Below are 113,004 nucleotides of genomic sequence, written 5' to 3' on the forward strand. Positions count from 1 at the left end.
CGATGTCGACGACCGAGTACCCCTCACCGGTGGCCCGCAGCACATCGATCTCCCGTTCGGTGAGCGGGCAGTCGTCGACGACGGCGAGCGCGGAGACGTCCGGGTCGATCCACCGCCGGCCCTCGTGCAGGGCGTGAATGATCTCCGTGAGGTGAGCGGGTTCGGCGGACTTGCTGGCGAAGCCCCGGACCCCCAGCCGCAGCGCCTTGCGCAGCACGCCCGGCCTGGCGTGCCGGGTCAGCATGAGGATCACCTGCTGCGGCCGGGCCCGGCGGATCTGTTCCACGGCGCCGAGCCCGTCCACCCCGGGCATCTCCAGATCGATGACCAGCACGTCCGGGCGGTGCTCCAGCGTGGCCCGTACCGCCGAGGCCCCGTCCTCCGCCTCGGCGAGCACCGTGATCCGGTCCTCCAGCGCCAGCAGCGCGGCCAGTGCCTTGCGCAGCAGCGCCTCGTCGTCGGCGAGCACCACGGTGGTCATCGGCGCGCCTCCCCCGCCACGGCCGGGAAGGCCACGGAGGTACGGAAGCGTCCGTCCTTCTGCTCCACCGTCAACTCGCCCCCGTCGTCCCCCACCCGCTCGCGCAGGACGGACAGTCCGCTGAGCCGGGTGAGCGGAGCCGTTCCCGCGCCGTCGTTGACGATGGTGATGCCCGATCCGTCGAGGGTGATCCGTACCTGCGTGGCCTGCGCGTGCCGCAGGATGTTGGTGGTCGTCTCGCGCAGGACCTGACCGAGCAGTTCGTTCGCCGCCCGCTCGTCCATCCCGGGGTCCCGGTCCACCCGCACCCGGATGCCGGCCGCCTCGAAGAGGTTCTTCGCGTTCTCCAGCTCGACGGAGAGGTTGAGCCGCCGTTCTGCGTGCGCGAGTTCCTTGGTCTGGGTAATGGTGTCACCGACCAGGGCGCGCACCTCCCGCAACTCCTCCTCGGCCCGCCCGACGTCGGTGTGCAGCAGCTTCTCGGCCAGCGCGATCTTCAGCTTCACCACGTGCAGGGTGTGGCCCTGGATGTCGTGCAGATCGCCGGCGAACCGCACCCGTTCCCGGACGACGGCCAGCTCCGCCTCGCGTTCGCGCGACTCCTTCATGAGCTTGTAGAACATCTCGTTGGCGAAGGTGAGGCCGGTGGCCATCGCCGTGACGCCGGTGGGGACGACGAAGTACGGGAGCAGGTCCTCGGAGAACGCGTGCGGGGCCACCAGCAGCCGCCCCGCGCCCACGGCGCCGACGAACGCGACCAGGACCAGGGCCGCCGTCGCCCGGTGCCGCCGCAGCTGCGGGATGAGGGTGGGACCCACGATCGTGAGGCCGTAGGACGCGGTCTGGAGGCCGGCGAACAGCGCCCCGTACGCCCACACCGCCGCCGTGATGGCCAGACAGGGCAGGGCGACGCGGGAGGTGTCGCCCCGGGCCCACCGTTCGATGAACAGCAGGGCCACGACCAGGCTCAAGGTCAGCACGGTGGCGTCCCACCAGGTGCTGGAGTCGACGACCACCAGCATCACGCCCACGAGGGTGAGCGGGGGCAGCACGGTGGCGCGGTTGAGGGTGCGCAGCCGCCCGGAGATCGCTTCGGAGTGATCGATCGTGGAGTGCGGGGCCAGGTAGAAGGTGCTCACCTGTCCTCCCCGGGCCGCGGGGTGATCTGCCCCAGCAGGGGGAACGCCAGCGCGGTCGGCACGGTGAGGGCGGCCGCCGTCCACATCGGCCACCGGTTGTTCTCCAGCCAGGACTCCATGCCGTCAGGGTAGAGGCCGGGGTCGAGGGCGTGGAGAAAGTAGACCGCGCACACCGCGACGAGGACGGTCATACCGGCCATCAGCAGCATGCGCAGGGGTCTGTCGCCCATGTGCGGCTCTCCCGGGATCGAACGGCGGGGTCACTGTCCGCAGTATTCGGCCGGACCGGACGGCACACCAGTGACACCGTGTCATGGGTTTCGGCTGAGGAACGTCATCGCCGCCGATGACACCACGCCACTGCCGGGGACGGCCCGCGCCGGATGGAATCGGTGCATGACCACCACACCCGTCATCGACGTCGACCGGCTGAACCTCGTCTACGGCGACTTCCACGCCGTGAAGGACCTGTCCTTCCAGGTGGGGCGCGGAGAGTTCTACGCGCTGCTCGGCACCAACGGAGCCGGCAAAACCTCCACCCTGGAGATCATCGAGGGCCACCGCACCGCCACCTCGGGGACCGTACGGGTCTTCGGCCACAGCCCGCGCGACCGGAGCACGGTGCGGCCCCGGATGGGCATCATGCTCCAGGAGAGCGGCTTCTCCCCGGACCTGACGGTGCGCGAATCGGTCCGGCTGATCGGGGACCTCACCCGCCGCACCGACAAGGCCGAACGCGTGCTCGGCATCGTCGACCTCACGCACAAGGCCGGCACCAAGGTCTCCCAGCTGTCCGGGGGCGAGAAGCGCCGGCTGGACTTCGCGACCGCCATCTACGGATCACCCGAGCTGATCTTCCTGGACGAGCCCACCACCGGTCTGGACATCCAGTCCCGGGACGATCTGTGGGACTCCGTGGACAAGCTGCGCGAGGACGGCTCCACCATCGTGCTGACCACGCACTACCTGGAGGAGGCCCAGCAGCGGGCCGACCGGATCGGCCTCATGCACCAGGGCACCTTCCACCAGGAGGGGACCGTCGCCGAACTGACCCGGACCCTGCCCGCGGTCATCCGCTTCACCCTCCCGGCGCAGGCCTCGGCGCTCCCGCTCCACGCCAGGCCCGACGGGGAGCGCGAGGGCGGATACGTCATCGAGACCTTCGGGCTCCAGAAGGACCTGCACGCCCTGCTCGGCTGGGCCGAGGACAACGCGGTGGAACTGCGGGACCTCCAGGCAGGACCGACGCGGCTGGATGACGTCTTCCGCGCCATCGGCAGCAACTGACCGTCAGCCCTCCACCCGGCACCCTTCCCGGAAAGACGCCTTCACCATGCTCTCCATCGCGCTCAGCGAGCTGATCCAGATCTTCCGCAACCGGCTGATCCTGGTCACCAGTTTCATCATGCCCGTGGCGGTCAGCGCCTACTTCATCTACCAGCACGAGGTCTTCGCCGAGCTGGGCAGCCTCGGCTACATCGCCGCGGTGGTGGTGTTCACCGTGGGGGCCTTCGGCCTCTACACCACCACGGTCACCACCCTGGCCTCCCGACGCCAGAACCTCTTCCTCAAGCGGCTGCGCTCCACCGCGGCGGGCGACACGAGCATCCTGTCCGGCCTGGTGTTCCCGGCCACCGTCATCGCGCTGGTCCAGGTGGTCGCGATCCTCGCCGCGCTGGCGGGGGTGAGCGGCACTCCGGCCAACGTCGCGCTGCTGGCGGTGGGGGTCCTCGGCGTGGTGGCGATGATGCTCGCCCTGGCGCTGGCCACCGCCGGGCTGACGAACTCGCCCGAGCACGCCCAGGTGACCACGCTGCCCGTCAGCCTCGGCGTCATCGCCGTCGCCAGCTGGGTGGGCATCAGCGGCACCGAGGAGCTCGCCACGCTCAAGCGGCTGCTGCCGGGCGGCTCGGCCACAGAGCTCCTGGTCGACTCCTGGAACGGCGGGGTCGCGGTCACGGACTCGCTGATCCTGCTCGCGCCCACCTTCGGCTGGGTCGTCGCCTCCGTCGCGCTCGCCTCACGGCTCTTCCGCTGGGAGCCGCGCCGCTGACCCGGCCCCGGGGCAACCGCGCGGGGAACTGCGCGGCCGCCCCGGTCGTCCCATCTGCCGACACGCACACCGGCGGACGCAGGGCCGTCCGCCCCTCGCACGCTCTTGCTGGAGGCACCCGTGGCCATGGTCGGCCTGTTCTGGATCACCGAGGAATCGGTCCATCTGGGGGCCGAGCCGATCGGTCCGACGTCCGGGGTGCGGCTGACGGAGGACGGCGTCCAGGGCCTGGGGAACGCCCCCGATCCGTTCTGGAGCTGGAAGGAGGTGCGGCGGGTCGAGATCCGCGACGTGAAGGTGCGCTCCGTCGCACGGCGCCGGGTGGCCCTGACGCTGGGGGCGCTGTACGCGGCGGTGACCGGCGACGCCGACGATCCGCCCCCCTGCACGCTGCGGGTGGAGACCGCCGACCGCACCGTGGAGCTGAGCTTCTACGCCTCCGCCGTCGGCGGGATCTACTCACCGGCGGAGTTCGCGCTCTCCTGTACGGTCCTGGACCGGATCGCCGACGACGGAGCCCGGATCGGTGACCTCCTCGCCTGGCGCCGCGAGCAGCCGGACGACACGACCCCGCTACCGGAGGAACGCGAAGCGCTGCTGCTCAAGTGGGCCGAGGGCTAGGCCGTTTCTTTTGGATCATCGTGCTGACCAGGTGTGGATGGCGGCGATGTGGAGTGCGGCCTGGTAGATGGTGGCGGTCTTGTCGTATCGGGTGGCCAGGCCGCGCCATTGCTTGAGTTTGTTGATGCAGCGTTCGACGGTGTTGCGCTGCTTGTATGCCTCTCGGTCGAACGCGGGCGGGCGGCCGCCCCGGCTGCCGCGTCGTTTGCGGTTGGTTGCCTGGTCAGCGGGAACGGGAATGACTGCCCGGATTCCGCGCCGACGGAGGTGGGCCCGGATAGCGCGTGAGGAGTAAGCCTTGTCGGCCAGGACCATCTCCGGTGTTGTCCGGGGCCGGCCGGTCGGCCGGGGCACCCGTAACTGGTTCATGACCTGGGCGAACGCGGGTGCGTCCCCTGCCTGGCCCGGGGTGAGGACGAAGGCCAGGGGCCGACAGCGGCTGTCGGCGGCGAGATGGATCTTGGTGGTCAGTCCGCCGCGGGACCGTCCGAGGGCATGGTCGTCCGGCTCGCCGGCCGGGGCCCCTTTTTGCGGGCCCCGGCGGCGTGCTGGTGAGCACGGACGATCGTGGAGTCGACCGCGATGACCCAGTCCATGTCGCCCTCGGCGTCGGCCTGGGCGAGCAGGGCGGTGAAGACCTTCTCCCAGGTGCCGTCGGCGGCCCAGCACCGCAGCCGGTTGTGGACGCCCTTCCACGACCCGAAGCGCTCGGGCAGATCCATCCACGGCGTCCCGGTGCGGTATTTGAAGGCGATCGCGTCGATCACCGGGCGGTGATCCCGCCACCGCCCTCCCCGCCGAGGTGTCCGGTCCGGCAGCAACGGCTCGATCCTCGCCCACTGGGCATCAGTCAACGACACACATCAACCAACGATCCGATGATCCGCAGGAAACGGCCTAGGGGTACCGGCAGCAAGCCGGCGGCCCCCGGGCCGCTTGAGTCCGGGCCCGTCCGCCGCGCGCTCCTCACCGTGTGCGGAACTGTTCCACCAGCGCCACGTATCCGCTGCCGCCGTGGCCGGCGGTCGCCGCTCGCTCCGCCAGTGCCCTGATGAGCCTCGGAAGCTCGGAGTTGACGTCGAGCACCTCGCTCTCCTGAATCACCTGCGTCATGGCCGTCAGGTGGGTGTCCAGGGTGCCGTCGTCGGCCGGGTAGACGCCGTCGTCGGCCTGTCGCGCGTAGCCCGGGAGCCAGCCTGCCACCATGTCGATCGCGGTCTGCGCGACGGGGAGGTACGCCGTGGCGGTCACACCGGCCGGGCCGAGGATCGCGACGCCGTTGAGGAAGCCGTCGAGCATGCTCCACATGAGGACGAGCGTGGCCATCTCGTGTGTGGCCGAAAGGCCGGGGTCGTCTCCGAGGTGGAGGCCCGTGCCGAGACTGCCGAGGGAGGACGCGTGGGCGTCGTACAGCGGTCGCGGCCCGCTGTAGGCGAGCACGGCGTCGGCCGTGCCGACCGCCTCCGGGACGGCCATGACCCCGCCGTCGAGGTAACCGCCGCCGCGGCGCAGCACCTCCGTGGCGAGTTCTCTGGCGCGCGAGGGCGTGCCCGAGGTCAGGTTCACCACGACCCGACCGTCGAGCGGTCCGTCGAGGATGTCCGCCACGGCGTCGTAGTCCGATACGCAGACCACGACGAGCGGGGATGCCGCGATAGCGGCCCCCGGGGACGGTGCGAGTATCGCGCCCCGCACCACGAGGCCGTCGGCCTTGGCCGGCGTGCGGTTCCACACGGTCGTCGGGTGTCCCGCACGCAGGAACGCCTCGGCGAGGGCGCCGCCCATCAGTCCAAGTCCCAGAACCGTGACGGGTGTGCCGTTGTGCATCATGTGCTCCTTCTCCGTTCGCTGGCACAATCGTCAACGTTCACACCGGTATGAAGGTCAAGGGGGAACGCGCGTGCTGATCGGGGAGCTGAGCCGGCGGACCGGGGTCAATCCGCACCAACTGCGGTATTACGAGGCTCAGGGCCTGCTGGTGCCCGGACGTGGCGGCAACGGCTACCGTGAGTACGGCGAGGACGCCGTGCTGGCCGTGTCCCAGATCAGGAAACTGCTCGGCGCCGGGCTGTCGACTCAGGAGATCGGCTACCTCCAGCCGTGCGTCACGGGCGGTGACCCCGATCTGAAGCCCTGCCCGGAAACCGTGGACCTTCTCCGGGCGCGCATAGCCGGACTGGACGAGCAGATCGACACACTCCTCCAGTCCCGTCGGACCCTGCGGGAGTACCTGGCGGCCACGGAGCAGCGGGCGGCCGGCTAGCCGGTCACATCGCTTTCCCGGGGTCGGGAACCGCGGGCCGGCTCAACCGACAGGGACTCTCTCCCCGAGAAAGCCGACCAGCAGATCGGTAACGGCCGATGGCCGCTCCAGGCTGGGAAGGTGACCTGCCCATGGCAGTTCGACGTGGTCGGCGTTCGCGAGCAGGTGCGGCAGCCGGGTGGCGATCTCCCGGAAGTCCGCCAGATCATGCGCGCCCGACAGGACGAGGCAGGGCGCGTGTATCGCTGTCAGATCAACAGCGGTCTCGACGGGCTCGAACTCGTCGTCGGCGGCCGACTGCGCCTCGAAAGCGTGCCGCTGCATCCGGCGTACCGCCGCGCGGGCGCTCTCGTCGGCGTCCGGGCCGAGCCAGGTTTCGACCATCAACTCCGTCGCGCCGATGATGTCCCCCGCATCGAGCAGAGCTTCCTCGCGCTCCCCGAGCGCACGCAACTCGGCAGAAGGTTCATGATCGGGAAGGGCGGGACAGAGCAACCCCAGGGCGCTCACCCGATCCGGCCAGCGCGCGGCCACCTCCAGGGCGACCTGCCCGCCGTACGAGGATCCCACCAGTGCCACCCGCGTGAGGCCCAGGCTGTTCAGCAGGGCCAGCACATCCTCGGAATCGCTGTGGGGGCGGTCCGGCGCCGGAGTCTCACCGAAGCCGCGAAGATCACAGCGCACCAGGCGATAACCGGCCTCGATCAGGGCCGGCCACTGGGCGTCCCACATCCGCCGGTCACACACCCCGGAATGCAGCAGCACCAGTACAGGGCCGTCTCCGGCCACATCATGAGAAAGCGTCATCCGGCAGACCCTACGCGGTCGGCTGCTCGAAACACCTCCCGAATAGCGCCGCCACCGCCCGACCGCCCGCCGGCCCTTTCCGCGCGGATCAGGCACGCCTCCTCCCGTAGCCGGCGGCGCGGCCCCGCGAAGAACCGAAAGACACTGCCTAGGCCGTTTCTTTTGGATCATCGTGCTGACCAGGTGTGGATGGCGGCGATGTGGAGTGCGGCCTGGTAGATGGTGGCGGTCTTGTCGTATCGGGTGGCCAGGCCGCGCCATTGCTTGAGTTTGTTGATGCAGCGTTCGACGGTGTTGCGCTGCTTGTATGCCTCTCGGTCGAACGCGGGCGGGCGGCCGCCCCGGCTGCCGCGTCGTTTGCGGTTGGTTGCCTGGTCAGCGGGAACGGGAATGACTGCCCGGATTCCGCGCCGACGGAGGTGGGCCCGGATAGCGCGTGAGGAGTAAGCCTTGTCGGCCAGGACCATCTCCGGTGTTGTCCGGGGCCGGCCGGTCGGCCGGGGCACCCGTAACTGGTTCATGACCTGGGCGAACGCGGGTGCGTCCCCTGCCTGGCCCGGGGTGAGGACGAAGGCCAGGGGCCGACAGCGGCTGTCGGCGGCGAGATGGATCTTGGTGGTCAGTCCGCCGCGGGACCGTCCGAGGGCATGGTCGTCCGGCTCGCCGGCCGGGGCCCCTTTTTGCGGGCCCCGGCGGCGTGCTGGTGAGCACGGACGATCGTGGAGTCGACCGCGATGACCCAGTCCATGTCGCCCTCGGCGTCGGCCTGGGCGAGCAGGGCGGTGAAGACCTTCTCCCAGGTGCCGTCGGCGGCCCAGCACCGCAGCCGGTTGTGGACGCCCTTCCACGACCCGAAGCGCTCGGGCAGATCCATCCACGGCGTCCCGGTGCGGTATTTGAAGGCGATCGCGTCGATCACCGGGCGGTGATCCCGCCACCGCCCTCCCCGCCGAGGTGTCCGGTCCGGCAGCAACGGCTCGATCCTCGCCCACTGGGCATCAGTCAACGACACACATCAACCAACGATCCGATGATCCGCAGGAAACGGCCTAGTCGTACCGGCGCACAGCGCCCGGGGTGAGGGCCGCCGCCACGGCGTCCGCGAGGGGTGCGATGTCGGCCGGCACCAGGCGGGAGACGGTGAGCCGGATGCCGGGGGGTGAGGCCAGCCGGAAGCGGGCGCCCGGCCCGACCGCCCAGCCGGCCGTGAGCAGCCTGGCCACGGCGCCGGTCTCCTCCGGGGCGGGCACCCACACGTTCATGCCGCTGCGGCCTCGCGCGGGGACGCCGCGTTCGGCGAGGGCGGCCAGCAGTGCCTCGCGCCGCCGTCCGTAGGAGGCGGCCACGGTGGCCGGATCGACGGCCCCGCCGTGCCAGAGCCCGGCAACGGTCTCCTGGAGGAGATGGCTGACCCAGCCGGGTCCGAGCCGGTGCCGCCCCGCCACCCGGTCGACCGTCAGATCGTCGCCGGTCAGCACCGCGACCCGCAGGTCGGGCCCGTATGCCTTGGCGGCCGAGCGGACGAACGCCCAGTGCCGGGTGACGCCGGTCAGGGTGTGCAGCGGCAGATCGACGATGTGGTGGCCGTGGTCGTCCTCGATGAGCAGGGTCTGCGGGTGTGCCGCGAGGACGGCCCGCAGGGCGGCGGCGCGTGGTGCGGTGACGGCGGCCCCGGTGGGGTTCTGGGCGCGGGCGGTGACCACCAGGGCGCGGGCGCCGCGCTCCAGGGCGCGTTCGGCGTCGCCGGGCAGCGGGCCCTCGTCGTCGACCGTCATGGGCAGGGCACGCAGCCCGAGTGCGGGGACGAGGTCCAGGAGGCTGCCCCAGCCCGGGTCCTCGACGGCGACGGCGTCGCCGGGACGCAGATGGGCCGCGAGGACGCGTTCGATGGCGTCCAGGGAGCCGGAGGCGACGGTGAGCGGTGCGTCCTGGACGCCGTCGGCGGCGAGTTCGGCGCGGGCGGCGGCGGCCAGCCGTTCGCTGACCGGGGGCGCGCCGTACATCGGCGGGGCGGTGGCGAAGCGTTCGCCGGCGGCGGCCAGTGCCGGGCCCAGCGGGGGCAGCAGGGCGGGGTCGGGGTTTCCGTCGGAGATGTCGCGGGCGCCGGGTGGTACGTGGACGCGGACGGTGTCGTCGCGTGAGGTGCTGGCGGGGCGGTGCCGCACCCGGCTGCCGCGCCGGCCCGCGGTCTCGATCAGTCCGCGCTCGCGCAGCGTGCGGTAGGCGGCGGCGACGGTGTTCGGGTTGACGCCGAGGGCTGCGGCCAGTTCCCGCTGGGGCGGGAGGAGTTGGCCGGGCGCGAGGTCTCCGGAGCCGATGCCCCGTTCCACGCTCGCGGCGATATCGGCCGCACCCCGTCCCGTAATGCGATAATCTCCTAGCACAAACGAGATTATGCACTAATGCAATACCGAGGGCAAGGAGAAACGCGTGCCGACCGCCGACCACACCACCGCCAGCTACCCGCGCACCGCGCGCACCACCCCCACCCGCGCCGCCCAACGTGCCTCCTGGGACCGGGAGCGGGTGCACGGCATCCTCGACGACGGCTATCTGTGCCACCTCGGCTTCGTCCGCGACGGCGCCGCCGTGGTGCTGCCCACCCTGTACGCGAGGGTCGGTGAGCGGCTGTACGTCCACGGCTCCACCGGTTCGTACCCGCTGCGCACGGCGAGCGGCACGCCGCAGGGGCTGCCAGTGTGTGTGACCGTCACCCATGTCGACGCCCTGGTGCTGGCGCGCTCGGCCTTCCACCACTCGGTCAACTACCGCTCGGTGGTGGTGCACGGCACCGCGCGGCAGGTCACCGATCCGGCCGAGAAGGCCGCCGCGCTGGACGCCATCGTCGATCAGGCGATCCCGGGCCGCTCCACCGACTGCCGCCCCGCCAACGGCAAGGAGGCGGCCGCCACCGCCGTCCTGGCCATCGAGCTGACCGAGGTGTCCGCCAAGTTCCGCACCGGCGGCCCGAACGATGATCCCGAGGACCGGGAACTGCCCCACTGGAGCGGCGTGCTGCCGGTCTCCGTCACGACCGGCGCACCGGTGCCGGCCCCGGACCTGGCCGCCGGTGTCGCCCTTCCGCCCTATCTGACCGCACAGCGGTCCACGGACGCCTGATTGGCCATGGCCGCCCGCGCGCCGCGCCGCCTAGCGTGCCGGCCATGAGAATCCGCATCGTCGACGCGTTCACCGACCGGCCCTTCTCCGGCAACCCGGCCGGGGTGGTCCTCCTCGACAGCTGGCCGCGGGAGGACTGGCTGCGCGCGGTGGCCGCCGAGGTCAATCTGTCCGAGACGGCCTTCGCGGTGCCCACCCCCGGCCGGGACGACGCCGACTACGCCCTGCGCTGGCTGACCCCGACCGCCGAGGTGGATCTCTGCGGCCACGCCACCCTCGCCACCGCCCACGTGCTGTACGGGGACGGCGCCGCCCCGGGCCTGCTGCGCTTCGCCACCCGCTCCGGCATCGTCACCACCCGGCCGCACGCGAAGGGGGCGATCACGCTGGACTTCCCCACCGCCCCGCTGACACCGCAGGACATCCCGCCGGGCCTCGCCGAGACGCTGGGGGCGCGGCCGCTGTCGGTCCACTCCCCCGGCCCCGGCATCGCCGACCTCCTGGTGGAGCTGGCGGACGAGCGCACGGTGGCCGGCCTCACCCCGGACATCGGCCGGATCGGCCAGATCATCGTGACCGCCCCCGCCGACGACCCGGGCTCCGGTTACGACGTCGCCTCCCGCTGTTTCTTCCCGGCGGTCGGCATCCCCGAGGACCCGGTCACCGGCAGCGCGCACACCGCGATCGGCCCGTTCTGGGCGCGGCGCACCGGCCGTACCCGGCTGACCGGCCGCCAGCTCTCGGCACGCGGCGGCACCGTGCGCATGGAGATGACGGGCGACCGCACGCTGCTGACGGGCACGGCCGTCACCGTCATCGACGGCGAGCTGCTGGCGGGACCGGGTCAGGCGGTGGGCAGCCAGCTGACATGACCGGCCAGCAGCGCGTACCCGATGAAGGCCACGATGTCGATCAGGGCGTGCGCCACCACCAGCGGCATCACCCGCCCCCAGCGGCGGTACAGCCACACGAAGATGACGCCCATGGCGACATTGCCGATGAACCCGCCGATGCCCTGGTAGAGGTGGTACGAGCCGCGCAGCAGCGAGGAGGTGAGCAGCGCGGCGGGCGCGCTCCAGCCCAGTTGGTCCAGGCGGCGCAGCAGATAGCCGACCACGATCACCTCCTCCACGATGGAGTTCTGGAGCGCGGAGGCGATCAGCACCGGGAACTTCCACCACACCTCGGGCAGTGACTCGGGTACCACGGTGAGGTTGGCGCCGGCCGCGTGCGCGCCGAGGTAGAGCAGGATGCCGCTGCCGCCGATGCCGGCGGCGACCACCGCGCCCCAGGCCAGGTCGAAGCGAGGCCGGCGCAGGTCGAAGCCGATCACCCGCATCCCGGTGCCACCGGGGCCGGGTTCGCGCAGCAGCAGATGGGCCACCAGCAGGACCGGTACCAGGGCGGTGCTGATCGCGAACACCTGCCACACCAGGTCGAGCCAGGGGCGGCCGGGGGCGCGCGAGCCGTTGAGGGTGGCGGCCTGGTCGGCGAGTCCGCCGGGGCGGGTGAGCGCCCCGACGAAGCGGATCACCGCGGCGACGCCGCTGGCCCCCAGGGACAGGGCCAGCACCAGCAGCAGTTCCCGGCTCAGCGTCCGCCGGTCGTTCTCCCCGGGCAGCGCGGGCACCCGCCCGCCACCCGCCCGGGCCGGACTCTCCGGGTTCAACAGCCGCACCTTCACTCCGTTCGCCGCGCCGACGCTCCGCCACCGCGGGGGCGGCTGGGCGGCGCGGGCGCGCGGCGCGGTCAGGTCCCGGTCGGCCAGCTGTGCACCGGCGCGTCGGTGCGCGCCAGTTCGCAGTAGCGGGTCACGAGCCGGGACAGGGCCGTACGGCGGTCGGCTCCGTTCGCCACCTCCTGGTGGTAGACCCGAGTCTGCCAGCCGGCCCCGGTGATCCCGCGGCGGCATCGTTCGGCGATGACGGACAGATAGTGGTCGCGGTCGGCGGCCGGAATGCCGTACGCGTCCAGGCCCGAGGCGGCCAGCGGCAGCAGGGTCTCCTCGATGAGCCGCGCGGCCGGGCGGGTGATCAGCCCGCCGCCCTCGGGGTCGGGCCAGGTCAGCTCGGCGTCGATGCCCTCCCGGCAGGCGGTGTGGAAGTTCTCCTCGGCGGTGGCGAACGGCAGCCGGTGCCACACGGGCTGCTCCTGGTCGGCCAGGGCGCGCACCAGTCCGTAGTAGAAGGCCGCGTTGGCGACGGTGTCGGTGGCGGTGGGGCCGGTGGGCAGCACCCGGTTCTCCACCCGCAGATGCGGTACGCCGTCGGCCACCGCGTACACCGGACGGTTCCAGCGGTAGACGGTGCCGTTGTGCAGGCCGAGTTCGGACAGCCGGGGGATGCCTCCCGCGGCCAGGACGGCGAGCGGGTCCTCCTCGTCGCGCAGCGGGATGAGCGCGGGGAAGTAACGCAGGTTCTCCTCGAAGAGATCGGTGACGGAGTCGATCCAGCGTTCGCCGAACCATGTGCGCGGGCGTACGCCCTGGGCGGCCAGCTCCGGGGGGCGGCTGTCGGTGGCCTGGAGGAAGAACGGCGGCCGGGTCTCCGGCCACAGCTGGGTACCGAAGACGAACGGGGAATTGGCGCCCACCGCTATCTGTGCCGCGGTGACGCACTGGGCGGCGTTCCAGGTGTCGGCGAACCGGTCCGGGGTGACCTGGAGGTGGAATTGCACCGAGGTGCAGATGGATTCCGGCGCGATGGAGTCGAAGGAGCGTTCCAGCGTTTCGGCTCCGGCCAGTTCGACCTTGATGCTTTCGCCGCGTGCCGCAAGTATCTGGTCGTTCAGCATCATATAGCGGTCGACCTGGGAGAGGCTGGTGGGAGCCAGCTCGTCTCCTGTGACAGTGGGCAGAACTCCAATCATCACGATGTTGGCGTCGAATTCCCCTGCCACGGTGTCCGCATAACCAAAGGCGATGCGCAGTTCCTCGGCCAGGTCGTCGAACACCCGGCCCGCCAGGGCGCGCGGGGTCATATTGAATTCGAGGGTGAACTGACCGAGCTCGGTCTGGAAATCCCGGGTGGCCATTCTCGCCAGTACCTCGCCATTGACCATGCGCGGGGCGCCGTCGCGGTCGGCGAGGCTGAGTTCCACCTCCAGGCCGATGGACTCCCGTGGTCCGTCGAAGCGCCGCTCCGCGAGCAGCCGGCGCAGGCTCTCCACGCACGCATGCAGTCTGGCCCGGAAAAGTTCCCGGTCAGCAAGATCGAACCGGTCGGCCGCGACCTTCACACCCATGCGGCACACCTCCTCGTCCGTCGGTGCACCGATCATGCCCACCCCCATCGGCCGATAACACCGGACCGCGCGTGGCGCGGCCCACACATGGGCATATCCCAGAGGGATACTTCGCGCACAGGGCGGCCTGATTACCTCTTGCCGAAACTTTTTCGGTGGGCTAGTGGAAACATAACGAGAACACGCGTCGTATAACATCCTGAAGCGCCATGTCTCCCCTGGAAGAGGCGACCTACTCCGAAGCGAGAGGCGACCCGACATGCCCCTGAACATCCCGCCCGCTCCTGCTGCCGCCGAGCGCAGCCTGAGTGCCGCGCTCCAGTCCACGACGGTGCGTTCCCCGCACCCGATCTATCTGAATCGCGGGGCTCTGCGCCCCGTGCTTCCCCTGCCCGTGCACCGGTTGACGCCGGTCCCCGATCCCACCGGAGCGGCCCGTTCCCGGCTGACCGGATGGCGTTTTCTGCTGGAGAGTGGTGGCCGCGCCGTCGGAGCCGCGGAAACCATGCTGACCCCGGACGGCTGGGCTTTCTCGCATTTCGGGGAAGGCCCCTATATCGCCTCCACGGAGCGGGCCGTACGGCGCGCCGAGGAGCTTCCCGGCACCTATCAGCCCCGGTTGCTGTCGATTCCGGAGCTGTACATGCTCACCCTGTGGCTGCACTCGGATCCCACGGCCGAGCCGGGTGCCGGCTCGCCGCTGCCGCAGGACATCCTGGTGCCGCTCGCTCCGGCGCCGCCGGGCATCGCCGCTGATGTCCCGGTGCGCGCGGACACGTTGCTGCCGGTGCTCGCCGGCCGCCTGACGATCACGGCGCCGACCGGCTGACCGGCGGCGCACCCCACGGAGGCGGTACGCGTCCGGGCCGGTTCCCCGCTGCGGGGAACCGGCCCGGACGGCGTCGGCCTCACTCCTGAGTTCCCGGTCCTGAGTTCTCAGTTGCCCGGTTCCGTCAGTTCTCAGTCCTCGTAGGAGTCCACCGGGGGGCAGGAGCACACCAGGTTGCGGTCGCCGAACGCGCCGTCGATGCGGCGTACCGGCGGCCAGTACTTGTCCTCGCGGCCCGCGTCGCCCGGGAAGACGGCGTCCTGACGGCTGTACGGGTGCGTCCACTCCTCGGTGAGCTGCACCGCGGTGTGCGGGGCGCCGGCCAGCGGGTTGTCGTCCTTGGGCCACTCCCCCGCACCGACTCGGTCAATCTCCGCCCGAATCGCGATCATCGCATCGCAGAATCGGTCGAGTTCGGCCAGATTTTCGCTCTCGGTCGGCTCGATCATGAGCGTCCCGGCGACGGGGAAGGACATCGTCGGCGCGTGGAACCCGTAGTCGATCAGCCGCTTGGCCACATCGTCGATGCTGACACCGGTGGCCTTGGTGAGCGGCCGGACGTCGATGATGCACTCGTGCGCCACCAGCCCGCCCGGCCCGGTGTAGAGCACCGGGTAGTGCGGCTCCAGGCGCTTGGCGATGTAGTTGGCGCCCAGGACCGCCGTCTGGGTCGCCTCGCGCAGCCCCTCCGGGCCCATGAGCCGCAGATAGGCCCAGGAGATCGGCAGAATGCCGGCCGATCCCCACGGCGCCGCGGAGACCGGGCCCACCGGGCCGTTCTCGGGCCCTGCGGTGGGCTGGAGCGGATGCCCTGGCAGGTACGGGGCGAGGTGCTCGCGCACCGCCACCGGGCCGACCCCGGGGCCACCGCCGCCGTGCGGGATGCAGAAGGTCTTGTGCAGGTTCAGGTGCGAGACGTCCGCCCCGAACCGTCCCGGACGGGCCAGCCCCACCAGCGCGTTGAGGTTGGCGCCGTCCACGTACACCTGGCCGCCCGCGTCGTGCACCGCCGCGCAGATCTCCTGGATGCCCTCCTCGAACACCCCGTGCGTGGAGGGGTAGGTGACCATCAGGACCGCCAGCTCGTCCCGGTGCCGCTCGATCTTGGCGCGCAGATCCTCGACGTTCACATCGCCGTTCTCGCCGGTGGCCACCACGACCACCTTCATCCCGGCCATCACGGCGCTGGCGGCGTTGGTGCCGTGCGCCGAGGAGGGGATCAGGCACACGGTGCGCCGCGGGTCACCGTTCGCCCGGTGGTAGGCGCGCACCGCGAGCAGCCCGGCCAGCTCACCCTGCGAACCGGCGTTGGGCTGCAGCGAGACCTTGTCGTAGCCGGTGATCTCGGCGAGCCCGTCCTCCAGTTCGCGGATCAGGGTGCGGTAGCCCTCGGCCTGCTCGATCGGCGCGAACGGGTGCAGCGCGGCGAACTGCGGCCAGGTGACCGGCTCCATCTCGACGGTGGCGTTGAGCTTCATGGTGCACGAGCCCAGCGGGATCATGCCGCGGTCCAGCGCGTAGTCCCGGTCGGCCAGGCGCCGCAGATAGCGCAGCATCGCGGTCTCGGAACGGTGCTGGTGGAACACCGGGTGGGTGAGGTACTCGTCGGTCCGCAGCAGCGCGCCGGGCAGCGCGTCCGGCGTCGCGGCGTCCAGGGCGTCGATGTCGGTATGCGCGGCGTCCACGCCGAAGGCGGTCCACACGGTGGACAGTTCGGCGCGGGTGGTGGTCTCGTCGCAGGCGATGCCGACCAGGTCGGGCCCGTCCTGGCGCAGATTGACGCCGGCCTCGCGGGCGGCGGCCACGACCTGCTCCGCGCGGCCCGGCACCCGGGCGGTGACGGTGTCGAAGAACGCCCCGTGCACCACCTCGACGCCGCCCGCGCGCAGCCCGGCGGCCAGCAGCGCGGCGTAGCGGTGGGTGCGGCGCGCGATGTCCGCCAGCCCCTGCGGGCCGTGGTACACGGCGTACATGCCGGCCATCACGGCCAGGAGCACCTGCGCCGTACAGATGTTGCTGGTGGCCTTCTCCCGGCGGATGTGCTGCTCGCGGGTCTGCAGCGCCAGCCGGTAGGCGCGCTTGCCGTCCGCGTCCCGGGAGACGCCCACCAGGCGTCCCGGCAGGCTGCGGGCGTACGCCTCGCGGACCGCCATGTAGCCGGCGTGCGGGCCGCCGAAGCCCATCGGCACGCCGAACCGCTGGCTGGTGCCCACCGCGATGTCCGCGCCCAGCTCGCCCGGCGAGGCGAGCAGGGTGAGGGCGAGCAGATCCGCGGCGACGGTGACGACCGCCCCCAGTTCGTGGGCGCGCTCGATGACCGGGCGCGGGTCGCGCACCGCGCCGCCGGTCCCCGGGTACTGGAGCAGGACGCCGAAGATCCCGCGCTCGGCGGCCTCCTGCGGGATGCCGTCGGTCAGGTCGGTGACCACCACCTCGACCCCGGTGGGCTCGGCGCGGGTGCGCAGCACGGCGACGGTCTGCGGCAGGGTGTCGGCGTCGACCAGGAAGACGCCCTGCTTGACCTTGCCCACCCGCCGCGACAGCGCCATGGCCTCGGCGGCGGCGGTGCCCTCGTCCAGCAGCGAGGCGCCGGCGGTGGGCAGCCCGGTGAGCTCGGAGACCACGGTCTGGAAGTTCAGCAGGGCCTCCAGGCGGCCCTGGGAGATCTCCGGCTGGTAGGGCGTGTACGCCGTGTACCAGGCGGGGTTCTCCATGACGTTGCGCAGGATGACCGGCGGGGTGAACGTGCCGTAGTAGCCCAGGCCGATCATGGGTGTCAGGACCTGGTTGCGGTCGGCCAGCGCGCGCAGTTCGGCCAGCACGGCGGCCTCCGAACGGGCCTGCGGCAGCCGCAGCGGGCCGGAACCGGCGATGGAGGTGGGCACGGCGGCCGAGGTCAGCTCGTCGAGGGAGCCGAAGCCGACCTGCGCGAGCATCTTCGCCCGGTCGGCCGCGTCGGGGCCGATGTGGCGGGCCGCGAACGGCGAGCCGTGCTCCAGTGCGCTGAGCGGGAGTGGGCGTTCGGACATCTGGGGGCCTCCTGGTCGCTGGGACCCGCAACCACCGGGCGGTGCCTGCTGCGGCCTCCCCCTCTGTCATGTCGACCTGAGAGCTTCACCGCGCCGCCGCCCCGTCGGGCGATGGCACGGCTTTCACCGTCGGTGAGGGCGGGGCCGGGACGGATGTCCGGCCGCCACCCTGCTTTCCAGAGTGGTTTCGCCCGTGCGGTACGGGGGCCTGAGAGATTCCGGGGAGGATTTGCTCCTTCGGCGCCGCCGGCACAGGGCCGGTGGACTCTCCCGCACGAGGTCGTCAACCGTTTTCGAGCCTACCAGCGGCCTTCGGGCTGCGAACATGGAGAGGGAGCCCCGCTCCCGGTGCCGGTGGACTCGACTGGCCGACTCCGGGTATGTGCCGTTACGTGAAGGCGAAGGGGCGTGCGGCCCGGCAGTGATGAACCGTGGGAGGAACCGTGCAGACCGATATCGATCCCCGCAGCCTGATCGGGCGCAAGGCGTTCGACCGGAACGGAGCAAAGATCGGCACGGTGGACGAGGTCTATCTGGATGACGCGACCGGTGCACCCGAATGGGCGGCTGTGCGCACCGGACTCTTCAGCCGGGACGCGTTCGTGCCCCTGGAGCCCAGCGAGCTGGTCGAGGAGTCCCTGCGGGTGCCCTTCGACCGGGCCCTGATCAAGGACGCGCCGGACTTCGGGGTGGGGCGGCATCTCTCCCCCGAGCAGGAGTTGCAGCTGTACCACCACTACGGTCTCGATGTGCCGATGGCCGCGCCCGAGGACGAGGCCACACCGCCCGATCAGGACTTCGGCCGGCTGGCCTCGCCGCCGGACGAGGAGCGCTGAGGGCCCCCGGTCAGCGGCAGTGGGCCGGAGCGGCTCAGCCCGGGATCGTCCACCGCGAAGGTACGCACCCGGCCCGGCGCGGACCACGGCGTCTCGAACCGCACGGTGACCCGCCCGACGCCGCTGCCCTGCACCCAGCCGGGGCCGTGCCCGGTGTGCTCCACGTCCAGGCCGGGAAGCCACCGGCGGTCGGGGGCCGGCTCGGCCTCCGGGGCGGGTCCGGCGGGCCCCGCCGCCCGCTCGGGCGCGCTGTCGGCGCCGTCCTCCTCGCCCTCGACCGTGGCGCCCGCCTGGGCGAACAGATCCTCCTGGGTGAAATCCGCCAGTCCGGTGACGCCCACCCCCAGCAGCCGGACGCCGTTGGTGGTGTCCACCCCCTCCAGCAGCCGCGCGGCCAGCTCCCGCACCACCACCGGGTCGTCGGTGGGCCCGCGCAGCGTGTCCGAGCGGGTCAGGGTGGAGAAGTCGTGGCTGCGCACCTTCAGCACCACGGTGCGCCCGGAGCGGCCGTGCTCGCGCAGCCGCCGTACGCACCGCTCGGCCAGCCGGTCCACCTCGTGGCGCACCCGGGCCCGGTCGGTGAGGTCCACGTCGAAGGTGTCCTCCACCGAGACCGATTTGGCGTCGCGCTCGGCGACCACCGGGCGGTCGTCGATCCCCAGGGCCATCGCGTGCACCCCGCCGCCGTGCGCGGTGCCCAGCAGGCGCAGCAGCTCCGTCTCACCGGCCCGCACCACGTCGCCCACGGTGCTGATCCCGGCCCGGCGCAGGACCCCGTCGGTGGCCGGGCCGACCCCGGGCAGGGTACGGACCGGCAGCGGGGCCAGCAGGTCCCGCTCGGCGCCGGGCACGATCAGCTCCAGCCCGTCCGGCTTGGCCCGCTCCGAGGCGATCTTGGCGAGCATCTTGGAACCGGCCAGGCCCACCGAGCCGCTCACCGTGGTCGCCGCCCGGATCCGGGCGCGCAGTGCGTGCCCCACCGCCTCGGCCTCGGCGGCGGTGTGCGCCGTGCCGCCCGCCAGCAGATCGACGAACGCCTCGTCCAGGCTCAGCGGCTCCACCAGCGGGGACAGTTCCCGCAGCAGTCCCATCACGATCTCGCTGACCGAGCGGTAGACGTCGAAGCGCGGGTACAGATAGGCGGCGTTCGGGCAGCGCCGTCTGGCCTGGCCCATCGGCATGGCCGAGTGCACCCCGAACCGCCTGGCCTCGTAGGAGGCGGTGGCCACCACGCCGCGCGGACCGAGCCCGCCGACGATCACCGGCTTGCCCCGCAGCGACGGCTTGGCCGCCTGCTCCACCGAGGCGTAGAAGGCGTCCATGTCGAGGTGCAGGATCGTCGGCTGGCCTCTCACCCTCCCGATGGTGCCCCACGGGTCTGACAATCCCGGGGAACGGCGGGATCAGCGGGCTCCGCGCTGTCGGCGTCTGGCCAGTTCGTCGGAGGGGTGGCCGGCGCCGCCGACGGCTTCCCCGGTGTCCACCCGCTCGGCCTGGAGCCGGGCGAGGGCCGCCTCCACATCGCCCCACACCGCGCCGACCGCGATCCCGAAGACGCCCCGGCCGCCGCGCAGCAGCTCGGCCAGCTCCTCGGGGGATTCGCAGCGGTAGACGGTGGCCCCGTCGCTCATCAGGGTCAGCCCGGCCAGCTCCGCCAGATCGGCGGAGCGCAGGGCGCGCACCGCCGTACGGATGCTCTGCAGGGAGACCCCGGCGTCCAGCAGCCGCTTGACGATCTTGAGCACCAGGATGTCCTGGAAGCTGTACAGCCGCTGGGTGCCCGAACCGTGCGCCGGGCGGATGCTGGGCTGCACCAGCTGGGTGCGGGCCCAGTAGTCGAGCTGGCGGTAGGTGATCCCGGCGGCGGCGCAGGCACTGGGGCCCCGGTAGCCCAGGCGCTCGCGCCCCGTGCCCTGCCCCTGGGGGGTGGCCGGCGCCCGCAGGGGTTGCCGCGGCGGCACGCCCGGCAGCGAGGAGATCCCGCCCACCGCCGTACCCTCGCCGTTACCTGTCACGCCGGCCTCCGTTCCGCACGCCCCGACCGTGCCCTCGCCACTCACCGCGTGTGACGATGAGCACGCGCACAGCGCTCCTCCCAAGACATGCCCCACAGACGCTAAGCATGCACACTCAGCGCGTCAACGATCGCCACACCGGCTACTGATTGCTGGAGCCGAAGTCCTCGGGAGAGATCTGGTCCAGGAACTCCCGGAACCGTTCCACCTCGTCCTCCTGCTCGTCGGGGATGATGATCCCCGCGTCGTCCAGCACCCCGTCACTGCTGTAGATGGGGGTACCCACACGCAGCGCGAGCGCTATGGCGTCGGAGGGCCGGGCGCTGACCTCGACACCGCTGGCGAACACGAGCTCGGCGTAGAAGACACCGTCGCGCAGATCGGTGATCCGCACGGCGGTGAGTTCCTGCCCGATCGCCTCGAGCACGTTCTTCAGCAGGTCGTGCGTCAGCGGCCGGGCAGGGGCCAGCCCCTGCTGGGCGAAGGCGATCGCGGTGGCCTCCCCGGGGCCGATCCAGATGGGGAGGTAGCGATCGCCGTCCACTTCACGGAGGAGCACGATGGGCTGGTTGTTGGGCAATTCGACCCTGACACCCACGACGTCGAGCTGGTTCACACATCAACCCTAGGTCGTGACCGGGGCATTTGGATAGTCGAGAACCGCCGCGCGGCGCCGTACGCTCTCCGTGAGCCGTCACCCACCGTACTGGCCGGTGAAGAAGACCAGCCGGTATTTACCGATCTGCACCTCGTCACCGTGCGCGAGCACCGCCGAGTCGATGGGCTCCCGGTTGACATAGGTGCCATTGAGGCTGCCCACGTCGAAACACGAGAAACCGCCTTCCGGACGGCGGCGGAACTCCACATGGCGGCGGGAGACCGTCACGTCGTCCAGGAAGATGTCGCTCTGCGGGTGGCGGCCCGCGGTGGTGAGGTCACCGTCCAGCAGGAAGCGGCTGCCGGAGTTCGGCCCGCGCCGCACCACCAGCAGGGCGGAGCCCGGCGGCAGCGCGTCCACGGCGGCCTGGGCCTCCGGGGAGAGCGCGGGCATCACCGCGTGCTGACCGGTGATCTCGGAGTCGTACGCCTCCAGACCGGAGATCGAGATGGTGGAGGTCGTCTCCGAGGAGCCCTCCACGCCCGGCCGCAGCGGGTTGCCGCACTGCGAGCAGTAGCGGCTCGACGGGGCGTTGCGCGAGCCGCAGCGCCCGCAGGGCGTGCCGCCGGCCTGCGCCGCAGGAGCCTGGGAGCCTATGCCGCCGGCCTGGCCGTCCACCTCGTCACGGAACAGCGGGCGCCCCGCCTCCGTCGCGGGCGCCCCCGCAGGCTGCTCGCCACGGCGGGCATGAGGCCGTGCGGCACTGTGCGAGCCACCCTGACGCCTGCCGAACAACCTAGCGAAAAAACTCACCAGCGATCCCCTCGCACCTAGCCCCGACCCGTCGGTGGACGGGCGGTCCATTGTCTCTCATCCGCCGCGCCGGACACTCTGCCAACGTACGCGGCCCGTATTCAGTTTCCCTTACCGAGAGCCACCACATCGGGCAGCCCCCGGCGATGGCTCCCCGTCACGACGACGACTGAGCGTAGTCAGGCCGGTCCGCCGATCGCAAGGCGTCCACGAGGACGGTGTCCGGCCGCTCCACCGTGACCCCGGCCTGCTCCTTCTCCAGGGACTGCACGACGCCCCCGGGGATGTTCAGCGCCGGTTCCAGGTCCTGCGGCCGTCCGATGGCGTCGATCACGTACGGGGCGTTCACCGCCCGGCCGTCGATGCGCACCTGGCCGTTCTCGTCCGTGAAGAAGGTACCGGCCACCACCCGTACGTCGTTGATCTGGATCGCCTCGGCGCCGGCCGCCCGCAGCTCCTGCACGGCGTCCAGCAGCATGTCGGCGCGCACCCCGCCGGCCGGGTCGGTGACCCGCAGCTCGATGCCGGGGCCCTCGGCGGCCACCGTACCGGCCAGGATGCCCAGCTGCCGCTCGCGCTCGGCGGTCTGCCGGCGGGCCTCCTCGGCCTGGTCGGAGCTGGTCTCCAGGTCGGTGCGCTGCTCCTCCAGGGCGTTGCGCTCGTCCTCCAGACGGCCGCTGCGGTCCTCCAGATCGCTGAGGATGCGCACCAGGTCCTCGGGGCGGGCGCCGCGCAGCGCGCTGTCCTCGGCGCTGGCGGCCCGTACCTGGATGGCCAGGCCGAGGCCCAGCACGAACAGCAGCGCGGCCACGATCAGCTGGCTGCGGGTGACGCGGGGCGGCCACAGGCCGGCCCACAGCACGTCCCGGCCGGTCGGGCGCGCGGGCGGGGCGGGCGGGGCGGCCTCGCGCTCCGCGTCCGGTGCCGGCGCGCGCGGCGCCTCGGGCGCTCCCTGCCGCGCGTCCCCGGACTCCGGCGCCGGCCGGCGGTCGCGGTCCTGCTCGGGGTCGCTCATGGCACTCACGCCCGGAAGAGGTGTCGGCGGATGGACGCGGCGTTGGAGAAGATCCGGATGCCCAGAACCACGACCACGCCGGTGGACAGCTGGGCCCCCACGCCGAGCTTGTCGCCGAGGAAGACGATCAGCGCGGCCACCACGACGTTGGACAGGAAGGAGACGACGAAGACCTTGTCGTCGAACATCCCGTCCAGCATGGCGCGCAGCCCGCCGAAGACCGCGTCGAGCGCCGCGACGACGGCGATCGGCAGATATGGCTCAAGTCCCATGGGCACCACGGGCCGGGTGAGGATTCCGGCCACGACGCCCAGCACGAGCCCCAGTACGGCGATCACTGTGTGTTTCCTTCTCCCGTGTCCGCGGGTCGCGCCGTCCGGACCGTGAGGCTGGTGGCGGCGGGTATGCGGATCTCTTGCTGGTCGGAGGTGGCGGCCCGGATGCCGTAGTTGTCGCGCAACACGTTGAGGTACTGGCCGTCCACCGTGGAATCGAAGCGGGTGCGCAGGTCCTGCGGGTCACCGATGGCCTGGACGGTGTACGGGGGGACCAGCGGACGGTTGTCGACGAGGATGGCGTCGCCCGCCGCGCGGATGGCCGACAGGGCGGTGAGCCGCTGTCCGTTGACGGCGATGGCCTCGGCGCCCGAGGTCCACAGTCCGTTGACCACCCGCTGGAGGTCGCGGTCACGGACCCGGCCGGTATCGAAACCGGAGCCCTCCCTGGCGTCCCCGCCGCCCTCGGCGATGCCCTTGGCGTCGTTGATGACGAGTTCGAGCCCGGGCCCCTGGACGGCGCCGGCGCCGGCGAGCAGCGCGGTCAGCTCACCGGGGTCCCCGCCGCTGTCGCTGAGCAGGTCGCGCTGTCGGGCGGCGACCTCGGTGCGCAGGGCGTCCACCTCCTGCTGGAGCGCGTCCATCGCCTCGGTGCCGGACTCGACCCGCTCCAGGAGTTCCTGGCGCTCCCGGGCGACGGTGGGTGCCGCCTCCCGGGCCTGGGCGGCGCCCAGGGTGACCACCAGGCCGGCCAGGACGAGCCCGGTGGCCAGCCAGAGCTTGGCGCGCAGGGTGCGCGGCAGCCCGGACCGGCCCTCGCTGTGCCTGCGTGCCGCCGCCTGGGCGTACCCCTCGTCGAGGGTGTGGTTCATGACGGTGGTCAGCAGCGACATGGAGGCGTCGGGGCGCGCCGGCGGGCGTGGCCCGTTGGGCTGCGATGACATGGCGCACATGGTCGCACGCCACCCCGGGGGAGTTCGAAACGGGCCCCTGGGGAGGCGTGCGGTCCGGCCGCCGGGCGGTGCCGGTGGCCGGTGGGTTCAGCCGGGTCGGTCAGTGGTCGGCGCCCTCGACCACCGCCGACCAGTGCTCCAGGAGTTCCTGCGCGGTGGCGTCGTCGGGACCCTCGGCCCACAGGTGGGTGAGGGCCTCGGCCGGGTCGGGCAGCACCAGCACCCAGCGGCCGTCGGCCTCCACCACCCGTACCCCGTCGGTGGTGTCGATGGAGCGGTCGCCTGCCGCCTCCACGACGCGCCGCATGACCAGGCCCTTGACGGCCCAGGGGGTGGCGACGGAGCGGCGCAGGACGTGCGCCCGGGGGATGCGGGCGTCGATCTGGCTGAGGGAGAGCTGGGTGCGGGCCACCAGACCGGTGAGCCGGGCGAAGGCGGCGGTGGCGTCGAAGACGCTGGAGAACTCGGGGACGATGAAACCGCCCTGGCCGTCCCCGCCGAAGACGGCGTCCTTGCCGGCGGCGCGGGTGAGGTCGTCGGGCGAGGTGGTGGTCCACTCCACCTGGGTGCCGTGGTAGGCGGCGACCTGTTCGGCGATGCGGGTGGTGGTGACGGGCAGCGCGACCCGGCCGCTGCGGCGTTCGGCGGCCACCAGGTCGAGCATCACCAGCAGGGCGCGCTGGTCCTCGATGATGCGGCCGCGTTCGTCGACCAGGGCGAGCCGTTCACCGACCGGGTCGAAGCGGACGCCGAAGGCGGCGCGGGAGGAGGAGACCATCTCCCCCAGGCGTACGAGGCCGGCCCGGCGGGTCTCGGCGGTCTCGGTGGGACGGGCCTCGTCCTGGCCGGGGTTGATGACCAGCGAGTCGACGCCGAGCCGGCCGAGCAGGCTGGGCAGCACGAGCCCGGCGCTGCCGTTGGCCGCGTCGACGACGATCTTGAGCCCGGACTCGGGGACGCCGGTGGTGTCGACGGCCCGGATGACGGCGCCGGTGTAGGCGTCGAAGACGCTGGCGGGGAAGCGCAGGTCGCCGATCTCCCCGGGGAAGGCGCGGCGGTACTCCTGGCGGGCGTACACGCGGTCGAGCTTGCGCTGTCCCGCCTGGGAGAGGTCGGCTCCGCGTTCGTCGAAGAACATGATGTCGACGGAGTCGGGCACGCCCGGGGTGGTACGGATCATGACCCCGCCCGCGCTCCCGCGGGCGGTCTGCTGGCGGGCGACGGGCAGTGGGACGTTCTCCAGGTCGCGGACGTCGATGGCGCTGGCCTGGAGGGCGGAGATGACGGCGCGTTTGAGGGCGCGGGCGCCCCGGGAGTGGTCGCGCGCCGTGGTGACGGTGGAGCCCTTCTTGAGGGTGGTGGCGTAGGCGCTGGCGAGCCGGACGGCGAGCTCCGGGGTGATCTCCACGTTGAGAATGCCGGAGACGCCGCGGGCGCCGAAGAGGTGGGCCTGGCCGCGGGATTCCCAGATGACCGAGGTGTTGACGAACGCGCCCGCCTCGATCGTCTTGAACGGGTAGACGCGGACGTTGCCCTGGACGATGGATTCCTCGCCGACCAGACACTCGTCGCCGATGACGGCGCCGTCCTCGATCCGGGCGGCGCGCATGATGTCGGTGTTCTTGCCGATGACGCAGCCGCGCAGATTGGTCTGCGGGCCGAGATAGACGTTGTCGTGGACCACGGCCTTGTGCAGGAAGGCGTCGGCCTTGACGACGACGTTCGAGCCGATGACGGTGTGCTCGCGCACCTCGGCGCCGGCCTCGATCTTGGCGTAGTCGCCGATGTAGAGCGGGCCGCGCAGTTTGGCGTCGGGGTGCACCTCGGCGCCCTCGGCGACCCAGACCCCGGGGGAGATCTCGAAGCCGTCGATGTCGACGTCGACCTTGCCCTCCAGGACGTCGGCCTGGGCCTTGACGTAGCTCTCGTGGGTGCCCACGTCCTCCCAGTAGCCCTCGGCGACATAGCCGTAGATGGGCCGGCCCTCCTTCATCAGCCGGGGGAAGACGTCGCCTGACCAGTCGACGGGCACGTCCGGTTCGACGTAGTCGAAGACCTCGGGCTCCATCACGTAGATGCCGGTGTTCACGGTGTCCGAGAACACCTGGCCCCAGGTGGGCTTCTCCAGGAAGCGTTCGACCCGGCCGTCCTCCTTGAGGATCGTGATGCCGAACTCCAGCGGGTTGGGCACCCGCGTGAGACAGACGGTGACCAGGGCGCCGCGTTCGCGGTGGAACGCGATGAGGTCGGTGAGGTCGAAGTCGGTGAGGGCGTCGCCGGAGATCACCAGGAAGGAGTCGTCCTTCAGGGCTTCCTCGGCGTTCTTCACACTTCCGGCCGTACCCAGGGGCTTCTCCTCGTTGGCGTAGGTGAGGTCCATCCCCAGTTCCTCACCGTCGCCGAAGTAGTTCTTCACCAGAGAAGCGAGAAATTGCACGGTGACCACGGTCTCGGTCAGACCGTGCCGCTTCAGCAGCCGGAGCACGTGTTCCATGATCGGACGGTTCGCCACGGGCAGCAGTGGCTTGGGCATGCTCGCGGTCATGGGGCGAAGCCGGGTGCCTTCGCCACCAGCCATTACGACGGCCTTCATATCGGAAGTGTCCTCCTTGGGGAGACGGCAGTCATGCCGACCGCACCCGTCTGGAGGGGCCCGGGCCCGGGGTGGCTCCCCGGAAAACTGCGGCACGTGCGGGCGCCAGGCCCCTGCGACACTGCCAGGGCGGGCTCAGTCGGCCGTGGCATCCGCCTTGAGGATTCGGCGGACCTGGACCACGTACAGGACTCCTGCCCACCAGTAGAGCGCTGTACCCCAGCCGACGAACGCCCATCCGAAAATGGCGGCGAGGGAGGCGAGGACGCCGTCACCGTCGCTGAGGAGCAGCAGCGGGAAGCCGTACATCAGATTGAAGGTGGCGGCCTTGCCCACGTAGTTGACCTGGAGCGGGGCGTAGCCGCGGCGGTCCAGGACGAAGACGGTGACGGCCATCATGGCCTCGCGGGCCAGCAGCAGCGCCGTGACCCACCACGGGAGGATCTCGCGCCAGGTGAGCCCGACGAGGGTGGACAGGATGTAGAGCCGGTCGGCCGCGGGGTCCAGGATGCGGCCCAGGTCGGAGACCTGGTTCCAGCGGCGGGCGAGCTTGCCGTCGAGGTAGTCGCTCACTCCGCTGAGGACGAGCACCAGCAGGGCCCAGCCGTCCCGGTTGGGGCCGTCGAAGACCGGGGACAGCACCAGCCACAGGAACACGGGCACGCCCAGCAGCCTGGCCATGCTCAGGATGTTCGGGATGGTGAAGACCCTGCTGGTCTGCGTGTCCGGATCCTGGACGTCCACCCGGAAGCCTCCCGTTGTTCATGCCTGTTCCGGCCGGTGTGCGCCTTTGTGCGCCTTGACCCTACCGGGCGCGGTGGCCGGGTCACCGCTCGGGGCGGCCGGTGATCGGGGTGCTCCGGATCCCATGACTTACGCTTTTATATGGTGTGCCGTCCGAAAAGTGATGGACCCTGATTGTTTTCGCCCTTTGAGAGGCCCTTCATGACCACTGTCACATCTCCTGTGGCCGGGCGGGCCATCCCCCTCGCCGACGTCGCCGATCCCGCGTTCGCCGAGGCGGTGATCGGGTCGGGCGCGGCCGTCGAACCGCTCCTCGCCCCCTGTACGGCCGTGGCCCCCATCGACGGCATCATCGTCTCGCTGCGCCCGAACGCCTATGTGGTGGTCGACGCCGGGGGACGGGGCGTTCTCACCCATCTGGGTCTCGATACGGTTCAACTGGACGGACAGGGTTTCGAACCGCTGGCCAACAAGGGCGACACGGTGCGCCGGGGCGACCCGGTGGTGCGGTGGAACCCGGCTGCCGTGGCCGCGGCGGGGAAGTCCCCGGTGTGCCCGGTGGTGGCGCTCCAGGCGACCGCCGACGCCCTGTCCGACGTCGCCGCGGACATCGAGGTCCTGGCCGGTGACCCGCTTTTCGGCTGGAACTGACGGAGACAGGTGTGATGGAGACAATGCTGCAGGGAGTCGGCGTCAGTCATGGCGTGGCCATCGGCGAGGTGCGGCACATGGGCACCGCGGTGCTGGAACCGCCGGCCGACCAGGTGCCCGGCCAGGACACCGAGCGCGAGACCGCGCGGGCGAAGCAGGCGGTGGACGCCGTGGCGGCGGACCTCGTGGCCCGCGGCAACCTCGCCGGCGGTGAGGCCCAGGCGGTTCTGGAGGCGCAGGCGCTGATGGCGCAGGACCCGGAGCTGGCGGCGGACGTCGCCCGCCGGGTGGCCGGCGGCAGCACCGCCGAGCGGGCCGTGTACGACGCGTTCGGCGCGTACCGGGAGCTGCTGGCGGCGGCCGGCGCGTATCTGGCCGGCCGGGTCGCCGACCTCGACGACGTCCGCAACCGCATCGTGGCGCGGCTGCTGGGCGTGCCGATGCCCGGGGTGCCGGACAGTGACGAGCCCTTCGTCCTGGTGGCCCGGGATCTGGCGCCGGCGGACACCGCGCTGCTCGATCCGGCGCTGGTGCTCGGCTTCATCACCGAGGAGGGCGGGCCGACCAGCCACAGCGCGATCCTCGCGCGGGCGCTGGGGGTGCCCGCCGTGGTGGCGCTGCCGGGTGTCGGCGAGCTGGCCGAGGGCACCGTGGTGGCGGTGGACGGCAGCACCGGCGAGGTCACCGTGAACCCCAGCGGTGAGCAGCGCGCCGCGCTGGCGCGGGCCGCCGAGGAGCGCAGGGCGGCGCTGGCGGCCTCGACCGGCCCGGGCGCCACCTCGGACGGCCACAAGGTGCCGCTGCTGGCGAACATCGGCGGTCCCGCCGACGTGGCGGGCGCGCTGGAGGCCGGCGCGGAGGGTGTGGGCCTGTTCCGCACCGAGTTCCTTTTCCTCGACGACAGCGAGCGCGCGCCGTCGCTGGAGACCCAGACGGCCACCTACCGCCAGGTGCTGGAGGCGTTCCCGGAGGGCCGGGTGGTGGTGCGGGTGCTGGACGCCGGCGCGGACAAGCCGCTGGCCTTCCTGAGCCCGGGCGAGGAGCCGAACCCGGCGCTCGGCGTGCGCGGGCTGCGGACCCTGCTGGACCACCCTGAGGTCCTGGACACCCAGCTGAAGGCGCTGGCGGCGGCGGCCGAGGGGCTGCCGGTCTACCTGGAAGTGATGGCCCCGATGGTGGCGGACCGGGCGGACGCCAAGGCGTTCGCGGACGCCTGCCGCGCGGCGGGCCTGCGGGCGAAGTTCGGCGCGATGGTGGAGATCCCCTCGGCGGCGCTGCGCGCCAGGTCGGTGCTTCAGGAGGTGGAGTTCCTGTCGCTGGGCACCAATGACCTGGCGCAGTACACCTTCGCGGCCGACCGCCAGGTCGGGGCCGTGTCCCGGCTCCAGGACCCGTGGCAGCCGGCGCTGCTGGATCTGGTGTCGCTGTCCGCCGAGGCGGCCAAGGCCGAGGGCAAGAGCTGCGGCGTGTGCGGCGAGGCGGCGGCCGACCCGCTGCTGGCCTGTGTGCTGACCGGCCTCGGCGTGACCAGCCTGTCGATGAGCGCGTCCGCGATCCCCTACGTCCGGGCGGCGCTGTCGCGGCACACGCTGGCCCAGTGCGAACGGGCGGCCGCGGCCGCCCGGGCCACCGAGTCGGCCGAAGAGGCCCGCGCGGCGGCCGAGGCGGTCCTCTCCGGCGAGTGATCCCGGAGTCTGCCCCGGCCCCGCCCCGAACGGGCGGGGGCCGGGGCAGACCCCCGTGGAACGCGCCGACGCACCCGGGAGCCGGACAGGAAGGCCGGACCGCCCCGACCCACCGGCGGCCACACCCTCACCGGCTGACCGGCCCCGGGCCCGGAACAGGACGGGCACCGCGCACTCGGGGATCGGCTCGCGACCGGTGGGCGGGGGTCCTCCGCCGGGGCCGCGCAGTGTCGGCCCGGTTTTGGCGCGGACCACGCCGTCGGCCCGTTCTCCCCCCATTGGCTCTCCCTGCCGCCGGCGCGATCGGCGGACCTCCGGACCGGGGGGTTGCGCCGGGCCCCCGGGCCGGTGGGCGGAGTGGGGCCGGTCAGGGGCCCTCGCAGAGGATCGTCGGCAGCGGCGGGGCGTCGCGGTAGTCGACGCCGTGTTCGGGTGGGATCGGATCGCCGGTCATGGGGTCGGTGCAGTAGGCGCTGAAGACCTCCGATTCGGTCAGCGGCACCACCTCACCCGCCTCCAGGCGCCAGCCCACCGCTTCCGTCCGGCCGCCGTCCACCGCCATCCGCAGGACCAGACCGCCGGGGGCGCCGGTGGCCAGCGCCACCCCCAGGACCGCGCACAGGGCCAGCGTCGCCGCCTCGGTCGGCTCCGGGGCCGTGTCCAGCGCCGCCGACAGGGGCACGCCCCGCACCAGCACCGTGCACACCAGGTGCCGGCGGCCGCCGCCCGCGTCCTCCAGGAGCAGCGGCAGCACCGCCGCCGCCCGGCGGAACGCGCAGCGCGCCAGCGGCTCCCCGCACCGTACGCACCCGCCGGCCTCGCCCAGCAGCTCCGTGGCCCGCTCCCAGGAACGCAACCGCTCCCGTTCGACGAGCAGTTCGGGCAGCAGCCGGCGCAGCGAGCGCCGTCCGGTGAAGGGCAGCGTGGCGCCGCGTGCCGCGTCCACCGCCGTGTACCGGGCGCGGCTGGCCGCGCTGTCCGGGTCCAGCCGCTGCCGCGCGCACCACAGCGCGAACCCCTCCGGGTCGAACAGCGCGACCCGCACATGCCCCGACTCCCCGGCCAGCGTCCGAAGCAGCCGCTCGGTGTGCCGCAGATAGCCGCGGTGGTCGGTGAAGCCGAAGCTCGGATAGCGGCGCATCCGGGCGAAGCCCACCGGATCGGCGATCACCCCGACCGTCCCGCAGCTCTCCTTGCGGCACACCGGCCGCTGCTCCCCCTGCCGTGTCATGACTCCCCCTTCGACGGATCAGAACCTACTGATCACTCACCGTAATCGGGGTCACTGACAATCGCGCGCTCGCGGGCGAGGCGCTCGAAGAACCGCAGGGCGCCGATGTCGTCCACCGAGCCCGCGTTGACCGCCTTCTCCAGCGGCGTCCCCTGCAACAGCCGCTTGACCGGCACTTCCAGACGCTTCCCGGTCAGCGTGTGCGGGACCGCGTCGATCGCCAGGATCTCGTCCGGCACATGACGCGGGCTCAGCTGCTCGCGGATGGCGGTGCGGATCACCGTCCGCAGCGCGTCGTCCAGCACCACCCCCTCCGCGAGCCTGACGAACAGCGGCATCCAGTACCCCCCGTCCGGCTGCTCGACGCCGAGCACCAGCGACTCGCCGATCTGCGGCAGCCGTTCCACCACCTCGTAGATGTCGGCCGACCCCATCCGCACCCCCTGCCGGTTGAGGGTGGAGTCGGACCGGCCGTGGATGACGACGGTGCCGCGAGAGGTGAGGGTGATCCAGTCGCCGTGACGCCACACCCCGGGGTAGGTGTCGAAGTAGCTCTCCCGGTACCGGGTGCCGTCCGGATCGTTCCAGAACCGCAGGGGCATCGACGGCATCGGTGTCGTCACCACCAGTTCCCCCACCTCGTCCACCAGCGGCTTCCCGGCCGGGTCCCAGGAGCGCAGATCGGTTCCCAGGCACGGCGCCTGCAGCTCGCCCAGGTAGACCGGGAGGGTGGGCACCGCCCCCGCGAAGCAGCTGCACACATCGGTGCCGCCGCTGACCGAGGCGATCCACAGCCCCGGGTCCACCTCCTCGTGCAGCCAGCGGAAACCGTCCGGGGGCAGCGGGGAGCCGGTGGTGGCCACGCAGCGGGTGGCGCTCAGGTCCAGGTCCCGCCCCGGCCGGACCCCGGCCTTGGCGCACGCCATCACGTAGGCGGCCGAGGTGCCGAAGACCGTCGCCCGGGTCCGCTCGGCGATCCGCCACTGCGCGTCGGTGGCCGGGTACCCCGGGCTGCCGTCGTACAGGACCACGGTGGTGCCGGTCAGCAACCCGGAGACCAGGAAGTTCCACATCATCCAGCCGGTGGAGGTGTACCAGAACAGCCGGTCGCCCGGGCCCAGATCGCAGTGCAGTCCGAGCTGTTTGAGGTGTTCGAGCAGAATGCCGCCCTGGGACTGGACGATCGCCTTGGGCAGTCCGGTGGTGCCGGAGGAGTACAGCACCCACAGCGGGTGGTCGAACGGTACGGCCGTGAACTCCGGTTCGGTCTCCCCGCCGGTCAGCTCCGCCCACTCCAGCGCGCCCTCGGGCGCCCGGGTGCCCAGCAGCGGGACGTGGATCACCGCGCGCAGGGTGGGGAGTTCGCGGCGCAGTTCGGCCACCGTCTCCCGGCGGTCGTGCTCCTTGCCCCCGTACCGGTAGCCGTCGACGGTGATCAGCACCACCGGCTCCACCTGGGCGAACCGGTCCAGCACACTGCGCGCCCCGAAGTCCGGGGCGCAGGAGGTCCACACGGCGCCGACGGCGGCGCTGGCGAGCAACGCCACCACGGCCTGGGGGATGTTGGGCAGATAGCCGCTGACCCGGTCCCCCGGCCGTACCCCGAGACGGCGCAGTGCGGCGGCCAGCGAGCCGACCCGGTGACGCAACTCCGTCCAGCTGACCGGCTCCGGTTGCTGGCGCTCGTCCAGGCACAGCAGCGCGGGCGCGTCGGCACGGCCCGATTCCAGGCCGGCCCGCAGGGCGTGTTCGGCGTAGTTGAGGGTGGCTCCGGGGAACCAGCGGGCGCCCGGCATGGCGGGATCGGCCAGCGCCGGTTCCCCCGGGGTGCGGAAGTCGACCGCGAACCAGTCGGCGACGGCCCGCCAGAAGGCGTCCAGGGAGGTGACCGACCAGTGGTGCAGCGCCGCGTACCCGGCCGCCGGGTCATCGGGTAGGGGGGATGGCGCTCCGTACCGCTGGGCGGCGAAGGAGTGAAAGCGCGTGAGAGTGGCCGCCGCGATCCGCTCCGGGTCCGGGCGCCACAGCGGTTCGGGGGCGGGGGCGTGGGTCTCGGTGGTCATGACGGCTCCCGGCGGGGGTGGTTGGGGTGCGGGTGGGCGTGAGGATGCCAGCAGATCGGCGGTGTCCCCAGGCGCCGCCATCCGGTGTGATGAACGCCACAAACTCCCGTCCGAGTCCTGATCAACGCTGCGATTAACCGCGCTGACCGGCGGGAAGTGCTTGCTGTGGCCCAGGCCACCGCGCCGTCCGAGGGGGATGCCATGCGCTCCGTATCGACCACTGTCCACCGCATCGACGAGGATCCCGATCTTCCGGATGACACCGAGCCGGACGGGTCGGCCGACCTCGCCGATCCGGCGGAGCCGGCCGACATCTGGGCGGTACGGGTGTCCTGCCCGGACTGCGGCCATCCGGTCGCGCTGGCCGAGCGGGCCCAGACGCTGCCCGAGCACGCCTGGTGCCCCACCGCGTGGCAGCCGTTCGGCCTCACCGTGTGCACCGGTTCCGGGCGCCGGGTGGCCGGGGACGGCGCCGTGGTGTTCCTGCCGGTGGAGCCGCTGATCGGCGACCCCGCCCCGGCCGGACTGCCCGAGGGCCTGGACTGGCGCCTGCAGCCGTTCTCGCACGCGGCGGACACGGCCGCCCGGGCGGGCCGGACGACCGGCCTGCGCCAGGCGGCCTGAGCCGCGCTAACCACGCCCGCCGGAGCGAGCCTTGCCGCCGCCGTTGCCGTTGCCGCTCCCGGTCAGCCGGCTGCCGATGACGGCGCGCTGGATCTGATTGGTGCCCTCCACGATCTGGAGCACCTTCGCCTCCCGCATGTAGCGCTCCGCCGGGAAGTCGGCGGTGTAGCCGTACCCGCCCATCAGCTGCACGGCGTCGGTGGCCACGCGCATCGCGGTGTCCGAGCAGAACAGCTTGGCCATCGCGGCCTGCCGCCCGAACGGCTCCCCGGCGTCCCGCAGCCGGGCGGCGGCCAGGTACAGCGCCCGCCCCGCCTCAATCTGGGTGGCCAGGTCGGCGAGCATGAACCGCAGCCCCTGGAAGTCGGCGACCGGCTTGCCGAACTGCTTGCGCTCCAGAGTGAAGGCCAGCGCCGTCGTGAACGCCGCCTGGGCCACCCCGATCGAGCAGGCGGCGATGCCCAGGCGTCCGGAGTCCAGCGCGGCCAGCGCCAGCCGCAGCCCCGCGCCCTCCTCGCCCAGCCGCCGGGTGTCCGGCACCCGTACGCCGTCGAAGTGCAGCTGAGCGGTGGGAGAACCGTTCATGCCCATCTTGCGCTCGGGCGCGGCGGCGCTGAGCCCGGCGGTGTCGCCCGGCACCAGGAACGCGGTGATCCCGTCGGGCCCGTCCCCGCCGGTACGGGCCATCACGGTGTAGAAGTCCGCGATGCCACCGTGCGTGATCCACGCCTTGGTGCCGTTCAGTATCCACTCCTCGCCGTCCCGCACGGCGCGGGTGCGCAGACTCGCCGCGTCCGATCCGGCGGCCGGCTCGGAGAGCGCGTACGCCCCGAGCAGCCCCTCCCCCAGCATCGCCGGCAGCCACTCGGCCCGCTGCTCCTTGGTGCCGAACCCGGCCAGGCCGTGACAGGCGAGCGTGTGGACGCTGGCCCCCAGCCCCACCGTGAGCCGGGCCGCGGCCAGTTCCTCCAGGACCTGCAGGTACACCTCGTACGGCTGCTCCCCGCCCCCGTACTCCTGCGCGTAGGGCAGACCCAGCAGCCCGGTGGCGGACAGCTGACGGAAGAGGGCGCGCGGAAAGACGCCGGCCGCCTCCTCCGCGTCCGCGCCCGGCGCGATCTCCCGCTGGATCAGCTCCCTGACCAGATCCAGCAGATCGCGGGCTTCGGGGGTGGGCAGGGTTCGCCGTACCGGCTGGAGTCCCTCGGCGGAGATCGTCACGCGCTTTCCTCCCATGTGGTGGCACCGGGCAGCACGCGACGCGGTCGCGGCGGCGCTGCCTCGGGGTCATCGGTCGGCCGGCCGCGGATGATCACCACGGTCCGGCGGTTGGGAGTATGCCCGAAACCCGTTCGCACGTCACCGGTGCCGGATGACACCCTGACGCCGTGTCCCGTCACGAAGAACAGCCGCTGTCCGGAGGCAACGTCAGCGCCGCGGTGGTACGCGTGGGCGACACCGTACGGCGCCCCGCCGGATTCTGGACCCCCGCCGTGCACGCCCTGCTGTCCCATCTGCGCGCCTGCGGCTTCACCGCCGCCCCGCGCCCGCTGGGCATCGACGAGCGGGGCCGCGAGGTGCTGGACTTCGCCCCCGGCGAGGCCGTGTGGCCACACCGCTTCGCCGTCGTGGAACCCGCCGCCCGCCTCGCCCGGGTGGGCCGGCTGATCCGCGAGCTGCACGACGCGCTCGCCGGCTTCACCCCACCGCCCGGCGCCCGCTGGAACGCCCTGATCCCGGACATCGGCGACGAGATCATCGCCCACCACGACCTGGCCCCGTGGAATCTGGTGGCCGAGGACGGCGACGCGGGCCGGTGGACCATCATCGACTGGGACAACGCCGCCCCCGGGACCCGGCTGTGGGACCTCGCCTACGCCGCCCACGGATTCCTGCCACTGATGGCGCACCCGCACTGGCGGCGCACCGATCAGGACGCCGGGGCCCGGCTGCGCGTCCTGGTGGACGCCTACGGTCTCGACGAGGCCCAGCGGCTGGCGCTGGTACCGCTGCTGGCCCGCCGCGCCCGCTCCATGCACGACTTCCTGCGGGAGCGGCACGCGGCCGGCGACCAGCCGTGGGCCACCTTGTGGCGCGAGGGCCACGGCGAGGTCTGGTCGGCCGATGCCGCGTACACGCAGGAACGCGAGGAGCTGTGGCGGGCGGCGCTGCTGGGGGCGGGCTGAGCGGGCCGGGCCGCTCAGCGGACCCCGACGGCCGCCAGGGCCCGGCGCTGGGCCGCGGTCGGCCGGGCCGGGAAGAACAAGTAGACGACGCCGCCGCTGCCGCCGCGTTCCACCCCTCCCGCGTCCAGCCGTCTGGTGCGCAGCAGGATGTTCTCGAACTGCCGCCGGTTGTAGACCCGCCGCACCTCGGCGTTGCTGGGGCTGGCCGGGTCGTTCGCGATCACGTCGCCGTCCGCCGTGAAGCCGACGACCGTCATCAGATGGCCCGCCGTGCCGTAGCCGGAGCCGTCCAGTTCCGCCTCGTAGAAGGACTGCGAGGTGATCAGCGGGATGCCGGCCGCGATCAGCGTCTCGGCGTCCGCCAGCGAGGCGATCCGCGTCACCACGCCCTGCATGTCGGGGTAGGAGGCGGCGTAGGCGGTGTTGAAGGGCCAGTTGCCGCAGCCCTCGTACTCGTAGTCGAAGGTGAAGCGGGCGGCGTGGCACACCTGGGGGTCGTCGTAGGCCGGGTTCACCCACGCCAGGTCATCGGCGCCGGGGCCCTTGCCCCAGTAGGCGAGGATCATGGTGGCGGATGTCGGGCTGCACCAGGCCTGGCCGCCGCCGTTGTACTCGGGGTAGCGGCCGATGTGGATGTTCTGCGAGTGCGGCGGCACCGGCAGCTCGGTACCCGCGGCCACCCCCGGCGTGCTGGCCGGGACCTCGAACCGGTCGGGCACGTCCGAGACCATCGCACCGACCCGCCACACCACCGGGGAGACCGTCAGCCCCGGCTTGCGGTGCAGCGTCAGCCGCAGCCGGTAGCCGGCGATCCGCAGCGGCCCGTCGGTGTCGTCGACGGCCACGGTGTCGGTCCACACGCTGGACTTGCCGTCCCGCTGGCCGTCCAGCGAGGTGCGCCGCAGGTCCTCGTCGCCCGAGGCCCACACGCCCAGCGTGTACCAGGGGCTCTCGGTGCCGTCCGTGTACGTGGCCCGCACCTCGATCCGTACGAAGGTGCCCGCGGGGGTGTCGGCGTTCCACGAGGCGATCAGCTCGCTGCCGGGGGTGCGCACCCGGTGCTCGGGCGAGAGCCAGGTGGCGTGCTCCCACGGGGAGGTGTTCCCGGTGTGCGGGTCGGTGTAGTCCACGGTGCCCTGGGAGCGGCGCAGCAGGACGCCCGAGCGGTCCCCCGACACCAGGGCGGTGCCCCGGCCGGTGCCCGAGCGCCAGTCGGACGCCGAGGTCCAGGCGTGGTAGGCGATGGTCGAGGCCGCGACCGTGAGCGCGTCGGTGGGGGCCTGGGCCGGGTCGGGCTCCGCGGCGTCGCGGCGGCCCGGCACGGCGGCGGCAGCGGTGGCGGCGGTGGCCGCCGTGACGGCGGCGAACGCGGCGGCGGTCAGCACGGTACGGCGTGGCGTCTGGGTCACGGTGGGGCCTCCCGGTGGGGTCGCAGGCTGCGGGCTCCCACTATCGCGGCTGCGCCTGCTGACGGCCAGTAACCCCGGGGCAACGGTGCGCGTCATTATTGGTCCCACCTGTGGCACTACGCTGGCCCCGTGTCCCTCTCCCCCGCCCCCGGCCCGCCGGACCTGCGTGAACTCGCCGCCCGGCTGCGCGCGCTGCCGCCCTCGCTGGGCCCGGTGCGGCTGATCGGTGTCGACGGGTACGCCGGCTCCGGCAAGTCCACGCTGGCGGCGCGGCTGTCCACGGCACTGGACGGCGCCCCCGTGGTGCACCTGGACGACCTCGCCAGCCACGACGCGCTGTTCGGCTGGATGGACCGGCTCACCGAACAGATCCTGGACCCGCTGGCACGGGGCGGCACCGCCCACTACGAGGTGTACGACTGGGAGCGCCGCGCCTACACCCGTACCGCCCGCGTACCGCCCGCCCCCGTGGTGCTGTTGGAGGGGGTGGGGGCCGGCCGGCGGGCGCTGCGCGGCCGGCTGGCGCACCTCATCTGGCTGGCGGTGCCCCGGCAGCGTGCCTGGGCCGCCGGGCGCCACCGGGACGGCCCCGCCCAGGCGGCCTTCTGGCGCGGCTGGGAGCCCGCGGAACGGCGGCACTTCGCCGATGATCCCTCGGAACCGTCGGCGGATATCCTGATCTCACCGAGGTGCGACAGCTGAGCGGTATCCGCGCATGGGGGTCGTCATGATGTCTGGCACGCAAGACGTTCACGGTCCGCACACCGGAGCCGATCTGGCATGGCTGCGCGGTGTGGACGCCTACGCGGCGGCCGCCTACCCGGAGGCCGAGGAGGAGTTCCGGGCGGCGGTGCGGGAGGACCCGGGCATGGCCGACGCCTGGCTCGGGCTGCACGCGCTGCGCACCGAGGTGGCCCCGGCCCTGCTCCAGATGTACCGGCACCGGGCGCGGTTCGGCGAGCAGCGGGCCCGGCACGGACGGCCGCTCAGCTCCTGGTACTGGCTGGGCTGGTGGGTGCAGCCGGTGCTGGAGACCGACCGCGATCTGCTGCTGGCGCACGCCTCGCAGCTGCTGGACGGTCACCGGCTGCCGGAACTGGACCGGGCGCTGGCCCAGTGCCCGCCGCCGGACACCGACCCCTTCGCCCGTTTCCTGCACGCGTGCCGCTGCTATCTCACCCGGGACTGGGAGGGGCTGTTCCGGCTCACCTCCACCTTGCAGTCCGATCCGCAACTGGGCGTGGAGGCGGGGCTGTTCGCCGGGATGGCGCGGGTGCGGATGGAGATGTACGACCAGGCGGAACCGCTGCTGGCGGCCGCCTTGATGCGCTGCCGCAGCGAACAGCCGCAGCGCAAGGAGCTGCGGTACTGGCTGGCGCGGGCCCGTGAGGGCAGCGGGCGCAGCGCTGCGGCGATCCCGCTGTACCGGGCGGTGCACCAAGTGGACGCGGAGTTCATGGACACCGCCGAGCGGCTGACCGCGCTGGCGGTGGAGGACGCGGACACCGCCCAGCTGGCGCTGGCCCCGTACGGCCCGGCGCCCGCCCCGGCCCCGCTGCCGGTTCCGGGGCAGCTGGGCGGGGAGCGGCTGCCGGCCGCCGCCGGCGAGGGGCGGGCGGCCGGGACGCCCGGCCGGCCGGGCCCGGTGGCGGGGCACGGCCCGCGGCCCGCGGCCGGGCCCGCGCTGCCGCCGGCGCCGGATCCGGCGCTACTCGCGCACACCCTGGCCGAACTGGACCGGATGGTCGGGCTCGAACCGGTCAAGGAGCAGGTGCGGGCGATGTCCGCGCAGCTGCGGATGGCGCGGTTGCGCTCCGGCCAGGGTCTGCCGGTGCAGCCGCCCAAACGGCACTTCGTCTTCTCCGGCCCCTCGGGCACCGGCAAGACCACGGTGGCCCGCATCCTGGGCCGGGTCTTCCACGCGCTGGGGCTGCTGAGCCACGACCGGCTGGTGGAGGCGCAGCGCGCCGATCTGGTGGGCGAGTTCCTGGGCCAGACGGCGGTGAAGGCCAACCGGCTGATCGATTCGGCGCTGGGCGGGGTGCTGTTCATCGACGAGGCGTACTCGCTGGTGCACTCCGGCTACAGCAAGGGCGACGCGTACGGGGACGAGGCGCTCCAGGTGCTGCTGAAGCGGGCCGAGGACAGCCGGGAGCATCTGGTGGTGATCCTGGCCGGGTATCCGCAGGGCATGGACCGGCTGCTGAACGCCAACCCCGGTCTGGGATCGCGCTTTTCGGCCCGGGTGGAGTTCCCCAGCTACCGGCCGGTGGAGCTGACGGCGATCGGGGAGCTGCTGGCGGCCGATCACGGCGATGTGTGGGACCCCGAGGCGCTGGAGGAACTGCGCAGCATCAGCGCGCACGTGGTGGCCGAGGGCTGGATCGACGAGCTGGGCAACGGCCGCTTCGTGCGCACCCTGTACGAGACGAGCTGCGCGTTCCGGGACATGCGGCTGGCGGAGTCGGCCACCGATCCGGGCCGGCAGGATCTGGCGACGCTGCGGCTGCCGGATCTGATGCAGGCGTACGGGGATGTGCTGGCGTCCCGCGGGCGGGGCCGTCCCGATCAGGGCCGGCGCCCGCCGCTGCCGTGACGGTTTCCCGCCGCTCAGCCGCGCTCGGCGGCGGCGGCGCTGCTGTGTGTCTCGACCAGGGCGCGCAGCGCGCGGGCGTCGGCCAAGGCCCGTTCCCTGGCGAGCCCGGGCTGGATGCCCATGGCGGCCAGGGTGGAGCCGTCGGCGAGGTCGAGGGTCACCCACGGGTCGCCGGGACGCAGACCGACCCGGACGATCTCGGCCCAGGCGAGCCGCCGCCTGGTGGTGAGGTTGACGACGGTCACCCCGTCCCGGTCGGCGAGGACTTGGGGGCGGCTGAGCACGGCCAGCACGGCCCAGGCGGCGATGCCGGTGCCGGCCACGGTGAACCGGTCGCCCAGTCCCCAGGTGCTGGCGCTGACCGGCACGATGACGGCGATGATCAGCAGCACGGTGAAAACCACCGCGCCGGTGCTCATCAGGATGATCCTGGTGAGCCGCGGCCGGAAGATCACCGGGAGTTCGGGCAGGTCGGGCGGGGTGGGCCGGTCGCCGGTCACCGTGATGTCCTTGTCGGTACGGGGCATGGTGCCGCTCACAGCCGGGCGGCGTGGATGCCGGTGGTGAGGATCGCGCGGGCGCCCATGTCGTACAGGTCGTCCATCACGCGCTGGGCGTCCTGGACGGGGACCATGGACCGTACCGCGACCCATCCCTGGTCGTGCAGCGGGGAGACGGTGGGGGATTCCAGGCCGGGGGTGAGGGCGACGGCCTTCTCCACCAGTTCGGCGCGGATGTCGTAGTCCATCATCACGTAGCGGCGGGCCACCAGGACGCCCTGGAGGCGGCGCAGGAACTGCTCCACCTTGGGTTCGGCGCGTTCGTCGCCGCGGCGCCGGATGACCACCGCCTCCGACTCCAGGATCGGCCGGCTGATGATCTCCAGACCCGCGTTGCGCAGGGTGGTGCCGGTCTCCACCACGTCGGCGATGACCTCGGCGACCCCGAGCTGGATGGCGGTCTCCACGGCCCCGTCCAGGCGGACCACCGAGGCCTTCACGCCGTTCTCGGTGAGGTGCGCGCGCACGACTCCGGGGAAGGAGGTGGCGATCGTCAGCCCGTCGAACTGGGTGACGTCGGTGACCCCGCCGGGCCGGGCCGCGTAGCGCAACGTGGAGGCGGCGAAGCCGAGTTGCTTGATCTCCTCGGCGTCGGCCCCGGAGTCCAGCAGCAGATCGCGTCCGGTGATGCCGATGTCGAGCTTGCCGGACCCGACGTAGACCGCGATGTCGCGCGGGCGCAGGAAGAAGAACTCGACCTGGTTGTCGGCGTCGATCAGGACCAGCTCGCGGCTGTCCTTGCGCTGCCGGTAGCCGGCCTCATGGAGCATCGCCGACGCAGGCTCGGACAGGGAACCCTTGTTGGGGACGGCGATGCGCAGCATGGGGCGTGATTCCTTCGGGAGTGCGGGGACGGGAAGAGGGGCGGACGGCGGGCTGACGCCTCACAGATGAGCGTATACATCGTCCAGGGAGATGCCCCGGGCGACCATCATCACCTGCAGGTGGTACAGCAGCTGGGAGATCTCCTCGGCGGTACGGTCGGTGCCCTCGTGCTCGGCCGCCATCCATACCTCGGCGGCCTCCTCGACCACCTTCTTGCCGATGGTGTGCACGCCCGAGGCGACCAGCTCGGCGGTGCGCGAGGTGGCGGGGTCGCCGTGGACGGCCTTGTGCTGGAGCTCCGTGAAGAGCTGCTCGAATGTCTTGTTGGCCATGGTGACGCTCAGCCTACGGCGTGCGCGGCGCGGGTCACCGCGCGGGTGCGGTCAGCGAGCGCAGGGCGGCGGCGGTGGCGACGGCGGCGGTCACCGCCTCGTGCCCCTTGTCCTCGGCGGAGCCGGGCAGTCCGGCCCGGTCCAGGGCCTGCGCCTCGGTGTCGCAGGTCAGGACGCCGAAGCCGACCGGCACCCCGGTCTCCACACTGACCTGGGTGAGGCCGGTGGTGACGCCCTGGCACACGTAGTCGAAGTGCGGGGTGCCGCCGCGGATGACGACGCCGAGGGCCACGACGGCGTCGTAGCCCTGGCCGGCCAGGGCGCGGGCGGCCACCGGCAGCTCGAAGCTGCCGGGCACGCGCACCACGGTGGAGTGCGCGACGCCCAGGTCCTTCAGGGCGCGGTGTGCCCCGTCGAGCAGACCGTCCATCACGGTGCGGTGCCACTGGGCGGCGATGACCGCGACCCGCAGGTCGCCGCCGTGCTCCACGGTCACCTCGGGGGCGCCGGTTCCGCTCATGTCTGGGTCCTGCCTTTCGGGGAGGGGTGGTGGTGCGAGGAGAGGGTGCGGGTGGTCAGGGTGCTGCGGTCACTGTCCGGCGCAGGCCGGCAGTTCGGCGCCGTCCAGCCAGGGCAGGTCGTGGCCCATGCGGTCGCGCTTGGTGCGCAGGTAGCGCAGGTTGTGGCGCCCGGCGGGGGCCGGCATGGGCTCGCGCCCGGTGACCCGCAGCCCGTGCTCGGTCAGCGCGGCGGTCTTGGCCGGGTTGTTGGTGAGCAGCCGTACGGAGCGCACCCCGAGGTCGGTGAGGATGCGGGCGCCCGCCCCGTAGTCGCGGGCGTCGGCCGGCAGGCCGAGTTCGAGGTTGGCGTCCAGGGTGTCCCGGCCGCGTTCCTGGAGTTCGTAGGCGCGCAGTTTGGACAGCAGTCCGATGCCGCGGCCCTCGTGGCCGCGCAGGTACAGCACCACGCCGCGGCCCTCGGCGCGTACCCGTTCCAGGGAGGCGGCCAGCTGCGGCCCGCAGTCGCAGCGCTGGGAGCCGAAGATGTCGCCCGTGAGGCACTCGGAGTGCAGGCGGACCAGGATGTCCTCGCCGTCGCCGATGTCGCCGGCCACCAGGGCGAGATGCTCGGTGCCATCGGGGGCCGAACGGTAGCCGTGGGCCTGGAAGTCGCCGTGCGGGGTGGGCAGGGTGGTGCGGGCCTCGCGGCGTACGGCCGGCTCGTCGCCCGGCGCGGCGGCGTCGGGCTCGGCCGCGGCGCGGTGGGCGATCAGATCCTCGATGGAGATGATCGACAGGCCGTGCTTGCGGGCGAAGGGCACCAGTTCGGGCAGCCGCAGCATGGCGCCGTCCTCGCCCGCGATCTCCACGATCACGGCGGCGGGGCGCAGTCCGGCGAGCCGGGCCAGGTCGACACCGGCCTCGGTGTGGCCGGCCCTGGCCAGGACGCCGCCGGGGCGGGCGCGCAGCGGGAAGATGTGGCCGGGGCGGACGAAGTCACCGGCGGTGGCCTCCGGGTCGGCCAGCAGCGCGATGGTGGCGGCGCGGTCGGCGGCGGAGATGCCGGTGGTGACGCCGTGGGCGGGGCCGGCGTCCACGCTGACGGTGAAGGCGGTGGCCATCGGCTCGGTGTTGGCGGTGACCATCTGCGGCAGGTCGAGCCGGTCGAGGTCGGCTGCCTCCATCGGCGCGCAGATCAGCCCGCGGCATTCGCTCATCATGAACGCGACGAGATCGGGGGTGATCTTCTCGGCGGCGACGATCAGATCGCCCTCGTTCTCCCGGTCGGGATTGTCGACGACGACCACCGGCCGGCCCAGCGCGATGTCGGCGATGGCGCGCTCCACGGGGTCCAGGGCGAGGTCGCGGTCCGGCACGGCGACGGTCATGCGGTTGCTCCTTCCAGGACGGGGCGGGAGGCGGGTGCGTCGCCGGAGCGCCGCCACCAGTCCCGGAGCCCCCACAGGACGAGGACGAGATAGAAGACGTAGACGAGGCCGGAGAAGGCCAGCCCGCTGCTGAACGCCAGCGGCACGCCGACGACGTCGACCAGCAGCCAGGCGAACCAGAACTCCACCAGGCCCCTGGCCTGGGCGATCATGGCGACCAGGGTGCCGACGAAGATGTACGCGTCGGGCCATGGGTTCCAGGACAGCGAGGGGAAGGCGGCGAACAGCCAGCCGACCGCCACGGTGCCCACGACGGCGCCCGAGGCCAGCGCGAGGCGTTCGCGGCCGGTGGCGAACCGTACGGCGATCTGGCCGTCGGCGGCCTGCTGCCGGCCGCCGCGCCACTGCCGCCAGCCCCACAGGGCCACGATGATGACCAGCAGCTGTTTGCCGACGCCGCCGCCGAGCTGGGCGGAGGCGTAGGCGGCGATCAGCACGAGACCGGACAGCAGCTGGGCGGGCCAGGTCCAGATGGAGCGCCGCCAGCCCAGCGCGAGGGCGGCGAGCCCGATCAGGTTGCCGGTCATGTCCGACCAGATGACGTCCTGCCCGAAGGCGCTGAAGGCGACCTCGTGCAGGGGGTCGAAGACGGAGCTCATCGGGTCACCATCCGCTCGACGTACTTCGCGATGACGTCGACCTCGAGGTTGACGGGGTCGCCGGGCTGCTTGATGCCGAGCGTGGTCAGCTCCAGCGTGGTCGGGATGAGGCTGATGGTGAAGCGGTCCTCGCCGGCCTCCACCACGGTCAGGCTGACGCCGTCCACGGTGATGGAGCCCTTGTCGACGACGTAGCGGGACAGCTCGGCGGGGAGCGAGACGGTGACCAGCTCCCAGTGCTCGGCGGGTTCGCGGGCGAGCACGGTGCCGGTGCCGTCCACATGGCCCTGGACGAGGTGTCCGCCGAGCCGGCCGCCGAGCGCCATGGGGCGTTCGAGGTTGACCCGGGAGCCGGTGGTGAGCGCGCCGAGCGAGGAGCGCTTGAGGGTCTCGGCCATCACATCGGCGCTGAAGGTGCCGTCACCGGTGTCCGTGACGGTCAGACACACCCCGTTGACGGCGATGGAGTCACCGTGCGCGGCGCCGTCGCTGACCAGCGGTCCGCGCAGTCGCAGCCGGGCGGAGTCGCCCCGCGTCTCGACGGCGGCGACCTCACCCAGTTCTTCGACGATTCCGGTGAACATTTCAGGACTCCTTGCCGGTGGTGACGGGAGCGGTGACGGGGACGGTGACGGAAGCCGGGACGGGAACGGCGGTCACGCGCAGGTCGGGCCCCACCCGGTCCCAGTCGGTGACCCGCAGGCGCAACGCCTGCGCGATGGTGCTGATTCCGGCGTCGCCGAGGGCGGCCGGTCCCGCGCCCAGCAGGGCGGGGGCGAGATAGCCGGTGACCCGGTCGACGGCTCCGGCGGCGGCGAACGCCCCGGCGAGGGTGGGCCCGCCCTCCAGCAGGACGGACCGGATGCCCCGCCGGTGCAGGGCGGCCAGCAGCGCGGGGATGTCCAGGCCGCGCCCGGTGGCGGCGCGCGGCAGCCGGACCAGCTCGGCCCCGGGGAGCACGGGGGCGCGGTCCTCGGCGACGGCGATCAGGGTGGGCGCGGCGTCGTCCAGGATCCGGGCGCCGGGGGCGACGGCGGTGCCCTCGGTGTCGACGACCACCCGCAGGGGCTGCCGGGCGCCGGGGACGCCGCGCACGGCCAGGTGCGGGTCATCCGCGCGGGCGGTGCCTGAGCCGACCACGACGGCGTCCGCCTCGGCGCGCAGCCGGTGCACGTCGGCGCGGGCCTGCGGCGAGGTGATCCAGCGGCTGCTGCCGTCGGCTGCGGCGATCCGGCCGTCCAGGGTGGCGGCGTACTTCCAGTGCACGTGGGGGCGGCCGTGCCGTACGGAGGTGAGCCAGGCGATGTTGCCGGCGGTGGCCTCCTCGGTGCACGGGCCCGGCTCGGCGCTGATCCCGGCGGCGCGCAGGGTGGCGGCGCCGCCACCCGCCGCGGGGGTGGGGTCGGGAACGGCGTAGCGGACGCGGCGCACCCCGGCGGCGATGAGGGCCTGGGTGCAGGGGCCGGTACGGCCGGTGTGGTTGCAGGGTTCGAGCGTGACGACGGCGGTGCCGCCGCGGGCGCGCTCGCCGGCCTGCTCCAGGGCGTGGATCTCGGCGTGCGGGCCACCCGCCCGCCGGTGCCAGCCCTCGCCCGCGGGGCGGCCGGCGGCGTCCAGGATCACGCAGCCGACGACGGGGTTGGGGCTGGTGCGGCCCAGGCCCCGGGCGGCGAGTGCGACGGCATGACGCATCGCCTCGGCCTCGGGCGCGTCGGGTGGGGCGGCCACCGGGTCCTCCTGCCTCTTCGGGCACGGACTCCGGGGCATCACGGGACCAACGGAAAGCAGGGGGAACGCCCAGGTCGCACGGGTGTCCCGGGTCACGGGACGGCCCGCGGCCGGACATGCCGGTCCCGCTCCGCCGCGCACTGCCTCCCATCCGGACTTTAACCGTCGGTCCAGGAGTTCCACCTGGTCAACCGGCCGCTGGTGGGCGGACGGGTCGCGGACTGTAACCGCCGGCTCGGACTTTCACCGACCCCGGAGTGCGCTTGTGTCGTGTTGTACGTCCACCAGTCTGCCACGTCGGCCCGCGCCGCATGCGCGCCTGTGGGGCGCCTCACAGCGCGGGCCGGGTGACCGGTGGGTCAGCCAAAGGCCCTGACCGCCTGGTAGTAGGTCCAGGCGGTGCCGTCGCAGGCCGTCTTGGTGGCGCCCGAGTAGCCGTTGCAGACGCGCTTCAGGTCCTCGTAGAAGGCGTTGTCCAGCCGGGTCTTGTTGGCGTCGAAGGTGCCCTGGGCCTTGTAGTTCCGGTACCCGAAGTCATGCCGCGCACATGACATCTCAAAGGGGAAACCGAAGGGGTTGTCCGGCGACCAGGAGCAGAAGTCGGTCGACCAGTCGAAGGCGTACGCGGACCAGGCGCCCTGGTTGTTGCGCGCCGAGAGCCAGGAGTTGTAGCTGGCGGCGCTGGTCTGGGTCCAGCTGGAGAGCACCTGCGGCTTGTCGGCGGGGGCGGCGGTGGCCGGGGCGGCCGAGACGGCCACGGCGCCGAGGGCGAGAGCGAGCGTGGTGATGACGGTGGCGAGGCGTTGACGCAGGCGCATGACGCGTCCTCCGGAGTCGGCGGCCCGGATCGCGGGCCGGTGGGGGTTCCGGATTCAGAAGCTACGGAGCGCCTGACGAAAGCTCAACACCTTGTTGAAGAACATCAGTTGGATTCAACGGCAACTTCCTGACGCCGCCCCCGTCCAGTAGTTGCCATCCCTCACACCGGACGCGCCCGCAACCAGGTGCGGTCCTCGGTGAGATACGCGTCCACGACCAGCCCGGCCGCCGCCAGCGGTCCGGTCAGCCGGCCCACGCCGCAGCCCAGTTCGAGCAGCGTGCCGCCGCCCGGCACGGCAGCCGCAACAATCCCCGGTTCCGGTCCGGGCGGCAGCCGCAGCCAGTGCTCCACCGCACACCCTCCCCCAGCCTTCGGCCGGGGGTGCCCCCAGACTGATGGCACCCGCCCCGGTGCCCTCGTACCCCTCGCGCCTCGTCTGCGTCATGCCGTCCATCACAGCACAAGGGCCCGGAACTCCGCCTGAGTTCCGGGCCCTTGGAGCGGACGTCGCTACCAGCTGGCGTGCAGCGGCTTGCCCTCCGCGTAGCCGGCCGCGCTCTGGATGCCGACCACGGCCTTGTCCGCGAACTCCGCCAGGGTGCCGGCGCCCGCGTAGGTGCACGAGGAGCGCACGCCGGCCACGATGGAGTCGATCAGGTCCTCCACACCGGGGCGCGCGCCGTCGATGTACATCCGCGAGGTGGAGATGCCCTCCTCGAACAGCCCCTTGCGGGCCCGGTCGTACGCCGACTCCTCGCTGGTGCGGCTGCGCACCGCGCGGGCCGAGGCCATGCCGAAGCTCTCCTTGTACAGCCGGCCGTCGGCGCTCTGCTGGAGGTCGCCCGGTGACTCGTGCGTCCCGGCGAACCACGAACCGATCATCACATTGGAGGCGCCGGCGGCCAGCGCCATCGCCACGTCGCGCGGGTGCCGCACCCCGCCGTCCGCCCAGACGTGCTTGCCGAACTTCTTCGCCTCGGCGGCACATTCCAGCACGGCGGAGAACTGCGGACGGCCCACGCCGGTCATCATCCGGGTGGTGCACATCGCGCCGGGGCCGACCCCGACCTTGACGATGTCCGCGCCCGCCTCGATCAGATCGCGCACCCCTGCCGCCGAGACCACGTTCCCCGCCACCACGGGCACCCCGGGGTCCAGCGCCCGCACCGCCCGCAGGGTGGCCAGCATCGACTCCTGGTGGCCGTGCGCGGTGTCCACCACCAGGGTGTCCACCCCGGCGGCCAGCAGCGCCTCGGCGCGCGCCACGCTGCCGCCGTTGATGCCGATCGCCGCCGCCACCCGCAGCCGCCCCGCGGCGTCCGTGGCGGGCCGGTACAGGGTGGCGCGCAGCGCGCCCTTGCGGCTGAGGATGCCGGCCAGCCGGCCCTGCGCGTCCACAGCCGGGGCGATCTTGCGGTGGGCGCTGTCCAGGGTGGCGAAGGCCTCGCGCGGATCGATGTCCGCCGCCAGCACCAGCAGATCCTTCGACATGACCTCGCTGAGCTGGGTGAAGCGGTCCACGCCCAGCAGGTCGGCCTCGGTCACGATGCCCACCGGGCGCCCCTCGGCCACGACGACGCCCGCGTTGTGCGCCCGCTTGGGCAGCAGCGCCAGGGCATCGGCCACCGTCTGGGACGGGGCGAGGGTGATGGGGGTGTCCAGCACCAGGTGGCGCTGCTTGACCCAGCTGGTGACCTCGGTCACCACGTCCAGCGGGATGTCCTGCGGAATGACGGCGAGACCGCCCCTGCGGGCCACCGTCTCGGCCATCCGCCGCCCCGCGACGGCCGTCATGTTGGCCACCACCAGCGGAATGGTGGTGCCGCTGCCGTCCGGAGTGGCGAGATCGACGTCCTGTCGGGATGCCACCGCCGAGCGACCCGGGACCATGAACACATCGTCATAGGTCAGGTCGTACGACGGTCGGGAGTCATTGAGGAACTTCATGCCTGCTCTCTCACCTGCGTTCTCGCATTGCCCTGGGGGCACCTCCCGGCCGGGGTCGGGGGAGGGTGGGAGCGGCAGCGTTCGCACGCGGCTCCTACGGCATTATCCCCGATCCACCCCGAAGCGGGCGAACAGATGGCCGAAGGGGTGACGGACCGCACCCGGGCACGTACCCCTCACCGGGGAACGCTGTCCGGGTCGGCCCGCTCCAGCGCCGGACGCACACCAGGCGACTGGGTCAGCAGCAGGTCGGCCGCCGCCGTGTCGGTGACCAGGCTGGTCACCAGGCCCGAGCGCAGCACCGCGCCGATCGCCTCCGCCTTGCGCCGCCCGCCCGCGATCGCCACGACCTCGGGGATCCGGCGCAGCCGCTCGGCCTCCACGGTGATGCACCGCTCACCCAGATCGCGGCCCACCCGGCGCCCCTCGGCGTCGAAGAGATGCGCGGACATCTCGGCGGCCACCCCGAGCGAGGCGTAGTGCTCGCGCTCGTCCTTGTTCAGCATGTCGTGGACTGTGGAGATGCCCGGCTCCCAGGAGCCGATCGACACCGCCGCGATCGTCACCTTGTCGAAGTACTCGAACGCCGCCGCGATCCCGCGCTGGGCACGCAGGGCGTCCGCCGTCGCGGAGTCCGGCAGCAGCATCGGCGCGTAGATCGGATGCGCCTCCCCGCCGGAGACGGCGGCGGCCCGCCGTACCGCCTCCACCGAGCCGCGCTCGGCCGTCCCCGCGTCGTACACCCCGGTCAGCTGGACCACGGTGCACGGCGGCAGCTCGCGCAGCGCCGCCGCCATGTGGATCGTGGAACGGCCCCAGGCCAGGCCCAGCACGTCGCCCTCGGCGACCAGCTCGCCCAGCAGTTCGGCGCCCACCTCACCCAGATGCTCCGGGTCGGGGGTGTCGTCGGCGGTGTCCGTGGTCGACTCGGCGACCACCACGTGCCGCAGCCCGTACCGCGCCCGCAACGCGTCCGAGCGGTCCGCGTCCAGCTCCGCCGGCACCCGGATCTCGATCCGCACCAGGTCGTGCTCCACCGCGGACTCCAGCACCCGGGCGACCTTGAAGCGGCTCACCCCGAACTCGTCCGCGATCTGGATCTTCGACTTGCCCTCCAGATAGAAGCGGCGGGCCATCGCCGCCGCCTGCATCAGTTCGGCGGGTCCCATCCGTGCGGCTGACCTCCCGGTCGACACGGCACTCACCTCTCAGTCCTCCGGCTTGTCCCGCTCACGGTCCGCTCGGTCATCCTCGCAGATCCGTAAGGTCCTTGATGTCTGTCGCGCCCGGCCCGCCGGAGCGGGGGCGCCGTTCCCGTTCACCCGGCCGTGCCGGCTTCTCCCCGGGCCGCGGCCGCCGCGCGCTCCGCCTGCTCGCGCAGCCCGCGCACCGCGGCCGCCGGGTCCTCGGCGCCGTAGACGGCCGAGCCCGCCACGAACACGTCCGCGCCCGCCTCGGCGCAGCGCTCGATGGTCGCCGCCGAGACGCCGCCGTCCACCTGGAGCCACAGCGGCAGCCCGTGCCGCGCGATCAGCTCCCGGGTGCGGCGGATCTTGGGCAGCGTCACGTCGAGGAACGCCTGTCCGCCGAACCCGGGCTCCACCGTCATCACCAGGATCATGTCCAGCTCGGGCAGCAGATCCTCGAACGGCTCGATCGGGGTGGCCGGGCGCAGCGCCATCGAGGCCCGCGCGCCCTGCGCCCTGATCTCCCGTGCCAGCCGTATCGGCGCGGTGGCCGCCTCGGCGTGGAAGGTGACCGAGCCGGCGCCCGCCTCCGCGTAGGCCGGGGCCCAGCGGTCGGGGTCCTCGATCATCAGATGGCAGTCCAGGGGCGTGTCGGTGGCCTTGCGCAGCGACTCCACCACCGGGAGGCCCAGCGTCAGATTCGGCACGAAGTGGTTGTCCATGACGTCGATGTGCAGCCAGTCCGCCCCCTCGACGGCCTGGGCCTCCTCGGCGAGGCGGGCGAAGTCCGCGGACAGGATGCTGGGGTTGATCTGTGCCATGTCCTCAGTATTCAGCATGGTCAGGGGGTGGGGTGACGCCGGTCACGCGGTGCGGCGCAGCAGCGCGAGGTACATCGCGTCGGTGCCGTGCCGGTGCGGCCACAGCTGGATGTCGGGGCCGTCGCCGAGGTCGGGGACGCGCGGCAGCAGGGGTCTGGCGTCCAGCCATTCGGCGGCGGGGCTGCCCGGATTCTTCAGTACGTCGTGGACCACGGCGCGGGTTTCGGCCAGATGCGGCGAGCAGGTGGCGTACCCGACGACGCCGCCGGGGCGTACCGCGGTGAGCGCCTCGCGCAGCAGCCCGCGCTGGAGCCCGGCGAAGCCGTCCAGGTCCTCGGGGCTGCGGCGCCAGCGGGCCTCGGGGCGACGGCGCAGCGCGCCGAGGCCGGTGCAGGGCACGTCGACCAGCACCCGGTCGAAACCGCCGGCCGGCCAGGCGGGGCGGGTGCCGTCGGCGACCACGACCTGGTACGGGCCGGGGTTGCCGGCCAGCGCGCGGGCCACCAGGGCGGCGCGGTGCGGCTGCTTCTCGGCGGCCAGCAGCGCGGCGCCGCGTCCGGCCGCGAGGGCGGCCAGCAGGGCGGCCTTGCCGCCGGGCCCGGCGCAGGCGTCCAGCCAGCGGGTGTCGCCGCCGTCGCCGGCCAGCGGGGCGTTCGCGAGCGCGAGGGCGACCAGCTGGCTGCCCTCGTCCTGGACCCCGGCGCTGCCGTCCGCGACCGCCTCGATGGCGCCGGGCTCGCCGCCCTCGGCCAGCCGTACCGCGTAGGGGGACCAGTCGCCGGGGGTGGCCCGCTCGGGGCCGGCCTGCTCCAGCAGCTCCGCGGGGCCGATCCGGCCGGGGCGGGCGGCCAGAGTGACCCGGGGGCGTTCGTTGTCGGCCGCGAGCAGCGCCTCGATCTCGCCGCGGCCACCGCCCAGCGCGTCCCACAGGGCGGAGACCACCCAGCGCGGATGGGCGTGCACGACGGCCAGGTGTTCCTCGGGGTCCTCGTCGTAGGGCGGGGCCACCCGTTCCAGCCAGCCGTCCAGGTCGTGGGCGGCGACCTTGCGCAGCACGGCGTTGACGAACTTGGCGCGGCCGTCGCCCAGCACCACGCGGGCCAGTTCCACGCTGGCGCTGACGGCCGCGTGGGTGGGGATGCGGGTGCCCAGCAACTGGTGCGCGCCCAGCGACAGCACATCGAGCACCGGTGGGTCGACCTCGCGCAGCGGCCGGTCCACGCAGGCCGCCAGCACCGCGTCGTACGTGCCCTGGCGGCGCAGCGTGCCGTACACCAGCTCGGTGGCCAGCGCGGCGTCCCGGTCGCCGAAGTCCCCGGCGGCGCGCGCCTTGCGCAGCAGCGGGGGCAGCACGAGGTTGGCGTAGGCGTCGCGTTCGTCGACGGCGCGCAGCGCCTCGAAGGCGAGGAAACGCACCGGGTCCTTGCGGGGACGGCGGTAGGGCCTGGCGGGACGACGGGCGGGCCGATTGCTCACGGGGACGATGACTCCGACTGCTGCTGGTGAGAGGTGGTGCGGGGGGTCAAGCCTAGGGCCTGTCTGACACATGGCGCCGGTCAGGCCCGCGGCGTCTGGTGCGGTACATCGCAAGGCGCAGGGGCGCCCTCGTAGTGGGCTACTTGGGCGTCTCGACAACGCAGCGAGGTGCCGTGCCAGACGTCGCGGGCCAGGCGGGATGTGTCAGACAGGCCCAGGGCTTGTCCGGCACGGCCCGGGCCCGTGGCCCCCCGGGGTCAGCCCAGCCGCTCCCCAGGGCGCACCCGTACGCCGCGGGCCCAGTCGGCGGCGGCCATCGGCTTCTTGCCCTGGGGCTGTACCCAGATGAGTTCGACGGCGTGCGAGCCGGTACCGGCGTGGACGCTGTGCTTGCCGGTGGCCAGTTCGCCCGGGGCGAGGGCCGACTGCTCGGGGGCGAGGGCGACCTGGCGCACCTTGAGGCGTTCGCCGCGGAAGACGGTCCAGGCACCGGGTGCCGGGGTGCAGCCGCGCACCAGGCGGTGCACGCCGAGCGCGGGGTGGTCCCAGTCGATCCTGGCGTCGTTGACGGAGAGTTTGGGGGCCAGGGTGACGCCCTCGGCGGGCTGCGGCACGGCGTGCAGGCTGCCGTCCTCGATGCCGTCCATGGTGGCCGCCAGCAGTCCGGCGCCCGCGAAGGCGAGCCGGGTGAGCAGGTCGCCGCTGGTGTCCTCGGGGCGTACCTCCTCGGTGAGCACCCCGTAGACCGGGCCGGAGTCAAGACCCTTCTCGATCTGGAAGGTGGAGGCGCCGGTGACCTCGTCGCCCGCGATGACGGCGTGCTGGACCGGGGCGGCGCCGCGCCAGGCCGGGAGCAGCGAGAAGTGCAGATTGACCCAGCCGTGCCGGGGGATGTCCAGGACGGACTCGGGCAGCAGCGCGCCGTAGGCGACGACCGGGGCGCAGTCGGGGGCGATGGCCCGCAGCCGCTCCTGGAAGGCGGGGTCGCGCGGGCGCTCGGGCCGCAGGATCTCGATCCCGGCCTCCTCGGCGCGCTGGGCGACGGGGCTGGCGACCAGCCGTCGCCCCCGGCCGGCGGGCGCGTCGGGCCGGGTGACCACGGCGGCGACCTCGTGCCGGTCCGATGCGAGCAGGGCGTCCAGGGCCGGTACGGCCACCTCGGGGGTGCCGGCGAAGACGAGCCTCATGGTGCGGGTGTCACCTTCTCGGGTGAGTGCGGGGTACGGGAGCTACGGGAACAACCCGAAACGGTGCGTCAGTCTACGGTCCGTACCGGCGTGGACCCCCGGGGCGTGCGGAGCGGAACGCGCCCCTTGGCGCGGACGATCCGGTCCAGCAGCGTGACCCAGGCCACGTGTGAGGCGTTGGTCAAGGCAGATTGACCATTCCGACAATCCCTGACGCCGGTTCGAGAGGGTCCTCATGGCCGACCACGCCACCCCTGACGCCCAGGCACGAGCGAGCCTGCATCTGCTGGTGCGGGACATCGAGCGGGTCCGCCGCCAGGTGGACGCGCTGCGCACGCTCACCGCACAGCTGGGCAATGTGTACCGCCCGCGACGCACCGGCTCCGCCGCCGGGTTCGTCGTGTACGGGCGCGCCCCGGCACCGACCGTCCGGCTGGCCCAGGAGCTGCGGGACAGCGTGGAGACCCTGGTGACGGCGGCCGTGGACTTCGACCGTTCGCTCGGCTTCTCCTGGGACGCGGTGGGCTCGGCGCTCGGTGTCACCAAGCAGGCGGTGCACCGTCGTTACGGCACCCGGCGCACGGCGGAGCGCACCACCGCCGTACGGGAGTCCCTCACCCGCGAGCCGCTGGGCCGCGACCCTCTGGGCCGGGAGTCCCTCGGCCGGGAACCCCTGGCGCGCGAGCCGCTGGGCACCGCGCCGCAGCAGCAGCCGGTGGCCGCGCCCTTCCCCGGTCCGCGCACCGGCTGAGTTTGCCGATCCGGCAAGAGTCTTTGCCATGGGCCGTTCGGGGGCGGACCATCTCCGGTGAACCGACACGGAGGTCATCCATGACGAAGGACGAGCGTTCGGCACAGGAGCACTGGGACGACCGGTACCGGGAGAACGAACGGATCTGGAGCGGCGAGCCCAACGTCGCTCTGGTCCGCGAGGTCTCCGGCCTGGCCCCGGGCAGCGCCTTGGATCTGGGCTGCGGCGAGGGCGGCGACGCGGTGTGGCTGGCGGACCGCGGCTGGCGGGTGACCGCCACCGACATCTCGGGCGTCGCCCTGGAGCGCGCGGCGGCGCACGCGGCCGGGCGCGGGGTGGCCGACCGGATCGACTGGCAGCGGCACGACCTCGGGGAGTCCTTCCCCGAGGGCACCTTCGACCTGGTCTCCGCGCATTTTCTGCACTCCACCGTCGATCTCCCCCGGGAGCGGATCCTGCGCCGGGCGGCGACGGCGGTGGCCCCCGGCGGCACGCTGCTCATCGTGGGCCACGCCGGCTGGCCCCGGGGCCACGAACCGGAGGACCACCCGGACGTGCACTTCCCCACCCCGGCGGAGGTCATCGCCTCGCTCGAACTCGCCGAGGGCGCCTGGGAGGTCCGCACCGCGGAGGAGTACGAGCGCACCCGCGTCCTCCCGGACGGCGAGGAACTCCACCACAAGGACAACACCCTGCGGCTGGAGCGACTGTCGCGGTGATCCCGACGCGGCAACCGGCGGCCGCGTCCGGCGGTGTGACCAGGCGCTGCTGAGCCGCCATCACAAGGCGGGCCGGGCCGGGCTCCGCGTCCGGTCCGCTCAGCGCATGCACACCCGCGGCGTGACAGGGAACGTCCCGACGCACGGGTCCCCACGATCACGGGGTGGGCCGGCCGCACCCAGGAGCCGTCCCGCCACTCCGCACGGTTCGGAACCGTTTCGGGAGCGTGCCGCGCGTCGTCCGTGATCGCCCGGGGGTCACCCCCGGTGCGATCGCCGTGTCGCCGGGCACGCCGGGCACGTGACGTGCGGTCAGCAGCACGGCGCCCGCCCGGGACGCACGCCTCCGGCGCGGGAACCCCCGGCGGGGAGGCCACCCGCCGGGCCGGCTCAGCCGATGTCCGGCGGGTCGATCCGGATCCGGACCGGCGGACCCACCCGGCGGGTCGCCCGGGCGGCCTGCGCCGCCTTCAACGCCGCGGCCAGCGCGCCACCGCTGCCCGGCGGCACCCGTACCAGGGCCCGCACCCACACCTCCCCCGGCGGCGGATCGCCCGGCCTGCGGGGCTGGCCCGGCGAGCGTACGGGCAGCGGCACCGGGCCCAGGATCTCCGCGTCCGGCGGCAGTCCGGCCGTCTCCAGCAGCCCGTCCACCGCCTCCGGCAACCCGCTCACCGCCGCCATCCGGGACACCGGCGGCTGGCCGAGCGCCGCCCGGTCGGCCAGTTCCCGTTCCGCGTGCCCCGCCGGGTCCCAGCGCACCAGCGCCTGCACCGGCCGCAGCGTGGCCTCGGCCATCACCACCACCGTGCCGCCCTCGCCCCGCGCCCGCACCAGCGCCGCCGCCGACAGCCAGCGCCGCAGGGCCTCCTCGCCGGCCCGCAGATCGGGGCGGCCGAGCAGCGCCCAGCCGTCCAGCAGCAGCGCCGCCGCGTACCCGGGCCCCTCGGCCACCGGCTCGGCGCCCGGTGTGGCGACCACCAGCGCGGGCCGGTCGGGCACCGTGTCCAGGATGTGATCGCGCCCGGAGGTGCGCACCGGTACCGCGGGGAACGCCCGGCCCAGCTCCTCCGCCGTGCGCCGCGCGCCCACCACCACGGCGCGCAGCCGTCCGCCCCCGCACTCGGGGCAGTGCCAGGCCGGCTCCTCGCGCCCGCACCAGCCGCAGCGCAGCTCGCCGCCGTCCGGCACGGTCAGTGGCCCGTGGCAGTGCCGGCAGCGGGCCGGTTCCCGGCAGCGCTCGCAGGCCAGCCGGGGAACGTACCCGCGGCGCGGCACCTGTACGAGCACCGGGCCGCGGCCCAGTGCCTCGCGCAGGGTCTGCCAGGCGAGCGTCGGAAGCCGCGCGGTGCGGGCCGCCGCGTCCCGTGCCTCGTCCGCCTCGCCGATCGTGCGCACCTGCGGGGCGGCCTCGCGCACCGTCTCCCGGTCCGCCGCCAGCGGCGCGGCGAAGCCCGTCGCCACCAGCTGGGCCGCCTCCACGGTGTGGGCGTGGCCGCCCAGCAGCAGTCCGGCCCGCTCGTGGGCGGCACGCAGCAGCAGGACGTCGCGGGCGTGCGGCTGGGGCGCGTGGTCATCAGCGTGCGCGTGGTCGCCGTCGTCCCAGATCGCGGCGAGGCCCAGATCACGGACCGGCGCGAACATCGCCGCCCGGGTGCCGATGACCCCGCGCACCGCGCCGCGGCTGACCGCGAGCCACTTGCGGTACCGCTCCTCGGGCCCGGCGTCCGCGGTGAGCAGGACATGGTGTCCGGGCCCCAGCAGCGCGGTGAGTTCGGCGTCCACCCGGGCGGCGGCCCGCCCGTCCGGGAGCACGGCCAGCGCGCCGCGCCCGGCGGCCAGCGTGGTGGCCAGGGCGCGCGCCAGTTCGCCGGGCCAGGTGGGCCCGGGCAGTGCCGTCCACACCGCGCGCGGCGCCTCGCCCCGCGCCAGCGCCGTCAGGAAGCCGGCGCCGCGCGGATAGCGGGCCCAGCCCCCCGGCTCGGGCGCGGCGGGCGGGGGCGGTGCGGGGGGTGAGGGCTGCTTCTCGGGGCGGGCCCGGCGCGGGGGTACCGCGAGCTGTACGACATCGGCGAGCGCCCCGGCGTACCGGTCGGCGACCGCCCGGCACAGCGCCAGCAGGGCCGGGGTGAGCACGGGTTCGGTGGAAAGCACCTGGGCGATCGGCGCCAGGGTGCCGGGAAAGTCGCTCTCGGCGCGCCGCTCGACGATGAAGCCGTTGATCAGACCGCCGCCCTCGCGGCGTCCGCCCCGCTCCCCCGCGCCGAACCGCACCCGGACGCGGACCCCCGGCTGGGCGTCCGCGTCCATGGCGGCGGGTACGGCGTAGTCGAAGTAGCGGTCGAGGTGCACCAGACCCTTGTCGACCAGCACCCGGGCGACCGGCAGCCCCTCGGCGAGCGCGGCGCCGCGCCAGGTGCGGGGGCGGGCCGGAGGTTCCTTCCGGCCCGCCCGCACGCTCGCGCGGATCAGCGCCAGCTGCTCCGCGCCCGCCGCCCGGTGTTCTTGCTCGCCGCTCACCCGAGCAGTACAGCAGATGGCTCGGACATCGCCGGGGCGGGAACCTCAGAGACCGACGGTGGCGCGCAGCGCGTCGACGCGGTCGGTGCGCTCCCAGGTGAAGTCGGGGAGCTCACGGCCGAAGTGCCCGTACGCGGCGGTCTGCGCGTAGATGGGACGCAGCAGGTGGAGGTCGCGGATGATGGCGGCCGGCCGCAGGTCGAAGACCTCGGAGATGGCCTTCTCGATCCGCTCGGGCTCGATCGTGGCGGTGCCGAAGGTCTCCACGAACAGACCCACCGGCTCGGCCTTGCCGATCGCGTACGCGACCTGCACCTCGCAGCGCGAGGCGAGGCCCGCGGCCACCACGTTCTTGGCCACCCAGCGCATCGCGTAGGCCGCCGACCGGTCGACCTTGGACGGGTCCTTGCCGGAGAAGGCGCCGCCGCCGTGCCGGGCCATGCCGCCGTAGGTGTCGATGATGATCTTGCGCCCGGTCAGCCCGGCGTCACCCATCGGGCCGCCGATCTCGAAGCGTCCGGTCGGGTTCACCAGCAGCCGGTAGCCCTCGCTGTCCAGCTTGATGCCGTCGGCGACCAGCGCCTTCAGCTCGGGCTCGACCACGAACTCCTGGATGTCGGGGGCGAGCAGCGACTCCAGGTCGATGTCCGAGGCGTGCTGGCTGGAGACCACCACGGTGTCCAGGCGCACGGCCTTGTCACCGTCGTACTCGATGGTCACCTGGGTCTTGCCGTCCGGGCGCAGGTACGGGATGGTCCCGTTGCGCCGCACCTCGGACAGCCGGGAGGACAGCCGGTGCGCCAGCCGGATCGGCAGCGGCATCAGCTCGGGCGTCTCGTCGCACGCGTAGCCGAACATCAGGCCCTGGTCGCCCGCGCCCTGCCGGTCCAGTTCGTCCAGTTCGCCCTCGACCCGCGACTCGTAGGCGGTGTCCACCCCTTGGGCGATGTCCGGGGACTGCGACCCGATCGACACCGACACCCCGCAGGACGCGCCGTCGAACCCCTTCTTGGAGGAGTCGTAACCGATTTCGAGGATCTTGTTGCGCACCAGGGACGCGATGTCCGCGTAGGCCTTGGTGGTGACCTCACCGGCCACATGCACCAGGCCCGTGGTGATCATCGTCTCGACGGCCACCCGGGAGGTCGGGTCCTCCCGGAGCAGGGCGTCGAGGATGGCATCGCTGATCTGATCGGCGATCTTGTCGGGGTGACCCTCGGTCACAGATTCCGAGGTGAACAGGCGGCGGGACACATCGCTCCCTGGGGTTGCAGCGGCTGCTGACTGAACTGGTCCGACGCGCTCCGGGGCCTCCCGGCGGGCGTCGGTGTGAGTCTATCGGCTCAAGGGTCGCCGGACAGCGGATCCAACCACGGCTGCCGCGGCCCTGTCTTACAGTAACGGTCCTGCCCCCGGCTGGGGAGAGGTGGATCGCAGTGCGAGACGGCGCAAGGGGGTCGTACGGAATCAGGCCGTGCTCAGACGCCCGGCCACAACGTCCCAGATACGGTCCGCCAGAGCCTCTTTGGGGCCGTGCGGCACCGGGGTCTCCGGGCCGCCGGACTCCAGGATCACGGCCTCGTTCTCCTCGGTGCCGAAGGCGCGCCCGCCACCCACCTGGTTGACGACCAGCAGGTCGCAGCCCTTGCGGGCGAGCTTGGCCCGCCCGTTGGCCAGGACGTCGTCGGTCTCGGCGGCGAACCCCACCACGATCTGGGCGGGCGCGGGACGGTGGGCGGACAGCTCCGCCAGGATGTCGGGGTTGCGCACCAGGGCGACGGGCTCCGGCTCCACCCCGTCCCGCTTCTTGATCTTGCTGTCCACCTCGCGCGCCGGCCGGAAGTCGGCGACCGCCGCCGCCATCACCACCGCGTCGGCGTCCGCGGCGGCCTTCAGGACCGCCTCGCGCAGCTCGCGCGCCGTGCCCACCGGGATGACCTCGGCCCCGGCCGGGTCCGGCAGGGCCGCGTTCGCCGCCACCAGCGTCACCCGGGCGCCCCGGGCCACGGCGGTACGGGCCAGCGCGTAGCCCTGCTTGCCCGAGGAGCGGTTCCCCAGGTAGCGCACCGGGTCCAGCGGTTCGCGGGTGCCGCCGGCCGAGATCACCACATGCCGTCCGGCCAGATCGGGGACGGCCCCGGCGGTGCCGCGCGCCAGCACCCGGCGGCAGACCTCGAAGATCTCCGCGGGGTCCGGCAGCCGGCCCTTGCCGGTGTCGGCGCCGGTCAGCCGCCCGCTGGCGGGCTCGATGACCACGGCGCCGCGGCGGCGCAGGGTGGCGACGTTCTCCTGGGTGGCGGGGTGCTCCCACATCTCGGTGTGCATCGCGGGCGCGAAGATCACCGGGGCCCGTACGGTCAGCAGCGTGTTGGTGAGCAGATCGTCCGCCCGCCCGTGCGCGGCCTTGGCCAGCAGATCGGCGGTGGCCGGGGCGATCACCAGCAGGTCGGCCTGCTGCCCGATCCGTACGTGGGGCACCTCGTGGACGCTCTCGAAGACCTCGGTGTCCACCGGGTGGCCCGACAGGGCCGCCCAGGTGGCCGCGCCGACGAAGCGCAGCGCGTTGGAGGTGGGCAGCACCCGGACGTCGTGACCGGATTCGGTCAGCCGGCGCAGCAGTTCGCACGCCTTGTAGGCGGCGATCCCGCCGCTGACTCCCAGAACGATCTTCGGCTTGTCCATCGCTGCCCTTCTCCCGGCGCGAGCACGGGCCCGGCAGCGTGCTGCCGGGCCCGTGGGCGGATCGATGCTGTGGTGCGAGTACGGCGACTCAGCGGCTCTGGCGCGGGCTCGGGTCCGCCGGGCCGTCGATGGCCTCGGAGGTCAGCAGGCCGGCGTTGATCTCGCGGAGCGCGATCGACAGCGGCTTCTCGTGCACATGGGTGTCCACGAGCGGGCCGACGTACTCCAGCAGGCCCTCGCCGAGCTGGGAGTAGTACGCGTTGATCTGACGCGCGCGCTTGGCGGCGTAGATCACCAGGCTGTACTTCGAGTCGGTGGCCTCGAGCAGCTCATCGATCGGCGGGTTGATGATGCCCTCGGGCGTGGTGATGGAAGAGGACACGCTCTACCTTCCGCAGGGGGTCGGGGGCGGGGGAAACAAAGACTGCCCCCTGGTTAACACAGCAAGGCTAGCAGCTCACCCGCGACGTCCTCGACCGACGTATTGACCAGGGTGACGTCGAACTCCGACTCGGCCGCCAGTTCCTTCCTGGCCTCGGTCAGCCGGCGCTCGATGACATCGGGCGGCTCGGTGCCCCGGCCGGTCAGCCGGCGCACCAGTTCCTCCCAGCTGGGCGGCGCGAGAAAGACCAGCCGAGCCTCGGGCATCGAGGAGCGCACCAGCCGGGCGCCTTGGAGGTCGATCTCCAGCAGGACGGGCTCCCCCGCCTCCAGCCGGTCCAGCACGGCGCGGCGCGGAGTGCCGTACCGGTTGCCGGCGAACTCGGCCCACTCCAGGAGTTCTCCGTTGGCGACGAGTTTGTCGAACTCCTCGTCCTCCACGAAGAAGTAGTGCACACCGTGGCGCTCCCCGGGGCGGGGACGACGGGTGGTGGCCGAGACGGACAGCCACACCTCCGGATGAGCTTTGCGCATATGGGCGACGACCGTGCTCTTGCCGACCCCTGAGGGGCCGGAGAGCACGGTCAGCCGCGGACGATCGTTCATGTGCCGATTATCCCGTCTCCATGCGGAGCGGGAAAATCTCAGGCTGCCTTGTCGCCGAACTCACGCTCCAGCGAGGCGATCTGGTTGGAGCCGAGACCACGGACCCGGCGGCTCTCGGAGATGCCAAGACGCTCCATGATCTGCCGGGCGCGGACCTTGCCGACGCCGGGCAGCGACTCCAGCAGCGCGCTGACCTTCATCTTTCCGATGACATCATTCTTCTGTCCCTGCTGGATGACCTCGTGCAGGGAGGCGCCGGAGTGCTTGAGCCGATTCTTGACCTCGGCGCGCTCCCGGCGAGCCGCGGCGGCCTTCTTAAGCGCGGCTGCGCGCTGTTCAGGGGTTAGGGGCGGAAGAGCCACGCCTACGTCACCTCGGGTGTCGAATCTGTTGGATACGGACAGCACGCGGCCATCTGGCCGCGCACCGGCGGGCAGTCGGCTGGGTGCCTGGCTGCTCCGCTCTCGTCGGAGACTAGCGGCCGATCCGGCTCGAGTCAGCGAGAATCGTCAAAAAGTCCAGGTCAGCGTTCAATCAGTACGAACTTTTCGGACATTTCTCTACGGCAGAGGGCTCAACGGTGGTCAGGGACCACCGCAGACAGCGCCCGGACCTCCTCCTCGGCAGCCGTGCGCAGCCCTTCGACCGAGGGCCCGCGACGCAGCACGGACCGGCTGACACTGGGCACCACATGACCACTCTGGGCGCCGAACAGCCTGGGCAGATCGGCCGCGGTGGCGCCCTGCGCGCCGATCCCGGGGGCCAGCAGCGGGCCGTTGACCGCCAGGTCCACCCCCGCCGTGCCCAGGGTGGCGCCGATCACCGCGCCGACCGAGCCCAGCGGGGTGGCGTCCGCGTTCTCCCGCGCGATGGCGTCCAGCATCAGCTGGGCCAGCGGACGGCCGTCTGCGGCGGTGGCCCGCTGCACCTGGGCGCCCTCCGGGTTGGAGGTGAGCCCCAGGACGAAGATCCCGGCGCCGTTGGCCCGCGCCAGGTCCAGCGCCGGCCGCAGCGACTCGAAGCCGAGGTACGGGGAGACGGTGATCGCGTCCGAGAACAGCGGGGCGCCGGGCTCCAGATAGGCGGAGGCGTAGGCGGCCATGGTGGAGCCGATGTCCCCGCGCTTGACGTCGGTGAGCACCAGTGCCCCGGCGTCACGGCTGTCGGCGATGGCCCGTTCCAGGACGGCCACGCCCCGTGAGCCGAAGCGCTCGAAGAACGCGGACTGCGGCTTGAGGACGGCGACGCGGTCGGCGAGCGCCTCCACCACGGTGCGGGTGAAGCGTTCGAGGCCCGCGATGTCGTCGCCGAGCCCCCAGTCGGCGAGCAGTCGGGCGTGCGGGTCGATCCCCACGCACAACGGCCCGCGCTCGTCCATGGCCCGGCGCAGCCGGGCGCCGAACGGCTCCGGTGCGCTCATGCCCGGCCCTCCTCGGCCTCGGTGCCCACGGGGCTCCTGTCGCCCCGGGTGCTCGCGGTGGCCCCGGTCACCTCGGTGACCTCGCTGCCGACCGCCTCGGCCAGCGTGGCGTACGGGCTGGCCGCCAGCTGCCTGGCCAGTCCGCGGTGGATGCGCCGGGGCCAGGCCGGGCCCTCGTAGATGAAGCCGCTGTAGCCCTGGATCAGGGTGGCGCCGGCCCGGATCCGGGCCCAGGCGTCCTCGGCGGTGGTGATGCCGCCGACCCCGATCAGGGTGAGCCGGCCGCCGGTGCGCGCGTACAGCCGGCGCAGGACCTCCAGCGAGCGCTCGGTGAGCGGGGCGCCGGACAGTCCGCCCGCGCCGATGGCGGCCACCTCCTCGGCGGGGGTGGCCAGCGCGTCCCGGCCGATGGTGGTGTTGGTGGCGATGATGCCGTCCAGGCCCAGTTCCAGGGCGAGATCGGCGACGGCGTCGATGTCCTCGTCGGCGAGATCGGGGGCGATCTTCACCAGCAGCGGTACCCGGCGCGCGGTGACCGTGCGGTCGGCCGCCTCGCGCACCGCGCTCAGCAGCGGGCGCAGCTGGTCCACGGCCTGCAGGGCGCGCAGCCCGGGGGTGTTGGGCGAGGAGACGTTGACCACCAGGTAGTCGGCGTGCCCGGCCAGCCGTTCGGTGGAGGTGACGTAGTCGGCGACGGCCTCCGCCTCGGGGACGGCCTTGGTCTTGCCGATGTTGACGCCGACGACGGTGCCGCCGGGCCGCCGCTTGCGCCCGGCGAGGCGGGCGGCGACGGCGGCCGAGCCGTCGTTGTTGAAGCCCATCCGGTTGATCAGGGCGCGGTCGGCCACCAGCCGGAAGAGCCGGCGGCGCGGATTGCCGGGCTGCGGCTGTCCGGTGACGGTGCCGATCTCGACGTGGTCGAATCCGAGCATGGCCAGGCCGTCGATGCCCACGGCGTTCTTGTCGAAGCCGGCGGCGAGCCCGAAGGGCCCCGGCATGGTGTGGCCCAGCGCCCGCACCCGCAACTGCGGGAAGCGGGGCGCGAACCCGGCCCGTACCGCGTCGCGCAGTACGGGGACGGAGGCGGCCGCCCGGATCGCCCCGAACGCGAGGTGGTGGGCGCGTTCGGGGTCGATCCGGGTGAGGACTGTACGGAACAGCAGGGAGTAGGCGCGTCCCATGTCAGGCGCCCGCCCCCTCGCCGGCGGCTTCCCGGGCACTGATCAGGTGCCGGGCGTGGTCCTGGAGCGAGCGGACGCCGACGTCGCCGTGGCGCAGGGCGTCGATGCCCTGGACGGCGGCGGCCAGCGCCTGCACGGTGGTGAGGCAGGGCACGGCGCGCGCCACGGCCGCCGTACGGATGTCGTAGCCGTCGAGGCGGCCGCCGGTGCCGTAGGGGGTGTTGACGATCAGGTCGACGTGCCCGTCGTGGATGAGCTGGACGATGGTCTGCTCGCCGTTCGGGCCCTCGCCCTCGCTCTGCTTGCGCACCACGGTGGCCTCGATGCCGTTGCGGCGCAGCACCTCCGCGGTGCCGGAGGTGGCGAGCAGTTCGAAGCCGTGCTCGACCAGGGCGCGGGCCGGGAAGATCATGGCCCGCTTGTCGCGGTTGGCGATGGAGATGAACGCCCGGCCCTTGGTGGGCAGTGCTCCGTAGGCGCCGGCCTGGGACTTGGCGTAGGCGGTGCCGAACACCGAGTCGATGCCCATGACCTCGCCGGTGGAGCGCATCTCCGGCCCGAGCACGGTGTCCACGCCGCGGCCGTGCACGTCGCGGAAGCGCGACCAGGGCATCACGGCTTCCTTGACCGAGATGGGCGCGTCCATGGGCAGGGTGCCGCCGTCGCCGTGGGCGGGCAGCAGGCCCTCGGCGCGCAGTTCGGCGACGGTGGCGCCGAGCGAGATGCGGGCGGCGGCCTTGGCCAGCGGGACGGCGGTGGCCTTGGAGGTGAAGGGAACGGTGCGGGAGGCGCGGGGGTTGGCCTCCAGCACGTAGAGGATGTCGCCGGAGAGCGCGAACTGGATGTTGATCAGTCCGCGGACCCCGACCCCGGCGGCGATAGCCTCGGTGGAGGCGCGCAGCCGCTTGATGTCGTGGCCGCCCAGGGTGATGGGCGGCAGGGCGCAGGCGGAGTCGCCGGAGTGGATGCCGGCTTCCTCGATGTGCTCCATGACGCCGCCCAGGTAGAGCTCCTGGCCGTCGTAGAGGGCGTCGACGTCGATCTCGATGGCGTCGTCGAGGAAGCGGTCGATGAGCACCGGGTGTTCGGAGATCAGCCCGGCGTGCCGCTGGAGGTAGTCGGCGAGCGAGGGCTCGTCGTAGACGATCTGCATGCCGCGTCCGCCGAGCACGTAGCTGGGGCGGACCATCACCGGGTAGCCGATGCCGGCCGCGATCCGGCTCGCCTCGTCGAAGGAGTGGGCGGTGCCGTACTTGGGCGCGGGCAGTCCGGCGGCCTCCAGGACGCGGCCGAAGTGGCCGCGTTCCTCGGCGAGGTTGATGGCCTCGGGTGAGGTGCCGACGATCGGGACGCCGTTGTCCTTCAGGGCCTGGGCCAGGCCGAGCGGGGTCTGGCCGCCGAGCTGGACGATGACGCCGGCCAGCGGTCCCGCCTGCTGTTCGGCGTGCACGATCTCCAGGACGTCCTCCAGGGTGAGCGGCTCGAAGTAGAGCCGGTCGGAGGTGTCGTAGTCGGTGGAGACGGTCTCGGGGTTGCAGTTGACCATGACGGTCTCGTAGCCGGCCTCGCTGAGCGCGAAGGAGGCGTGCACACAGGAGTAGTCGAACTCGATGCCCTGGCCGATGCGGTTGGGCCCGGAGCCCAGGATGATCACGGCGGGCTTGGTGCGCGGGCCGACCTCGCTCTCCTCGTCGTAGGAGGAGTAGAGGTACGGGGTGCGGGCGGCGAACTCGGCGGCGCAGGTGTCCACGGTCTTGTAGACGGGGCGTACGCCCAGGGCGTGCCGTACCTCGCGCACCACGTCCTCGCGCAGGCCGCGGATGCCGGCGATCTGGGCGTCGGAGAAGCCGTGCCGCTTGGCGTGGGCCAGCAGGTCGGCGTCCAGGAGTTCGGCGGCGGCGATCTCCGCGGCGATCTCCGCGACCAGGAACAGCTGGTCGACGAACCAGGGGTCGATCTTGGTGGCCTCGAAGACCTCTTCGGGGGTGGCGCCGGCCCGGATGGCGGCCATCACGGTGTTCAGCCGGCCATCGGTGGGCACCTGGGCACGGACCAGCAGCTCCACCTTGTCGCCGGGCTCACCGCTGAAGTCGAACTGGGAGTCCTTCTTCTCCAGGGAGCGCAGCGCCTTGTTGAGCGCCTCGGTGAAGTTGCGGCCGATGGCCATGGCCTCGCCCACCGACTTCATGGTGGTGGTGAGGGAGGAGTCGGCGGCCGGGAACTTCTCGAAGGCGAACCGCGGGACCTTGACCACCACGTAGTCGAGGGTGGGTTCGAAGGAGGCCGGGGTCTGCTCGGTGATGTCGTTGGGGATCTCGTCCAGCGTGTAGCCGATGGCGAGCCGGGCGGCGATCTTGGCGATCGGGAAGCCGGTGGCCTTGGAGGCGAGCGCGGAGGAGCGCGAGACCCGCGGGTTCATCTCGATGACGACGACGCGGCCGTCCTCGGGGTTGACGGCGAACTGGATGTTGCAGCCGCCGGTGTCGACGCCGACCTCGCGGATGACGGCGATTCCGATGTCCCGCAGGATCTGGTACTCGCGGTCGGTGAGGGTCATGGCGGGGGCGACGGTGATGGAGTCGCCGGTGTGCACGCCCATCGGGTCGAGGTTCTCGATGGAGCACACCACGACCACGTTGTCGGCGCGGTCGCGCATCAGCTCCAGCTCGTACTCCTTCCACCCCAGGATGGACTCCTCCAGGAGCACCTCGGTGGTGGGCGACAGGGCCAGGCCCTGGCCGGCGATCCGGCGCAGTTCCTCCTCGTCGTGCGCGAAGCCGGAGCCGGCGCCGCCCATGGTGAAGGAGGGGCGGACCACGACGGGGTAGCCGCCGAGGGCGGGGACGCCGGCGAGCACCTCGGCCATCGAGTGGCAGATGACGGAACGGGCGGATTCGCCGTGGCCGGTCTTCTGGCGCACCGCCTCGACCACGCCCTTGAACAGGTCGCGGTCCTCACCCTTGTTGATGGCCTCGACGTTGGCGCCGATCAGCTCCACGCCGTACCGGTCCAGGGTGCCGGCGTCGTGCAGGGCGATGGCGGTGTTGAGGGCGGTCTGGCCGCCGAGGGTGGGGAGCAGCGCGTCGGGCCGCTCCTTGTCGATGATCTTCTCGACGTACTCCGGGGTGATCGGCTCGACGTAGGTGGCGTCGGCGATCTCCGGGTCGGTCATGATCGTGGCCGGGTTGGAGTTGACGAGGATGACGCGCAGTCCCTCGGACTTCAGCACGCGGCATGCCTGGGTGCCCGAGTAGTCGAACTCGGCGGCCTGTCCGATGACGATCGGACCGGATCCGATGACCAGGACGGACTGGATATCGGTGCGCTTAGGCACGCTGGTCCTCCATCAGGGAGACGAAGCGGTCGAACAGGTAGGCGGCGTCGTGCGGGCCGGCTGCCGCTTCGGGGTGGTACTGGACGCTGAAGGCCGGCCGGTCGAGCAGTCGCAGCCCCTCGACGACGTTGTCGTTGAGGCAGACGTGGGAGACCTCGGCGCGGCCGAAGGGGGTGTCGGAGACGGTGTCGAGCGGGGCGTCGACGGCGAACCCGTGGTTGTGGGCGGTGACCTCGACCTTGCCGGTGGCGCGGTCCTTGACCGGCTGGTTGATGCCCCGGTGGCCGTACTTGAGCTTGTAGGTGCCGAAGCCCAGGGCGCGGCCCAGGATCTGGTTGCCGAAGCAGATGCCGAACAGCGGGGTGCCGCGTTCCAGGACGCCGCGCATGAGGGCCACGGCGTGGTCGGCGGTGGCCGGGTCGCCGGGGCCGTTGGAGAAGAAGACGCCGTCCGGTGCGGTGGCGTAGATCTCCTCGACGGTGGCGGTGGCGGGCAGTACGTGCACCTCGATGCCGCGCTCGGCCATCCGGTGGGGGGTCATGCCCTTGATGCCGAGGTCCACGGCGGCCACGGTGAAGCGGCGTTCGCCCTGGGCCGGCACGGTGTACGGCTCGGTGGTGGCGACCTCGGCGGCCAGGTCGGCGCCGCTCATCTGGGGGGCGGCCCGGACCCGGGTGAGGAGTTCGTCCTCGGCGGCGAGCGCGTCGCCGGAGAAGATGCCGACCCGCATGGCGCCGCGTTCCCGCAGGTGGCGGGTGAGGGCGCGGGTGTCGATGCCGCTGATGCCGACCACGCCCTGGGCGGCGAGTTCGTCGTCCAGGGTGCGGGCGGAGCGCCAGTTGGAGGGGACCCGGGCGGGGTCGCGGACCACATAGCCGGCGACCCAGATCCGGCCGGACTCGGGGTCCTCGTCGTTGACGCCGGTGTTGCCGATGTGCGGGGCGGTCATGACGACCACCTGGCGGTGGTACGAGGGGTCGGTGAGGGTCTCCTGGTAGCCGGTCATGCCGGTGGAGAAGACGGCCTCGCCGAGGGTCTGGCCGACCGCGCCGTAGCTGCGGCCGCGGAAGGTGCGGCCGTCCTCCAGGACGAGTACGGCGGGGTGGGTGCGGGTGGTGGCGGTGGTCATGCGGCACCTTCTTCGGGGGTGTGCGGGGCGGCGGCCGTGGTGGCGGCGGGGCCCAGGGCCTGGATCCAGGCGGCGTGCTCCTCGGCGCGGTCGGACCGGAAGCCGGAGTCCAGCAGGCGGTCGCCGTGCTCCCAGGTGATCACCAGCAGTCCGCCCTCGGTGAGGACCTTGCCGGCGATGCCCTTGTCGAGCCGGGCCTCGCGGACGCGCCCGGCCGGGATCAGGAAGTCGGGGGCTCCGGGGCGTACCACGGCGATGCCCTCGTCGGTGAGGGTCAGCTCGGCGCGGCTCCGGGCGCCCAGGCCGTGCGCGACGATGCGGTCCAGCCACTGTCCGGCGGTGGTCGAGCCGTGGTAGCGGCCGGCCATCCGCAACCGGGGCTCGCCGGGGGCGGTGGGCAGCGCGGGCAGCTCGGGCAGGTCGCCCTGGAGGCTGCCGCGCCACTTCCAGCCCTCGCGCATCAGCCAGTAGACGAGGGCGACGAGCAGCAGCAGGCCGACGACCCAGCCGATGCGCGCGGCCCAGTCGGTGACCTCGGCCGACTTGCGTTCGACGCCGTCGTCGGCGAGTGCGATCAGGTGCGCCGTGAAGATGTGACTCATGTGAGATTCCCGTCCGTGACCGTTGCCCGGCCCCGCAGGAAGGTGTGCGTCACCCGGCCCGGCAGCTCACGCCCCCGGTAGGGGGTGTTCCGGCTGCGGGAGACGAATCCCGCGGGGTCCACCACCGAACGGTATGCCGGGTCGAGCAGGGTCAGGTTGGCGGGCTCCCCCACGGCGAGCGGGCGGCCGTGTCCGGCGAGCCGGCCGATGGCGGCGGGCGCGTACGACATCCGGTCGGCGACCTTGGCCCAGTCCATGAGTCCGGTGTCGACCATGGTCTGCTGGACCACGGAGAGCGCCGTCTCCAGGCCGATCATCCCCATGGCGGCGGCACCCCACTCGCAGTCCTTGTCCTCGTGGGGGTGCGGGGCGTGATCGGTGGCCACAATGTCGATGGTGCCGTCCGCGAGTGCCTCGCGCAGCGCCAGCACGTCGGTCTCGGTGCGCAGCGGCGGGTTGACCTTGTAGACGGGGTCGTAGGAGCGCACCAGCTCGTCGGTGAGCAGCAGGTGGTGCGGGGTGACCTCGGCGGTGACCCGCCAGCCCTTGGACTTGGCCCAGCGCACCAGCTCCACGGAGCCGGCGGTGGACAGGTGGCAGATGTGCAGCCGGGAGCCGACGTGCGCGGCGAGCAGGATGTCGCGGGCGATGATCGATTCCTCGGCGACGGCCGGCCAGCCGGTCAGGCCCAGCTCGGCGGAGACGACGCCCTCGTTCATCTGGGCGCCCTCGGTGAGCCGGGGCTCCTGGGCGTGCTGGGCGATCACGCCGTCGAACGCCTTCACGTACTCCAGGGCGCGGCGCATGATCACGGCGTCGTCCACGCACTTGCCGTCGTCGGAGAAGACGGTGACGCCGGCCGCGCTGTCGTGCATGGCGCCCAGCTCGGCGAGCTGCTTGCCGCCCAGGCCGACGGTGACGGCCCCGATGGGCTGGACGTCGCAGTAGCCGGATTCGCGGCCCAGGCGCCACACCTGCTCCACGACGCCGGCGGTGTCGGCGACGGGGAAGGTGTTGGCCATGGCGTGCACGGCGGTGTAGCCGCCGGCGGCGGCGGCCCGGGTGCCGGTGAGGACGGTCTCGGAGTCCTCACGGCCGGGCTCGCGCAGGTGGGTGTGGAGATCGACGAGGCCGGGCAGCGCGATGCTGCCGTCCGCGTCGATCACGGTGGCGCCCGTGGCCGGGACGCCGGTGCCGATCTCGGCGATGACGCCGTTCTCGATCAGCAGGTCCTGCGGCCGTCCGCCGAGGATCCTGGCGCCCTTGATCAGGGTGCGCCGGTGGGTTGCGGTCTCACTCATGGGTTTCCTTGGTGGCGGCGGGCTCGGCACCGCCGAGCAGCAGGTACAGGACGGCCATGCGGATGCTGACGCCGTTGGTGACCTGCTCGACGGCGGTGCAGCGGGGGGAGTCGGCGACCTCGGCGGTGATCTCCATGCCCCGGTTCATCGGTCCGGGGTGCATGACGATGGCGTGGCCCGGCATCCGGGACATGCGCTCGCCGTCCAGGCCGTAGCGGCGGGCGTACTCGCGCTCGGTCGGGAAGTAGGCGGCGTTCATCCGTTCACGCTGGACGCGCAGCATCATGACGGCGTCGGACTTGGGCAGGACCGCGTCCAGGTCGTAGGAGACGGCGCAGGGCCAGTGTTCGACGCCGATGGGCACCAGGGTGGGCGGGGCGACGACGGTCACCTCGGCGCCGAGGGTGTGCAGCAGCTGGACGTTGGAGCGGGCCACCCGGGAGTGCAGGATGTCGCCGACGACGGTGACCCGGCGCCCGGCGAGGTCGGTGCCCAGGCCCTGCCCGTCGGCGGCCAGCCGGCGCCGGATGGTGAAGGCGTCCAGCAGCGCCTGGGTGGGGTGTTCGTGGGTGCCGTCGCCCGCGTTGACCACCGAGCCGCCGATCCAGCCCGAGGTGGCGAGCCGGTGCGGGGCGCCGGAGTCGTGGTGCCGGATGACGACGGCGTCGGCGCCCATCGCCTGGAGGGTGAGGGCGGTGTCCTTGAGGGATTCGCCCTTGGAGACCGAGGAGCCCTTGGCCGAGAAGTTGATCACATCGGCGGAGAGCCGCTTGGCGGCCGCCTCGAAGGAGATCCGGGTCCGGGTGGAGTCCTCGAAGAAGAGGTTGACGACCGTGCGGCCGCGCAGGGTGGGCAGTTTCTTGATCGGCCGGTCGGCGATCCTGGCCATTTCCTCGGCGGTGTCGAGGACGAGAACGGCGTCGTCACGGCTGAGGTCGGTGGCCGAGATGAGATGGCGCTTCATCATTGCCTTCCCAGAGGTGAAGGGGAGCTGAGGGCGTGCGGGCAGGCGCGGGCACGGCCGGGCCGGGGTGGGGGGCCGGGCCGTACGGGGCGCGCTACCGCTCGGCGGCGGAGGCGTCCTCGCGTACGCCCAGGAGCACGCCGTCGCGGCCGTCCTCCTCGGTGAGCTGGACCTTGACCGTCTCCCGCAGGGAGGTGGGGATGTTCTTGCCGACGTAGTCGGCGCGGATCGGCAGCTCGCGGTGCCCCCGGTCGACCAGGACCGCCAGCTGGACGGCGCGCGGGCGGCCGATGTCGCCCAGGGCGTCGAGGGCGGCCCGGATGGTGCGGCCGGAGAAGAGCACGTCGTCGACCAGGACGACCAGCGCGCCGTCGATGCCGGCGCCGGGGATCTCGGTGCGGGCCAGGGCGCGGGCCGGGCGCAGCCGCAGGTCGTCGCGGTACATGGTGATGTCCAGGGAGCCCACGGGCACCGGGTGTCCGGTGATCTCGGCGAGCCGGGCGGTCAGCCGGTGGGCCAGATAGACCCCCCGGGTGGGGATGCCCAGCAGCACCACGTCGTCGGCGCCCTTGGCGCGTTCGACGATCTCGTGGGCGATGCGGGTCAGTGCCCGCGCGATGTCCGGCGCTTCCAGGACGGAGCGGGCCGGCGGTGGTTCTTGGGTGTCCATACGAAACGGACCTCCTTCCCCGCCTCACGGGACGGGCCTTAAAGGACGTCTGGTGTTCGAATGAACCATAGCAGGGCACTCGATACGCTCCGCATCGCCCCAGGTCAGAGAGGAGGAGGCCGGTCCGGCTTGACGGGAGATATCACGCTGCGTAACCTCACACTGAGTAACAAAACCGCCGTCCGGGGAGACACATGTCCAGCGAATACGCCAAACAGCTCGGAGCCAAGCTCCGCGCCATCCGTACCCAGCAGGGTCTGTCGCTCCATGGGGTCGAGGAGAAGTCCCAGGGCCGCTGGAAGGCGGTCGTGGTCGGCTCGTACGAGCGCGGTGACCGCGCGGTGACCGTGCAGCGCCTCGCGGAGCTGGCGGACTTCTACGGTGTTCCGGTCCAAGAGCTGCTGCCCGGCACCACGCCCGGCGGGGCCGCCGAGCCGCCGCCGAAGCTGGTCCTCGACCTGGAGCGGCTGGCCACGCTGCCCAGCGAGAAGGCCGGTCCGCTGCAGCGCTACACCGCCACCATCCAGAGCCAGCGCGGTGACTACAACGGCAAGGTGCTCTCGATCCGCCAGGACGACCTGCGCACCCTCGCGGTGATCTACGACCAGTCCCCCTCGGTGCTGACCGAACAGCTGATCAGCTGGGGTGTGCTGGGCGCCGACGCCCGCCGTGCGGTGCAGGCCGAGGAGAGCTGACCCGGGGCGTACGCAACGCGCGTCGCATCCGCAGCGCGCCGCCCGGAGCGGCGTACGGCACAGGGGCGGGCGGCCGGCCACACATGGCCCGCCGCCCGCCCCTGCCGTGGCGCCTCAGCGCCGCAAAGAGGGCTTCAGCTCCTTGAGCCGCCCCAGCAGGCCGTTCACGAAGGCCGGCGAATCATCGGTGGAGAACTCCCGGGCCAGCTGCACGGCCTCGTCGAGCACCACCGGATCGGGCACATCGTCCCGCCAGATCAGCTCGAAGGCGCTCAGCCGCAGAATGTTGCGGTCCACGGCCGGCATCCGGTCCAGCGGCCAGCCGATCGTGTACTGCGCCAGCAGTTCGTCGATCCGCTCCGCCCGCTCCGAAAACCCCTCCACCAGCTCCCTGGTGTACGGATTGACCTGTGGATTCGCCTGATCACTCAGGGCCTTGCGGGTCCACTCGGCCAGGACATCGGTGGGGTCGGCAGCGCGCTGATCCGCCTCGAAGAGGATCTGGAGCGCCCGCTGCCGTGCCTTGCTGCGCGCGGACACGTCAGCTGTTCACCCGGCCGAGGTATTCACCGGAGCGGGTGTCGACCTTGATCTTCTCGCCCGTGGTGATGAACAGCGGGACGCCGATCTCGTAGCCGGTCTCCAGCTTGGCGGGCTTGGTCCCACCGGTGGAGCGGTCGCCCTGCACACCGGGCTCGGTGTACTCGATGGTCAGCTCGACCGAGGCCGGCAGCTCCACGAACAGCGGGGTGCCCTCGTAGATGGCCACGGTGGCCTCGAAGCCCTCCAGCAGGAAGTTCGCCGCCTCGCCCACGGTCTTGGGGTCGATCGGCAGCTGCTCGAAGGTCTCGGTGTCCATGAAGACGAAGTCGGTGCCGTCCTTGTAGGAGAACTGCATCCCCCGACGGTCGACGGTGGCGGTCTCGACCTTGGTGCCGGCGTTGAAGGTCTTGTCGACGACCTTGCCGGAAAGCACGTTCTTCAGCTTGGTGCGCACAAAGGCGCCGCCCTTGCCGGGCTTGACGTGCTGGAACTCGACAACGGACCACAACTGTCCGCCGTCGAGCTTGAGCACGAGGCCGTTCTTGAGGTCGTTCGTGGTGGCCACGGTCGCGGAATCTCCTACAGACTGCTGCTGGGGGGACCGGAGGAACCCCCGTGTGCCGGGCGAAGCCGGTCACAGAGCGAGGAGTTCCTTGGTCGTGATGGTAAGTAGCTCAGGACCGCCGTCCGCCGGGGAGCGAACGACGAGCGTGTCATCGATCCGGACTCCGCCCCGGCCCGGGAGGTGTACTCCCGGCTCGACGGTGACCGGCACACAAGGGCCCAGTCTACCCATGGCGGCCGGGGACAGCCGTGGGTCCTCCCCGATTTCCAGTCCCACCCCGTGCCCGGTGGCCGGTCCCAGCGCCGAACCGTGGCCCGCCGCCTCCAGCACCGTACGCGCCGCCCGGTCCACCGCGCGGTACTCGGCCCCCGGCTCCAGGGACTCCCGGGCCGCCCGCTGCGCGGAGAACACCAGGTCGTACAGCTCGATCTGCCAGTCGGCCGGGCTGGAGCCGATCACGAAGGTACGGCCGATCCGGCAACGGTAGCCGCGGAACCTGGCCCCCAGGCACACCGACAGGAAGTCGCCCTCCTCCACCCGCCGGTCGGTGGGCCGGTGCCCGGCCACCCCGGAGTGGGTGCCGGTGGCCACCGAGGTGGGGAAGGCCGGGCCGTCCGCGCCGTGGTCCACCAGCCGCCGCTCCAGCTCCAGCGCCAGGTGCCGCTCGGTACGGCCCACCAGGATCGACTCCAGGAGCTCCCCCAGCGCCCGGTCGGTGATCTCGGCGGCGATCCGCAGCGCGGAGATCTCGTCCTCGTCCTTGACCAGCCGCTGGTCCTCCACGGCCCGGCCCAGATCGGTCAGCCGCACCCCGGGGGCGCCGGCGGCCAGCGCCCGGTGGCGGGAGACGGTCAGATGATGTTCCTCGACGGCCACGGCATCGGCACCGGCCTTCATCGCCATCGCGACGGCGGCGGTCGCCGGATCGCTCTCCCCGTGCAGCACCTCAGTGCGCATCCCCTCCGCGTCGGAGGGGCGTGGGTCGGCGATGGCGTCGGCCGCCTCCCAGTGGCTGAGCAGCACATCGTCCCCCGAACGGCCCACCAGCAGGACCGCGTCGGCGGGGGCGGCGCCGACCAGATAACGGACATTGGCGGGGCGGGAGACGACCAGGGCGGTGCTGCCGGCAGCCGAGCAGCGGGCCCGCAGCCGGGAGCGCCGGGCGGCATGTACCTCGGACATGGACCGAGCCTACGCAGCACAGCGCCGCCAGGCGCCTTCAACACGTCCTAACGTGGCGCCGGTGCGTTACGCGGCGCCGGGCGAGGCCCTCACCAGGCGGGCGGGCTGGACAGGCTGCGGGCGACCGCCTCGTCCAGCATCCGGGCGGTGGTGGCCACGTCGTGCCGGGAGTTGTCGATGATCGGCAGCCCCGAGCCGTACCAGCCGGCCATCCGGCCGTGGATGGTGGCGACCTCCTCGTCGGACAGCCGCCGGGTGCCGCTGCGGGCCGCGTTGCGCTCCAGCACGACGTCCAGGCCCGGCAGCAGCACGATGGGGATCAGCCCAGGGCCCACGTGCCGCTTCCAGCCGCCGAGGCCGACGGCTGGGCGGTCCGGGAAGACCGCGTCGTCCAGGATGCAGGAGATGCCGTTGGCCAGATAGTTGCGGGCGGCGAAGCCACAGGTGCGGCGGGCCAGCCGGTACTGGGCCTCGGAACGGTCGTCCCACCCGGCGCGCGGGTCGGCGAACCCGGCGCGCACCCACTCGCGCACGTCGTCCAGGCTGATGCTGGCGGTGGGCACCGGGCGGCGGTCGGCCCAGTAGCGGGCGACGGTGGTCTTGCCCGCGCCGGCCGGACCGATCAGCAGCACGGCCACCCCGGTGTGCGAGACATCGGGGTGGAGGGGCGCGGTGGCGGGCGGCGGGGCGGGCACCGCGGTGCCCGCCGGCAGCTGGATCCTGCCGCCCGTTCCGCCGTCGAACGGGGCGGGCGGCGGCGGGGGCATCCCGGGTTGATGCATCCGGCTTCCACTCCGATGTCTGAGGGCACGGCAGTCAGTTCCGCGCGGCTTTGCCGGGTCGGTGACACACCGTACCCGGCCAGGGTGACGCCCGGGGAACGCGTGATGGGGCCGTGGAGTGCCGGGACCTACCGGACCCGGCGCCGGTACGCGGGGGACGGTCCGGGTCTGTCCCGGTTTCCGGGGCGGCGGATGTGGCAGGTACCACAGCCGCCGCCCCGGGTGGTCAGGCCGCGATCTCCGCGTGCGCGGCGAGCAGCATCGCCGGGTCGGGGCCCTCCAGGACGGACGGCCTGGCCAGCCCGTCCAGCACGATGAAGCGCAGCAGATCGCCCCGGGTCTTCTTGTCCACCCGCATGGTCTGCACCAGCTTGGGCCACTGGTCGCCACGGTAGGTCACGGGCAGTCCGACCGCTTCCAGGATGGCGCGGTGCCGGTCGGCGGTGGCGTCGTCCAGGCGGCCCGCGATCCGGCCCAGCTCGGCGGCGAACACCATGCCCACGGCGACGGCCGCGCCGTGCCGCCAGTTGTAGCGCTCGTTCTTCTCGATGGCGTGCGCCAGGGTGTGCCCGTAGTTGAGGATCTCGCGGCGCCCGGACTCCTTCAGATCACCGGAGACCACCTCGGCCTTCACCCGGATGGCCCGCTCGATCAGCTCGGCGGTGGCCGGGCCGACCGCGCTGCGGGCGGCCTCGGGGTCGGCCTCGATCAGGTCCAGGATGACCGGGTCGGCGATGAACCCGGCCTTGATGATCTCGGCGAGCCCGGAGACGTAGTCGTGCACCGGCAGCGACTCCAGCGCCGCCAGGTCGCACAGCACCCCGGCCGGCGGATGGAAGGCGCCGACCAGGTTCTTGCCCTCGGCGGTGTTGATGCCGGTCTTGCCGCCCACGGCGGCGTCCACCATACCCAGCACCGTGGTGGGCACCGCGACCCAGCGCACCCCGCGCAGCCAGCTGGCGGCGACGAACCCGGCGACATCGGTGGTGGCGCCGCCCCCCACGCCGACGATCACATCGGTACGGGTGAAGCCGGTCTGGCCCAGGGCCTTCCAGCAGTAGGCGGCGACCTCGGCCGTCTTGGCCTCCTCACCGTTCGGCAGCTGGACGGCGATCGCCTCGTACCCCTGGTCGGCCAGGTCGTCGCGCAGCACCTCGCCGGTGGAGGCCAGCGCCTCGGGGTGCAGCACGGCCACCCGCTTGGCGTCCGGGCCGATCAGGGCGGGCAGTTCACCCAGCAGCGCCCGGCCCACCAGCACGTCGTACGGGGCGGTGCCCTCACTCCCGGCGACGGGGATCCGGGTCGGCGGCGTCGGTTCGGGGGTGATCATGCGGCGGTCAGCTCCATCGCGTCGACGATCGCCTGGGCGACCTCTTCCGGTGTCAGGCCCTCGGTGTCGATGACCGTGGAGGCCACCTCCTCGTACAGCGGACGGCGTGCCTCCATCAGGGTGCGCCACTGCTGGCGGGGGTTGACGGCCAGCAGGGGGCGGGCCGAGTCCAGGCCCACCCGGCGGATCGCGTCGGGCAGCGCGACCTGGAGGAAGACCACCGGCAGCGGGGCCAGCAGCGCCCGGGTGCCGGCGTCCAGGATGGCGCCCCCGCCCAGGGAGACCACGCCCTCGTGCCCGCCGAGCGCGGCCCGTACGGCGGCGGCCTCCAGGGCGCGGAAGTGGGCCTCGCCGTCCTCGACGAAGATGTCGGGGATGGTGCGGCCGGCGTTCTGTTCGATGTCGGTGTCGGTGTCCCGCAAGGTGGTGCCGAGCCGTTCGGCGAGCACCGCGCCCACCGTGCTCTTGCCGCTGCCGGGCGGACCGACCAGCACCACGCGGGGAGCGGTCACCGGATCCCCAGGTGGTCGAGGTAACCGGTGACGTTGCGGCGGGTCTCGGGGACCGAGTCGCCGCCGAACTTCTCGGCCACGGCGTCGGCCAGCACAAGCGCCACCATGGCCTCGGCGACAATGCCGGCGGCCGGCACGGCGCACACGTCCGAGCGCTGGTGGTGCGCGGCGGCCGCCTCGCCGGTGGTCACGTCGATGGTGGCCAGGGCGCGCGGCACGGTGGCGATCGGCTTCATCGCGGCGCGGACCCGCAGCAGTTCACCGGTGCTCAGGCCGCCCTCGGTGCCGCCGGAGCGGCCGGAGGAACGGCGCACGCCCTCGGGGGTGGGCACGATCTCGTCGTGGGCCTTCGATCCCGGCACCCGGGCGAGCTCGAAGCCGTCGCCGACCTCCACGCCCTTGATGGCCTGGATGCCCATCAGGGCGGCGGCGAGCCGGGCGTCCAGGCGGCGGTCCCAGTGCACGTGGGAGCCGAGTCCCACCGGGACGCCGTGGGCGACCACCTCGACGACGCCGCCCAGGGTGTCGCCGTCCTTGTGGGCCTGGTCGATCTCGGCGACCATCGCCGCACTGGCCTCCGGGTCCAGGCAGCGCACCGGATCGGCGTCCAGCCGCTCCACGTCGCCGGGGGCCGGGACCGGCCCGGCGGGGGCGACGGCGGCACCGAGCCCCACCACGTGCGAGACGATCTCGATCCCGGCGGTCTCCTTGAGGTAGGAGCGGGCGACGGTGCCCAGCGCGACGCGGGCCGCCGTCTCCCGGGCGGAGGCGCGCTCCAGCACCGGGCGGGCCTCGTCGAAGCCGTACTTCTGCATGCCGGCCAGATCCGCGTGGCCGGGGCGGGGGCGGGTGAGCGGGGCGGCGCGGCCCAGATCGGCCAGCTCCGCCGGGTCCACCGGGTCGGCCGCCATGACCTTCTCCCACTTGGGCCACTCGGTGTTGCCGACCATGATCGCCACCGGGGAGCCGAGGGTCAGGCCGTGCCGTACCCCGCCGAGGAAGGTGACCTCGTCGCGCTCGAACTTCATCCGGGCGCCGCGCCCGTAGCCGAGCCGCCGCCGCGCCAGCGCGTCCGCCACCATCTCCGTGGTGATCGGCACCCCGGCCGGCAGCCCCTCCAACGTCGCGACCAGGGCGGGGCCATGCGACTCCCCCGCGGTCAGCCAGCGCAACCTGCTCAACGGTGCTCCTTCGGTGCTCGACCCCTGCTGAACTGCTGCCCCGATCCTCCCACGCCCGGCCGCACGGACCGCCGCCCCGTCCAGTACGTGGGCCGGAGGTGGCCCGTGAGTGCCCGCCGCCGGGCCGGGGCGGGGTCAGTTCCCGCGCGAGGACAGCGCGGCCTCGCCGGCCGCGCGCATCTCCTCGATCGGGGCCTGGGCCACTCCGGTCATCGCCTCGACCTGGAGGACCGCCTGATGCACCAGCAGGTCGAGTCCGCCCAGCTGCCGGCCGCCGCGGGCCGACCAAGCGGCGGCCAGGGCGGTGGGCCAGGGTTCGTACAGCACGTCGAAGAGGATGCCGGGCGCGGCCGGCACCGCCGCGGCGAGCGCGTCCGTGGCGCCGGCCGGGGTGGTGGCGATCACCAGCGGGGCGTCGAGCGCCCGCGCGGCGTCCTCCCAGGCTGCGGTGGTGACCGGAACACCGAGGCGCTCACCCCAGCCGCGCATCTCGGCGGCGCGCTCGGGGCCGCGTACGTACGCCGTGACCTCTCCGTCGCACAGCTGCGCCAGCGCGGCGAGCGCCGAGGAGGCGGTGGCCCCGGCGCCGAGCACGGCGGCCCGGGGCACCCGGGTGACGCCCTGTTCGCGCAGGGCGGCGACCAGGCCCGGCACATCGGTGTTCTCGCCCTGCCGATGGCCGTCGGGCCCGAGGATGACCGTGTTGACGGCCTCCACGGCGGCGGCGGTCTCCCCGATCCCGTCCAGCAGCGGGATGACGGCGCGCTTGAGCGGCATCGTCAGCGAGAGCCCGGCCCACTCCGGGCCGAGGCCGTCGAGGAAGCCGGGCAGCCCTTCCTCGGTCAGCTCGAAGCGGTCATAGCTCCAGCCGGGCAGGCCGAGCGCCGCGTAGGCGGCGCGGTGCAGTGCCGGGGAGAGCGAGTGGGCGATGGGCGAGCCGAGTACAGCGGCCCTGCGGTGGTGCGGTGTGTGGGTCATCAGTCGTTGTTCTCGCGGTTCCTGGCCTGTTCCGCGTTGAAGTCCCTGACGTGTTCCTCGTGTTTGTCGAAGTCCGTCTCGAAACGGGTGTCCCCGGGCTTGACCGTGACGAAGTACAGCCAGGTGCCCTCCGTCGGGTTGGACGCCGCCTCGAACGCCTGGTGCCCCGGGTTGTTGATGGGACCGGGCGGCAGACCCTTCACCTGGTACGTGTTGTACGGCGAATCCATCTTGACGTCCTCGAAGGAGACATCCAGGGACGGGTCGTCACGCACGTAGTTGATGGTGGAGTCGAATTCCAGTTTCTGGTCGATGTCCAGCCGGTTGTAGATGACCCGGGAGACCTTGCCGAACTCCTCGGGCAACTGCGCCTCCGCCTGCACCAGGGAGGCGATGATGATGACCTCGCGCGGGGTGAAGCCCAGAGCCTCGGCCTGTCCCTCCAGGTCGATCTCCTCGAACTCCGCCTCCGCCCGGTCCACCATCTCGCTCAGCAGGGACTCCGGAGTGGTGCTGTCCCCCACGTCGTAGCGGGCGGGGAAGAGGAAACCCTCGACATCGTCCTCGGCCCAGTCGGGGAGCCCCAGGTCGCCGTTCTCCGCCGCCTCCTCGGTGCTGCCCTCCTCCAGGTCGAGCTTGAGGTCGATGGCGGTGTAGATCTGGGAGGCCCGCATGCCCTCGGCGATGATGAGGGTGTTGAGCTGCGCCGGGTCGGTGAGCAGGGCCACGGCGGCGTCCGCCGACATCTCCTGCCGCAGGGTGTAGACACCGGCCTGGATCGGGGCGACACCGTCCTTGGTCGCGGCGGAGACGAAGGCGTCGTGACTCTTGACGACGCCGGCCTCCTTCAGCAGGTTGCCCATCTGGGAGACCGAGGCGCCCGAGGGAATGGTCACCTGGACCTCGCCGGTGCCCTCCCCCGCGAAGTCGGGGGCCGGGCCGAAGCGGCTCTGGTAGAAGTCGTAGCCGAAGTACACCGCGCCGCCGAGGCCGCCGACGAGCACCACCGCGACCACCAGACAGGCGGCGCCGTTGCGCCCCTTGTCCTTGGTCTTCTTCTTGCTCTTGCCGCCGCGCCGCTCCCGCCCGCGCGGCTCCTCGTCCTCCCAGTCGGCGTCGTCGTCGCCCCGGGAGAAGAAGTCGGCCTCGCCCTGGTCGGGGCCCGGATCCCAGCCGGTGTCCGGGTCGGGGCCCGGGCCGCCGGGGGCACCGGCCGGTTCCGGCTCGGGGCGGCGCTGCCGGGCCGCGGGCTCCGGCTGCTGCGGCTGCTGGTGCGGCTGCGGCTGCTGGCCGGGCTGCTGGTGGGGTTGCTGCTGCTGGTACGCGTCGGCGGCCGGGTATCCCTGCTGCTGGGCGCCGTACGGGTCCTGGTAGCCGCCGCCGTTGTCGTAACCGCCGCCCTGCTGCTGGGCGTACGGATCGGCGTAGTACTGGCCCTGGTTGTCCCACCCCTGGCCCTGGCCGGGCTGCTGGTAATAGTCCTGTTGCCCCTGCTGCTGGTGAAACTGCTGTTGCTGAGGGTAAGGTTGCTGCTGCTGTGGGTACTGCTGCTGGTACGGGTCGTGCTGCTGCTGGCCGTAGGCCTGCTGCTGCCCGTACGCCTGCTGTTCCGGGTACTGCTGCTGGCCGTACTGGTCCCAGGATCCATAAGGGTCGCCCTGGCCCTGGGGGGCGCCCTGGGCGCCCTGCCCCTCGGCCCAGCCCTGGTCTCCGTAGAGCGGGTCTTCGGGCTGCCACCCTTGGGCACCAGGCCCCCGGCCATACTCAGTCATCGATCCCCTTGTGACGCAGGCGGCAGCCATTCGTCCGCGGGGGTGAGATCCCCGGTAGCCCCGCCGCGGCGGGACCTGGTGGAACGACATGCCATGTCGCGCGGAACGTTACCGTATCGCGATCAGACAACCACTTCGACGCACTGCCCGGGCGGGCTGCCCGACACCCTCTCCGTCTCCAGCGCGCTCTGCAGAATCACCACGGCCGCCGCCTGATCGATGCGCGAGCGGCCCTTCTTGGCGTTCACCCCGGAGGCCCGCATGGACTGGGCGGCGGTGACTGTGCTCATCCGCTCGTCCACCAGCCGCACCGGCACCGGCGCGATCCGCCGGGCCGTCTCCTGCGCGAAGGCCCGTACCCGGGCCGCCGCCGGTCCCTCGCCGCCGGCGAGGGACCGGGGCAGGCCCATGACGACCTCCAGCGGCTCGTACTCCGCCACCAGTTGTTCCAGCCGCCGCTGAGCGGCGGGCACATCGCGCCCCGGGACGGTCTCCACGGGGGTCGCCAGCAGCCCGTCGGGGTCGCTGCTCGCGACCCCGATCCGGGCCTCGCCGACGTCGATGGCGAGTCGTCTGCCGCGTCTCATCCGTCAGACGCTCTCGGCGACCAGCCGCTCGACGGCGTCCAGCGCGTCGTCGATGGCGGCCGGGTTCTGGCCACCGCCCTGGGCCACGTCGGGCTTGCCGCCCCCGCCGCCGCCCAGCGCCTTGGCGGCGGTACGCACCAGGTCGCCGGCCTTCAGACCGCGCTCGCGGGCGGCCTCGTTGGTGGCGATGACGGTCAGCGGGCGGTCCTTGACCACGGTGAACAGCGCCACCACGGCGGGACGGTCGCCCGGGATCCGGCCCCGGACGTCCAGCACCAGCTTGCGCAGGTCGTCCGCGCCCGTGCCGTCCGGCACCCGGCCGGCGGCCAGCGCCACGCCGTGGATGTCGCGGGCCCCGGAGGCGAGCCCCGCGGCGGCCTGGAGGACCTTCTCGGCGCGGAACCGCTCGATCTCCTTCTCGGCCTCCCGCAGCCGTCCCAGCATCCCGGAGACGCGCTCGGGGAGCTCCTCGGGGCGGCCCTTGACCAGTTCGGTCAGCTGGGCGACCACGGTGTGCTCCCGGGCCAGGAACCGGTAGGCGTCGGTGCCCACCAAGGCCTCCACGCGGCGTACCCCGGAGCCGATCGAGGACTCGCCCAGCAGCTTCACCAGGCCCAGCTGGGCGGTGTTGTGCACGTGGGTGCCGCCGCACAGTTCCTTGGAGAAGTCGCCGATGGTCACCACCCGCACCCGGTCGCCGTACTTCTCGCCGAACTCGGCGATGGCGCCCTGCTTCTTGGCGTCGGCCATCGACATCACCTCGGCGGTGACGTCGAGGTCGCGGGCCAGCACCTCGTTGATCTTCTGCTCCACGTCCTGGAGCACGGAGCCGGGCACCGCGGCCGGGGAGCCGAAGTCGAACCGGAAGCGCCCGGGGGCGTTCTCCGAGCCGGCCTGGGCGGCGGTGGGGCCCAGGGCGTCGCGCAGCGCCTGGTGGGTGAGGTGGGTGGCGCTGTGGGCGCGGGCGATGGAGCGGCGCCGGGTGACGTCGATGCGGCAGTCGGCGGCCGCGCCGAGGGTCACCTCGCCGACCTGGACGACGCCCTTGTGCACGATGACCCCGGGAACCGGCCGCTGGACGTCGCGGACCTCGACCACGGCGCCGGAGGAGAAGGTGATCCGGCCGGTGTCGGCGAGCTGGCCGCCGCCCTCGGCGTAGAACGGGGTGCGGTCCAGGACGACCTCGACCTCGTCGCCCTCCTGGGCGGCGGGGGCGCTCACACCATCGACCAGGAGTCCGACCACGGTGGCCTCGCCCGAGGTGTCCTGGTAGCCGATGAACTCGGTGGCGCCTGAGGAGTCGGCGACCTCGCGGTAGGCGGACAGGTCGGCGTGGCCCTGCTTCTTGGCGCGGGCATCCGCCTTGGCGCGCTCGCGCTGCTCCTTCATCAGCCGCCGGAAGCCCGCCTCGTCCACGGACAGGCCCTGTTCGGCGGCCATCTCCAGGGTGAGGTCGATCGGGAAGCCCCAGGTGTCGTGGAGCAGGAACGCCTTGTCGCCGGCGAGGACGCCGGAGCCGGCGGCCTTGGTGTCGGTGACGGCGGTGTCGAGGATGTTGGTGCCGGCCTTCAGGGTCTTCAGGAAGGCGGCCTCCTCGGCGAGCGCGACGGTCTCGATGCGCTTGCGGTCGGTCAGCAGCTCCGGGTACTGCTGGCCCATGCTCGTGAGGACCACGTCGACCAGTTCGCCGACCACGGCGTCCTGGGCGCCGAGCAGCCGCATGTTGCGCACGGCGCGGCGCATGATGCGGCGCAGCACGTAGCCGCGGCCCTCGTTGCCGGGGGTGACGCCGTCGCCGATGAGCATCACGGAGGTGCGCATGTGGTCGGCGACCACGCGCAGCGCGACGTCGGAGTGGTCGGCGGCGCCGTAGCGCACCCCGGTCAGCTCGCTGGCCTTGTCGATGACGACGCGCAGGGTGTCCGTCTCGTACATGTTGTGGACGTCCTGGAGGATCATCGCCAGGCGTTCCAGGCCGAGCCCGGTGTCGATGTTCTGGGCGGGCAGGTCCCCGAGGATCGGGTAGTCCTTGCCCTCGCCGGGGCCGCGCTCGTACTGCATGAAGACCAGGTTCCAGATCTCCACGTAGCGCTCGTCGTTGACGGCCGGGCCGCCCTCGGGGCCGAACTCGGGGCCGCGGTCGTAGTTGATCTCGGAGCAGGGTCCGCACGGGCCGGGGACGCCCATGTCCCAGTAGTTGGGGCCCTTGCCGAGCCGCTGGATGCGCTCGGCGGGCACTCCGACGACGTCGCGCCAGATCCGCTCGGCCTCCTCGTCCTCCTCGTAGACGGTGATCCACAGCTTCTCGGGGTCCAGGCCGTAGCCGCCGGACTCCTGGGAGCTGGTGAGCAGTTCCCAGCCGAGGGTGATGGCACCTTCCTTGAAGTAATCGCCGAAGGAGAAGTTGCCGCACATCTGGAAGAACGTGCCGTGCCGGGTGGTCTTGCCGACCTCTTCGATGTCGGGGGTGCGCACGCACTTCTGCACGCTGACGGCGCGCGGGTAGGGCGGGGTGACCTCACCCAGGAAGTACGGCTTGAACGGCACCATGCCCGCGGGGACCAGCAGCAGCGTGGGGTCGTCCGCGATCAGCGACGCCGAGGGCACCACGGTGTGCCCGCGCTTCTCGAAGAAGCTCAGCCAGCGGCGGCGGATTTCAGCCGACTCCATCAGTGGGTCCTCTTTTCGGGTCGGTGCGGGCCGGGGATCACGGCCCGGGGTTCGGCCGGGCGCGGCACGGCCCGGAGGGTGGTGGTCGGGTTCGGGTGCTCGGCGGCGGCTCCGTCGGGGCCGTCGGGGTCGGTGGTGAGCCCGAGGGCCTCGGTGAGTTCGTGCTCGCGCTGTGCCATGCCGGAGCGTACGTCGAGGGCGAAGTCACGCACCCGGTGCCCGGCGGCGGCCGCCTGGTCGGCGGCCCTGACGGCCAGGCTCTCGGGGGCGAGCGTGCGCAGCTTGCGCTGGATCCTGGTGGTGGCCCACACGCCGGCGGCGGCGCCGGTGGTGAACCAGAAGGCGCGGCGGAACATGGTCGGGCTCCTCAGTCCTTCCCGCCGCGGCGGGACCAGGGGCGCTGGCCGGGCAGCCGGCGGCCGGTGACGGTGCGTCGGGGGGTCCGCTCGGTGCCCGCGGGGCGCCGGGTGAGCGCCCGGCGCACGCCGTAGCCGAAGGCCGCGACCTTCACGAGCGGGCCGCCGAAGGTGGTGGCCACGGTGGCGGAGAGCGCGGAGGCGTTGGAGGTGACCTCCTGGACGTCGGTGGTGATGGTCTCCACCTTCTCCAGCTGGGTCTGGGCGGTGCGTACCGTCGCCGACGCCTCGCCGAGCAGCGGGACGGCCTGTTCGGTCACCGCCGTCACCAGGCGGGTGGCCGCCTTGAGCGTCTGGGCCAGCCTCACCAGCACCACGGCCAGGAAGGAGACCAGGATCGCCCAGAAGACAGCCACCAGCAGGCCGGCCACTTCTCCACCGGTCACGTGCACCGCTTCCCTCGGGTTTCTCCGACAGTTGGGGCCGCGCGCCGCTGACCATGACAGACGGCCGGGCGGCTGCCGCGGCGTCCCGACCTTATCGCGCCAGCGGGGCGCCCCTGTACCGCATATCGGCGCGTGCTGCCAAGGGTGGGGCGAAGATAATCGTTCAGGTTTGTACGTTCTGCTTACCTCCGAGTACGCTGCGTTTCTCATGCGAGGCAATGAGGATGCCGGATCACCGGCCGGAGACTCTTCCCGCCCCCGGCGTACGCCGGGCAACCTCCCCGTGGAGCTGACCACGTTCCACGGCCGGGAGAACGAGCTCGACCGGTTACGGCACGAGGTGATCCGGGCCCGGCTGGTGACCGTGACGGGTACCGGCGGGGTGGGTAAGTCCCGGGTGGCGGCCCGGGCCGCGGAACAGCTGCAGGAACGGTTCTGCGACGGCGTCTGGCTGGTCGAGACCAGCGCCTCGCGCGATCCCCAGCTGCTGGAGCACAGCGTGGTGGCCGCGCTGCGGCTGACCGACCACTCCGGCCGCGCTCCCCTCACCACCTTGCTGGAGCACCTGGCCCACCGCCGGCTGCTGCTGGTGCTGGACGGCTTCGAGCACCTGGTGGAGGAATCCGCGCGGCTGGTACGGGAGCTCCTGCGCCGGCTGCCCGGGCTGCGGGTGCTCGCCACCGGGCGCCGCCCCCTGGGGATCGCCGGAGAACAGCTGTTCCCCCTCGACCCGCTGGCCGCCCCGGAGGCCGCCCGGCTGTTCACGGACCGGGCCGCCGCCGTACGGCCCGGCTTCGCGCTCCGCCCGGACAACCACGAGCAGGTGGCGGACCTGTGCCACCGCCTCGACGGCATTCCGCTGGCCCTGGAGCTGGCGGCCGGCCGGCTGCGCACCCTGTCCCTGCCGCAGATGCTGGAGCGGCTCGACGACCGTTTCGCGCTGCTCACCGGCGGCACCCGGGACGCGCCGCCGCACCACCAGACGCTGCGCACGGCCGTGGGCTGGAGCCATGAGCTGTGCTCGCCCCGGGAACGGCTGCTGTGGGCCCGGCTGTCGGTGTTCGCCGGCGCCTTCGACCTGGAGGCGGCCGAGTACGTGTGCTCGGGCACCGACCTCCCGGCGGAACAGGTGCTGGACGTCCTGGCCCAGCTGGTCGCCCAGTCGCTGGTGACCCGCGAGGACGCGCCGTCCGGGGTGCGCTACCGGATGCTGGACACCCTGCGGGCGTACGGCGCGTACTGGCTGGCGGCCACCGGTCAGACCCGGCGGCTGCGGGAGCGGCACCGCGACTGGTACACGGGCCTGGTCACCTGGTGCGAGCTGGAGTGGTTCTCACCGCGCCAGGAGGAGGTGGCGCTGCGGATCACCGACGAATTCGCCAATCTGCGGGCGGCGCTGGAGTTCGCCGTGGACGAGGACGACGACCCCCGGCACGGGCTGTATCTGGCGGGCACGCTGTGGTTCTGCTGGGTGGGCTGCGGCCGGATCCAGGAGGGCCGTCACTGGCTGGAACGGGCGCTGGAACGCGAGCGGTACGACCCGGTGAACCCCGGCGAGGGAGCTGCGGGCGACAACGCGGTACGGCTGCGCGCGCTGGGCCTGGCGGGCTATCTGGCGGTGCTCGGGGGCGACACGGTCACGGCGCTGGCGGCGCTGCACGAGTGCCTGGAGGAGGCGGAGCGCACCGGGGACGAACGGGCCATCGCCTACAGCCTGCTGCGGATGGGTGCCCTGGCACTGATCAGTGACGACGTGCGGCGGGCCGAGGAGTTGCTGAGCGGCGCGCTGGAACGCTACGCGGAGCTCGGCGAGCTCAACAGCCATGTGCTGCTGGGGCGGGTGGAGCTGGCGCTCGCGCTCGCCTTCGGCGGTGATCTGCAGCGCGCCATCGCGCTGTGCGAGGGCGTGCGCCGGGAGTGCGCGGAGCACGGTGAGCTGTGGGCGCGCGCCTACGCCCTGTTCGGTCTGGGCTTCGCGGCCTGGACGCAGGGGGAGCCGGCCCGGGCCGGGGCGCTGCTGCGGGAGGGGCTGGCGATCAGCGCGGGCTTCCGGGACCTGGTGGCGACCGTGCTGATGCTGGAGATGCTGGCGCTGGTCGCGGTGAGCGAGGACCGGGCGCGGGAGGCCGCGGTGCTCCAGGGGGCGGCCGGCCGGCTGTGGCCCTCGGTGGGGATGCCGCTGTTCGGCTCGCGGTACTTCAAAGCGCCGCACAACGAGTGCGAGCGGCTCGCGCGCGCGGCGCTGGGTGAGGGCAGCTATCTGGAGGCGCTGCGGGAAGGCGCGGCGCTGACGCCGGAGATCGCGGTGGAGCGGGCCCTGCGACCCGGGGACGGCGGCCCGGCAACAGCCGGTGGGCTGCTGCCGCTGCCGGTGGAGCCCGCCGCGGCCCCCCGCCCGTATCCCTTCCCCGATGAGGGGGAACCGGGGTACGGGCGGGGAATCGCGAGCTAGGGCTTGGCTGCCTGCCCGAAGGGGATCAGCGGGCGTAGAACTCCACGACCAGCTGCTCGTCGCAGACCACCGGGATCTCCTTGCGCTGCGGGTCCCGGTCGAGCCGGAACGCGAGCGCCTGGAGGTTGACCTGGAGGTAGCGCGGGGTCTCCCCGTCCAGCGCGTAGCCACCCTCGCGGGCGACCAGGAAGGGGTGCTTCTCCCGGCTGCGCTCGCGGACGGTGACCACGTCGTCCGGGCGGACCCGGAAGGACGGCTTGTCCACCTTGCGGTCGTTGACCGCGATGTGACCGTGTACGACCATCTGGCGGGCCTGGTAGATGGTACGAGCCAGACCGGAGCGGAGCACCAGCGCGTCAAGTCGCCGCTCCAGCTCGATGATCAGAGCCTCACCGGTCTTGCCTTCGACCTTGCGTGCACGGTCGTAGGCGCGGACCATCTGCCGCTCGCTGATGTCGTACTGGGCGCGCAACCGCTGCTTCTCCAACAGCCGGACCTTGTAGTCACTGGTCTGCTTCCGGCCACGCCCATGCTGGCCGGGAGGGTAGGGGCGCTTCTCGAAGTACTTGACGGCCTTGGGGGTCAGTGCGATGCCGAGCGCCCGCGACTTCTTGACCTTGGGGCGTGATTGGTTCACGTGGAACAAACCTCCGTGTAAGTTAGGTGAGGCTTACCTTAGCGGAGGAGAACGCATGCTTCGACCTGGGAGCGCCATCAGCGCCCAACAGCCCACCGCAGCCGAGCGGGTGCGCACCCTCGTGGAGTCGAACGCGTCAGCGAGTCTGACCATTCCGGGCACCGAACTGGACGAACCAGGGCTCAGCACACCCGAATCCCGCGCCGTTGCGGCCTCGGGAGATGTGATGCTGCTGATCCCGGCCCGTGCCCCGGCGGCCAGAGCCGCCGTTCACGCCCAAGGTGACGATCTTACTGCGGTGATGGAGATCACCGACGTCGCCCCCGTCTCCGTACCCCATCGTATCCGGGGTCGCGGATGGGTCGCCGGGTGGCTGACCGCCGTCGCGGGGAGCGAGCGCACGGCGGCCTCCCAGCTGCTCGCGCAACGGCATCCGGCCGGACCGGTACCGGGTCCCGAGTGGACCATGCTGCGCCTGGAGGTGGGCGAGGCGTACACCGACGATCTGTGGGGCGCCGCCCAGGTGGAGCCCGACGAGTTCGCCGCCGCCTCGCCCGACCCGCTGGCCCGGCACGAGGCCGAACTGCTCCAGCACCTGGCCGCCTCCCACGAGACGCAGCTGCGCTCGCTGTGCGCCCTGCTGGGTGACCGGGGCAACAGCTGCGGCGCCTGGCGGCAGGTGGTGCCGCTGGGGCTGGACAGGTTCGGGCTGCGGGTGCGGTTCTGCGCCGGCGAGCACTGCTTCGACGCACGCTTCGAGTTCCCCGAGCCGGTGCGCGACGTGACGGAGCTGCGGCAGGCCATGCGGCATCTGTTCGAGGCGGCGGCCGTCGAGGAGTGAACCGCCGGCACCGGGGTGCGGGGCGCCGGTGTTACGGGCGGGGCTCCCGGCCGCCCGCCAGCCGCTCCCGCACCCGCTCGGCGACATCCGCGTACCGTGCCTCGGCGCCCCGCCGGGTCGGCTGGTAGTAGCGCTTGTCGCGGACCGCGTCCGGCGCGTACTGCTGGGCGGCGATGCCGTCCGGCAGATCGTGCGGGTACTGATAGCCCGCCCCGTGCCCCAGCTTCTGCGCGCCCTTGTAGTGGGCGTCCCGCAGATGTTCGGGCACCGGGCCCGCAAGACCCGCCCTGACGTCCGCCAGCGCGGCGCCGATCGCCACCGTGGCCGCGTTGGACTTGGGCGCCAGGGCCAGCGCGATCACGGCCTGGCTCAGGGTCAGCGACGCCTCGGGGAACCCGATCATCGCCACCGCCTGCGCCGCCGCCACCGCCGTGGTCAGCGCGGTCGGGTCGGCCATCCCGATGTCCTCGCTCGCCGAGATCATCAGCCGTCTGGCGATGAACCGCGGGTCCTCCCCCGCCTCGATCATCCGCGCCAGGTAGTGCAGCGCCGCGTCCACGTCCGAGCCGCGGATCGACTTGATCAGCGCACTGGCGACGTCGTAGTGCTGGTCCCCGTCCCGGTCGTAGGTGACGGCGGCCCGGTCCACGGCCTCCTCCAGGGAGGCCAGGGTGATCTCCGGCTCCCCCTTGGCCAGCGCCGCTCCCGCTCCGGCCTCCAGCGCCGTGAGCGCCCGCCTGGCGTCTCCCCCGGCGATCCGGAGCAGATGGGCCTCGCTGTCCTCCGGGAGCCCCACCGCCCCGTTCAGCCCGCGCTCGGCGGCCACCGCGCGGTGCAGCAGCCCGCGCAGATCGTCTTCCGTCAGCGGCTCCAGGGTCAGCAGCAGCGACCGGGACAGCAGCGGTGAGATCACCGAGAAGTAAGGATTCTCCGTGGTGGCGGCGATCAGCGTCACCCAGCGGTTCTCCACCGCCGGCAGCAGCGAGTCCTGCTGGGCCTTGCTGAAGCGGTGGATCTCGTCGAGGAAGAGGACGGTGTCCCGGGCGTAGGCGCCGGAGGAACGGCGGGCGCCCTCGATGACCGAGCGCACCTCCTTGACCCCCGCGGTGATGGCCGACAGCTCCACGAAGCGCTTGTCGGTGGCCTTGCTGACCACATGGGCGAGGGTGGTCTTGCCGGTGCCCGGCGGCCCCCACAGGATCACCGAGGAGGGGCCGGCGGGACCGCCGCCGCCCTCCCCCACCAGCCGGCGCAGCGGCGACCCGGGGCGCAGCAGATGCCGCTGCCCCAGGACCTCCTCCAGCGTGCGCGGGCGCATCCGTACGGCCAGCGGGCTGGCGGACGGGTCGCGCTCCTGACGGTCTTCCGCGGCGGCGGTGAACAGATCGGGCTCCACACCGGAAACCCTAAGTCACCCCACTGACAGCCGGGCGGGAGCGCCCCCGGCGGCTCAGCCCGTCCAGAAGTCCCACCAGCGGGTGAGGATCAGCATGCCGATGATCGCGACGTGCACCACCGGGAACAGCCAGTGGAACTCCTCGAAGGTGCGCTTCACACCGGCGGGCGCCGGGATGATCCCGTGCCGGATGTTGTGCGCCGTGGTGTACCAGAACATGAAGATGGTCGCGACCCACGCCAGGCAGCACCACAGGCACAGCGCGCTGATCTCGTACAGCGACTGGTACTGGAGCCAGGTGCAGAAGGCGACGCCGAAGAGCGTGCCGCCCTGCAGCCCCAGCCAGAACCAGCGCCGGTAGCGGGCCCCGGCCAGCAGCCCCATGCCGATCGCGATCACCGCTCCGTAGGTGACCAGGCCGAGCATCGGATTGGGGAATCCGAAAACCTTGGCCTGCTCGCTCTCCATGATGGAGCCGCAGGAGACGATCGGGTTGAGGCTGCAGGCCGGGGTGAAGTCCGGGTCCTCCAGCAGGTGGAACTTGTCCAGGGTGATCACCCAGGCGGCCAGCAGGCCCATGAAGCCGGTGATCACCAGCAGCAGCGCGAAACCGCGACCCGCCCCCACCTCCCCGGGCGCGTCCTGAGCAGGCTCCTGGGTCCGTTCCACATCTACCGCCGATGCCGTCATCTCGCCATTCCCGCTCGTCGTCGGATACGGCCCCAATTCTGCACCAGCGGGGACCCCTGCCAAGGGTCCCGTGTCACCCGTTCGGCCTACCCGGTCGGCCGAGCAGTCGCGTCAGCTCGCTGACCAGCGCGTCCGCGGGGACGGGCCGCTGCTCCCCGCTGGCGAGGTCCTTCAGCTGGATCACGCCCTCGGCCAGATCGCGCTCGCCCGCCACCAGCGCGTACCGGGCACCGCTGCGGTTGGCCGCCTTCATGGCCGCCTTGAGCCCCTTGCCGCCGTACGCCAGGTCCGCCGCGATCCCGGCCCGGCGCACCGTGGTGACCAGGGAGAACAGCGTGCGGGCCGCTGCCTCGCCCAGCGGCACCGCGAAGACGTCGGTGCCGGCGGGCAGGTCCAGCTCCACGCCCTCCGCGCGCAGGGCCAGCACCGTGCGGTCCACGCCCAGGCCCCAGCCGACCGAGGGCAGCGCGGGGCCGCCGATCATCTCCGAGAGCCCGTCGTAGCGCCCGCCGCCGCCCAGCGCGGACTGGGATCCCAGGCCGCCGTGGACGAACTCGAAGGTGGTGCGGGTGTAGTAGTCGAGACCGCGCACCAGCTTGGGGTCGTCCTCGAAGACGATGTCGGCCGCGGTCAGCAGCTCACGGACCCGCTCGTGGTACTCCTCGCACGCCGTGCACAGGTGGTCGCGCATCATGGGGGCCCCGGTCAGCTGCCGCTGCACGGACTCCCGCTTGTCGTCCAGCACCCGCAGCGGGTTGATCTCGATCCGGGCCCGGGTGTCCTCGTCCAGGTCCAGGGCGCGCAGGAACTCCTGGAGCGCGGCCCGGTAGGCGGGACGGCACTCGGCGTCGCCCAGCGAGTTCAGCAGCAGCCGCACCCGGGTCAGCCCGAGCGCCCGGTAGGCGTCGGCCGCCATGATGATCAGCTCGGCGTCCAGTGCCGGGTCCTCGGCGCCGACCGCCTCGGCACCGACCTGGGAGAAGTGCCGGTACCGGCCGGCCTGCGGGCGCTCGTAGCGGTAGAAGGAGCCGGAGTACCAGAGCTTGACCGGCAGGTTGCCGGCCCGGTGCAGATTGGCCTGGAGCGCGGCGCGCAGCACGGACGCGGTGCCCTCGGGGCGCAGCGCCAGGTGGTCGCCGCCCTTGGTGGTGAGGGTGTACATCTCCTTGGTGACGATGTCGGTGGACTCACCGACCCCGCGGGAGAACAGCTCGACGTTCTCGAATCCGGGGGTCTCGACGTAGCCGTAGCCGGCCCGGCGCAGCGGCGCGGCCATCGCCTCGCGGACCGCGAGGTAGCCGGCGGAGTCGGGGGGCAGCAGGTCGTAGGTGCCCTTGGGGGCGGAGAAGGTGCTCACGGAAAGACGTCTTCACATTCCTCGTCGCGGCGCCGGGGTGTCCCCGGCGCCCTGGCCGGCGGCGACCTCCCGCAGATACGGGTTGGTGGCGCGCTCGGTGCCGATGGTGGTCTGGGGGCCGTGCCCGGACAGGACGACCGTGGAGTCCGGCAGCGGCAGGCACACGCGTGCCAGCGAGCGCAGGATCTCGGCGTGGTCGCCGCCGGGCAGATCGGTGCGTCCGATGGAGCCGGCGAACAGCAGGTCACCGGAGAAGAACACCGGGGGGACGTCCCCGGTCTCCGGCATCCCGAAGGTCACCGACCCCTGGGTATGGCCCGGGGCGTGCGCGACGCCGAACTCCAGACCGGCCAGCTCCATGGTCGTGCCGTCGGTCAGCTCGCGCAGATCGCCGGGCTCCCCCACGGTCAGCTCGCCCAGCAGCCGCTGCCCGATGGCGCTGCCGAGGGCCTTCTCCGGGTCGGCGAGCATGGAGCGGTCCCGGGGATGGATCCAGGCGGGCACGTCGTGGGCGCCGCACACCGGCACCACCGAGGCGACATGGTCGATGTGGCCGTGGGTGAGGAGCACGGCGACCGGCTTGAGCCGGTGCCGCTCGATGGTGGCGGCGACTCCCCCGGCGGCCTGGTGCCCGGGGTCGATGATCACGCACTCCTCGCCGGCGGCGGGGGCGACCAGATAGCAGTTGGTCCCCCAGGCCCCGGCGGGGAAGCCAGCGATGAGCACAGGCGTCCTTATGTGGTTCTCGGCTTCGGCTGTGATCGGAAAGCCTACCGGCGACGGTACGGGGCGGGCGAACCCGTATACGGTGGCGCAAGGCTTACCGGGGAACGTCAGGAGGAGCGCGGTGGTCAGCAAAGAGCAGCGGCGCAAGCAGCTCGCCCGGGCGAAGTGGGAACGCCAGCAGGAGCGCCGCGGTGATCGGTGGCGCAAGGCACGGCGGCGCAAGGCCGTGCTCGCCGCCGTGCTGGTGGTGCTGGTGGCGGGTGGCGGCACGGCGGTGGCCATGGGGGTGTTCTCCGGCGACGACGACACCGCGGACGCGGCGGCCCAGGATCCGCTGGACCAGGAGACCGAGGCCCCGCCGGCGGAGGATCCCTGCGCGGCGCCCGCCGAGGGTGAGCCCTCGCAGCAGCAGTGGGACGCGGAGCCGGAGCTGACGGTGGACACGTCGGCGGCCCACACCATGCGGCTGGCGACGACCTGCGGTGACATCGAGATCGCGCTGGACGCCGAGGCGGCCCCGCGCACGGTCAACTCCTTCGCGTTCCTGGCCGGGGAGGGCTATCTCGACCACAGCCCGTGCCACCGGCTGGTGACCGAGGGCATCCACGTGCTGCAGTGCGGCGACCCGACCGGTACGGGTACGGGCGGCCCCGGCTACAACATCCCGGACGAGAACCTGGACGCCCCCGAGGTGGCGGACGGGATCTACCCGGCGGGCACGGTGGCGATGGCCAACCAGTACAACCCGCAGGAGGACAGCGGCCGGGACTCCGGCGGCAGCCAGTTCTTCCTGGTGTACGAGGACAGCCCGCTGCCGCCCGACTACACCCCGTTCGGTACGGTCACCGGGGGTCTCGACGTTCTGGAGACCATCGTGGCCGCGGGCAACACCACCGACCCGACGACCGGGAACACCCCGCCGAACGCCACCGTGGTGATCGACTCGGCGACGGTGGAGGCCGGCTGAGGCGCGCCCGGCGGGAATTTCCGTTCCGTCAGGGGCGGACAGCCGGGCGGAGCGTCGCCTATGTTTGGCGGGGACAGGGCCCCTCGCCGGTCAGGTGGGCCCGAAAGCCGGATGAGACCGGATGAAATTCGTGGAAGATGCCGTGGCACAACGCACCGCGGCATCGTGTGAGGGAGGCGCCGTGAGCGACGCACGACAGGCTGCCGGGCCGCAGACAGACACCGAGTCGACACTCGGCCTGCCGGGCGGCGAAGCGAACGAGGCAGCGGCGCGCGACGCACGGCAGGATGCCGGAGCGCGGCCGGACACCGTACCGGTGCCCGGCCCGTCGGGCCCGGAGGCGAAGGCAGTGGCCACGGGCGACGCGGGCACCCCGGCGGCGGGCACCCCGGCGCCGAGCGGGACGGCCGGCGACGGCGAGGCCTGGGGCCGGGTCGACGAGACGGGCACCGTGTACGTCCGCACGGCCGACGGGGAGAAGACCGTCGGCTCGTGGCAGGCCGGTTCGCCGGCCGAGGCGCTCGCGTACTTCGAGCGCAAGTACGAGGGCCTGGTCGTGGAGATCGATCTCCTGGAGCGCCGGGTGCGCACCACCGACCTGGCCGCCAAGGACGCCCAGACGGCCATCGGTCATCTGCGCGAGCAGGTGGACGCGGCCAACGTCGTGGGCGACCTGGCGGCCCTGGGGCGCCGGCTGGACCAGCTGGGCACGGTGGTCGAGGAGCGCCGTCGCGAGCGCAGGGCGGCCCGCGCCAAGCAGGGCGAGGAGGCCAGGACCGCCAAGGAGGCGCTGGTCGCCGAGGCCGAGGAGCTGGCGGGCAGCGAGCAGTGGCGTTCGGCCGGCGAGCGGCTGCGGGCCCTGGTCGACACCTGGAAGGGCCTGCCGCGGCTGGACCGCAAGGCGGACGACGAGCTGTGGCACCGCTTCTCGCAGGCGCGTTCGGCGTTCTCCAAGCGCCGCAAGGCGCACTTCGCCTCGCTGGACGCGCAGCGCGAGGAGACCCGGCGCCGCAAGGAGAAGCTGATCGCCGAGGCGGAGGCGCTGTCCTCGTCCACCGACTGGGGTGTGACGGCGGCCCGCTACCGGGAGCTGATGACGGAGTGGAAGGCCGCGGGCCGCGCGCACCGGGACGCCGAGGAGGATCTGTGGACCCGCTTCCGGGCCGCACAGGACGTCTTCTTTCAGGCCAGGAGCACGGTCTTCGCCGAGCGGGACGGTGAGCAGCGGGAGAACCTGACCCGCAAGGAGGAGCTCGCCACCGAGGCGGAGAAGCTCCTGCCGATCACCAACGTGAAGGCGGCCCGGGCGGCGCTGCGCTCCATCGGGGAGCGCTGGGAGGCCATCGGCCACGTGCCACGCGACGCCAAGAACGCCATCGAGGGCCGCTGGCACGCGGTGGAGCGGGCCGTGGCGGAGGCCGAGGAGTCCGAGTGGCGGCGCACCAACCCGGAGGCGCGGGCACGCGCGGCGGGGCTGACCGGCCAGTTGCAGGACGCGGTGGACAAGCTGCGCCGGCAGGCCGACCAGGCGCGCGCGGCGGGCAACAACGCCAAGGCGGAGAAGCTGGAGCGGGAGCTGGCCGGCCGGCAGGCGCTGCTGGACCAGGCGCTGAAGGGCCTGGCCGAGTTCGGCGGCTGAGCGGGCGGCACGTGAACGGCGGTGGCCCCCGTACGGAGATGGTCCGTACGGGGGCCACCGCCGTTCGCCGTCAGGGGCGCCGGGCCGAGGTCACCCGGTAGACGTCGTAGACGCCCTCGACGCCGCGTACCGCCTTCAGGACGTGCCCCAGATGCTTGGGGTCGCCCATCTCGAAGGTGAACCGGGAGGTGGCGACCCGGTCCCGGGAGGTCTGCACCGCCGCGGACAGGATGTTGACGTGCTGGTCGGAGAGCACGCGGGTGACGTCCGACAGCAGCCGGGAGCGGTCCAGCGCCTCGACCTGGATGGCGACCAGGAAGACCGAGGACTGGGTGGGCGCCCACTCCACGGCGAGCATCCGCTCCGGCTCGCGGGAGAGCGCGTCCACGTTCACGCAGTCGGTGCGGTGCACCGAGACGCCGTTGCCCCGGGTGACGAAGCCGATGATCGGGTCGCCGGGCACCGGCGTGCAGCAGCGGGCCAGCTTCACCCACACGTCGTCGGTGCCCTTGACCACCACACCGGGGTCGGCGCTGGAACGGCGCCGGCCACGGGTGGGCATCGGCGGGGCGGTCTCGGCGATGTCCTCGCTGGCGGCCTCCTCGCCGCCCACGGCCTGCACCAGCTTCTGCACCACGCTCGGCGCGGACACATGGCCCTCCCCGATCGCCGCGTAGAGCGAGGAGATGTCCGGGTAGCGCATCTCGTGGGCGAGGGTGACCAGCGAGTCGCCGGTGAGCACGTGCTGGATCGGCAGGTTCTGCTTGCGCACCGCGCGGGTGAGCAGGTCCTTGCCCTGCTCGATGGCCTCGTCGCGGCGCTCCTTGGAGAACCAGCCACGGATCTTGTTGCGGGCCCGCGGGGACTTGACGAAGCCCAGCCAGTCCCGGGAGGGTCCGGCGCCCTCCGCCTTGGAGGTGAAGATCTCCACGGTGTCGCCGTTGTCCAGGGTGGACTCCAGCGGCACCAGCCGGCCGTTCACCTTGGCCCCTATGGTGCGGTGCCCGACCTCGGTGTGCACCGCGTAGGCGAAGTCCACGGAGGTGGAGCCGGCCGGCAGCGCGATCACATCGCCCTTGGGCGTGAAGACGAACACCTCGTGCCGGGACAGGTCGAAGCGCAGCGACTCCAGGAACTCCCCGGGGTCCTCGGTCTCCTTCTGCCAGTCCAGCAGCTGCCGCAGCCAGGCCATGTCGTTGACGCCCTCGCCCTTGTCGCCCTTCTTGGGGGCGTCGGAGCGGATCTTGGAGGCGCCGGCCTGGGCCTGCTGCTTGTACTTCCAGTGCGCGGCGATGCCGTACTCGGCGCGCCGGTGCATGTCGAAGGTGCGGATCTGGAGTTCGACGGGCTTGCCGCCAGGACCTATCACGGTGGTGTGCAGCGACTGGTACATGTTGAACTTCGGCATCGCGATGTAGTCCTTGAACCGCCCAGGAACCGGGTTCCAGCGGGCGTGGACCGTGCCGAGCGCCGCGTAGCAGTCGCGGACCGTGTCCACCAGGACCCGGATGCCCACCAGGTCGTAGATCTCGGCGAAGTCCCGGCCGCGCACGATCATCTTCTGGTAGACGCTGTAGTAGTGCTTGGGCCGCCCGGTGACGGTGGCCTTGATCCGGGCGCCGCGCAGATCGGCGAGGACCTCGTCGATGACGGTCGCCAGGTACTCGTCGCGCTTGGGGGCGCGCTCGGCGACCAGCCGGACGATCTCGTCGTACATCTTGGGGTAGAGGATGGCGAAGGCCAGGTCCTCCAGCTCCCACTTGATGGTGTTCATGCCCAGCCGGTGGGCCAGCGGGGCGTAGATCTCCAGGGTCTCGCGGGCCTTCTGCTCCTGCTTCTCCCGCTTGAGGAACCGCATGGTGCGCATGTTGTGCAGCCGGTCGGCGAGCTTGATGACCAGGACCCGCGGGTCCTTGGCCATGGCCACCACCATCTTGCGCACGGTCTCGGCCTGGGCGGCCTCGCCGAACTTGACCTTGTCCAGCTTGGTGACGCCGTCCACCAGCAGCGCCACCTGGTCGCCGAAGTCGCGGCGCAGGGTGTCCAGGCCGTACTCGGTGTCCTCCACCGTGTCGTGCAGCAGCCCCGCCATCAAGGTGGCCGGGTCCATGCCCAGCTCGGCGAGGATGGTGGTCACCGCCAGCGGATGGGTGATGTACGGGTCGCCGCTCTTGCGCTTCTGGCCGCGGTGCCAGCGCTCGGCGACCTGGTAGGCGCGCTCGATCTGGCGCAGCACGGCGGTGTCGGCCTTGGGGTCGTTCGCGCGGACCACCCGCAGCAGGGGCTCCAGGACCGGGTTGTACGGGGTGGAGCGCTGGACACCGAGCCGCGCGAGCCGGGCCCGTACCCGGTTGGAGGAGCCCGAGCGTCCCGAGACCCCGGAGACGGCGGCCGGGGGCGCCGGGGCGCGGTTGTCCGGACCGTCACGCCGGGTGGTGGCCGGGGACGGTGCGGCGTTCTTCCGCTGGGTGGAGGTGAGCGGCTGGGCCTCGTCGGGCAAGGGCACTCCTTCTCGGGCCCTGTCCCGCCCGGGGGCGGTCGGGACAGGGAGCGGTACTCCGGGCCACGGGGGCCCAAGGAGAGTCCGGCCGGGAAACGATCGGACTGCCATGGTAACGAGCCTAGGCCAACCCTTCCCGCCGGGCGCCGTGCGGGCGGACGGCGCGGGGCCCGGACGCGCGAGCGCCCCGGAACCGTGCCGGGCACGGTTCCGGGGCGCTCAGGCCCGTTGTCAGAGCGTGATGAGGGAGTGCAGCGGGGCGCCGTCCAGCTCGGACAGCACCCGGTCGCGGCCGGAGAGGAAGGACAGCTCCAGCAGCACCGCGAGCCCCGCCACCTGGGCGCCGGCCCGGCGGATCAGTCGCAGTGCCGCCTCGGCGGTCCCGCCGGTGGCCAGCACGTCGTCGATCACCAGCACCCGGTCGTGGGCGCTGAGGTCCTCGGCGTGGATCTCTATCTCCGCCGTGCCGTACTCCAGCTCGTAGCGCTGCCCGAGGGTGGCGCCGGGGAGCTTGCCGGCCTTGCGGGCCGGGATGAAGCCGATGCCGGCGCGTACGGCCACCGGGGCGGCCAGGATGAAGCCGCGGGCCTCCAGGGCGACCACCTTGGTGGCGCCGCTGGTCAGGGCGATCTCCGCCAGGGCGTCGGTGAGGGCGCCGAAGGCGGCCGGATCGGCGAGCAGCGGGGTGATGTCCTTGAAGACCACGCCCGGCTCGGGGTAGTCCGGCACATCACGGATGCGGTCGAGCAGGAGTTCCCGCAGCCCGGCCGCGTCGGGGGTCACCGAGGTCATCGGTTCACCGCCGCTTTCCGGACGGGCGGTTGCGGCCCCGGGAGCGGGAGACCGGCTGGCGCCGCGGACCGACCACGGCGCCGGCCGCGCTCTCGTCCGGGCCCTCGTCGTCGCCCGCGTCCCCTGGCGTGTCGTCGGCCTCGGCCTCGGACCCCGTGCCGGTCTTCTCCTCCGCCTCGCGCTTCGCCCGCTTGGCCAGCACCTTCTTGTCGTGCGCCTTGATCGAGGGCTCGTGCATCTTGAAGTCGGCGACCATCGGGGTGGCGATCACGATGGAGGAGTAGGCACCGGCCGTCAGACCCACGAACAGCGACAGCGCGATGTCGTTGAGCATCCCGCCGCCCAGCACCCCGCCACCGATGAACAGCAGCGCGGCCACCGGCAGCAGCGCGACGACCGAGGTGTTGATCGACCGCACCAGGGTGCCGTTCAGGGAGCGGTTGGCCAGCTCGCCGTAGGTGTAGTTGGTCTGCTTGGTGAAGTTCTTCGTGGTCTCCTTCAGACCGTCGAAGACGACCACCGTGTCGTACAGCGAGTAGCCGAGGATGGTCAGCAGACCGATCACCGTGCCCGGGGTGACCTCGAAGCCCACCAGCGCGTACACCCCGACCGTGATGGTGAGGTCGTGGATGAGCGCGATCAGCGCCGCCATGGCCATACGCCACTCGAAGGCGATGGCGAGGTAGATCACTACCAGCACCATGAAGATGGCGAGACCCTGCCAGGCCTTGTTGGCGATCTGGGAGCCCCAGCTGGGGCCGACGAGTTCCGCGTTCAGTTCCTGAGTGGGGATGCCCAGCTCTTCGGCGAGTGCTTCGCGGGTGATGTTGGACTGATCGGTGTCCAGGCCGGAGACCTGGATCCGCAGCGACCCGTCGTTGCCCAGGGACTGCACCAGGGCCTGGCTGCCGGACGCCTCCTCGGCGACCTCCCTGGCCCGCTCCACGCTGACATCGGTGGCCTCCGTGGTGAAGACCGCCCCGCCCTCGAACTCCACGCCCATGTGCAGGCCCCGGACCCCGAGGCCGGCGAAGGCGAGGATCGTGATGAGGATGGAGACGCCGTACCACAGCCGGCGCTTGCCGACGAAGTCGTAGCCGATCTCACCGCGGTGGAGCTTGGCTCCGATATCACCGAGCCGTGACATCTCACGCCTCCTTCGGGTCGCTGGGAACGGTGACCGGCTTGTAGCTGCGGCGCATCGGGGGCTGGATGCCCAGACGCTTGGGGTCGAGCCCGGACCAGGGGTGGCCGCCGGAGAAGAACTTCTTCTTGGCCAGGATCGTCATGACCGGCTTGGTGAACAGGAAGACCACGACGACGTCCAGGGCCGTGGTCAGACCCAGGGTGAAGGCGAAGCCCTGCACCTTGCCGACCGAGACCACGAAGAGCACGGCCGCTGCCAGGAAGGAGACGAAGTCGGAGACCAGGATGGTGCGCCGGGCGCGTGGCCAGCCCCGTTCCACGGCGGTGCGCAGCGTGCGGCCCTCGCGGATCTCGTCCCTTATGCGTTCGAAGTAGACGATGAAGGAGTCGGCGGTGATACCGATGGCGACGATCGCGCCACAGACGGCCGGCAGGTTCAGCGCGAAGCCGATGGCCGGGCCGAGCAGGGCCATGATCGAGTAGGTGAGGATGCCGGAGACCACCAGCGAGGCGAGCGCGATCAGCGACAGACCCCGGTAGTAGACGAGCATGTAGAGCACCACCAGGGCGAGACCGATCCCACCGGCGATCAGACCGGCCTTCAGCTGCTCGCCGCCCAGCATGGGCGACACGGTGGTGACGCTGGACTCCTCGAAGGTCAGCGGCAGCGCGCCGAACTTCAGGACGTTGGCCAGGTTCTCGGCGCTCTCCTGGTCGAAGGTGCCGGAGATCTCGGCGTTGCCGCCGGACAGCCGCTGGGCGACGCTGGGCGCGGAGACGGTCTCGCCGTCCAGCACGATGGCGAACTGGTTCTGCGGCGAGGGCAGGGCGGCCAGCTCGCCGGTGACGTCCGCGAACTGGTTGGCGCCGGAGTTGGTGAACTCCATCTGGACGATCCAGCCCTGACCGCGCTGGGTCTCGTAGATCGCGTTGGCGCTGCTCACGCCGGTGCCGGGCACGGCGACCGGGCCCAGGGCGTACTTCCAGACGCCGTCCGTGTCACAGGAGACGATGGGCTGGTCGGTGTCCGCCTGGGCGGCCGCCTCGCGGGCGGCGTTCCGGGAGTCGTCGGTGGAGCAGTCGAGCGCCTCGAGGCGGGCCTGGAGATCCGCGGCCTCCTGCTGGGCCGGGTCGGTGGCGGGGTCCTCGGCGGTGTCGCCGGAGTCGTCCGTGGCGGCGTCGTCCGTACGGAAGGAGGCGGTGGTGGCGGTGGCTGCGCCGCTGCCGGACGGGGCCAGGCTCTGGTCCGTGGTGCCCTCGCCCTGGTCGCCGCTCTCGCCCCCGTCCCCGGTGTCGCCGGTGTCCGCGGAGTCCCCCGCGCCGTCCGTGTCCCCGGTGTCGGCGGATTCCTCGCCCTGGCCGGCGTCCTCGTCCGTGCCCGGGTCGGTGCCGTCACCCTGTTCGGTGCCGTCACCGCCGTCGTCGGGCAGCGGGAGCGCCGAGCCCACCGAGAGCACCGGCCGGAAGCCCAGTTCGGCGGTGGTGCCGACCTGCTGCCTGGCCTGTTCGCTGTCGGTGCCCTTGGGGATGTTGACGATGATGTTCCGGTCGCCCTGGGTCTGGACCTCGGCTTCCTGGACACCCAGACCGTTGACCCGGCGCTCGATGATCGAGACGGCGGTGTTCAGATTGGTCGGGTTGATCGCGGACTGGTTCTTCTCGTCCGTCGTCGCCGAGAGCGTGATGCTGGTGCCCCCGGCCAGGTCGATGCCCAGCCGCGGGGTGGTGTGCCCGGAGGCGAACATCCCCGCCGTGAGCCCCGCCACGATCAGCACGATCAGCACCAGGGGGCGCCACGGCTTCCCCTGACCTCCGGACAGGTCCCGCTTCCTGGGGGACCGGAAGTCGTTCTTCGGTGTCGCCACCTTCTCGTCTCTCTCTGCCTACGACCCGCGCCCGGTGCCGGCCACGCGGACGGGCGGGGTGATGGACGGGCGGACCGGTGCGCCCGTGCCCCGGCGGGGCGGGCGGCACCGGCGGCTCAGGACTTGGTGGACCCGTTCTCCCCGTCGCGCGTGGAGTCGTCGGTCTTGGCGTCGCCGTCGGCGGCGGCCTCGGCGCCGTCCTTCTTCCCCAGCTCGACCCGGTCCGTGTCATCCGCGTCGGCGCCCTCGGTCAGGGAGGAGGCGTCGTCCGGTACGACCGGGGCGTCCTCGTCGTCGTAGGGCGACTCACCGCTCAGGATGCGCTGGTACTCATCGTCGTCGAGCACCGCCCCGATGGCGTTCTTGGCGAACAGGGCCTGCGTACCGGAGGAGAGCTCCAGGAGGACGGTGTCCTCCCGCACCTCCTTGACCTCGGCATACATCCCGCCGATGGTCCGCACGCCGGTGCCGGGCTCCATCGAGTCACGCATTTCCATGGCCTGCCGCTGCCGGTTCTTGGCCGACCGCGACATCAGGAACATGACGCCGATGAGAAGAATGAAGGGGAAGAGAAAAGCGATATCCACGGTGGAGGAATTTCCTTCGTATAACCGCTGACGCGGCCGTGTATTCGGGGGGCGGGGGCGCCGTCCGGGTCGGATGACGTCGGCGGAGTCTAACGAGGCTGCGCCTGGGGAACAACGTCTCGGATGCTATCGGAGTTCCGTTCCAGCGTAAGCCCGTGCGATCAGGACTCGAACAAGCCTTCTGGTGACCCGCCGGCCGCCGCCGCGCCCTGCGGGGGCCGCAGTCCGAGGTGCTCCCAGGCCGCGGGGGTGGCCACCCGGCCCCGGGGGGTACGGGCCAGCAGTCCCTCGCGCACCAGGAACGGCTCGGCGACCTCCTCGACGGTCTCGCGCTCCTCCCCCACCGCCACGGCCAGCGTGGACAGGCCCACCGGGCCGCCGCCGAACAGCTTCAGCAGCGCTTCCAGGACGGAGCGGTCCAGCCGGTCAAGGCCCCGGCCGTCCACCTCGAAGACCGCCAGGGCCCGGGACGCCGCCTCCCGCGTGACCACCCCGTCCCCCTTGACCTGGGCGTAGTCCCGCACCCGGCGCAGCAGCCGGTTCGCGATGCGGGGGGTGCCCCGGGACCGGCCGGCGATCTCGGCCGCTCCGCCGTCGGTGGTCTCCACCTCCAGCAGCCGCGCGGAGCGCTGGATGACCCGCTCCAGCTCGGCGGGGGCGTAGAACTCCATGTGGCCGGTGAAGCCGAAGCGGTCGCGCAGCGGCGGCGGCAGCAGTCCGGCCCGGGTGGTGGCCCCGACCAGGGTGAAGGGCGGCAGCTCCAGCGGGATGGCGGTGGCACCGGGGCCCTTGCCGACGATGACGTCGACGCGGAAATCCTCCATGGCCATGTAGAGCATTTCCTCGGCCGGCCGGGACATCCGGTGGATCTCGTCGAGGAACAGCACCTCGCCCTCGGTGAGCGAGGACAGGATCGCGGCGAGATCTCCGGCGTGCTGGATGGCGGGCCCCGAGGTGATGCGGATGGGGGCGCCCATCTCGGCGGCGATGATCAGGGACAGCGTGGTCTTGCCGAGCCCGGGGGCGCCGGAGAGCAGCACGTGGTCGGCGGTGCCGCCGCGGGCCCGGGCGGCGCGCAGCACCAGGTCCAGCTGCTCGCGGACCTTGGGCTGGCCGACGAATTCCGTCAGGTCCTTGGGCCGCAGCGCGGCCTCGGCCGCCAGCTCCTCGCCCTCGGCGGTGGCACCCACCAGCCGGCCGGTGTCCTGCGGTGGCTCTTCGTCCCAGTTCATCGGGGCTGTCCTCGTCTTCTTCCGGATGGCCCCGTGTTCAGCGGGCGCGGTTGAGGGTTTGCAGGGCGGCGCGCAGCAGGCGCGGGACCGGGACCTGGGTGCCGTCGGCGGCGACCGCCTCGGCCTGCGGGGCGATGGTCGTGATCGCCTCCTCGGCCTCCCGGGGGGCGTATCCCAGGCCGGTGAGCGCGGTCATCAGCTGCTCGCGCCAGTCGGGCGGCCCGGAGGGGGCGGGGGCGGCGGGGCGGCGGGGGCCGCCGACCGGCTCGCCGAGCCGGTCCTTGAGTTCGAGGAGGAGCTTCTGCGCCCCCTTCTTCCCGATGCCGGGGACGGCGGTCAGCGCCTTCTCGTCCCCGGCGGCGATCGCCCGGCGCAGTCCGTCCGGGCTGTGCACCGCGAGCATGGCCTGGGCCAGGCGGGGGCCGACGCCGGAGGCGGTCTGGAGCAGCTCGAAGACCTGCCGCTCGTCGTCGTCGGCGAATCCGTACAGGGTCAGGGAGTCCTCGCGGACCACCAGCGAGGTGGCCAGCCGGGCGTTCTCCCCCACCCGCAGTGCGGCGAGGGTGCCCGGGGTGCACTGCAGGGCCATGCCGACGCCGCCGACCTCCACCACGGCGGTGTCGGGGGCGAGGGCGGCGACGGGTCCTTGGACAAAGGCGATCACGGTTCGATGGTGCCCTTCGCAACTCGTACGGGCGGGGTGCGCCGCGCGCCGGGGGCGGCCGCGGTGGCCCGCGCCAGCCGCTGCTGGGCGGCGCCGCGCCAGATGTGACAGATGGCCAGGGCGAGCGCGTCGGCGGCGTCGGCCGGTCTGGGTGGTGCCGACAGCCGCAGCAGCCGGGTGACCATGGCGCCGACCTGGGCCTTGTCGGCCCGGCCGCTGCCGGTGACGGCGGCCTTGACCTCGCTGGGGGTGTGCAGGGCCACCGGCAGGCCGCGCCGGGCGGCGCACAGCATGGCCACGGCGCTGGCCTGGGCGGTGCCCATCACGGTGCGCACGTTGTGCTGGCTGAAGACCCGTTCCACCGCGACCGCCTCGGGTCGGTGCTCATCGAGCCATTCCTCGATACCGCGCTCGATAAGCACCAGCCGCTCGGGGGTGTCCTGCTCGGCGGGGGTACGGACCACGCCGACCGCGACCATCCGCAGCGGACGCCCGGCGTCGCCGTCCACCACGCCGACCCCGCAGCGGGTCAGCCCCGGGTCCACGCCCAATACCCGCACCGCACTCCCTCGCTCCCCGTGCCGTGACCGGCACTCGGCCCGAAGGCTATCGGCCCCCGCTGACAAGGGGGGTGAGCGGGCGTCAGGCGTCGACCTTCGCCATGATGTCGTCGGCGACATCGAAGTTGGCGAAGACGTTCTGCACGTCGTCGCTGTCCTCCAGCGCGTCGATCAGCTTGAAGATCTTGCGCGCGCCGTCCTCGTCCAGCTCCACCTGCATGGTGGGCAGGAAGCTGGCGTCGGCCGAGTCGTAGTCGATGCCGGCGTCCTGGAGGGCGGTGCGCACCGCGACCAGGTCGGTGGCCTCGCTGACCACCTCGAAGGACTCGCCGAGGTCGTTGACCTCCTCGGCGCCGGCCTCCAGCACGGCGTCCAGCACGTCGTCCTCGGCACGGTCGGCCTTGGGGACGATGATGACGCCCTTGCGGTTGAACAGGTACGACACGGAGCCCGGGTCGGCCATCGAGCCGCCGTTGCGGGTCATGGCGACGCGCACGTCCGAGGCGGCCCGGTTGCGGTTGTCGGTGAGGCACTCGATGAGCACCGCGACGCCGTTGGGACCGTAGCCCTCGTACATGATCGTCTGATAGTCGGCGCCGCCCGCCTCAAGACCGGCACCACGCTTGACGGCGCGGTCGATGTTGGTGTTCGGGACGGAATTCTTCTTCGCCTTCTGCACGGCGTCGTACAGCGTGGGGTTGCCGTCCAGATCGGCACCGCCGGTCCGGGCCGCGACCTCGATGTTCTTGATCAGCTTGGCGAAGAGCTTGCCGCGCTTGGCATCGATCACGGCCTTCTTGTGCTTGGTGGTAGCCCACTTAGAGTGGCCGGACACAGCCTTGCTCCTTCAGATGTCACCAACAGAAACCAGTGCCGGAGATCCTACCGCCAGCGGGTCAATCCGCCCGCCGCACCATCTCGGTGAACAGCGCGTGGACCCGGTGGTCGCCGGTCAGCTCCGGGTGGAAGGCCGTGGCCAGCAGGTTTCCCTGCCGTACCGCGACCGGATGGCCCTCGTGACGGGCCAGCGCGGTGGCGCCGGCGCCCAGCGACTCCACCCACGGTGCGCGGATGAACACCCCGTGCACGGGGCCGCCGCTCACCCCTTCGAGGTCGACGGCGGCCTCGAAGGACTCGTTCTGCCGGCCGAAGGCGTTGCGGCGCACGATCATGTCGATGCCGCCGATGGTCTCCTGGCCCGAGCGCGGGTCGAGGATCTTGTCGGCGAGCAGGATCATGCCGGCGCAGGAGCCGTAGACCGGCAGCCCGGCCCGTACCCGCTCGCGCAGCGGCTCCAGCAGGCCGAAGGCGGTGGCCAGCTTGGAGATCGTGGTGGACTCCCCGCCGGGGAGCACCAGACCCTGTACCGCGTCGAGTTCGGCGGGGCGGCGGACGGCCCTGGCCTCGGCGCCCACGGCGGTGAGCGCGGCCAGGTGCTCCCGCACGTCGCCCTGGAGGGCGAGCACGCCCACCACCGGGGCGGTGGGCGTGCTCGTGGGGGGTGTCGCAGTCATCGCGATTACCAGCCGCGCCCTGCGTAGCGCTCGGTCTCGGGCAGGGTGTCGATGTTGATGCCGACCATGGCCTCGCCCAGGCCGCGGGAGACCTCGGCGATGACCTTGGGGTCGTCGTAGAAGGTGGTGGCCTTGACGATGGCGGCGGCGCGCTGGGCCGGGTCGCCGGACTTGAAGATGCCGGAGCCGACGAAGACGCCCTCGGCGCCGAGCTGGCGCATCAGCGCGGCGTCGGCGGGGGTGGCGACACCACCCGCGGAGAACAGCACGACGGGCAGCTTGCCCAGCTCGGCGACCTCGCGGACCAGCTCGTACGGGGCGCGCAGCTCCTTGGCCGCGGCGAACAGCTCGTGGTTGTCCAGGGCGCGCAGCCGGCCGATGTCGCCCTTGATCTGCCGCATGTGCCGGACCGCCTCGACGACGTTGCCGGTGCCGGCCTCGCCCTTGGAACGGATCATGGCGGCGCCCTCGGAGATCCGGCGCAGGGCCTCGCCGAGGTTGGTGGCACCGCAGACGAAGGGGGTGGTGAAGGACCACTTGTCGGTGTGGTTGACCTCGTCGGCCGGGGTCAGCACCTCGGACTCGTCGATGTAGTCCACGCCCAGCGCCTGAAGGACCTGGGCCTCCACGAGGTGGCCGATGCGGGACTTGGCCATCACGGGGATGGAGACGGCCTCGATGATGCCGTCGATCATGTCGGGGTCGGACATCCGGGCGACCCCGCCGTCCTTGCGGATGTCAGCCGGCACCCGCTCCAGGGCCATGACCGCGACCGCTCCGGCGTCCTCGGCGATCTTCGCCTGCTCGGGGGTGACGACGTCCATGATCACGCCGCCCTTGAGCTGCTCGGCCATGCCGCGCTTGACGCGGGCGGTGCCGGTCTCGGGGGTCTGAGGGGTGCTGGGGGACGTGCTGGACACGAATTGACCTCACTCGGCAGTTAATAATGCGACATGACCATCGTAGGCCCGGACGAGCGGGAGCCACGAACGGCCCGGTTCCCGGGCGGCGACCGGGGCCACCGCATGCGATGACACCCGGTGGCCGGTCGTGCGGCAAGGGCCAATCCGTGGTCAGTGGCCTGCGGCGGTGAGCGCGGCCGGCGGCTCGTCGTCCATCTCGAAGGCGAGCGGGAAGGGCGCGTGCCCGGCCAGCCGGAACCAGCGCACCGTACGGTGGCGGCGCAGCGCGCGGGCCGCCCGCACCGCGTCGTTGTGGAACCGCCGCGCCATGGGCACCCGGCGCACCGCGGCCTCCAGCTCACGCACGGTGTCCTCCCCGCCGGGGGCCTCGCGCACCGCCTCGACCTGGTCGCTCTCCCCCAGCACCGCGCGCAGCGCCTGGCTCAGCTCGCTCTCGGCGACCTCGCGCTGCTCGTCCTCGGCCTGCCGCGCGGCGTGCGCGGCCTGGTTGAGCACCATGGAGGCGGCCGGATCGAAGATGCCCGAGGTCGCCACCTCCTGCGCGACGGAGGCGCGGCGCAGCAACTGCGCGTCGAGCGCGGCGCGGGCCGCGTCGATCCGGGCGTGCAGCCGGTCCAGCCGTCCGGCCGTCCAGCTGAGGTACACGCCGACCAGCACCAGCGCGAGGGCGATCCACAGGGGCCAACTGAGAAGAGTCACGGCCGGTCACCCTATCGGGCCACCGGCGCGGCGCCGGACGCGACTAGTTGTATTGCCCTGTGAGGTTGGGGACGCGGCTGGCGGGTGGTTTGCCTGCGAGCGCGGTGTGTCCGCGGTGGTGATTGTAGGTGTGTAGCCATTGCGGGAACGCGTCGCGTCGTTCCTGCTCGGTCCGGTAGGGGCGGGCGTAGGCCCACTCGTCCAGCAAGGTCCGGTTCAGCCGCTCAACCTTGCCGTTGGTCTGGGGCCGGTAGGGCCGGGTTCGCTTGTGAGCGATCCCGGCCTGGGCCATGGCCTGGCGCCAGTCGTGGGACCGGTAACAGGCCCCGTTGTCGGTCAGGACGCGTTCGACGGTGATTCCGGCTTGCTCGAAGAACGCCTGGGCGCGTTGCCAGAACGCGGCGGCGGTGTCTTTCCTCTCGTCGGTGTGGATCTCGCTGTAGGCGAGGCGGGAGTAGTCATCGACGGCGGTGTGCAGATAGCTGTAGCCGGCGCCCGCGCGGGTCTTGCGGCCTGCCTGGCGGCCCAGGACCTTGTGTCCGCCACCGTCGGGAATGTTGCCGAGTCTCTTGATGTCGACGTGCACGAGTTCGCCGGGCCGTTCGCGTTCGTAGCGGCGTATGACGCGGCCGGTGGCCCGGTCCAGATGCGTGAGCCGGGCCAGCCGGTAACGGGTCAGGACCCGGTGGACCGTGGAGGGCACCAGCCGCAGCAGATGAGCGATCCGTGCCGGCCCCCACCGACGCACCACGCGGACCTTGATGATCCGGCGTTCGGTGCGGGTCGGGGTCCGGCGCGGGCTGCTGCGTGGCCGGGAGGTCCGGTCGCACATCCCGCCCTCGCCCTGTTCGCGGTAGCGGGCCGCCCACCGTGCCGCGGTGGTGGGTGAGACCTGGAAGCGTTCAGCGGCCCGGCGCAGAGGCCATCCGTCATCCACGACGCAGCGGGCAAGCCGCAGACGGCCGGTCTCGGTCAGGGGTGCGTTACGGTGAGGCACGAGGGCCTTTCTGGTCGCCGGTGCAGATGTCGCAATCCACACCAGGCCAGAAGGCCCTCACCCATATCAAGACCAACCAACCGTGAACCCCGTCACCAACCTCTGTGATCAGTACAACTAGGGCTTGTCTGACGGATAGCGCCGGTCAGGCCCGCGGTGTCTGGTGCGGTGCATCGCAAGGCGCGGGGGCGCCCTCGTAGTGGGCTACTCGGGCGTCTCTGCAACGCAGCGAGGTGCCGTGCCAGACGCCGCGGGCCAGGCGGGATCCGTCAGACAAGCCCTACGCCTTGGAGTCCCCGGATTCCCTGCCGTCCTTCGCCTCCCGGGTCTCCTTGCTCTCCCGGGACAGGCCCAGCCGCCCCAGCAGCCCGACCCGGTCGTCGGGGGCGACCGCACCGGCGCCCGCGGTGACCGTCTCGTAGACCGCGAGGATGTCGTTGCCGACCGTGGACCAGTCGAAACGCCGGACATGGCGGCTGCCGTACGCGCGCAGCGCGTCCCGGCGCGCGGGGTCGCCCAGCAGCGCCACCGTCGCGGCGGCGAGGGCGTCCGCGTCCTCGTTGGGGAACAGCTCCCCCGCCGCGCCGCCGTCCAGCACCTGGGCGAACGCGTCCAGGTCGCTGGCCAGCACCGGCGCCCCCGCGGACAGCGCCTCCACCAGGATGATCCCGAAGGACTCGCCGCCGGTGTTGGGCGCGATGTACACATCGACGCTGCGCAGCAGCCGCGCCTTGTCCTCGTCGCTGACCATGCCCAGGAACTCCACCCGGGAGCGCATCTCGGCGGGCAGCGAGGCCACGGCCTCCTTCTCGTCGCCCCGCCCGGCCACCAGCAGCCGGGTATCCGGGCGTTCGGCGAGGATCTTGGGCAGCGCGCGCATCAGCACCGGGAGGCCCTTGCGGGGCTCGTCGATCCGGCCGATGAAGCCGATCGTCCCGCCCTGCCACTCCGCCTTGGGCTCGGCGTCGGCGAAGAAGCCGACGTCCACCCCGTTGGGGATCAGCACGGCGTCGCCGCCCAGATGCTCGACCAGGGTGCGGCGCGCGTACTCGCTGACCGCGATCCGGGCGCTGATCTTCTCCAGCGCGGGCTGGAGGATCGGATAGGCGGTGGCCATCGCCCGCGAGCGCGGGTTGGAGGTGTGGAAGGTGGCCACAATCGGGCCCTTGGCGGCCCAGCAGGTCAGCAGGGCCAGCGAGGGCGCGGCCGGCTCGTGCACGTGCAGCACGTCGAAGTCCCCGTCGTGCACCCAGCGGCGTACCCGGGCGGCGGACAGGAAGCCGAAGTTGAGCCGGGCCACGGAGCCGTTGTACGGCACCGGGATGGCCCGCCCGGCGGCCACCGCGTACGGCGGCAGCACGGTGTCCTCGTCGGCCGGAGCCAGCACGGACACCTGGTGGCCCTGCCGGATCAGGTGCTCGGCCAGGTCGCGGATGTGGAACTGCACCCCGCCCGGGACGTCCCAGGAGTAGGGGCAGACGATGCCGATTCTCATGCCGCGCGGTCCTCCCGCTGTGCGGCGCCCGCCTCGCCGGGGCGCGGTTCGAGATCGGCCAGCCACAGCCGCTGGAGCATGTGCCAGTCGTGCGGGCGCCGGGCGATGCCGGCGGCGAAGCAGTCGGCCAGCGCCTGGGTCATGACGGTGGTCCGCTCGGCGCGGGTGCCCTGCTCCGGGACATCGACGGCGGGGTGGACGCGGCCCTTTATCACCTTGGTCTCGTCGTACCACAGCTCGACCGGGAACAGCGCGGCCCCGGTCTGCTGGGCGAGCAGCGCGGGCCCGGCCGGCATCCGGGTCGGCTCGCCGAAGAAGTCGACCTGCACCCCGGAGGCGGACAGATCGCGGTCGGCCACCAGCGCGACCACCCCGCCCTTGCGCAGCCGGCGGGACAGTATCCCGAAGGCGGAGCCGCCGGTGTGCGGCACCACCTCCATGCCCAGGCCCTCGCGGAAGGCGACGAAACGGTCGTACAGCGTCTCGGGCTTGAGCCGCTCGGCGACCGTGGTCAGCGGTATGCGCAGTTCGGTGACCAGCCAGGCGCCGGCCACGTCCCAGTTCCCGCAGTGGGGCAGCGCGAGCACCACGCCGCGCCCCTCCTTGAGGGTGTCGGTGACGAGGTCGAAATCGGCCACGTAGAAGCAGTCCCTTATGCGCTCCTCGCCCCACACCGGCAGCCGGAAGGACTCGATCCAGTACCGCAGGTAGGAGCGCATCCCCTCGCGCGACAGCTCGCGCAGCCGCTGGGGGGAGGCGTCGGGGACCACCCGGGCGTAGTTGGCCTCCAGGCGCTGCACCGCGGGCCCGCGGCGGCGCCACACGGTGTCGGCGACGCGCCGGCCCAGGGCCATGGCCGCCGGTTCCGGCATCCGTTTGACGGTGGCCCAGCCCAGGCCGTAGAGCGCGTCGCTCAACCGCTGCTTCATGCCCCTCCGTTCCGCGCCGCCTCGGCCGCGTCCGCGGCGTCCGCCTCGGCGGACTCCCGGCGTACGGTGACCACCCGCTGCACGATGGTGACCAGCGAGCCGATGGCGACCACCCACAGGGCGATCGGCAGCAGCACATCGATGTGCGGGACGGAGAAGGTGCGTTCGAAACCGGCGAGGCCCGTCAGCACCAGCGTGATGGTGAGCCGTTCGGCGCGTTCCACCAGGCCGTTGACCTTGACCGGCAGCCCGATGCTCTCGCCCCTGGCCTTGGTGTAGGAGACCACCTGGCCGCTGGCCAGGCAGACCAGGGTCACCGCGCACAGCAGCAGGTCATCACCGTTGCCGGCGAACCACAGCGCGAGCGCGGAGAAGATCGCCGCGTCGGCGACCCGGTCCAGCGTGGAGTCCAGGAACGCGCCCCACCGGCTGGAGGTGCCCAGCTGGCGGGCCATGTTGCCGTCCACCAGGTCGGAGAAGACGAACAGCGTGATGACGATCGTGCCCCAGAAGAACTCGCCGCGCGGATAGAAGGCCAGTGCTCCCGCCATCACTCCGGCGGTTCCGACGCAGGTCACGGCGTCCGGGCTGACCCGCAGCCGCAGCAGCAGCGCGGCGAACGGCGTGAGGACACGCGTGAAGAAAGCCCGCGCGTACTTGTTGAGCATGACCTTCCCAGGGGTCGGTGACGGGCCGGATGGTCGAACGGCCACCGGCCGCCCCATCGTAGTCACGCCGCGGGCTGTCAAGGGCGCCGAGGTCGACCGGGCCGCAAATCGCCGTTGTGGGCCCGGCGCGGGGCCCCGCGCCGCTAGGCTGACCCCGGCGTGCAGGTGTGCCGGACCTCCCGGAGGGGAACGGGCCACCCGGGCGGCTGAAGTGTGAGGACAGGGGGTTTGCGATGTCGGCGCTGGACGATCTGCGCAACGCGGCGGGCATTGATTTCGACTTCGCGCCGGGCGCGCAGGTGCCGCTGTCCGGGGCGGGCACCGGGCACTCGGGGATGAGCCAGGCGCTGGCCTCGGTCGCCTACCGGGACGTGCCTCCCGAGGACATCAAGGAGCCGAACGACGCCGCCGGGGTGAAGAAGGGCAAGTTCACCCTGCTGGAGCCCAATCTGGGCGAGGCGTTCACCCGCGCCGTGGAGACCCGGATGATCGCGGACGGCCGCAAGCCGCTGGTGCAGTCCTTCGGGGCCGACCCGCAGACGGTGGTGGAGCACGCGCTGTCCGCCA

At 72.5% G+C, this 113,004-nt stretch carries 107 protein-coding genes, 2 pseudogenes and 2 riboswitches (2 of these 111 running past the window's edge); of the genes and pseudogenes, 22 read left to right on the forward strand and 87 right to left on the reverse strand.

The window, feature by feature from the left end:
- The 3 genes in view from ACTFAP_RS01345 to ACTFAP_RS01355 are tightly spaced (each overlapping or abutting the next) and all read right to left on the reverse strand, a layout consistent with a single transcriptional unit that may run on beyond the window.
- Positions 1–481 carry the 5' portion of a response regulator transcription factor gene (locus ACTFAP_RS01345; RefSeq protein ID WP_436981923.1) on the reverse strand. Its footprint begins 122 nt before the window's first position, so the window shows 481 of its 603 coding nt (coding positions 1–481); its start codon is at positions 479–481; the stop codon falls past the left edge of the window.
- Positions 478–1,620 (reverse strand): histidine kinase, encoded by a 1,143-nt coding sequence (locus ACTFAP_RS01350; RefSeq protein ID WP_495683179.1) that lies wholly within the window; start codon positions 1,618–1,620, stop codon positions 478–480. The genes ACTFAP_RS01345 and ACTFAP_RS01350 overlap by 4 nt, the downstream gene beginning before the upstream one ends.
- Positions 1,617–1,850 carry a hypothetical protein gene (locus tag ACTFAP_RS01355; RefSeq protein ID WP_495683180.1) on the reverse strand — a complete coding sequence of 78 codons (234 nt, stop codon included), beginning with the start codon at positions 1,848–1,850 and terminating at the stop codon, positions 1,617–1,619. The genes ACTFAP_RS01350 and ACTFAP_RS01355 overlap by 4 nt, the downstream gene beginning before the upstream one ends.
- Positions 1,851–2,016: 166 nt before the next feature.
- On the opposite strand from ACTFAP_RS01355, the gene ACTFAP_RS01360 reads away from it, so the two are divergent.
- The 3 genes from ACTFAP_RS01360 to ACTFAP_RS01370 all read left to right on the forward strand — a co-directional run bounded on the left by ACTFAP_RS01360 (position 2,017) and on the right by ACTFAP_RS01370 (position 4,294).
- Positions 2,017–2,907, forward strand: a complete 891-nt coding sequence (locus ACTFAP_RS01360) for an ATP-binding cassette domain-containing protein (RefSeq protein WP_495683181.1) — start codon at positions 2,017–2,019, stop codon at positions 2,905–2,907.
- 46 nt (positions 2,908–2,953) lie between these two features.
- On the forward strand, positions 2,954–3,673 hold the full coding sequence (locus tag ACTFAP_RS01365) for an ABC transporter permease (protein ID WP_390115268.1): 720 nt from the start codon (positions 2,954–2,956) through the stop codon (positions 3,671–3,673).
- A 126-nt stretch (positions 3,674–3,799) separates the two neighbouring features.
- Positions 3,800–4,294: a hypothetical protein gene (locus tag ACTFAP_RS01370; RefSeq protein WP_495685044.1), complete on the forward strand. Its 495-nt coding sequence runs from the start codon at positions 3,800–3,802 to the stop codon at positions 4,292–4,294.
- A 15-nt stretch (positions 4,295–4,309) separates the two neighbouring features.
- On the opposite strand, the pseudogene ACTFAP_RS01375 reads toward ACTFAP_RS01370, so the two are convergent.
- Positions 4,310–5,154, reverse strand: a pseudogene (locus ACTFAP_RS01375) (IS5 family transposase).
- 106 nt (positions 5,155–5,260) lie between these two features.
- Complete coding sequence (locus tag ACTFAP_RS01380; RefSeq protein ID WP_500468004.1) at positions 5,261–6,124, reverse strand: NAD(P)-dependent oxidoreductase; 864 nt, start codon at positions 6,122–6,124, stop codon at positions 5,261–5,263.
- 70 nt (positions 6,125–6,194) lie between these two features.
- Here ACTFAP_RS01380 and ACTFAP_RS01385 point away from each other — a divergent pair, with 70 nt between their 5' ends.
- Positions 6,195–6,557 (forward strand): MerR family transcriptional regulator, encoded by a 363-nt coding sequence (locus tag ACTFAP_RS01385; protein ID WP_500468005.1) that lies wholly within the window; start codon positions 6,195–6,197, stop codon positions 6,555–6,557.
- Between the two features lie 42 nt (positions 6,558–6,599).
- Here the strand turns inward: ACTFAP_RS01385 and ACTFAP_RS01390 are convergent, their stop codons facing one another.
- The 3 genes and pseudogenes from ACTFAP_RS01390 to ACTFAP_RS01400 all read right to left on the reverse strand — a co-directional run bounded on the left by ACTFAP_RS01390 (position 6,600) and on the right by ACTFAP_RS01400 (position 9,748).
- A complete protein-coding gene (locus ACTFAP_RS01390; protein ID WP_495683184.1) occupies positions 6,600–7,364 on the reverse strand; it encodes an alpha/beta fold hydrolase in 765 nt (254 codons plus the stop codon).
- Between the two features lie 167 nt (positions 7,365–7,531).
- Positions 7,532–8,376 (reverse strand): annotated as a pseudogene (locus tag ACTFAP_RS01395) (IS5 family transposase).
- Between the two features lie 37 nt (positions 8,377–8,413).
- Complete coding sequence (locus tag ACTFAP_RS01400) at positions 8,414–9,748, reverse strand: aminotransferase class I/II-fold pyridoxal phosphate-dependent enzyme (RefSeq protein WP_500468006.1); 1,335 nt, start codon at positions 9,746–9,748, stop codon at positions 8,414–8,416.
- 46 nt (positions 9,749–9,794) lie between these two features.
- Between ACTFAP_RS01400 and ACTFAP_RS01405 the strand changes: the two genes are divergently transcribed.
- Both ACTFAP_RS01405 and ACTFAP_RS01410 read left to right on the forward strand, forming a co-directional pair.
- Positions 9,795–10,484 carry a pyridoxamine 5'-phosphate oxidase family protein gene (locus tag ACTFAP_RS01405; protein ID WP_495683186.1) on the forward strand — a complete coding sequence of 230 codons (690 nt, stop codon included), beginning with the start codon at positions 9,795–9,797 and terminating at the stop codon, positions 10,482–10,484.
- Between the two features lie 44 nt (positions 10,485–10,528).
- Positions 10,529–11,356, forward strand: a complete 828-nt coding sequence (locus ACTFAP_RS01410) for a PhzF family phenazine biosynthesis isomerase (RefSeq protein WP_495683187.1) — start codon at positions 10,529–10,531, stop codon at positions 11,354–11,356.
- On the opposite strand, the gene ACTFAP_RS01415 is transcribed toward ACTFAP_RS01410, so the two are convergent.
- Positions 11,329–12,114, reverse strand: a complete 786-nt coding sequence (locus ACTFAP_RS01415; RefSeq protein WP_386533514.1) for a CPBP family intramembrane glutamic endopeptidase — start codon at positions 12,112–12,114, stop codon at positions 11,329–11,331. The two genes, ACTFAP_RS01410 and ACTFAP_RS01415, sit on opposite strands and share 28 nt — an antisense overlap.
- A 119-nt stretch (positions 12,115–12,233) precedes the next feature.
- A complete protein-coding gene (locus ACTFAP_RS01420) occupies positions 12,234–13,727 on the reverse strand; it encodes a glutamate-cysteine ligase family protein (RefSeq protein ID WP_500469599.1) in 1,494 nt (497 codons plus the stop codon).
- A gap of 259 nt (positions 13,728–13,986) precedes the next feature.
- Here ACTFAP_RS01420 and ACTFAP_RS01425 point away from each other — a divergent pair, with 259 nt between their 5' ends.
- Positions 13,987–14,556: a hypothetical protein gene (locus ACTFAP_RS01425; protein ID WP_390115260.1), complete on the forward strand. Its 570-nt coding sequence runs from the start codon at positions 13,987–13,989 to the stop codon at positions 14,554–14,556.
- A 131-nt stretch (positions 14,557–14,687) separates the two neighbouring features.
- On the opposite strand, the gene gcvP is transcribed toward ACTFAP_RS01425, so the two are convergent.
- Positions 14,688–17,585: an aminomethyl-transferring glycine dehydrogenase gene (gcvP, locus tag ACTFAP_RS01430; protein ID WP_495683188.1), complete on the reverse strand. Its 2,898-nt coding sequence runs from the start codon at positions 17,583–17,585 to the stop codon at positions 14,688–14,690.
- Between the two features lie 186 nt (positions 17,586–17,771).
- Positions 17,772–17,868: riboswitch (glycine riboswitch) on the reverse strand.
- Positions 17,869–18,016: 148 nt separating this feature from the next.
- Between gcvP and ACTFAP_RS01435 the strand changes: the two genes are divergently transcribed.
- The gene (locus ACTFAP_RS01435; protein WP_390115256.1) at positions 18,017–18,421 is read left to right on the forward strand and encodes a PRC-barrel domain-containing protein; all 405 of its coding nucleotides are present in this window, start codon (positions 18,017–18,019) and stop codon (positions 18,419–18,421) included.
- Here ACTFAP_RS01435 and ACTFAP_RS01440 read toward each other — a convergent pair.
- From ACTFAP_RS01440 to clsA, 9 genes are all read right to left on the reverse strand, one after another.
- Positions 18,376–19,776: a DNA polymerase IV gene (locus ACTFAP_RS01440; protein WP_500468008.1), complete on the reverse strand. Its 1,401-nt coding sequence runs from the start codon at positions 19,774–19,776 to the stop codon at positions 18,376–18,378. The genes ACTFAP_RS01435 and ACTFAP_RS01440 overlap by 46 nt on opposite strands.
- Positions 19,777–19,824: 48 nt before the next feature.
- Positions 19,825–20,436: a MerR family transcriptional regulator gene (locus tag ACTFAP_RS01445; protein ID WP_386533488.1), complete on the reverse strand. Its 612-nt coding sequence runs from the start codon at positions 20,434–20,436 to the stop codon at positions 19,825–19,827.
- A gap of 142 nt (positions 20,437–20,578) precedes the next feature.
- Positions 20,579–21,052 (reverse strand): bifunctional nuclease family protein, encoded by a 474-nt coding sequence (locus ACTFAP_RS01450; RefSeq protein WP_030726939.1) that lies wholly within the window; start codon positions 21,050–21,052, stop codon positions 20,579–20,581.
- A 78-nt stretch (positions 21,053–21,130) separates the two neighbouring features.
- Entirely contained in the window at positions 21,131–21,712 is a 582-nt protein-coding gene (locus ACTFAP_RS01455; protein ID WP_375879440.1) for an FHA domain-containing protein, read from the reverse strand.
- A 292-nt stretch (positions 21,713–22,004) separates the two neighbouring features.
- On the reverse strand, positions 22,005–22,862 hold the full coding sequence (locus ACTFAP_RS01460; RefSeq protein WP_500468009.1) for a DUF881 domain-containing protein: 858 nt from the start codon (positions 22,860–22,862) through the stop codon (positions 22,005–22,007).
- 5 nt (positions 22,863–22,867) lie between these two features.
- Positions 22,868–23,200 (reverse strand): small basic family protein, encoded by a 333-nt coding sequence (locus ACTFAP_RS01465; protein WP_019434707.1) that lies wholly within the window; start codon positions 23,198–23,200, stop codon positions 22,868–22,870.
- Positions 23,197–24,090 (reverse strand): DUF881 domain-containing protein, encoded by an 894-nt coding sequence (locus tag ACTFAP_RS01470; RefSeq protein WP_500468011.1) that lies wholly within the window; start codon positions 24,088–24,090, stop codon positions 23,197–23,199. Before ACTFAP_RS01470 ends, ACTFAP_RS01465 begins: the two co-directional genes overlap by 4 nt.
- Positions 24,091–24,190: 100 nt before the next feature.
- Entirely contained in the window at positions 24,191–26,683 is a 2,493-nt protein-coding gene (locus ACTFAP_RS01475; RefSeq protein WP_030726951.1) for a mannose-1-phosphate guanyltransferase, read from the reverse strand.
- 135 nt (positions 26,684–26,818) lie between these two features.
- Positions 26,819–27,427, reverse strand: coding sequence for a cardiolipin synthase ClsA (clsA, locus tag ACTFAP_RS01480; protein ID WP_500468012.1), 609 nt, complete (start codon positions 27,425–27,427; stop codon positions 26,819–26,821).
- Positions 27,428–27,628: 201 nt separating this feature from the next.
- Here clsA and ACTFAP_RS01485 point away from each other — a divergent pair, with 201 nt between their 5' ends.
- Together ACTFAP_RS01485 and ptsP are read left to right on the forward strand one after the other, a co-directional pair.
- The gene (locus tag ACTFAP_RS01485; RefSeq protein ID WP_390115247.1) at positions 27,629–28,078 is read left to right on the forward strand and encodes a PTS sugar transporter subunit IIA; all 450 of its coding nucleotides are present in this window, start codon (positions 27,629–27,631) and stop codon (positions 28,076–28,078) included.
- A gap of 14 nt (positions 28,079–28,092) precedes the next feature.
- A complete protein-coding gene (ptsP, locus tag ACTFAP_RS01490; RefSeq protein ID WP_390115245.1) occupies positions 28,093–29,763 on the forward strand; it encodes a phosphoenolpyruvate--protein phosphotransferase in 1,671 nt (556 codons plus the stop codon).
- 367 nt (positions 29,764–30,130) lie between these two features.
- Here the strand turns inward: ptsP and ACTFAP_RS01495 are convergent, their stop codons facing one another.
- Together ACTFAP_RS01495 and ACTFAP_RS01500 are read right to left on the reverse strand one after the other, a co-directional pair.
- Entirely contained in the window at positions 30,131–30,994 is an 864-nt protein-coding gene (locus tag ACTFAP_RS01495) for a DUF8829 domain-containing protein (RefSeq protein ID WP_500468013.1), read from the reverse strand.
- Positions 30,995–31,026: 32 nt separating this feature from the next.
- The gene (locus tag ACTFAP_RS01500) at positions 31,027–33,057 is read right to left on the reverse strand and encodes an acetoacetate--CoA ligase (RefSeq protein ID WP_500468015.1); all 2,031 of its coding nucleotides are present in this window, start codon (positions 33,055–33,057) and stop codon (positions 31,027–31,029) included.
- Between the two features lie 201 nt (positions 33,058–33,258).
- Between ACTFAP_RS01500 and ACTFAP_RS01505 the strand changes: the two genes are divergently transcribed.
- Entirely contained in the window at positions 33,259–33,681 is a 423-nt protein-coding gene (locus tag ACTFAP_RS01505) for a hypothetical protein (protein WP_390125012.1), read from the forward strand.
- 6 nt (positions 33,682–33,687) lie between these two features.
- Here the strand turns inward: ACTFAP_RS01505 and ACTFAP_RS01510 are convergent, their stop codons facing one another.
- The gene (locus tag ACTFAP_RS01510) at positions 33,688–34,902 is read right to left on the reverse strand and encodes an acyl-CoA dehydrogenase family protein (RefSeq protein WP_495683194.1); all 1,215 of its coding nucleotides are present in this window, start codon (positions 34,900–34,902) and stop codon (positions 33,688–33,690) included.
- Between the two features lie 167 nt (positions 34,903–35,069).
- Between ACTFAP_RS01510 and ACTFAP_RS01515 the strand changes: the two genes are divergently transcribed.
- A complete protein-coding gene (locus tag ACTFAP_RS01515) occupies positions 35,070–35,867 on the forward strand; it encodes a phosphotransferase enzyme family protein (RefSeq protein ID WP_500468016.1) in 798 nt (265 codons plus the stop codon).
- 14 nt (positions 35,868–35,881) lie between these two features.
- Here ACTFAP_RS01515 and ACTFAP_RS01520 read toward each other — a convergent pair whose 3' ends face one another.
- Positions 35,882–37,276 (reverse strand): C39 family peptidase, encoded by a 1,395-nt coding sequence (locus ACTFAP_RS01520; protein WP_500468017.1) that lies wholly within the window; start codon positions 37,274–37,276, stop codon positions 35,882–35,884.
- Positions 37,277–37,405: 129 nt separating this feature from the next.
- Between ACTFAP_RS01520 and ACTFAP_RS01525 the strand changes: the two genes are divergently transcribed.
- Positions 37,406–37,978, forward strand: coding sequence for a uridine kinase family protein (locus ACTFAP_RS01525; protein ID WP_400011258.1), 573 nt, complete (start codon positions 37,406–37,408; stop codon positions 37,976–37,978).
- 25 nt (positions 37,979–38,003) lie between these two features.
- Positions 38,004–39,872, forward strand: a complete 1,869-nt coding sequence (locus ACTFAP_RS01530) for an AAA family ATPase (RefSeq protein ID WP_500468019.1) — start codon at positions 38,004–38,006, stop codon at positions 39,870–39,872.
- Between the two features lie 14 nt (positions 39,873–39,886).
- Here the strand turns inward: ACTFAP_RS01530 and ACTFAP_RS01535 are convergent, their stop codons facing one another.
- From ACTFAP_RS01535 to fmt, 15 genes are all read right to left on the reverse strand, one after another.
- The gene (locus ACTFAP_RS01535; protein ID WP_500468020.1) at positions 39,887–40,399 is read right to left on the reverse strand and encodes a PH domain-containing protein; all 513 of its coding nucleotides are present in this window, start codon (positions 40,397–40,399) and stop codon (positions 39,887–39,889) included.
- Between the two features lie 8 nt (positions 40,400–40,407).
- A complete protein-coding gene (hisG, locus tag ACTFAP_RS01540; RefSeq protein WP_030726986.1) occupies positions 40,408–41,256 on the reverse strand; it encodes an ATP phosphoribosyltransferase in 849 nt (282 codons plus the stop codon).
- Between the two features lie 60 nt (positions 41,257–41,316).
- On the reverse strand, positions 41,317–41,589 hold the full coding sequence (locus tag ACTFAP_RS01545; RefSeq protein ID WP_390125026.1) for a phosphoribosyl-ATP diphosphatase: 273 nt from the start codon (positions 41,587–41,589) through the stop codon (positions 41,317–41,319).
- A gap of 34 nt (positions 41,590–41,623) precedes the next feature.
- On the reverse strand, positions 41,624–42,109 hold the full coding sequence (gene ribH / locus ACTFAP_RS01550; protein ID WP_390125028.1) for a 6,7-dimethyl-8-ribityllumazine synthase: 486 nt from the start codon (positions 42,107–42,109) through the stop codon (positions 41,624–41,626).
- Between the two features lie 69 nt (positions 42,110–42,178).
- Positions 42,179–43,477 (reverse strand): bifunctional 3,4-dihydroxy-2-butanone-4-phosphate synthase/GTP cyclohydrolase II, encoded by a 1,299-nt coding sequence (locus tag ACTFAP_RS01555; protein WP_500468021.1) that lies wholly within the window; start codon positions 43,475–43,477, stop codon positions 42,179–42,181.
- Positions 43,474–44,136 (reverse strand): nicotinamide mononucleotide transporter, encoded by a 663-nt coding sequence (locus tag ACTFAP_RS01560; protein WP_495683200.1) that lies wholly within the window; start codon positions 44,134–44,136, stop codon positions 43,474–43,476. The genes ACTFAP_RS01555 and ACTFAP_RS01560 overlap by 4 nt, the downstream gene beginning before the upstream one ends.
- Entirely contained in the window at positions 44,133–44,720 is a 588-nt protein-coding gene (locus ACTFAP_RS01565) for a riboflavin synthase (protein WP_500468022.1), read from the reverse strand. The genes ACTFAP_RS01560 and ACTFAP_RS01565 overlap by 4 nt, the downstream gene beginning before the upstream one ends.
- Before the next feature lies 1 nt (position 44,721).
- A complete protein-coding gene (gene ribD, locus ACTFAP_RS01570; RefSeq protein WP_500469374.1) occupies positions 44,722–45,828 on the reverse strand; it encodes a bifunctional diaminohydroxyphosphoribosylaminopyrimidine deaminase/5-amino-6-(5-phosphoribosylamino)uracil reductase RibD in 1,107 nt (368 codons plus the stop codon).
- Positions 45,829–45,997: 169 nt separating this feature from the next.
- A riboswitch (FMN riboswitch) is annotated at positions 45,998–46,129 on the reverse strand.
- A 94-nt stretch (positions 46,130–46,223) separates the two neighbouring features.
- A complete protein-coding gene (locus tag ACTFAP_RS01575; protein WP_390125037.1) occupies positions 46,224–46,682 on the reverse strand; it encodes a phospholipase in 459 nt (152 codons plus the stop codon).
- A 161-nt stretch (positions 46,683–46,843) separates the two neighbouring features.
- The gene (locus tag ACTFAP_RS01580) at positions 46,844–47,035 is read right to left on the reverse strand and encodes a hypothetical protein (RefSeq protein WP_500468023.1); all 192 of its coding nucleotides are present in this window, start codon (positions 47,033–47,035) and stop codon (positions 46,844–46,846) included.
- A 159-nt stretch (positions 47,036–47,194) separates the two neighbouring features.
- Entirely contained in the window at positions 47,195–48,631 is a 1,437-nt protein-coding gene (locus tag ACTFAP_RS01585; RefSeq protein WP_500468024.1) for a GuaB1 family IMP dehydrogenase-related protein, read from the reverse strand.
- A 176-nt stretch (positions 48,632–48,807) separates the two neighbouring features.
- The gene (locus tag ACTFAP_RS01590) at positions 48,808–49,800 is read right to left on the reverse strand and encodes a sugar-binding domain-containing protein (RefSeq protein WP_495683202.1); all 993 of its coding nucleotides are present in this window, start codon (positions 49,798–49,800) and stop codon (positions 48,808–48,810) included.
- A gap of 149 nt (positions 49,801–49,949) precedes the next feature.
- Positions 49,950–50,639 (reverse strand): ribulose-phosphate 3-epimerase, encoded by a 690-nt coding sequence (gene rpe / locus ACTFAP_RS01595; RefSeq protein WP_390125046.1) that lies wholly within the window; start codon positions 50,637–50,639, stop codon positions 49,950–49,952.
- Between the two features lie 42 nt (positions 50,640–50,681).
- Positions 50,682–52,115: a transcription antitermination factor NusB gene (locus ACTFAP_RS01600; RefSeq protein WP_495683203.1), complete on the reverse strand. Its 1,434-nt coding sequence runs from the start codon at positions 52,113–52,115 to the stop codon at positions 50,682–50,684.
- Positions 52,116–52,372: 257 nt separating this feature from the next.
- Entirely contained in the window at positions 52,373–53,302 is a 930-nt protein-coding gene (gene fmt, locus ACTFAP_RS01605) for a methionyl-tRNA formyltransferase (protein ID WP_400011270.1), read from the reverse strand.
- Positions 53,303–53,537: 235 nt separating this feature from the next.
- On the opposite strand from fmt, the gene ACTFAP_RS01610 reads away from it, so the two are divergent.
- Both ACTFAP_RS01610 and ACTFAP_RS01615 read left to right on the forward strand, forming a co-directional pair.
- Positions 53,538–54,053, forward strand: coding sequence for a hypothetical protein (locus tag ACTFAP_RS01610; RefSeq protein ID WP_390125052.1), 516 nt, complete (start codon positions 53,538–53,540; stop codon positions 54,051–54,053).
- An 80-nt stretch (positions 54,054–54,133) separates the two neighbouring features.
- A complete protein-coding gene (locus ACTFAP_RS01615; RefSeq protein WP_390125054.1) occupies positions 54,134–54,772 on the forward strand; it encodes a class I SAM-dependent methyltransferase in 639 nt (212 codons plus the stop codon).
- A 390-nt stretch (positions 54,773–55,162) separates the two neighbouring features.
- Here ACTFAP_RS01615 and ACTFAP_RS01620 read toward each other — a convergent pair whose 3' ends face one another.
- The 14 genes from ACTFAP_RS01620 to pyrR form a co-directional block, all read right to left on the reverse strand.
- On the reverse strand, positions 55,163–57,292 hold the full coding sequence (locus ACTFAP_RS01620) for a primosomal protein N' (RefSeq protein ID WP_500468025.1): 2,130 nt from the start codon (positions 57,290–57,292) through the stop codon (positions 55,163–55,165).
- Positions 57,293–57,337: 45 nt separating this feature from the next.
- Positions 57,338–58,546, reverse strand: coding sequence for a methionine adenosyltransferase (gene metK, locus ACTFAP_RS01625; protein WP_390125059.1), 1,209 nt, complete (start codon positions 58,544–58,546; stop codon positions 57,338–57,340).
- A gap of 213 nt (positions 58,547–58,759) precedes the next feature.
- Positions 58,760–59,974 (reverse strand): bifunctional phosphopantothenoylcysteine decarboxylase/phosphopantothenate--cysteine ligase CoaBC, encoded by a 1,215-nt coding sequence (coaBC, locus tag ACTFAP_RS01630; RefSeq protein ID WP_495683207.1) that lies wholly within the window; start codon positions 59,972–59,974, stop codon positions 58,760–58,762.
- An 88-nt stretch (positions 59,975–60,062) separates the two neighbouring features.
- Positions 60,063–60,356, reverse strand: coding sequence for a DNA-directed RNA polymerase subunit omega (gene rpoZ, locus ACTFAP_RS01635; protein WP_030727041.1), 294 nt, complete (start codon positions 60,354–60,356; stop codon positions 60,063–60,065).
- A 53-nt stretch (positions 60,357–60,409) separates the two neighbouring features.
- Complete coding sequence (gene gmk, locus ACTFAP_RS01640) at positions 60,410–60,961, reverse strand: guanylate kinase (RefSeq protein WP_030727044.1); 552 nt, start codon at positions 60,959–60,961, stop codon at positions 60,410–60,412.
- 38 nt (positions 60,962–60,999) lie between these two features.
- Positions 61,000–61,323, reverse strand: a complete 324-nt coding sequence (locus tag ACTFAP_RS01645; protein WP_030727047.1) for an integration host factor — start codon at positions 61,321–61,323, stop codon at positions 61,000–61,002.
- A 212-nt stretch (positions 61,324–61,535) separates the two neighbouring features.
- Positions 61,536–62,381: an orotidine-5'-phosphate decarboxylase gene (pyrF, locus tag ACTFAP_RS01650; RefSeq protein ID WP_495683208.1), complete on the reverse strand. Its 846-nt coding sequence runs from the start codon at positions 62,379–62,381 to the stop codon at positions 61,536–61,538.
- On the reverse strand, positions 62,378–63,562 hold the full coding sequence (locus ACTFAP_RS01655; RefSeq protein WP_495683209.1) for a quinone-dependent dihydroorotate dehydrogenase: 1,185 nt from the start codon (positions 63,560–63,562) through the stop codon (positions 62,378–62,380). The genes pyrF and ACTFAP_RS01655 overlap by 4 nt, the downstream gene beginning before the upstream one ends.
- A 1-nt stretch (position 63,563) precedes the next feature.
- A complete protein-coding gene (gene carB / locus ACTFAP_RS01660; protein WP_500468026.1) occupies positions 63,564–66,896 on the reverse strand; it encodes a carbamoyl-phosphate synthase large subunit in 3,333 nt (1,110 codons plus the stop codon).
- Entirely contained in the window at positions 66,889–68,025 is a 1,137-nt protein-coding gene (carA, locus tag ACTFAP_RS01665; RefSeq protein WP_495683211.1) for a glutamine-hydrolyzing carbamoyl-phosphate synthase small subunit, read from the reverse strand. The genes carB and carA overlap by 8 nt, the downstream gene beginning before the upstream one ends.
- Entirely contained in the window at positions 68,022–68,627 is a 606-nt protein-coding gene (locus tag ACTFAP_RS01670; RefSeq protein ID WP_495683212.1) for a PH-like domain-containing protein, read from the reverse strand. Before ACTFAP_RS01670 ends, carA begins: the two co-directional genes overlap by 4 nt.
- The gene (locus tag ACTFAP_RS01675) at positions 68,624–69,928 is read right to left on the reverse strand and encodes a dihydroorotase (RefSeq protein WP_495683213.1); all 1,305 of its coding nucleotides are present in this window, start codon (positions 69,926–69,928) and stop codon (positions 68,624–68,626) included. The genes ACTFAP_RS01670 and ACTFAP_RS01675 overlap by 4 nt, the downstream gene beginning before the upstream one ends.
- A complete protein-coding gene (locus ACTFAP_RS01680) occupies positions 69,921–70,892 on the reverse strand; it encodes an aspartate carbamoyltransferase catalytic subunit (RefSeq protein ID WP_390125076.1) in 972 nt (323 codons plus the stop codon). Before ACTFAP_RS01680 ends, ACTFAP_RS01675 begins: the two co-directional genes overlap by 8 nt.
- A gap of 94 nt (positions 70,893–70,986) precedes the next feature.
- Positions 70,987–71,562, reverse strand: a complete 576-nt coding sequence (gene pyrR, locus ACTFAP_RS01685) for a bifunctional pyr operon transcriptional regulator/uracil phosphoribosyltransferase PyrR (protein ID WP_030727069.1) — start codon at positions 71,560–71,562, stop codon at positions 70,987–70,989.
- A gap of 194 nt (positions 71,563–71,756) precedes the next feature.
- On the opposite strand from pyrR, the gene bldD reads away from it, so the two are divergent.
- On the forward strand, positions 71,757–72,257 hold the full coding sequence (gene bldD / locus ACTFAP_RS01690; RefSeq protein WP_019434753.1) for a transcriptional regulator BldD: 501 nt from the start codon (positions 71,757–71,759) through the stop codon (positions 72,255–72,257).
- Between the two features lie 114 nt (positions 72,258–72,371).
- Here the strand turns inward: bldD and nusB are convergent, their stop codons facing one another.
- The 13 genes from nusB to ACTFAP_RS01755 form a co-directional block, all read right to left on the reverse strand.
- Positions 72,372–72,797, reverse strand: coding sequence for a transcription antitermination factor NusB (gene nusB / locus ACTFAP_RS01695; protein WP_030727072.1), 426 nt, complete (start codon positions 72,795–72,797; stop codon positions 72,372–72,374).
- A 1-nt stretch (position 72,798) separates the two neighbouring features.
- Positions 72,799–73,365, reverse strand: a complete 567-nt coding sequence (gene efp, locus ACTFAP_RS01700; protein WP_030727075.1) for an elongation factor P — start codon at positions 73,363–73,365, stop codon at positions 72,799–72,801.
- A 69-nt stretch (positions 73,366–73,434) separates the two neighbouring features.
- Complete coding sequence (locus tag ACTFAP_RS01705) at positions 73,435–74,547, reverse strand: M24 family metallopeptidase (RefSeq protein ID WP_495683214.1); 1,113 nt, start codon at positions 74,545–74,547, stop codon at positions 73,435–73,437.
- An 89-nt stretch (positions 74,548–74,636) separates the two neighbouring features.
- Positions 74,637–75,539 (reverse strand): AAA family ATPase, encoded by a 903-nt coding sequence (locus ACTFAP_RS01710; RefSeq protein WP_495684867.1) that lies wholly within the window; start codon positions 75,537–75,539, stop codon positions 74,637–74,639.
- A 16-nt stretch (positions 75,540–75,555) separates the two neighbouring features.
- A complete protein-coding gene (gene aroB, locus ACTFAP_RS01715; protein ID WP_495683215.1) occupies positions 75,556–76,659 on the reverse strand; it encodes a 3-dehydroquinate synthase in 1,104 nt (367 codons plus the stop codon).
- Entirely contained in the window at positions 76,656–77,171 is a 516-nt protein-coding gene (locus ACTFAP_RS01720; protein WP_500468027.1) for a shikimate kinase, read from the reverse strand. Before ACTFAP_RS01720 ends, aroB begins: the two co-directional genes overlap by 4 nt.
- A complete protein-coding gene (gene aroC / locus ACTFAP_RS01725) occupies positions 77,168–78,352 on the reverse strand; it encodes a chorismate synthase (protein ID WP_390125091.1) in 1,185 nt (394 codons plus the stop codon). The genes ACTFAP_RS01720 and aroC overlap by 4 nt, the downstream gene beginning before the upstream one ends.
- Before the next feature lie 135 nt (positions 78,353–78,487).
- Complete coding sequence (locus ACTFAP_RS01730) at positions 78,488–79,330, reverse strand: shikimate dehydrogenase (protein ID WP_500468028.1); 843 nt, start codon at positions 79,328–79,330, stop codon at positions 78,488–78,490.
- On the reverse strand, positions 79,330–81,102 hold the full coding sequence (gene mltG / locus ACTFAP_RS01735; protein WP_500468029.1) for an endolytic transglycosylase MltG: 1,773 nt from the start codon (positions 81,100–81,102) through the stop codon (positions 79,330–79,332). The genes ACTFAP_RS01730 and mltG overlap by 1 nt, the downstream gene beginning before the upstream one ends.
- 122 nt (positions 81,103–81,224) lie before the next feature.
- Positions 81,225–81,689 carry a Holliday junction resolvase RuvX gene (gene ruvX, locus ACTFAP_RS01740; RefSeq protein ID WP_200368404.1) on the reverse strand — a complete coding sequence of 155 codons (465 nt, stop codon included), beginning with the start codon at positions 81,687–81,689 and terminating at the stop codon, positions 81,225–81,227.
- 3 nt (positions 81,690–81,692) lie between these two features.
- Entirely contained in the window at positions 81,693–84,359 is a 2,667-nt protein-coding gene (alaS, locus tag ACTFAP_RS01745) for an alanine--tRNA ligase (RefSeq protein WP_495683219.1), read from the reverse strand.
- Complete coding sequence (locus ACTFAP_RS01750; RefSeq protein ID WP_390125101.1) at positions 84,359–84,715, reverse strand: DUF6167 family protein; 357 nt, start codon at positions 84,713–84,715, stop codon at positions 84,359–84,361. The genes alaS and ACTFAP_RS01750 overlap by 1 nt, the downstream gene beginning before the upstream one ends.
- Before the next feature lie 11 nt (positions 84,716–84,726).
- On the reverse strand, positions 84,727–85,161 hold the full coding sequence (locus tag ACTFAP_RS01755) for a DUF948 domain-containing protein (RefSeq protein WP_500468030.1): 435 nt from the start codon (positions 85,159–85,161) through the stop codon (positions 84,727–84,729).
- A 208-nt stretch (positions 85,162–85,369) separates the two neighbouring features.
- Between ACTFAP_RS01755 and ACTFAP_RS01760 the strand changes: the two genes are divergently transcribed.
- Entirely contained in the window at positions 85,370–87,613 is a 2,244-nt protein-coding gene (locus ACTFAP_RS01760; RefSeq protein WP_500468032.1) for an ATP-binding protein, read from the forward strand.
- A 25-nt stretch (positions 87,614–87,638) separates the two neighbouring features.
- On the opposite strand, the gene rpsD is transcribed toward ACTFAP_RS01760, so the two are convergent.
- Positions 87,639–88,250: a 30S ribosomal protein S4 gene (rpsD, locus tag ACTFAP_RS01765; RefSeq protein WP_043176910.1), complete on the reverse strand. Its 612-nt coding sequence runs from the start codon at positions 88,248–88,250 to the stop codon at positions 87,639–87,641.
- Between the two features lie 55 nt (positions 88,251–88,305).
- On the opposite strand from rpsD, the gene ACTFAP_RS01770 reads away from it, so the two are divergent.
- Positions 88,306–89,091, forward strand: coding sequence for a DUF2470 domain-containing protein (locus ACTFAP_RS01770; protein WP_500468033.1), 786 nt, complete (start codon positions 88,306–88,308; stop codon positions 89,089–89,091).
- A 31-nt stretch (positions 89,092–89,122) separates the two neighbouring features.
- Here the strand turns inward: ACTFAP_RS01770 and ACTFAP_RS01775 are convergent, their stop codons facing one another.
- The 4 genes from ACTFAP_RS01775 to ACTFAP_RS01790 all read right to left on the reverse strand — a co-directional run bounded on the left by ACTFAP_RS01775 (position 89,123) and on the right by ACTFAP_RS01790 (position 93,260).
- Positions 89,123–90,487 (reverse strand): replication-associated recombination protein A, encoded by a 1,365-nt coding sequence (locus ACTFAP_RS01775; protein ID WP_436981868.1) that lies wholly within the window; start codon positions 90,485–90,487, stop codon positions 89,123–89,125.
- 54 nt (positions 90,488–90,541) lie between these two features.
- Entirely contained in the window at positions 90,542–91,177 is a 636-nt protein-coding gene (locus tag ACTFAP_RS01780) for a vitamin K epoxide reductase family protein (protein WP_030727121.1), read from the reverse strand.
- A gap of 73 nt (positions 91,178–91,250) precedes the next feature.
- Positions 91,251–92,534, reverse strand: coding sequence for a histidine--tRNA ligase (gene hisS, locus ACTFAP_RS01785; RefSeq protein WP_495683223.1), 1,284 nt, complete (start codon positions 92,532–92,534; stop codon positions 91,251–91,253).
- Positions 92,535–92,546: 12 nt separating this feature from the next.
- Entirely contained in the window at positions 92,547–93,260 is a 714-nt protein-coding gene (locus ACTFAP_RS01790) for an MBL fold metallo-hydrolase (RefSeq protein ID WP_436981864.1), read from the reverse strand.
- Between the two features lie 121 nt (positions 93,261–93,381).
- On the opposite strand from ACTFAP_RS01790, the gene ACTFAP_RS01795 reads away from it, so the two are divergent.
- Together ACTFAP_RS01795 and ACTFAP_RS01800 are read left to right on the forward strand one after the other, a co-directional pair.
- Complete coding sequence (locus tag ACTFAP_RS01795; RefSeq protein WP_500468034.1) at positions 93,382–94,227, forward strand: peptidylprolyl isomerase; 846 nt, start codon at positions 93,382–93,384, stop codon at positions 94,225–94,227.
- A 451-nt stretch (positions 94,228–94,678) separates the two neighbouring features.
- Positions 94,679–95,866, forward strand: a complete 1,188-nt coding sequence (locus ACTFAP_RS01800) for a DUF349 domain-containing protein (RefSeq protein WP_495684868.1) — start codon at positions 94,679–94,681, stop codon at positions 95,864–95,866.
- Between the two features lie 70 nt (positions 95,867–95,936).
- On the opposite strand, the gene ACTFAP_RS01805 is transcribed toward ACTFAP_RS01800, so the two are convergent.
- The 16 genes from ACTFAP_RS01805 to pgsA form a co-directional block, all read right to left on the reverse strand.
- Positions 95,937–98,366 (reverse strand): RelA/SpoT family protein, encoded by a 2,430-nt coding sequence (locus ACTFAP_RS01805; RefSeq protein WP_030727139.1) that lies wholly within the window; start codon positions 98,364–98,366, stop codon positions 95,937–95,939.
- Between the two features lie 231 nt (positions 98,367–98,597).
- Positions 98,598–99,158 (reverse strand): adenine phosphoribosyltransferase, encoded by a 561-nt coding sequence (locus ACTFAP_RS01810; protein ID WP_500468035.1) that lies wholly within the window; start codon positions 99,156–99,158, stop codon positions 98,598–98,600.
- A 4-nt stretch (positions 99,159–99,162) separates the two neighbouring features.
- Entirely contained in the window at positions 99,163–100,305 is a 1,143-nt protein-coding gene (gene secF / locus ACTFAP_RS01815) for a protein translocase subunit SecF (RefSeq protein ID WP_500468036.1), read from the reverse strand.
- A gap of 1 nt (position 100,306) precedes the next feature.
- The gene (gene secD, locus ACTFAP_RS01820) at positions 100,307–102,169 is read right to left on the reverse strand and encodes a protein translocase subunit SecD (RefSeq protein WP_390125125.1); all 1,863 of its coding nucleotides are present in this window, start codon (positions 102,167–102,169) and stop codon (positions 100,307–100,309) included.
- Positions 102,170–102,285: 116 nt separating this feature from the next.
- Positions 102,286–102,756: a preprotein translocase subunit YajC gene (gene yajC / locus ACTFAP_RS01825; protein ID WP_495683227.1), complete on the reverse strand. Its 471-nt coding sequence runs from the start codon at positions 102,754–102,756 to the stop codon at positions 102,286–102,288.
- A gap of 161 nt (positions 102,757–102,917) precedes the next feature.
- The gene (gene ruvB, locus ACTFAP_RS01830; protein ID WP_495683228.1) at positions 102,918–103,988 is read right to left on the reverse strand and encodes a Holliday junction branch migration DNA helicase RuvB; all 1,071 of its coding nucleotides are present in this window, start codon (positions 103,986–103,988) and stop codon (positions 102,918–102,920) included.
- 37 nt (positions 103,989–104,025) lie between these two features.
- Positions 104,026–104,652: a Holliday junction branch migration protein RuvA gene (gene ruvA / locus ACTFAP_RS01835; RefSeq protein ID WP_500468037.1), complete on the reverse strand. Its 627-nt coding sequence runs from the start codon at positions 104,650–104,652 to the stop codon at positions 104,026–104,028.
- On the reverse strand, positions 104,649–105,212 hold the full coding sequence (ruvC, locus tag ACTFAP_RS01840; protein WP_500468038.1) for a crossover junction endodeoxyribonuclease RuvC: 564 nt from the start codon (positions 105,210–105,212) through the stop codon (positions 104,649–104,651). Before ruvC ends, ruvA begins: the two co-directional genes overlap by 4 nt.
- Before the next feature lie 82 nt (positions 105,213–105,294).
- Entirely contained in the window at positions 105,295–106,047 is a 753-nt protein-coding gene (locus tag ACTFAP_RS01845) for a YebC/PmpR family DNA-binding transcriptional regulator (RefSeq protein ID WP_030727170.1), read from the reverse strand.
- A gap of 61 nt (positions 106,048–106,108) precedes the next feature.
- On the reverse strand, positions 106,109–106,726 hold the full coding sequence (pdxT, locus tag ACTFAP_RS01850) for a pyridoxal 5'-phosphate synthase glutaminase subunit PdxT (RefSeq protein ID WP_500468040.1): 618 nt from the start codon (positions 106,724–106,726) through the stop codon (positions 106,109–106,111).
- A gap of 5 nt (positions 106,727–106,731) precedes the next feature.
- On the reverse strand, positions 106,732–107,646 hold the full coding sequence (pdxS, locus tag ACTFAP_RS01855) for a pyridoxal 5'-phosphate synthase lyase subunit PdxS (RefSeq protein ID WP_400011303.1): 915 nt from the start codon (positions 107,644–107,646) through the stop codon (positions 106,732–106,734).
- Positions 107,647–107,799: 153 nt separating this feature from the next.
- The gene (locus ACTFAP_RS01860; RefSeq protein ID WP_030727188.1) at positions 107,800–108,348 is read right to left on the reverse strand and encodes a LemA family protein; all 549 of its coding nucleotides are present in this window, start codon (positions 108,346–108,348) and stop codon (positions 107,800–107,802) included.
- A gap of 43 nt (positions 108,349–108,391) precedes the next feature.
- Positions 108,392–109,345, reverse strand: a complete 954-nt coding sequence (locus ACTFAP_RS01865) for an IS481 family transposase (RefSeq protein ID WP_500468041.1) — start codon at positions 109,343–109,345, stop codon at positions 108,392–108,394.
- A gap of 280 nt (positions 109,346–109,625) precedes the next feature.
- A complete protein-coding gene (locus tag ACTFAP_RS01870; RefSeq protein WP_500468042.1) occupies positions 109,626–110,840 on the reverse strand; it encodes a glycosyltransferase family 4 protein in 1,215 nt (404 codons plus the stop codon).
- Positions 110,837–111,769 carry a phosphatidylinositol mannoside acyltransferase gene (locus ACTFAP_RS01875; protein ID WP_390125145.1) on the reverse strand — a complete coding sequence of 311 codons (933 nt, stop codon included), beginning with the start codon at positions 111,767–111,769 and terminating at the stop codon, positions 110,837–110,839. Before ACTFAP_RS01875 ends, ACTFAP_RS01870 begins: the two co-directional genes overlap by 4 nt.
- Positions 111,766–112,437, reverse strand: a complete 672-nt coding sequence (gene pgsA, locus ACTFAP_RS01880) for a phosphatidylinositol phosphate synthase (protein ID WP_390125147.1) — start codon at positions 112,435–112,437, stop codon at positions 111,766–111,768. The genes ACTFAP_RS01875 and pgsA overlap by 4 nt, the downstream gene beginning before the upstream one ends.
- Before the next feature lie 233 nt (positions 112,438–112,670).
- Here pgsA and ACTFAP_RS01885 point away from each other — a divergent pair, with 233 nt between their 5' ends.
- Positions 112,671–113,004: the beginning of an AbeC-like domain-containing protein gene (locus ACTFAP_RS01885; RefSeq protein ID WP_495683231.1), read on the forward strand. The gene runs 1,343 nt beyond the window's last position; the window shows 334 of its 1,677 coding nt (coding positions 1–334); the start codon lies at positions 112,671–112,673; the stop codon falls past the right edge of the window.

This window comes from Streptomyces sp. PH9007 (assembly GCF_059813725.1).

What these genes read in the sequence shown, in the direction of transcription:
- ACTFAP_RS01355 (WP_495683180.1), bottom strand. Translation starts at nt 1,850, where the DNA reads ATGGGCGACAGACCCCTGCGCATGCTGCTGATGGCCGGTATGACCGTC.
- ACTFAP_RS01360 (WP_495683181.1), top strand. Translation starts at nt 2,017, where the DNA reads ATGACCACCACACCCGTCATCGACGTCGACCGGCTGAACCTCGTCTAC.
- ACTFAP_RS01365 (WP_390115268.1), top strand. Translation starts at nt 2,954, where the DNA reads ATGCTCTCCATCGCGCTCAGCGAGCTGATCCAGATCTTCCGCAACCGG.
- ACTFAP_RS01370 (WP_495685044.1), top strand. Translation starts at nt 3,800, where the DNA reads ATGGTCGGCCTGTTCTGGATCACCGAGGAATCGGTCCATCTGGGGGCC.
- ACTFAP_RS01380 (WP_500468004.1), bottom strand. Translation starts at nt 6,124, where the DNA reads ATGATGCACAACGGCACACCCGTCACGGTTCTGGGACTTGGACTGATG.
- ACTFAP_RS01390 (WP_495683184.1), bottom strand. Translation starts at nt 7,364, where the DNA reads ATGACGCTTTCTCATGATGTGGCCGGAGACGGCCCTGTACTGGTGCTG.
- ACTFAP_RS01410 (WP_495683187.1), top strand. Translation starts at nt 10,529, where the DNA reads ATGAGAATCCGCATCGTCGACGCGTTCACCGACCGGCCCTTCTCCGGC.
- ACTFAP_RS01420 (WP_500469599.1), bottom strand. Translation starts at nt 13,727, where the DNA reads ATGGGTGTGAAGGTCGCGGCCGACCGGTTCGATCTTGCTGACCGGGAA.
- ACTFAP_RS01425 (WP_390115260.1), top strand. Translation starts at nt 13,987, where the DNA reads ATGCCCCTGAACATCCCGCCCGCTCCTGCTGCCGCCGAGCGCAGCCTG.
- gcvP (WP_495683188.1), bottom strand. Translation starts at nt 17,585, where the DNA reads ATGTCCGAACGCCCACTCCCGCTCAGCGCACTGGAGCACGGCTCGCCG.
- ACTFAP_RS01460 (WP_500468009.1), bottom strand. Translation starts at nt 22,862, where the DNA reads ATGAGCGACCCCGAGCAGGACCGCGACCGCCGGCCGGCGCCGGAGTCC.
- ACTFAP_RS01470 (WP_500468011.1), bottom strand. Translation starts at nt 24,090, where the DNA reads ATGTGCGCCATGTCATCGCAGCCCAACGGGCCACGCCCGCCGGCGCGC.
- ACTFAP_RS01475 (WP_030726951.1), bottom strand. Translation starts at nt 26,683, where the DNA reads ATGAAGGCCGTCGTAATGGCTGGTGGCGAAGGCACCCGGCTTCGCCCC.
- ACTFAP_RS01485 (WP_390115247.1), top strand. Translation starts at nt 27,629, where the DNA reads ATGACCACTGTCACATCTCCTGTGGCCGGGCGGGCCATCCCCCTCGCC.
- ptsP (WP_390115245.1), top strand. Translation starts at nt 28,093, where the DNA reads ATGGAGACAATGCTGCAGGGAGTCGGCGTCAGTCATGGCGTGGCCATC.
- ACTFAP_RS01495 (WP_500468013.1), bottom strand. Translation starts at nt 30,994, where the DNA reads ATGACACGGCAGGGGGAGCAGCGGCCGGTGTGCCGCAAGGAGAGCTGC.
- ACTFAP_RS01500 (WP_500468015.1), bottom strand. Translation starts at nt 33,057, where the DNA reads ATGACCACCGAGACCCACGCCCCCGCCCCCGAACCGCTGTGGCGCCCG.
- ACTFAP_RS01505 (WP_390125012.1), top strand. Translation starts at nt 33,259, where the DNA reads ATGCGCTCCGTATCGACCACTGTCCACCGCATCGACGAGGATCCCGAT.
- ACTFAP_RS01530 (WP_500468019.1), top strand. Translation starts at nt 38,004, where the DNA reads ATGATGTCTGGCACGCAAGACGTTCACGGTCCGCACACCGGAGCCGAT.
- ACTFAP_RS01535 (WP_500468020.1), bottom strand. Translation starts at nt 40,399, where the DNA reads ATGCCCCGTACCGACAAGGACATCACGGTGACCGGCGACCGGCCCACC.
- hisG (WP_030726986.1), bottom strand. Translation starts at nt 41,256, where the DNA reads ATGCTGCGCATCGCCGTCCCCAACAAGGGTTCCCTGTCCGAGCCTGCG.
- ACTFAP_RS01545 (WP_390125026.1), bottom strand. Translation starts at nt 41,589, where the DNA reads ATGGCCAACAAGACATTCGAGCAGCTCTTCACGGAGCTCCAGCACAAG.
- ribH (WP_390125028.1), bottom strand. Translation starts at nt 42,109, where the DNA reads ATGAGCGGAACCGGCGCCCCCGAGGTGACCGTGGAGCACGGCGGCGAC.
- ACTFAP_RS01555 (WP_500468021.1), bottom strand. Translation starts at nt 43,477, where the DNA reads ATGACCGTCGCCGTGCCGGACCGCGACCTCGCCCTGGACCCCGTGGAG.
- ACTFAP_RS01560 (WP_495683200.1), bottom strand. Translation starts at nt 44,136, where the DNA reads ATGAGCTCCGTCTTCGACCCCCTGCACGAGGTCGCCTTCAGCGCCTTC.
- ACTFAP_RS01565 (WP_500468022.1), bottom strand. Translation starts at nt 44,720, where the DNA reads ATGTTCACCGGAATCGTCGAAGAACTGGGTGAGGTCGCCGCCGTCGAG.
- ribD (WP_500469374.1), bottom strand. Translation starts at nt 45,828, where the DNA reads ATGCGTCATGCCGTCGCACTCGCCGCCCGGGGCCTGGGCCGCACCAGC.
- ACTFAP_RS01575 (WP_390125037.1), bottom strand. Translation starts at nt 46,682, where the DNA reads ATGCGCCTGCGTCAACGCCTCGCCACCGTCATCACCACGCTCGCTCTC.
- ACTFAP_RS01585 (WP_500468024.1), bottom strand. Translation starts at nt 48,631, where the DNA reads ATGAAGTTCCTCAATGACTCCCGACCGTCGTACGACCTGACCTATGAC.
- ACTFAP_RS01590 (WP_495683202.1), bottom strand. Translation starts at nt 49,800, where the DNA reads ATGGGACCCGCCGAACTGATGCAGGCGGCGGCGATGGCCCGCCGCTTC.
- rpe (WP_390125046.1), bottom strand. Translation starts at nt 50,639, where the DNA reads ATGGCACAGATCAACCCCAGCATCCTGTCCGCGGACTTCGCCCGCCTC.
- fmt (WP_400011270.1), bottom strand. Translation starts at nt 53,302, where the DNA reads ATGAGGCTCGTCTTCGCCGGCACCCCCGAGGTGGCCGTACCGGCCCTG.
- ACTFAP_RS01610 (WP_390125052.1), top strand. Translation starts at nt 53,538, where the DNA reads ATGGCCGACCACGCCACCCCTGACGCCCAGGCACGAGCGAGCCTGCAT.
- ACTFAP_RS01615 (WP_390125054.1), top strand. Translation starts at nt 54,134, where the DNA reads ATGACGAAGGACGAGCGTTCGGCACAGGAGCACTGGGACGACCGGTAC.
- coaBC (WP_495683207.1), bottom strand. Translation starts at nt 59,974, where the DNA reads ATGGACAAGCCGAAGATCGTTCTGGGAGTCAGCGGCGGGATCGCCGCC.
- gmk (WP_030727044.1), bottom strand. Translation starts at nt 60,961, where the DNA reads ATGAACGATCGTCCGCGGCTGACCGTGCTCTCCGGCCCCTCAGGGGTC.
- pyrF (WP_495683208.1), bottom strand. Translation starts at nt 62,381, where the DNA reads ATGAGCGCACCGGAGCCGTTCGGCGCCCGGCTGCGCCGGGCCATGGAC.
- ACTFAP_RS01655 (WP_495683209.1), bottom strand. Translation starts at nt 63,562, where the DNA reads ATGGGACGCGCCTACTCCCTGCTGTTCCGTACAGTCCTCACCCGGATC.
- carA (WP_495683211.1), bottom strand. Translation starts at nt 68,025, where the DNA reads ATGACCACCGCCACCACCCGCACCCACCCCGCCGTACTCGTCCTGGAG.
- ACTFAP_RS01670 (WP_495683212.1), bottom strand. Translation starts at nt 68,627, where the DNA reads ATGAGTCACATCTTCACGGCGCACCTGATCGCACTCGCCGACGACGGC.
- ACTFAP_RS01675 (WP_495683213.1), bottom strand. Translation starts at nt 69,928, where the DNA reads ATGAGTGAGACCGCAACCCACCGGCGCACCCTGATCAAGGGCGCCAGG.
- ACTFAP_RS01680 (WP_390125076.1), bottom strand. Translation starts at nt 70,892, where the DNA reads ATGAAGCGCCATCTCATCTCGGCCACCGACCTCAGCCGTGACGACGCC.
- pyrR (WP_030727069.1), bottom strand. Translation starts at nt 71,562, where the DNA reads ATGGACACCCAAGAACCACCGCCGGCCCGCTCCGTCCTGGAAGCGCCG.
- bldD (WP_019434753.1), top strand. Translation starts at nt 71,757, where the DNA reads ATGTCCAGCGAATACGCCAAACAGCTCGGAGCCAAGCTCCGCGCCATC.
- ACTFAP_RS01705 (WP_495683214.1), bottom strand. Translation starts at nt 74,547, where the DNA reads ATGTCCGAGGTACATGCCGCCCGGCGCTCCCGGCTGCGGGCCCGCTGC.
- aroB (WP_495683215.1), bottom strand. Translation starts at nt 76,659, where the DNA reads ATGATCACCCCCGAACCGACGCCGCCGACCCGGATCCCCGTCGCCGGG.
- ACTFAP_RS01730 (WP_500468028.1), bottom strand. Translation starts at nt 79,330, where the DNA reads ATGACCCACACACCGCACCACCGCAGGGCCGCTGTACTCGGCTCGCCC.
- mltG (WP_500468029.1), bottom strand. Translation starts at nt 81,102, where the DNA reads ATGACTGAGTATGGCCGGGGGCCTGGTGCCCAAGGGTGGCAGCCCGAA.
- ruvX (WP_200368404.1), bottom strand. Translation starts at nt 81,689, where the DNA reads ATGAGACGCGGCAGACGACTCGCCATCGACGTCGGCGAGGCCCGGATC.
- alaS (WP_495683219.1), bottom strand. Translation starts at nt 84,359, where the DNA reads ATGGAGTCGGCTGAAATCCGCCGCCGCTGGCTGAGCTTCTTCGAGAAG.
- ACTFAP_RS01750 (WP_390125101.1), bottom strand. Translation starts at nt 84,715, where the DNA reads ATGTTCCGCCGCGCCTTCTGGTTCACCACCGGCGCCGCCGCCGGCGTG.
- ACTFAP_RS01760 (WP_500468032.1), top strand. Translation starts at nt 85,370, where the DNA reads ATGCGAGGCAATGAGGATGCCGGATCACCGGCCGGAGACTCTTCCCGC.
- ACTFAP_RS01770 (WP_500468033.1), top strand. Translation starts at nt 88,306, where the DNA reads ATGCTTCGACCTGGGAGCGCCATCAGCGCCCAACAGCCCACCGCAGCC.
- ACTFAP_RS01780 (WP_030727121.1), bottom strand. Translation starts at nt 91,177, where the DNA reads ATGACGGCATCGGCGGTAGATGTGGAACGGACCCAGGAGCCTGCTCAG.
- ACTFAP_RS01810 (WP_500468035.1), bottom strand. Translation starts at nt 99,158, where the DNA reads ATGACCTCGGTGACCCCCGACGCGGCCGGGCTGCGGGAACTCCTGCTC.
- secF (WP_500468036.1), bottom strand. Translation starts at nt 100,305, where the DNA reads ATGTCACGGCTCGGTGATATCGGAGCCAAGCTCCACCGCGGTGAGATC.
- ruvB (WP_495683228.1), bottom strand. Translation starts at nt 103,988, where the DNA reads ATGAACTGGGACGAAGAGCCACCGCAGGACACCGGCCGGCTGGTGGGT.
- pdxT (WP_500468040.1), bottom strand. Translation starts at nt 106,726, where the DNA reads ATGACTGCGACACCCCCCACGAGCACGCCCACCGCCCCGGTGGTGGGC.
- ACTFAP_RS01870 (WP_500468042.1), bottom strand. Translation starts at nt 110,840, where the DNA reads ATGAGAATCGGCATCGTCTGCCCCTACTCCTGGGACGTCCCGGGCGGG.
- ACTFAP_RS01875 (WP_390125145.1), bottom strand. Translation starts at nt 111,769, where the DNA reads ATGAAGCAGCGGTTGAGCGACGCGCTCTACGGCCTGGGCTGGGCCACC.
- pgsA (WP_390125147.1), bottom strand. Translation starts at nt 112,437, where the DNA reads ATGCTCAACAAGTACGCGCGGGCTTTCTTCACGCGTGTCCTCACGCCG.